At 53.9% G+C, this 115,343-nt stretch carries 108 protein-coding genes, 2 pseudogenes and 1 riboswitch (2 of these 111 cut by a window edge); of the genes and pseudogenes, 79 read left to right on the forward strand and 31 right to left on the reverse strand.

The genetic code is table 11. The features are described 5' to 3' along the window. Window positions 1-1,015 carry the 3' portion of an Imm51 family immunity protein gene (locus MKY64_RS28690; protein ID WP_340957229.1) on the forward strand. Its footprint begins 716 nt before the window's first position, so only the last 1,015 of its 1,731 coding nucleotides appear in the window; its start codon lies off the left edge, out of view; its stop codon occupies window positions 1,013-1,015. 132 nt (window positions 1,016-1,147) lie between these two features. Continuing rightward, window positions 1,148-2,074, forward strand: a complete 927-nt coding sequence (locus MKY64_RS28695; protein WP_340957231.1) for a copper amine oxidase N-terminal domain-containing protein — start codon at window positions 1,148-1,150, stop codon at window positions 2,072-2,074. 93 nt (window positions 2,075-2,167) lie between these two features. Here the strand turns inward: MKY64_RS28695 and MKY64_RS28700 are convergent. Beyond that, window positions 2,168-2,251: pseudogene (locus tag MKY64_RS28700) on the reverse strand (helix-turn-helix domain-containing protein); the annotation flags it as partial. Window positions 2,252-2,416: 165 nt separating this feature from the next. On the opposite strand from MKY64_RS28700, the gene MKY64_RS28705 reads away from it, so the two are divergent. Continuing rightward, window positions 2,417-2,731, forward strand: a complete 315-nt coding sequence (locus MKY64_RS28705; RefSeq protein ID WP_340957233.1) for a hypothetical protein — start codon at window positions 2,417-2,419, stop codon at window positions 2,729-2,731. A 408-nt stretch (window positions 2,732-3,139) separates the two neighbouring features. On the opposite strand, the gene MKY64_RS28710 is transcribed toward MKY64_RS28705, so the two are convergent. The 3 genes from MKY64_RS28710 to MKY64_RS28720 form a co-directional block, all read right to left on the reverse strand. Next, complete coding sequence (locus MKY64_RS28710) at window positions 3,140-3,511, reverse strand: retropepsin-like aspartic protease (protein ID WP_340827684.1); 372 nt, start codon at window positions 3,509-3,511, stop codon at window positions 3,140-3,142. An 8-nt stretch (window positions 3,512-3,519) separates the two neighbouring features. Continuing rightward, window positions 3,520-3,777, reverse strand: a complete 258-nt coding sequence (locus MKY64_RS28715) for a hypothetical protein (RefSeq protein ID WP_076080793.1) — start codon at window positions 3,775-3,777, stop codon at window positions 3,520-3,522. A gap of 236 nt (window positions 3,778-4,013) precedes the next feature. Next, window positions 4,014-4,811, reverse strand: coding sequence for an SDR family NAD(P)-dependent oxidoreductase (locus MKY64_RS28720; protein WP_340957235.1), 798 nt, complete (start codon window positions 4,809-4,811; stop codon window positions 4,014-4,016). 311 nt (window positions 4,812-5,122) lie between these two features. Between MKY64_RS28720 and MKY64_RS28725 the strand changes: the two genes are divergently transcribed. Next, window positions 5,123-5,818: a TetR/AcrR family transcriptional regulator gene (locus MKY64_RS28725; RefSeq protein ID WP_340957238.1), complete on the forward strand. Its 696-nt coding sequence runs from the start codon at window positions 5,123-5,125 to the stop codon at window positions 5,816-5,818. Then, window positions 5,815-6,561 (forward strand): sugar phosphate nucleotidyltransferase, encoded by a 747-nt coding sequence (locus tag MKY64_RS28730; protein WP_340957240.1) that lies wholly within the window; start codon window positions 5,815-5,817, stop codon window positions 6,559-6,561. The genes MKY64_RS28725 and MKY64_RS28730 overlap by 4 nt, the downstream gene beginning before the upstream one ends. Window positions 6,562-6,672: 111 nt before the next feature. On the opposite strand, the gene MKY64_RS28735 is transcribed toward MKY64_RS28730, so the two are convergent. Continuing rightward, a complete protein-coding gene (locus tag MKY64_RS28735; RefSeq protein ID WP_340957242.1) occupies window positions 6,673-7,782 on the reverse strand; it encodes an NADH:flavin oxidoreductase in 1,110 nt (369 codons plus the stop codon). A gap of 219 nt (window positions 7,783-8,001) precedes the next feature. Here MKY64_RS28735 and MKY64_RS28740 point away from each other — a divergent pair, with 219 nt between their 5' ends. Beyond that, window positions 8,002-8,586, forward strand: coding sequence for a TetR/AcrR family transcriptional regulator (locus tag MKY64_RS28740; protein WP_209868797.1), 585 nt, complete (start codon window positions 8,002-8,004; stop codon window positions 8,584-8,586). Between the two features lie 138 nt (window positions 8,587-8,724). On the opposite strand, the gene MKY64_RS28745 is transcribed toward MKY64_RS28740, so the two are convergent. After that, window positions 8,725-10,380 (reverse strand): cellulase family glycosylhydrolase, encoded by a 1,656-nt coding sequence (locus MKY64_RS28745; RefSeq protein ID WP_340957245.1) that lies wholly within the window; start codon window positions 10,378-10,380, stop codon window positions 8,725-8,727. 539 nt (window positions 10,381-10,919) lie between these two features. On the opposite strand from MKY64_RS28745, the gene MKY64_RS28750 reads away from it, so the two are divergent. Then, the gene (locus tag MKY64_RS28750) at window positions 10,920-11,987 is read left to right on the forward strand and encodes a polysaccharide deacetylase family protein (RefSeq protein ID WP_340957247.1); all 1,068 of its coding nucleotides are present in this window, start codon (window positions 10,920-10,922) and stop codon (window positions 11,985-11,987) included. A gap of 68 nt (window positions 11,988-12,055) precedes the next feature. Here the strand turns inward: MKY64_RS28750 and MKY64_RS28755 are convergent, their stop codons facing one another. Next, window positions 12,056-12,703 carry a Vat family streptogramin A O-acetyltransferase gene (locus tag MKY64_RS28755; RefSeq protein ID WP_340957250.1) on the reverse strand — a complete coding sequence of 216 codons (648 nt, stop codon included), beginning with the start codon at window positions 12,701-12,703 and terminating at the stop codon, window positions 12,056-12,058. Window positions 12,704-12,849: 146 nt separating this feature from the next. Here MKY64_RS28755 and MKY64_RS28760 point away from each other — a divergent pair, with 146 nt between their 5' ends. Next, window positions 12,850-14,115 carry a YncE family protein gene (locus tag MKY64_RS28760; protein WP_340957253.1) on the forward strand — a complete coding sequence of 422 codons (1,266 nt, stop codon included), beginning with the start codon at window positions 12,850-12,852 and terminating at the stop codon, window positions 14,113-14,115. 71 nt (window positions 14,116-14,186) lie between these two features. Beyond that, the gene (locus tag MKY64_RS28765) at window positions 14,187-14,405 is read left to right on the forward strand and encodes a hypothetical protein (RefSeq protein WP_340957255.1); all 219 of its coding nucleotides are present in this window, start codon (window positions 14,187-14,189) and stop codon (window positions 14,403-14,405) included. Between the two features lie 62 nt (window positions 14,406-14,467). Here MKY64_RS28765 and MKY64_RS28770 read toward each other — a convergent pair whose 3' ends face one another. Both MKY64_RS28770 and MKY64_RS28775 read right to left on the reverse strand, forming a co-directional pair. Next, window positions 14,468-15,751 (reverse strand): sensor histidine kinase, encoded by a 1,284-nt coding sequence (locus tag MKY64_RS28770; RefSeq protein ID WP_340957256.1) that lies wholly within the window; start codon window positions 15,749-15,751, stop codon window positions 14,468-14,470. Then, on the reverse strand, window positions 15,751-16,428 hold the full coding sequence (locus MKY64_RS28775) for a response regulator transcription factor (RefSeq protein ID WP_036722818.1): 678 nt from the start codon (window positions 16,426-16,428) through the stop codon (window positions 15,751-15,753). Before MKY64_RS28775 ends, MKY64_RS28770 begins: the two co-directional genes overlap by 1 nt. Window positions 16,429-16,594: 166 nt before the next feature. Between MKY64_RS28775 and MKY64_RS28780 the strand changes: the two genes are divergently transcribed. The 3 genes from MKY64_RS28780 to MKY64_RS28790 are packed head-to-tail and all read left to right on the forward strand — an operon-like array spanning window position 16,595 to window position 20,255. After that, on the forward strand, window positions 16,595-17,338 hold the full coding sequence (locus MKY64_RS28780; protein WP_036722816.1) for a polyphosphate polymerase domain-containing protein: 744 nt from the start codon (window positions 16,595-16,597) through the stop codon (window positions 17,336-17,338). Continuing rightward, on the forward strand, window positions 17,331-18,014 hold the full coding sequence (locus tag MKY64_RS28785; protein WP_036722815.1) for a DUF4956 domain-containing protein: 684 nt from the start codon (window positions 17,331-17,333) through the stop codon (window positions 18,012-18,014). Before MKY64_RS28780 ends, MKY64_RS28785 begins: the two co-directional genes overlap by 8 nt. 27 nt (window positions 18,015-18,041) lie before the next feature. After that, window positions 18,042-20,255 carry a carbohydrate-binding domain-containing protein gene (locus tag MKY64_RS28790; protein ID WP_340957260.1) on the forward strand — a complete coding sequence of 738 codons (2,214 nt, stop codon included), beginning with the start codon at window positions 18,042-18,044 and terminating at the stop codon, window positions 20,253-20,255. A 304-nt stretch (window positions 20,256-20,559) separates the two neighbouring features. Here the strand turns inward: MKY64_RS28790 and MKY64_RS28795 are convergent, their stop codons facing one another. From MKY64_RS28795 to MKY64_RS28805, 3 genes are all read right to left on the reverse strand, one after another. After that, window positions 20,560-21,492, reverse strand: a complete 933-nt coding sequence (locus MKY64_RS28795; protein ID WP_340957263.1) for an IS3 family transposase — start codon at window positions 21,490-21,492, stop codon at window positions 20,560-20,562. A 5-nt stretch (window positions 21,493-21,497) separates the two neighbouring features. Continuing rightward, the gene (locus MKY64_RS28800; RefSeq protein ID WP_339313306.1) at window positions 21,498-21,812 is read right to left on the reverse strand and encodes a helix-turn-helix domain-containing protein; all 315 of its coding nucleotides are present in this window, start codon (window positions 21,810-21,812) and stop codon (window positions 21,498-21,500) included. Window positions 21,813-22,057: 245 nt separating this feature from the next. Further along, a complete protein-coding gene (locus MKY64_RS28805) occupies window positions 22,058-22,972 on the reverse strand; it encodes a phosphatidate cytidylyltransferase (RefSeq protein WP_209868781.1) in 915 nt (304 codons plus the stop codon). A 119-nt stretch (window positions 22,973-23,091) separates the two neighbouring features. On the opposite strand from MKY64_RS28805, the gene MKY64_RS28810 reads away from it, so the two are divergent. The 3 genes from MKY64_RS28810 (at window position 23,092) to MKY64_RS28820 (ending at window position 25,417) form a co-directional block, all read left to right on the forward strand. Continuing rightward, complete coding sequence (locus tag MKY64_RS28810) at window positions 23,092-23,637, forward strand: hypothetical protein (RefSeq protein WP_036691837.1); 546 nt, start codon at window positions 23,092-23,094, stop codon at window positions 23,635-23,637. A gap of 107 nt (window positions 23,638-23,744) precedes the next feature. Further along, window positions 23,745-24,227 (forward strand): DinB family protein, encoded by a 483-nt coding sequence (locus tag MKY64_RS28815; RefSeq protein ID WP_340957266.1) that lies wholly within the window; start codon window positions 23,745-23,747, stop codon window positions 24,225-24,227. 314 nt (window positions 24,228-24,541) lie between these two features. Further along, entirely contained in the window at window positions 24,542-25,417 is an 876-nt protein-coding gene (locus MKY64_RS28820; RefSeq protein WP_036722806.1) for a phosphotransferase family protein, read from the forward strand. A 63-nt stretch (window positions 25,418-25,480) separates the two neighbouring features. On the opposite strand, the gene MKY64_RS28825 is transcribed toward MKY64_RS28820, so the two are convergent. Both MKY64_RS28825 and MKY64_RS28830 read right to left on the reverse strand, forming a co-directional pair. Further along, window positions 25,481-26,368, reverse strand: a complete 888-nt coding sequence (locus MKY64_RS28825; RefSeq protein WP_209868775.1) for a diacylglycerol/lipid kinase family protein — start codon at window positions 26,366-26,368, stop codon at window positions 25,481-25,483. 131 nt (window positions 26,369-26,499) lie between these two features. Next, window positions 26,500-27,468 carry a catalase family peroxidase gene (locus tag MKY64_RS28830; RefSeq protein WP_340957268.1) on the reverse strand — a complete coding sequence of 323 codons (969 nt, stop codon included), beginning with the start codon at window positions 27,466-27,468 and terminating at the stop codon, window positions 26,500-26,502. A gap of 214 nt (window positions 27,469-27,682) precedes the next feature. Between MKY64_RS28830 and MKY64_RS28835 the strand changes: the two genes are divergently transcribed. Continuing rightward, window positions 27,683-28,024 carry a zinc ribbon domain-containing protein YjdM gene (locus MKY64_RS28835; RefSeq protein ID WP_036722800.1) on the forward strand — a complete coding sequence of 114 codons (342 nt, stop codon included), beginning with the start codon at window positions 27,683-27,685 and terminating at the stop codon, window positions 28,022-28,024. 65 nt (window positions 28,025-28,089) lie between these two features. Here the strand turns inward: MKY64_RS28835 and MKY64_RS28840 are convergent, their stop codons facing one another. Then, window positions 28,090-29,124, reverse strand: a complete 1,035-nt coding sequence (locus MKY64_RS28840; protein ID WP_340957270.1) for a C40 family peptidase — start codon at window positions 29,122-29,124, stop codon at window positions 28,090-28,092. Window positions 29,125-29,368: 244 nt separating this feature from the next. Between MKY64_RS28840 and MKY64_RS33490 the strand changes: the two are divergent. The 5 genes and pseudogenes from MKY64_RS33490 to MKY64_RS28860 all read left to right on the forward strand — a co-directional run. Continuing rightward, window positions 29,369-29,494 (forward strand): annotated as a pseudogene (locus MKY64_RS33490) (TetR/AcrR family transcriptional regulator); the annotation flags it as partial. A 9-nt stretch (window positions 29,495-29,503) separates the two neighbouring features. Beyond that, the gene (locus MKY64_RS28845) at window positions 29,504-29,974 is read left to right on the forward strand and encodes a hypothetical protein (RefSeq protein WP_340957271.1); all 471 of its coding nucleotides are present in this window, start codon (window positions 29,504-29,506) and stop codon (window positions 29,972-29,974) included. A 69-nt stretch (window positions 29,975-30,043) separates the two neighbouring features. Next, window positions 30,044-30,970 carry an ABC transporter ATP-binding protein gene (locus MKY64_RS28850; protein ID WP_340957272.1) on the forward strand — a complete coding sequence of 309 codons (927 nt, stop codon included), beginning with the start codon at window positions 30,044-30,046 and terminating at the stop codon, window positions 30,968-30,970. After that, complete coding sequence (locus MKY64_RS28855) at window positions 30,967-31,716, forward strand: ABC transporter permease (RefSeq protein WP_051477816.1); 750 nt, start codon at window positions 30,967-30,969, stop codon at window positions 31,714-31,716. The genes MKY64_RS28850 and MKY64_RS28855 overlap by 4 nt, the downstream gene beginning before the upstream one ends. Before the next feature lie 59 nt (window positions 31,717-31,775). Continuing rightward, a complete protein-coding gene (locus tag MKY64_RS28860; protein WP_340957275.1) occupies window positions 31,776-33,197 on the forward strand; it encodes a DHA2 family efflux MFS transporter permease subunit in 1,422 nt (473 codons plus the stop codon). Between the two features lie 29 nt (window positions 33,198-33,226). Here MKY64_RS28860 and MKY64_RS28865 read toward each other — a convergent pair whose 3' ends face one another. Continuing rightward, the gene (locus MKY64_RS28865; RefSeq protein WP_076081387.1) at window positions 33,227-33,661 is read right to left on the reverse strand and encodes a MarR family winged helix-turn-helix transcriptional regulator; all 435 of its coding nucleotides are present in this window, start codon (window positions 33,659-33,661) and stop codon (window positions 33,227-33,229) included. Between the two features lie 121 nt (window positions 33,662-33,782). On the opposite strand from MKY64_RS28865, the gene MKY64_RS28870 reads away from it, so the two are divergent. The 10 genes from MKY64_RS28870 to MKY64_RS28915 all read left to right on the forward strand — a co-directional run bounded on the left by MKY64_RS28870 (window position 33,783) and on the right by MKY64_RS28915 (window position 43,953). Further along, entirely contained in the window at window positions 33,783-34,367 is a 585-nt protein-coding gene (locus MKY64_RS28870; protein WP_036722791.1) for an NAD(P)H-dependent oxidoreductase, read from the forward strand. A 128-nt stretch (window positions 34,368-34,495) separates the two neighbouring features. After that, window positions 34,496-35,350: an SDR family oxidoreductase gene (locus MKY64_RS28875; RefSeq protein ID WP_036722790.1), complete on the forward strand. Its 855-nt coding sequence runs from the start codon at window positions 34,496-34,498 to the stop codon at window positions 35,348-35,350. Between the two features lie 354 nt (window positions 35,351-35,704). Then, a complete protein-coding gene (locus MKY64_RS28880; RefSeq protein WP_340957277.1) occupies window positions 35,705-37,333 on the forward strand; it encodes a copper amine oxidase N-terminal domain-containing protein in 1,629 nt (542 codons plus the stop codon). A 207-nt stretch (window positions 37,334-37,540) separates the two neighbouring features. Continuing rightward, window positions 37,541-38,632 carry an iron-siderophore ABC transporter substrate-binding protein gene (locus tag MKY64_RS28885; RefSeq protein WP_209868755.1) on the forward strand — a complete coding sequence of 364 codons (1,092 nt, stop codon included), beginning with the start codon at window positions 37,541-37,543 and terminating at the stop codon, window positions 38,630-38,632. Continuing rightward, window positions 38,629-39,669 (forward strand): FecCD family ABC transporter permease, encoded by a 1,041-nt coding sequence (locus MKY64_RS28890; RefSeq protein ID WP_036722784.1) that lies wholly within the window; start codon window positions 38,629-38,631, stop codon window positions 39,667-39,669. The genes MKY64_RS28885 and MKY64_RS28890 overlap by 4 nt, the downstream gene beginning before the upstream one ends. Then, window positions 39,666-40,697 carry a FecCD family ABC transporter permease gene (locus MKY64_RS28895; protein WP_340957281.1) on the forward strand — a complete coding sequence of 344 codons (1,032 nt, stop codon included), beginning with the start codon at window positions 39,666-39,668 and terminating at the stop codon, window positions 40,695-40,697. The genes MKY64_RS28890 and MKY64_RS28895 overlap by 4 nt, the downstream gene beginning before the upstream one ends. Beyond that, complete coding sequence (locus tag MKY64_RS28900) at window positions 40,697-41,515, forward strand: ABC transporter ATP-binding protein (protein WP_340957283.1); 819 nt, start codon at window positions 40,697-40,699, stop codon at window positions 41,513-41,515. The genes MKY64_RS28895 and MKY64_RS28900 overlap by 1 nt, the downstream gene beginning before the upstream one ends. A gap of 298 nt (window positions 41,516-41,813) precedes the next feature. Further along, window positions 41,814-42,134, forward strand: a complete 321-nt coding sequence (locus tag MKY64_RS28905; RefSeq protein WP_235191764.1) for a LytTR family DNA-binding domain-containing protein — start codon at window positions 41,814-41,816, stop codon at window positions 42,132-42,134. 16 nt (window positions 42,135-42,150) lie between these two features. Continuing rightward, complete coding sequence (locus MKY64_RS28910; protein WP_036722777.1) at window positions 42,151-42,585, forward strand: DUF3021 family protein; 435 nt, start codon at window positions 42,151-42,153, stop codon at window positions 42,583-42,585. A 132-nt stretch (window positions 42,586-42,717) separates the two neighbouring features. Beyond that, window positions 42,718-43,953: an alpha/beta hydrolase family protein gene (locus tag MKY64_RS28915; RefSeq protein WP_340957285.1), complete on the forward strand. Its 1,236-nt coding sequence runs from the start codon at window positions 42,718-42,720 to the stop codon at window positions 43,951-43,953. On the opposite strand, the gene MKY64_RS28920 is transcribed toward MKY64_RS28915, so the two are convergent. Beyond that, the gene (locus MKY64_RS28920; RefSeq protein WP_340957287.1) at window positions 43,950-44,798 is read right to left on the reverse strand and encodes a GNAT family N-acetyltransferase; all 849 of its coding nucleotides are present in this window, start codon (window positions 44,796-44,798) and stop codon (window positions 43,950-43,952) included. The two genes, MKY64_RS28915 and MKY64_RS28920, sit on opposite strands and share 4 nt — an antisense overlap. Before the next feature lie 96 nt (window positions 44,799-44,894). Continuing rightward, window positions 44,895-45,998: a UvrB/UvrC motif-containing protein gene (locus tag MKY64_RS28925; protein ID WP_339252208.1), complete on the reverse strand. Its 1,104-nt coding sequence runs from the start codon at window positions 45,996-45,998 to the stop codon at window positions 44,895-44,897. 205 nt (window positions 45,999-46,203) lie between these two features. Here MKY64_RS28925 and MKY64_RS28930 point away from each other — a divergent pair, with 205 nt between their 5' ends. From MKY64_RS28930 to MKY64_RS28975, 10 genes are all read left to right on the forward strand, one after another. After that, window positions 46,204-47,025 carry a MerR family transcriptional regulator gene (locus tag MKY64_RS28930; protein ID WP_339252206.1) on the forward strand — a complete coding sequence of 274 codons (822 nt, stop codon included), beginning with the start codon at window positions 46,204-46,206 and terminating at the stop codon, window positions 47,023-47,025. A 139-nt stretch (window positions 47,026-47,164) separates the two neighbouring features. Beyond that, window positions 47,165-49,156, forward strand: a complete 1,992-nt coding sequence (locus tag MKY64_RS28935; RefSeq protein ID WP_209868738.1) for an FAD-dependent oxidoreductase — start codon at window positions 47,165-47,167, stop codon at window positions 49,154-49,156. Between the two features lie 77 nt (window positions 49,157-49,233). Next, complete coding sequence (locus MKY64_RS28940; RefSeq protein ID WP_036722773.1) at window positions 49,234-49,779, forward strand: hypothetical protein; 546 nt, start codon at window positions 49,234-49,236, stop codon at window positions 49,777-49,779. Window positions 49,780-49,940: 161 nt separating this feature from the next. Beyond that, window positions 49,941-51,362, forward strand: coding sequence for a hypothetical protein (locus MKY64_RS28945; RefSeq protein ID WP_340957292.1), 1,422 nt, complete (start codon window positions 49,941-49,943; stop codon window positions 51,360-51,362). Window positions 51,363-51,922: 560 nt separating this feature from the next. Next, complete coding sequence (locus MKY64_RS28950; protein ID WP_340957294.1) at window positions 51,923-52,204, forward strand: hypothetical protein; 282 nt, start codon at window positions 51,923-51,925, stop codon at window positions 52,202-52,204. 162 nt (window positions 52,205-52,366) lie between these two features. Then, window positions 52,367-53,215, forward strand: coding sequence for an EcsC family protein (locus tag MKY64_RS28955; protein ID WP_209868730.1), 849 nt, complete (start codon window positions 52,367-52,369; stop codon window positions 53,213-53,215). Between the two features lie 47 nt (window positions 53,216-53,262). Then, window positions 53,263-54,450, forward strand: coding sequence for a nitric oxide synthase oxygenase (locus MKY64_RS28960; RefSeq protein WP_340957297.1), 1,188 nt, complete (start codon window positions 53,263-53,265; stop codon window positions 54,448-54,450). Window positions 54,451-54,661: 211 nt separating this feature from the next. Then, window positions 54,662-55,018, forward strand: coding sequence for a nucleotide excision repair endonuclease (locus MKY64_RS28965; RefSeq protein WP_036722768.1), 357 nt, complete (start codon window positions 54,662-54,664; stop codon window positions 55,016-55,018). Between the two features lie 192 nt (window positions 55,019-55,210). Then, on the forward strand, window positions 55,211-56,299 hold the full coding sequence (rlmN, locus tag MKY64_RS28970; RefSeq protein ID WP_340957299.1) for a 23S rRNA (adenine(2503)-C(2))-methyltransferase RlmN: 1,089 nt from the start codon (window positions 55,211-55,213) through the stop codon (window positions 56,297-56,299). 33 nt (window positions 56,300-56,332) lie between these two features. After that, entirely contained in the window at window positions 56,333-56,620 is a 288-nt protein-coding gene (locus MKY64_RS28975) for a DUF6509 family protein (RefSeq protein ID WP_076081434.1), read from the forward strand. Window positions 56,621-56,721: 101 nt separating this feature from the next. On the opposite strand, the gene MKY64_RS28980 is transcribed toward MKY64_RS28975, so the two are convergent. From MKY64_RS28980 to MKY64_RS28990, 3 genes are all read right to left on the reverse strand, one after another. Then, on the reverse strand, window positions 56,722-57,474 hold the full coding sequence (locus MKY64_RS28980) for an esterase family protein (protein WP_340957302.1): 753 nt from the start codon (window positions 57,472-57,474) through the stop codon (window positions 56,722-56,724). A gap of 13 nt (window positions 57,475-57,487) precedes the next feature. Continuing rightward, window positions 57,488-58,657 carry an ATP-grasp domain-containing protein gene (locus MKY64_RS28985; protein ID WP_340957305.1) on the reverse strand — a complete coding sequence of 390 codons (1,170 nt, stop codon included), beginning with the start codon at window positions 58,655-58,657 and terminating at the stop codon, window positions 57,488-57,490. A gap of 96 nt (window positions 58,658-58,753) precedes the next feature. After that, window positions 58,754-59,185, reverse strand: a complete 432-nt coding sequence (locus tag MKY64_RS28990; RefSeq protein ID WP_036722756.1) for a MarR family winged helix-turn-helix transcriptional regulator — start codon at window positions 59,183-59,185, stop codon at window positions 58,754-58,756. 225 nt (window positions 59,186-59,410) lie between these two features. On the opposite strand from MKY64_RS28990, the gene MKY64_RS28995 reads away from it, so the two are divergent. From MKY64_RS28995 to MKY64_RS29005, 3 genes are all read left to right on the forward strand, one after another. Beyond that, window positions 59,411-60,877 (forward strand): MDR family MFS transporter, encoded by a 1,467-nt coding sequence (locus MKY64_RS28995; protein ID WP_340957307.1) that lies wholly within the window; start codon window positions 59,411-59,413, stop codon window positions 60,875-60,877. A gap of 116 nt (window positions 60,878-60,993) precedes the next feature. Then, entirely contained in the window at window positions 60,994-61,476 is a 483-nt protein-coding gene (gene greA / locus MKY64_RS29000; RefSeq protein ID WP_036691918.1) for a transcription elongation factor GreA, read from the forward strand. A 247-nt stretch (window positions 61,477-61,723) separates the two neighbouring features. After that, window positions 61,724-62,650 (forward strand): AEC family transporter, encoded by a 927-nt coding sequence (locus MKY64_RS29005; protein ID WP_340957309.1) that lies wholly within the window; start codon window positions 61,724-61,726, stop codon window positions 62,648-62,650. A gap of 67 nt (window positions 62,651-62,717) precedes the next feature. On the opposite strand, the gene MKY64_RS29010 is transcribed toward MKY64_RS29005, so the two are convergent. The 4 genes from MKY64_RS29010 to MKY64_RS29025 form a co-directional block, all read right to left on the reverse strand. Next, window positions 62,718-63,101: a VOC family protein gene (locus tag MKY64_RS29010; protein WP_340957310.1), complete on the reverse strand. Its 384-nt coding sequence runs from the start codon at window positions 63,099-63,101 to the stop codon at window positions 62,718-62,720. 79 nt (window positions 63,102-63,180) lie between these two features. Continuing rightward, entirely contained in the window at window positions 63,181-64,041 is an 861-nt protein-coding gene (locus tag MKY64_RS29015) for a helix-turn-helix domain-containing protein (protein WP_340957313.1), read from the reverse strand. 146 nt (window positions 64,042-64,187) lie between these two features. After that, window positions 64,188-65,363: an ATP-binding response regulator gene (locus MKY64_RS29020; RefSeq protein WP_340957314.1), complete on the reverse strand. Its 1,176-nt coding sequence runs from the start codon at window positions 65,361-65,363 to the stop codon at window positions 64,188-64,190. An 8-nt stretch (window positions 65,364-65,371) separates the two neighbouring features. Beyond that, window positions 65,372-68,977 (reverse strand): response regulator, encoded by a 3,606-nt coding sequence (locus MKY64_RS29025; RefSeq protein WP_340957316.1) that lies wholly within the window; start codon window positions 68,975-68,977, stop codon window positions 65,372-65,374. Window positions 68,978-69,222: 245 nt separating this feature from the next. Next, a riboswitch (purine riboswitch) is annotated at window positions 69,223-69,326 on the forward strand. A gap of 183 nt (window positions 69,327-69,509) precedes the next feature. Between MKY64_RS29025 and MKY64_RS29030 the strand changes: the two genes are divergently transcribed. From MKY64_RS29030 to MKY64_RS29115, 18 genes are all read left to right on the forward strand, one after another. After that, a complete protein-coding gene (locus MKY64_RS29030; RefSeq protein ID WP_036722745.1) occupies window positions 69,510-70,115 on the forward strand; it encodes a xanthine phosphoribosyltransferase in 606 nt (201 codons plus the stop codon). Continuing rightward, window positions 70,109-71,407 (forward strand): nucleobase:cation symporter-2 family protein, encoded by a 1,299-nt coding sequence (locus MKY64_RS29035; protein WP_036722743.1) that lies wholly within the window; start codon window positions 70,109-70,111, stop codon window positions 71,405-71,407. The genes MKY64_RS29030 and MKY64_RS29035 overlap by 7 nt, the downstream gene beginning before the upstream one ends. A 137-nt stretch (window positions 71,408-71,544) precedes the next feature. After that, complete coding sequence (locus tag MKY64_RS29040) at window positions 71,545-74,616, forward strand: ATP-binding protein (RefSeq protein WP_340957320.1); 3,072 nt, start codon at window positions 71,545-71,547, stop codon at window positions 74,614-74,616. Window positions 74,617-74,659: 43 nt separating this feature from the next. Further along, window positions 74,660-75,796 (forward strand): response regulator, encoded by a 1,137-nt coding sequence (locus MKY64_RS29045; protein ID WP_036722741.1) that lies wholly within the window; start codon window positions 74,660-74,662, stop codon window positions 75,794-75,796. 146 nt (window positions 75,797-75,942) lie between these two features. Continuing rightward, window positions 75,943-76,161: a hypothetical protein gene (locus MKY64_RS29050; protein WP_036691939.1), complete on the forward strand. Its 219-nt coding sequence runs from the start codon at window positions 75,943-75,945 to the stop codon at window positions 76,159-76,161. Between the two features lie 29 nt (window positions 76,162-76,190). Then, entirely contained in the window at window positions 76,191-76,877 is a 687-nt protein-coding gene (locus MKY64_RS29055) for a hypothetical protein (RefSeq protein WP_340957323.1), read from the forward strand. Then, window positions 76,874-78,097, forward strand: a complete 1,224-nt coding sequence (locus tag MKY64_RS29060) for a glutathionylspermidine synthase family protein (RefSeq protein WP_340957325.1) — start codon at window positions 76,874-76,876, stop codon at window positions 78,095-78,097. Before MKY64_RS29055 ends, MKY64_RS29060 begins: the two co-directional genes overlap by 4 nt. Continuing rightward, complete coding sequence (locus MKY64_RS29065; RefSeq protein WP_209868705.1) at window positions 78,084-78,737, forward strand: hypothetical protein; 654 nt, start codon at window positions 78,084-78,086, stop codon at window positions 78,735-78,737. The genes MKY64_RS29060 and MKY64_RS29065 overlap by 14 nt, the downstream gene beginning before the upstream one ends. Continuing rightward, a complete protein-coding gene (locus MKY64_RS29070; RefSeq protein WP_036722734.1) occupies window positions 78,734-79,126 on the forward strand; it encodes a DUF350 domain-containing protein in 393 nt (130 codons plus the stop codon). Before MKY64_RS29065 ends, MKY64_RS29070 begins: the two co-directional genes overlap by 4 nt. A 98-nt stretch (window positions 79,127-79,224) precedes the next feature. Beyond that, window positions 79,225-80,241 (forward strand): ion channel, encoded by a 1,017-nt coding sequence (locus tag MKY64_RS29075; RefSeq protein WP_340957327.1) that lies wholly within the window; start codon window positions 79,225-79,227, stop codon window positions 80,239-80,241. 189 nt (window positions 80,242-80,430) lie between these two features. Then, on the forward strand, window positions 80,431-81,591 hold the full coding sequence (locus tag MKY64_RS29080) for a hypothetical protein (protein WP_340957328.1): 1,161 nt from the start codon (window positions 80,431-80,433) through the stop codon (window positions 81,589-81,591). Window positions 81,592-81,614: 23 nt separating this feature from the next. Next, window positions 81,615-83,162 carry a glycan biosynthesis hexose transferase WsfD gene (gene wsfD, locus MKY64_RS29085; protein ID WP_340957331.1) on the forward strand — a complete coding sequence of 516 codons (1,548 nt, stop codon included), beginning with the start codon at window positions 81,615-81,617 and terminating at the stop codon, window positions 83,160-83,162. Then, complete coding sequence (locus MKY64_RS29090) at window positions 83,159-84,715, forward strand: hypothetical protein (RefSeq protein ID WP_340957334.1); 1,557 nt, start codon at window positions 83,159-83,161, stop codon at window positions 84,713-84,715. The genes wsfD and MKY64_RS29090 overlap by 4 nt, the downstream gene beginning before the upstream one ends. A gap of 34 nt (window positions 84,716-84,749) precedes the next feature. Next, window positions 84,750-86,000: a glycosyltransferase family 2 protein gene (locus MKY64_RS29095; RefSeq protein WP_036722729.1), complete on the forward strand. Its 1,251-nt coding sequence runs from the start codon at window positions 84,750-84,752 to the stop codon at window positions 85,998-86,000. Between the two features lie 42 nt (window positions 86,001-86,042). Then, on the forward strand, window positions 86,043-88,127 hold the full coding sequence (locus tag MKY64_RS29100; RefSeq protein ID WP_340957338.1) for a cellulose biosynthesis cyclic di-GMP-binding regulatory protein BcsB: 2,085 nt from the start codon (window positions 86,043-86,045) through the stop codon (window positions 88,125-88,127). Beyond that, window positions 88,124-88,978 carry a diguanylate cyclase domain-containing protein gene (locus MKY64_RS29105; RefSeq protein WP_076081509.1) on the forward strand — a complete coding sequence of 285 codons (855 nt, stop codon included), beginning with the start codon at window positions 88,124-88,126 and terminating at the stop codon, window positions 88,976-88,978. Before MKY64_RS29100 ends, MKY64_RS29105 begins: the two co-directional genes overlap by 4 nt. Before the next feature lie 277 nt (window positions 88,979-89,255). Beyond that, a complete protein-coding gene (locus MKY64_RS29110) occupies window positions 89,256-89,504 on the forward strand; it encodes a type B 50S ribosomal protein L31 (protein ID WP_036722727.1) in 249 nt (82 codons plus the stop codon). 172 nt (window positions 89,505-89,676) lie between these two features. After that, complete coding sequence (locus tag MKY64_RS29115; protein ID WP_036722726.1) at window positions 89,677-91,251, forward strand: sensor domain-containing diguanylate cyclase; 1,575 nt, start codon at window positions 89,677-89,679, stop codon at window positions 91,249-91,251. Here MKY64_RS29115 and MKY64_RS29120 read toward each other — a convergent pair. Next, on the reverse strand, window positions 91,241-92,431 hold the full coding sequence (locus MKY64_RS29120) for a polysaccharide deacetylase family protein (protein WP_340957340.1): 1,191 nt from the start codon (window positions 92,429-92,431) through the stop codon (window positions 91,241-91,243). The two genes, MKY64_RS29115 and MKY64_RS29120, sit on opposite strands and share 11 nt — an antisense overlap. A 184-nt stretch (window positions 92,432-92,615) precedes the next feature. Here MKY64_RS29120 and MKY64_RS29125 point away from each other — a divergent pair, with 184 nt between their 5' ends. From MKY64_RS29125 to MKY64_RS29170, 10 genes are all read left to right on the forward strand, one after another. Further along, window positions 92,616-95,186, forward strand: a complete 2,571-nt coding sequence (locus MKY64_RS29125) for a DUF2339 domain-containing protein (RefSeq protein WP_340957343.1) — start codon at window positions 92,616-92,618, stop codon at window positions 95,184-95,186. Then, on the forward strand, window positions 95,152-96,465 hold the full coding sequence (locus MKY64_RS29130) for a DUF3999 family protein (protein WP_340957345.1): 1,314 nt from the start codon (window positions 95,152-95,154) through the stop codon (window positions 96,463-96,465). The genes MKY64_RS29125 and MKY64_RS29130 overlap by 35 nt, the downstream gene beginning before the upstream one ends. 38 nt (window positions 96,466-96,503) lie before the next feature. Next, entirely contained in the window at window positions 96,504-97,610 is a 1,107-nt protein-coding gene (locus MKY64_RS29135; protein ID WP_209868685.1) for an MBL fold metallo-hydrolase, read from the forward strand. A 69-nt stretch (window positions 97,611-97,679) separates the two neighbouring features. Next, window positions 97,680-97,958: a hypothetical protein gene (locus MKY64_RS29140; RefSeq protein ID WP_036722720.1), complete on the forward strand. Its 279-nt coding sequence runs from the start codon at window positions 97,680-97,682 to the stop codon at window positions 97,956-97,958. A gap of 279 nt (window positions 97,959-98,237) precedes the next feature. Next, entirely contained in the window at window positions 98,238-98,438 is a 201-nt protein-coding gene (locus tag MKY64_RS29145; RefSeq protein ID WP_036722718.1) for a cold-shock protein, read from the forward strand. 130 nt (window positions 98,439-98,568) lie between these two features. Further along, window positions 98,569-98,799 carry a cold-shock protein gene (locus MKY64_RS29150; protein ID WP_036722714.1) on the forward strand — a complete coding sequence of 77 codons (231 nt, stop codon included), beginning with the start codon at window positions 98,569-98,571 and terminating at the stop codon, window positions 98,797-98,799. A 417-nt stretch (window positions 98,800-99,216) separates the two neighbouring features. Beyond that, window positions 99,217-99,459, forward strand: a complete 243-nt coding sequence (locus MKY64_RS29155; RefSeq protein WP_209868683.1) for a hypothetical protein — start codon at window positions 99,217-99,219, stop codon at window positions 99,457-99,459. Between the two features lie 188 nt (window positions 99,460-99,647). Beyond that, window positions 99,648-101,444, forward strand: coding sequence for a cache domain-containing sensor histidine kinase (locus MKY64_RS29160; protein WP_036728290.1), 1,797 nt, complete (start codon window positions 99,648-99,650; stop codon window positions 101,442-101,444). Next, window positions 101,407-102,207 (forward strand): response regulator transcription factor, encoded by an 801-nt coding sequence (locus MKY64_RS29165; protein ID WP_036728093.1) that lies wholly within the window; start codon window positions 101,407-101,409, stop codon window positions 102,205-102,207. Before MKY64_RS29160 ends, MKY64_RS29165 begins: the two co-directional genes overlap by 38 nt. A gap of 123 nt (window positions 102,208-102,330) precedes the next feature. Next, a complete protein-coding gene (locus MKY64_RS29170; protein WP_036728095.1) occupies window positions 102,331-103,656 on the forward strand; it encodes an extracellular solute-binding protein in 1,326 nt (441 codons plus the stop codon). A gap of 93 nt (window positions 103,657-103,749) precedes the next feature. Here the strand turns inward: MKY64_RS29170 and MKY64_RS29175 are convergent, their stop codons facing one another. Next, window positions 103,750-105,129: an MATE family efflux transporter gene (locus MKY64_RS29175; protein ID WP_340957353.1), complete on the reverse strand. Its 1,380-nt coding sequence runs from the start codon at window positions 105,127-105,129 to the stop codon at window positions 103,750-103,752. 246 nt (window positions 105,130-105,375) lie between these two features. On the opposite strand from MKY64_RS29175, the gene hxlA reads away from it, so the two are divergent. From hxlA to MKY64_RS29195, 4 genes are all read left to right on the forward strand, one after another. Next, a complete protein-coding gene (gene hxlA / locus MKY64_RS29180) occupies window positions 105,376-106,008 on the forward strand; it encodes a 3-hexulose-6-phosphate synthase (RefSeq protein ID WP_036691992.1) in 633 nt (210 codons plus the stop codon). Between the two features lie 6 nt (window positions 106,009-106,014). Then, window positions 106,015-106,572 (forward strand): 6-phospho-3-hexuloisomerase, encoded by a 558-nt coding sequence (hxlB, locus tag MKY64_RS29185; protein ID WP_339252140.1) that lies wholly within the window; start codon window positions 106,015-106,017, stop codon window positions 106,570-106,572. Between the two features lie 143 nt (window positions 106,573-106,715). Beyond that, a complete protein-coding gene (locus tag MKY64_RS29190) occupies window positions 106,716-107,090 on the forward strand; it encodes a winged helix-turn-helix transcriptional regulator (RefSeq protein WP_036728101.1) in 375 nt (124 codons plus the stop codon). A gap of 95 nt (window positions 107,091-107,185) precedes the next feature. Further along, window positions 107,186-108,319 carry an NADH-dependent flavin oxidoreductase gene (locus MKY64_RS29195; protein WP_445671735.1) on the forward strand — a complete coding sequence of 378 codons (1,134 nt, stop codon included), beginning with the start codon at window positions 107,186-107,188 and terminating at the stop codon, window positions 108,317-108,319. A 104-nt stretch (window positions 108,320-108,423) separates the two neighbouring features. Here the strand turns inward: MKY64_RS29195 and pepT are convergent, their stop codons facing one another. Genes pepT through MKY64_RS29210 form a run of 3 tightly spaced genes read right to left on the reverse strand, consistent with a single transcriptional unit; the run spans window position 108,424 to window position 111,398 of the window. Beyond that, on the reverse strand, window positions 108,424-109,656 hold the full coding sequence (gene pepT / locus MKY64_RS29200; protein ID WP_340957360.1) for a peptidase T: 1,233 nt from the start codon (window positions 109,654-109,656) through the stop codon (window positions 108,424-108,426). Window positions 109,657-109,714: 58 nt separating this feature from the next. Beyond that, window positions 109,715-110,395: a sortase gene (locus MKY64_RS29205; RefSeq protein WP_340957362.1), complete on the reverse strand. Its 681-nt coding sequence runs from the start codon at window positions 110,393-110,395 to the stop codon at window positions 109,715-109,717. 28 nt (window positions 110,396-110,423) lie between these two features. After that, the gene (locus MKY64_RS29210; protein ID WP_209868674.1) at window positions 110,424-111,398 is read right to left on the reverse strand and encodes a hypothetical protein; all 975 of its coding nucleotides are present in this window, start codon (window positions 111,396-111,398) and stop codon (window positions 110,424-110,426) included. Between the two features lie 621 nt (window positions 111,399-112,019). On the opposite strand from MKY64_RS29210, the gene MKY64_RS33495 reads away from it, so the two are divergent. Then, on the forward strand, window positions 112,020-112,097 hold the full coding sequence (locus tag MKY64_RS33495) for a hypothetical protein (RefSeq protein ID WP_445671736.1): 78 nt from the start codon (window positions 112,020-112,022) through the stop codon (window positions 112,095-112,097). Window positions 112,098-112,567: 470 nt separating this feature from the next. Here MKY64_RS33495 and MKY64_RS29215 read toward each other — a convergent pair whose 3' ends face one another. After that, a complete protein-coding gene (locus MKY64_RS29215) occupies window positions 112,568-113,611 on the reverse strand; it encodes an LLM class flavin-dependent oxidoreductase (RefSeq protein WP_076074762.1) in 1,044 nt (347 codons plus the stop codon). A gap of 347 nt (window positions 113,612-113,958) precedes the next feature. On the opposite strand from MKY64_RS29215, the gene MKY64_RS29220 reads away from it, so the two are divergent. Both MKY64_RS29220 and MKY64_RS29225 read left to right on the forward strand, forming a co-directional pair. Then, complete coding sequence (locus MKY64_RS29220; protein ID WP_340957369.1) at window positions 113,959-114,963, forward strand: LacI family DNA-binding transcriptional regulator; 1,005 nt, start codon at window positions 113,959-113,961, stop codon at window positions 114,961-114,963. 367 nt (window positions 114,964-115,330) lie between these two features. Continuing rightward, window positions 115,331-115,343 carry the start of an ABC transporter substrate-binding protein gene (locus tag MKY64_RS29225; protein ID WP_340957371.1) on the forward strand. Its footprint extends 1,418 nt past the window's final position, so only the first 13 of its 1,431 coding nucleotides appear in the window; its start codon is at window positions 115,331-115,333; its stop codon lies off the right edge, out of view.

The raw sequence follows: 115,343 nt of genomic DNA on the forward strand, positions 1-115,343 counted from the left end.
GGTGGGCAGCCGCTTCATGATTGAGGAGTGGGGCTACCCCGATATCGGCGTGGTCTTCGGCGACTGTCCCTCCGCAGGACATGATGTCATTATGCTGGATTACCGTCACTGCGGCCCGGAAGGGGAACCCGAGGTGATTCATGTGGACCAGGAGAGCAACTATGAGATTACGTTCCTGGCCCCGGACTATGAGACTTTCATTCGCGGGCTGGTGAATGAGGAGGTCTATGATACCTCGGAGGAGGATAAGCAGGAGGATCTGCGGAAGGTAGGGTCCGCGCCATTCTCTCCGCTGCTTCAGGAGCTGTGCGACCAGGTTACCGAAATGGACGATATAGAGGGCGTTATCCGCAAGATATGTACCCGCATTGTTGAGAAGAAGGGCCATTTCTCACTTCATGTGGACGAAGAATCCACCCTGATGTATGATTTGCAGTTCTGGCTCTATACCAGCGCTTACCCGAATACGAGCCGTGACCAGTATCTTGAGATTTATTCCAAAATGATCGCGTTCGGCGGTGAATTCAGCACAGGCGGATATGCCCCGGGCTTCATCTCGGATTGGCTGGATGAGCGGATCCGGCAGGGAAGGATTGTAGAGACTGAAGGGATGCTCAGGTTCACGGATGAGGCGAAGGAACAATTGCTTGAGAAGCTGAAGGAAGCAGAAGTAGGGGGAGCTGTAGATCTGAAGCCTTTTATAATCGTGGAGCAGGATAACGGCGGCAAGTCGGTCATTCTGAGCGTTGGCAATTATAAGACAGAGGTATTCGCTGCACGGGAGGAGGAGGGCTTCGAGGGCAATGGATATGATTGGGGCTCGCTGGCAGCGGTATTCCTGGAGGAAAAGATGCCCGAGCTGGCCGGTATTATCCACTTCGACCCGGAGGCAGGTATGTTCTGCGCCTATTCCTCCGACGCTGAGGCGCTGGTTGCCTTCGCCACTGCCTTCAAGCTGGCTTGCGAGGATGATGTGCTCATCCGCGATTTGTTCTCGCGTGCAGAGCTGGACTAGCGCGGATAAGACAATAACGGGACTGCCTGTATTATAGGGCGGTCCTGTATTGTTATAAGAGTACTTTCGAGGAACTTTATGGATCTTTTTGCGTCTCTCATATATAGAATGTAAAATTTAGGAGGGTGTATAATGAGGAAGTTGATCCTATGTTCATCTATTGTTCTATGTGCTGCGTTTCTGGCACCGGTAGCACATACGGCGTCTGCAGCAGGCAAGAGTCCCAAAGGAACACAAGTAGTTGTGAATAATAACGATTTAGAAGCCAAAGACATTCTTAACAAGAAGAATCAGGTGTTTTTTAGCCTGACTTCACTCCAAAGCTTAGGCGGGTTAACGTTTGCCTGGAATAATGCGACTAAGCAAGTAACCGTGGAGGGGAGTGGCACAAGTCTGCAGTTGACCATAAATAATACAACAGCACTGAAAAATGGAGCTTCCGTTTCCTTAAGCGCTGCTCCATTTATTCATAATGGCAAAACCATGATCCCTTTACGTTTTGTTGCCGAAGCGTTGGACGGTTCAGTAATTTGGAATCCAGACACCCAAACGGCATTTGTGTCAAAACCAAGCGCGAAATTGTTGGCTGATGTGAAGAGCAGCGAGTTAAGCACTGCAAGAAATGTTGCGATTAATCTTCCCAGAGTTTCACAGCTCAAGGAGGACTTTGAGCCCTCGCTGGAAACCGCCAGTCTCCAATATTATTTTCCGGCGACTACAAAGGACCGGTTCATCGAGGTTAATAATAATGTAATCCGTTACTATCAGTTGACGAAGAACACAGCTTACCTTAAGTGGCAGGCTCTCACTGGCGACAAGGCCGGTAAGCAAGAGAACCTTTATTTCATAGGCCGCTCTTTTACGCAGCAGGATGGTTCCTTACCGGATTTTACAGCTACGACCTTCGCAAGCTTTCGCTGGATGCCTCATATTACTTCCACGGGGTATGGTTTGATTAATAAGGAGAACTGGAATGAGGTTATTTATAAAGAAGCCGAGGTTCCTCAACCTAAACTGAAGGAAAATTATATTATTGTGGATATTCCAGAGGAACAATGATGGGTGATCCTATGGTGGCTGTTCTGGGATTGCCGTGACTCTAGAGAATGTAAGGCTGGGTGTCCGTAACCGCCCAGCCAACGTTCAACTTGGCCCACATATGTAACTGTAGTGCAGTGACGCTGCCTCAGTTAGTTGCTCTTGTGTCCATCCTTTGGCCTTTCTGAGTTCACGTATCCGATTTCCTACACATTATGGTAAATTCATGGTATCACCTCAGGAATACTTATGTCTCAAAAGCTCCTTTAACCTCGCTAACAATCCTCTGCAAAGTGCTGATTTGCTTTACGCTCAACCCGCTGACAATAACCGCATATTCATCAAGAGCTTTCGGTACCGCTTTTGGACATGCAACGTCCGCTTGTCTATTATTTTGGGTTCAGTCATCTGATGTGGGGCAGCGCTTATCAAAAGCAGCAAAAGTATGACGACGCTAGAGAGAGGGTATACCGCTATGCTGAGCTGGGCTGGATGGAGGATTTAGGGGTAGAAGGGGAGGCAATTGCCGAGGAGTTCAGAGGATTGGCACGTGCTAACCTGTATATGGTTGAGATTCTCTCAGGGCAGACTGGACTTCTGGAGGAATATTTCTGTTTCTTGGAGAATAATCCTGAAGAGCTGCTGCCCAATATGGGCTTGATGTCAGAGATCTACTAGACCGCTATGCAGAACAGAGTGAGGGGTTTGGAGCGTACGAGGATAGAGATAACATCTCGCATTATTACTGCTATTGTTATCACTTGGCGTTATTTGAAGCGCTGCGTGAGAGAGTGACGGCAGAAGAGAGCAGAAGGTATGATGGGGTGCTGGCAGATTGTCGGGCGAGGTTGTTCTAGAGCCTTCCTGAGGCGTGAACGTGCAGAGCTACAATTCGGCGTAGCGTGTTGCTGAAGTTGTTTGGGGAGGTTACCGCATCTCCATTCCCATACAAAGAACTTACGTTCCTTTAATGCCGAGTATATTGCAAAGCAAAATAGAAGCCTCCTATTGGATAGGGCTTCTATTAAGTAACGCTAAGCATAGGTATAGCAACAAAAGTTCAGCGTTGTATGATGTTGAAATTGCTCACTCTTTTGCCGCCACTATCAACTCTTTGGAATCAATCACTAACCCGGCAGATTGGATAAAGTCAAAGCCAAGAATACCATCAATCTCCATGCCGTAGTCCATTTCCCCAATTTCTACTTCAAACCCTCCCAGAGATACCTCTCCCGTACTCACAAAATCAAACTGCTTGGAATAGACGACTTCTACTCCGCCTACACCCCTGATTTTGTTCAGAAAGTCGCCAGGTTCAATTTGAACCCCGATGGCATCTACCACATCAGCGTTGAAAATAGTTCCTGCCGAGCCTGTATCCAGCAAGACATTCTTCAAATGAAGCTCTTCACCGTGGTAACAAATGATCACTTCGATAAAAGGCAGCCCGTATCTCACGTCAATCCTCATCTTGGCCCGCGTACCCCCGCCCATTTTTCCCGAAGCTTCAGCTCCTCGCGGGATGTATGAAAAAAGCCGTACTCCCGGTATGGCTGTTCACGATGCAATTCATAGTAGCGTTTCATGGCAACCGTTGAATCGTCGAAACGATCAATGAGAGCCACTTCGTCAATAAGCCAGTACCCGTCTTCCGAACGAGACTTTAACGCCTCACAGACCACCCACTCATCAGGGAACTGCTCGCGGACATCTTCCCATCGCATCCTCATCACCTCCGGATAACCTAACTTGCATTTACTCCCAGTATAGCACAAAAGCCCAACCAGAGAATGTTAAGGCTAGGCTTAAACCATGATGAACCCCTGTCCAGATTAACCATTGTGGTGTTTTATGGACAAGGGGACAAGACCCGTATGGTTGGAATCACCAGACTATTGCCCCCGCATCCCAACACAATGGCGTGTAGCTCATTTGCGTTTATTATGTTCCGTTTGCATTACTAAACTTGCTTAGGCTTTGCCGGGCGAAGCATGTTCCCGACCAGCCGCAGGCTTTGTCTGCGGGTCATGAAGCGGGAGATCTGGGCGCCCAGGTAATTGCGGAATCCGGGGACAATGTACTGTTTTCCTCGGGCCATAGCGCGCAGTGTAATTGCCACTACCCGCTCAGGCGAGTCCTTCGCGCCGCCGACGGAAGCATCCTCCGTACCCACTACGTTGAAGAAATCCGTCTCTGTTGAGCCTGGGCACAGGGCGAAGAATTGCACACCGCGATCACGATTTTCCCAGTAGAGGGCATCGGTAAAGGACAAGACAAAAGCTTTGGTCGCCCCATAGACGGCCATATAAGGCAGCGGCTGAAAGCCTGCCGTAGACGAGACATTGATAACGGCGCCTGACCCATTGTGGAGCATTGCGGGAAGGAATAAATGAGTCATATCCACTACAGCGGCGACGTTCAGCATCACCTCATCATGCTGGCGCTCCCCGGAGACCTGCTCGAACAGGCCATGAGTGGCGAAGCCTGCATTGTTCACCAGCAGATCGATGCTCAGGCCTAACTGCTGGCAGGTCTGATACAACTCTCCGGCAGCACCTTGAAGCGATAGATCCTGGGGAATCACCCGGCACTGAATTTCATGGCTTCGGGTCAATTCGGCTGCGAGCGCATCCAGTTTGTTTTTGGATCTGGCTACCAGCACCAGATGACTGCCTTCCTTGGCTAATTGTCTTGCGAACTGTTCGCCGATTCCCGAAGAGGCCCCGGTGATCAACGACCATTTTCCTTTAATATTCATAGTTTTTGCTCCTTCTACAACGGTGTTATGGAAACAACGTTACCAAATTGCGAAAAAAATATGACCGATCCTAGCGGGCATAAGTTCGTTCGTAGTGGCATAAGTTCTTTCTCAGCCGTATACGTCCGTGTTCGGCGGCGTTAATACAATTGGTAACACTGTTTCTTATATGAATCATAGTAACCAAAAGAATACTGCTGTGTCAATCTGTTTTTTTCGCATGAGGGTTCAATTGACAACCTATGTTCAAATGTTTAGAATTCCTGTTAGAACCCGGCAACTCTGTTGCTGGTCAATAACATGATAACCGAATGAAGGTGATTCTTATCCGTAGCGAAGACAAACCTGCACCCTCCACGGGGCGGGTATTAAAAACATATCAGGAAGCCCGTCTGCAAAATACGGAGAATCTCCGTAAGCTGGTGGTGGATGCCGCCGCTGCCATTCTCCAGGAAGAGGGGCCAGAGGCCGTTACGGTGCGTAAAGTATCGCAAAGGATGGGCTGTTCCACCAAGATCATCTACAGTTTATTTGTCAATAAAGAGGGTTTGGCCCAGCAATTATATCTGGAGGGCTGCAAAATACTGGCCCAGCGGTTTGAAGAAGTGCCGGCTTCTTCAGATCTGTTACAGCATCTGCTGGATCTGGGCGAAGCCTTCTGGCAGTTCGGACAGGAGCACAGCAGCTACTACAAGCTGATGTTTGGAGGAGCTTTTGCCGAGTTCAAGCCGGATGCGGAGAGTATGCAGGGAACACTGACCGCCATACGCCAATTACAAGTTCTAATCATTACCGCCCAGCAGCAGGGACTGATTTCGGACCAGGAAGAGACCGGGGCTCTTGTCGCCGCCATATGGTCATCGCTGCACGGTGTAATTCACCTGTATATGGGCGGGTTCCTTGGCGATGCCGATGCCGCCCATACCATATACAAACAAACCATGGTTCTGCTGTCCAGAGCCTTATTCGCAGCATCTACACCGGACAGAGGAGCGGATAGAGGATGATCGCATTAATCCTGGCTGCGGGGTATGCCACCCGTCTGTATCCGTTAACGCTAGACACCCCGAAGCCGCTGCTGCCGGTGCAGGGAAGCCGGACGATCCTGGATCTGCTGGCCGCCCGGCTGGAGGTGCTGGAGGAGATTTCGGAGATTCTTGTGGTGACGAATGACCGCTTCTTCCATGCTTTTGAACAGTGGGCCAGGCAGTATCGGGGGAGCAAGCCGGTCCGTATCCTGAACGATGGAACTTCTTCTCCTGAGGGGCGGCTAGGCGCGATTGGCGATATCCAGTTTGTGCTGGAGCGGGAGCAGCCGCAGGAGGATCTGCTGGTGCTGGCAGGCGATAATGTGCTGGGCTTCGGCCTGGCGGGGTATCTGGACTATTTTCACAAGGTGGATACCGATTGTATTCTGGTGCGGACGGTGGATGATCCGGCAGAGCTGCGCAGTATCGGTGTGGCGGAGCTGGATGCGCAGAATCGGGTCTTGTCGCTTGAGGAAAAGCCGCAAGCGCCCCGCTCGAACATTGGCGTATTCGCGCTGTACATCTACAAACGGTCTACGCTGCCGCTGTTCTCCCGTTATCTGGCTGAGGGGGGCAACCCGGATGCGCCGAGTTATTTTCCCGAATGGCTGCATTCCCGTCAGGAGATGCGGGCCTATTATACGGAGGGGACGATTGATGATGTTGGCACCCCGGAGGCCTATGCGCAGATGCGGGCGAGGCTGGGGGAACAGGCAGAGTAACCTGGGTTAAAAATCAAAAAAACGCACGGGTACAGAGAGAATTTCTCATTCCCGTGCGTTTTATTTGGCAGAGAAAGGGTAGTCGAGCGGTTCTTGGAGATTATCTATGATTCAATACAATTGGGCCGCCGCCTCTGGAGTAAAAGCTTGAATCTCTTCCAGCCTGCCCTCACGGATTTTCTTCGCCCATGCCGGATCACCCAGAAGTGCGCGTCCAACCGCTACCAGATCGAACTCCTGGTGGTCCAGCCGCTTCAGCAGCTCCTCCATCCCTTGATGGTCTGCTTCCCCGCCTTCAGCGGGAGCATTGTCCATGCCTACGGAACCAACGGCAATCGTTGTCTTCCCGGTAAGCTTCTTCACCCATCCGGCGAGACCCAGCTCCGAGCCCGCGAATTCCGGGTCCCAGAACCTGCGGGTCGAGATGTGGAAAATATCCACCCCTGCCTGTACCAGCACATCCAGGAATTGCTCCAGCTGCTCCGGTGTATCCACCAGCTTCGCCATGTAATCCGCCATCTTCCACTGGGACAACCGGATGGAAATCGGATAATCCGGTCCGACTACAGCGCGGACGGCCTGGATAACTTCGGCTGCAAACCGGGTACGCTTCAGGAAATCGCCGCCATAGCGGTCCGTCCGCTGATTGGTTATTTCCCAGAAGAACTGGTCAATCAACAAGCCGTGACCGCCGGAGAGCTCTATTCCGTCGAAGCCAGCTTGCTGTGCATTCACTGCCGCATCGGCATAGGCCTGAATGACCCCGGCAATTTCTTCTTCTGTCATCGGCTCGCTTATCTTGTTCCCCTGCATGTCGAGTCCTGATGGCCCGATTGATGGTGCATCCGGATGAGGCTGAGAACCCATGGGCCGAATCATTCCCATATGTGCCAACTGCGGAAAAATGATACCGCCGGCCTCATGAACCTGTCTAACGACTTCACGCCAGCCGTTCAGAGCGGCCTCACCAAAGAGATTAGCCAGTCCCGGATCACTGCTTGCTGCCGGATGGTCAATCATACCAACGGTGATGATTAGCCCCACCCCATTCTCAGCACGGCGGCGGTAATACGCTGCCATATCCTCACCCGGTACTCCCTCCGGTGAAAAAGCACGCGCCATCGGTGACATTACAATCCGGTTGGGTATAGTTAATTGTTGAACCGTGTACGGTTCAAATAAGGTCTCCAGTGAATGGATTTGCTCCTGTTGTTTAGCCATGGTTAACGCCTCCTGTAGGTTGAATGATTATTCTCAAAGCGGGGTATGAATGCAATAGTAACAAGCTCCAATCCTCCCTTCAACCAACAAACTGCCCAAGTTGTTGCTTAAGCTAAAAGCCGGAAAAACTGTCGTATTGGCAGATCCTATTTGTTGTGTACAGAGCACATGTTTATAATTAAGAGGATTATAATCTCTTCTGAAAGGGGCGCTCCTTGGATGGCTGGCATACATCCCCCCAATCCGAACGACCCGCGGGTGATTCGGACCCGTCAATTAATTCTGGATGCCTTCGTCCGGCAATTGAATATCATGGACTTCAACTCGATAACCGTCGGCGACATTACCAAAGCAGCTACGATTAACAGGACCACCTTTTATGCCCATTTCCAGGATAAATATGCGCTGTTCGAAGCCTTTTTGTTAGATGCCTTTACGAATATGGTCCTCCATAAAGTCGATGCCAAAGGACCGTTGACCGAGAAGACGCTTCAAGAGCTGATAGTAGCATTATGTAATTATCATGAAAACAGCCACCGCTGTTTCAAAAGATATGATTCTGTAGCTCTCTTGCTTGAGGAGAATATTAAGCTCCATCTCGAGAAACTTATCCTGCAACTGATCTCCGGATCAGCTGCGGCTACAGATTCGAAGCCGCTTGCAACTGCCGCCACCCTGCTAAGCTGGTCCTTATATGGCGTAACCTACCGCTGGAATCTGGAGGGAAGATCAGAGTCTTCCTCCGAACTGGCTGAGCGGGTAATGCCGCTGATCACGGGCGGATTTCCCATGAGCCCCCAATGACCAAAAACGCAGAGCAGCGATCCTCCGAATGGGGGAATCGCTGCTCTGCTCACTTTTTGTGGTTTTAAGAATGAAGAGAACTGTCTTCCGCCGTAGAAAACCTGCTTTTGGGACAGCCTTGTAGCCGTTTCCGCTTGGTTACGGCTCTACCCCGTAGATGAGCGTTCCATTATGGTATACAGTGATCCGGTCATTGGCCGTGAAGCTGGTCAGCAGCGGCCGGAAGGAGTAATCGTTGGCCTGGCTATAATTCGCGTAGTTATCCTTGTGAATACGGAACTGGATCTCTCCGGTTGAGCCGGAAGCCGCCAGGCTGCCCGCCCCGCCCTTGAAGGAGATTTCGGCGTAGGCATCCGCGTTCGGGACCGGAACCGCGAGCGGGACGATGGTGGTCTGGATATTATTTTTGCCGACGACGGCGTAGTCAATCTCCATGGTGTGTGCGGAGCTGCCGTCCTGGGTGAACCAGTAACGGATCGTGAATTGGCTGAGCGGGACAGGGACGGTGGAAGTGCTCTTCAGCTGAAGACTTGCCCGGATGGAGCCCACATTGTTGCCGGTCTCATCACTGCGGTAGAGCGGAGTGGCGGTTACAGGTCCTGTCCCGGGGCCGCCGGGCTCCTCAATAGGAGGGAAGGTGACTGTCTTCATGATCCGGTTCAGCATGAGCTGCTTCGGCCGGTTCCAGGTTGCCCAGTCATCCTGCAGCAGACCGCCGGTATCCCCGCTGTTGGGGTTCAGTGTCCAGTAGGTCCAGTAGAGATCATTCGTGCCGATGTAATCGACTAGTTTATTCTGCCACTTCCCTTCAACCGAGAGGGTGTCCACGCTGCGGCCTCCGAATTCACCCATGATTAGAGGGGCAATGTTCTCTTTGCTGATATAACCCCAGGTCTGATCCCATATAGCAGGCAGGTTCGCCGGAAAAGCCGGATCGCTGAACCACGGCTGCTCCGCCACCCCGGGACCGTAATCATGCGGAGAATACACCACTTGATTCGGCACGGTAAGCGTTACCGGATAATTCCGCACCCCGGTAAGGTTGCCGCCCCACCAGTACTTGCTGGTGTTACCCTGCACATTCTGCTCGATCCCTTCGACGATGATCAGCCAGTGCGGATTCACCGCAAGGATGGCATTCCCAGCCCGCTGGGCCGCGAGCCGCCAGTCTGTGCTGAGATCACCGGTCCCCCAGCTTGCTGTGCCGTGAGGCTCATTATGCAGATCCGCACCGATTACTGTAGGATTATTCGCATATCGTGCAGCCAGCATCACCCAGTCACTGATCCAGCGGGATTCAGGATATGCAGCGGTATACCATAGCGTCGACTGCCCGCCGGAATCGGGACGATGCCGGTCCAGGAAGATTTGAATGCCGCGCTGGCCGGCTTTTTCGATTAAGGTATCCATAATTTCGATGGGAGTCAGACCGGCCAGGTCCGGGTTTTTGGCATAATCAATGCTGTTGGCCTGGGAAGCCGGATCGAACATTTGACTGCTGAACGGCAGGCGAATCAAGTTGTACCCTTCTGCGCGGACCTGATCGAGCACATCATCCATGGAACGCGACCATAATCCGTGCGGGGAATAGTTCGGTGTCTCGAAGCCAAACCAGTTCAGTCCGTTGAACACGGCCGGGTTCCCCTGCGAATCTACAATCCGGCTGCCCGAGGTGTGATAAAAAAGCTTCGCTGCCCCCTCAGCCTTCACCGGCTGTCCGGCAATAGCGGCTGTACCTGCAAGCAGTGTTAAAGCCAAAAGCATTGTCCCCAGTGTCCTGAAACCAAAGGTCATTCATCTTCCTCCTCGTAATATGATTCATGATAAAGTCGAACTTTATATCATACGGGTAAAATGAAAACCTATTCATCCCGGACGGGTCTAAATTATGGAAAATTTTTGAATAAAACAGGAGGGGGGCTGTTGGAGTCACTCTATACGGACCAATGCACTTATGGGATAAGCCAGGTGGCTAGGGGGATCGAAGATAGCAGTTGGATTAAGTACACTTGCTGGTGAGCGAATGGTCTGTGTTACAACAGTAATTGGATAAACAGCACTTAAATCTTCCCGATTCACCCAAAGCAGCAAAAAGAGTAAGTGATAGGTGTTGTAAATCCACTTATTACCGTACATCTCTCCCAAACCGCTAATTTAAGATACATTTTTCCAATTGTTTAGCACAAATTACAAGAATCACATCTAGCTTAAAAAGGGAATAATTGTTATAATTACTAATGTAAGCGTTTGACTTCACCGGAGCGTATACATACAGTTACAGCCTTAACGGGTACAGTCAGGAAACTATTCAAGCCGAGAGGGGAATTAGGAGAATGTTTAGAAGCAAAGCTATACAATGGGCAGCTATCGGGTCGCTTGTCGTGTCTTTATTTATGGGGTCGCTGGCGTTGGGCGGGGAGAAGGTGTTCGCCGCCGATTGCTCGGCCGGCTACGTGGCTCTAACGTATGATGACGGGCCGAATCCAAGCAACACGACAAACCTGCTGAATGCTCTGCAGCAGAATGGCCTGCGCGCCACGTTCTTCAATGTCGGGCAGAATGCGCAGAACAATCCTTCGCTCGTCCTGGCCCAGAAGAACGCAGGGATGTGGATTGGCAACCATTCCTGGTCGCATGCGAATCTGACCCAGGTGGGTACCTCCCAGATTACATCGGAGATTACGAACACCCAGCAGACGCTGCAATCCATTACCGGCACAGCTCCGAAGCTGTTCCGTCCGCCGTACGGGGCGACTAACGCGACTCTCAAGTCCATCGAGGCCCAGAACGGCCTTACCGAAGTACTCTGGAACGTGGACTCCCAAGACTGGAACGGAGCGGGAACCGCCCAGATCGTGGCCGCTGTGGGCACGATGAAGAATGGGGATGTCATCCTGATGCATGACCAATACCAGACCACACTCCAGGCAGTACCGCAGATTGCACAGAATCTCAAGAACCGCGGCCTATGCTCAGGCATGATCTCGCCAAGCACGGGCAGGGCGGTTGCGCCTGACGGCGGCAATGGTCCTGGTCCCGCTGTAACGAAGGTAGAGGCGGAGAGCATGACCAAGGCCGGTCAATACACCTCGAATATCAGTTCCCCGTTCACCGGAGTCGCTCTGTATGCAAACAATGATTCCGTGAAGTACACCCAGAATTTCACCAGCGGCACCCATAATTTCTCCCTGCGCGGGGCCTCCAATAACGCCAATATGGCCAGGGTGGACCTCAAGATCGGCGGGGTGACGAAGGGGACCTTCTACTATGGCGGAAGCAGTCCTGCGGTCTATACGATCAGCAATGTCAGCCATGGAACCGGCAATCAGGTGATTGAGCTGGTGGTTACCGCCGATGACGGGACTTGGGATGCTTATCTTGATTATTTGGAGATTAACTAAAGCTACAATATTGAAGGGGGTGCCCCAGCCAGCTATCGCATGGCTGACGGGCACCCCCTTATTCAAGTTCAGCTTCGGCCTGCCAGAGCCCGGATCTGCTCCAGATCACTGCTGCACAGCGCCTCCAGATGGGCGGTGATCTTCCCGGGACTCCAGTCCCACCACTTCAGCTCCAGCAGCAGGGCGATGAGCTCGTCATCGAAGCGCTGCCGCAGAATCCGGGCAGGATTGCCCCCGGCAATATGGTATGCGGGAACATCCTTGGTGACAGTAGCATTGGCGGCGATGATCGCGCCGTCACCAATCGTCACGCCCGGCATAATGGTGGCATTCTGGCCGATCCAGACATCGTTTCCGATGACAGTATCGCCTTTGTAGGGCAGGTCCGCCAGCTCAGGCGTTGCCTGCTCCCAGCCGCCGCCCATAATGTTGAAGGGATAGGTGGTCACCGAGCCCATCCGGTGGTTGGCACCGTTCATAATGAATTCGGTGCCGCGGGCGATGGCGCAGAACTTGCCGATCATCAGCTTGTCCCCGATGAACTCATAGTGATGGGTAACACGGCTCTCGAAGAATACCGACTCGTCAGGATCATCATAGTAGGAGAAGTCTCCGGCGATGATGTTGGAGCGGGTCAGCGTATTTTTGATGAAACGGACCTGCTTGATCTGTGGATTCGGATGAATGTCATTGGGATTTGGTCCTGTAGCATGCAATAGGATCACACCTTTCTCACATGAATGGGGAGCCGAGCCATAATTTGAATCTAGCTATAGTATAGTCCAAGCGGCGCTACAGTTCTTACATATATTATGAGAGACTGGTAGTTTGCAAATCTCTTATCTAGGGAGGCTTGGCTGGAATGGCTATTCTATCAACAGGGCCTATTGAGAATAATGCAGTGAACGGTGTAAGGCCTACGGTACAGGTGACGGTCAAGATTGATAACCGGGATGCGGTGAATCCGTCTGCGATTCTGATCCAAGGGTACGACTTGACCCTCACCAGAACGTTGTACGTAAGCGAGCTTATTACGGTTTCCCCGGACGAGGTGATCACAAGGAATTACTTTGCCAATCTGGATGCCTATGAGTTTGTCTTTACAACGGAGGGTCTTGCTGAATTGCAGACGGAAGTCTCTGTGTGGGGCAAGGATTCAGCCGGGCGGCTGGTTACCGCCCACCGTCTTGTCTCAGCTGAGCTGCTGGGTGCTGAAGAGGGGGGAGTCACAGGCTCCGTCAACCGTATCTATGTTGCCAATTTCAACAGCAATGATGTTTCTGTGATCAACGGTGCTACAGGTGCAGTGATCGCAGTCATCCCTGTAGGGGTGAATCCTGCTGGAATTGCCGTGAACCCGTTAACCAACCGCATTTATGTCGCTAACTTGAACAGTGACAACGTATCCGTTATCGACGGGTTAACCAATACGGTGCTGGCCACCGTTCCTGCCGGGGACGGAGCGGGCGGAGTCGCGGTCAATACCGCTACCAATGCCATCTATGTTGCGAATTTTAATGATAATACGGTCACTGTCATTGACGGATTAACCAACACTGTGGTGACTACCATTATTCCCGCCGGCGGTTCTCCTTTTCCAACGGGGATCGGTGTGAATTCCTTAACCAATACTATTTATGTAGCTGAATTCAACTCGGATATTGTTACCGTCATTGATGGGGCTACGAATACGGTTATTACCCAGATTCCCGTGCAGGTGAACCCGTTCCGTTTGGCTGTTGATCCCTTAACGAACCGGATTTATGTCGCGAACTTCACCAGCAACACCGTATCCGTCATTGATGGTGCGACCAATACGGTGATCACCAACGTGCCTGTCGGCACGACTCCGGCTGAGCCGGGAGTGAACATCTCTACCAATGCCATCTATGTACCAAACCGGGATGACAACAATGTATCGGTGATTGGGGGGTTAACGAATACGGTAATTACTACCATTCCGGTCGGAAATAATCCCAACAGCGCGGGCGCTAATCCATTGACGAACCGCATCTATATAACTAATCAGGACGATAATACGGTATCGGTCATTGATGGGGTCACCCAGGCAGTGATTAGTGTCATACCGGTCGGCGCGCGTCCGTTCTCCGTGGGCGTCAATCCGTAGGAAGCCAGGAACAGGAATTCAGTACGATGCCAATTGAGGCCATTATCTTAACGAGCGAGGTGACTCATAGGATGGAAATAACATCAGCCGAAGATATCATGATACAGCTGTCGGGCATGGACCAGGAGAATTCTGTATCCCGGATCTACGTTCCCGGGATCGGCGAATTCATGATTGTACTGCTGAAGACAGACAACAGTGCCGCTGAAGGCCCGGCCCGCACCAGCGGGGCGGAGGCAGAAGAGTGCACAATGCCGGCAGCGGTGTTAACAAGGAACCCCTACCTTTAAGGATAGTCCATAAATCAGCACGCTTCCCGTAAGGAAGTGGCTGGTTTATGGAATTATAGACTTTACGCCATTCTGGGCAGTTGTACATAGAACGTCGTAGATGCTCCAACCACACTTTTTACGTAAATCCTTCCTTGATGCTGGTCCACAATGGACCTGGCGATAGCCAGACCCAGCCCGTATCCGCCCTGCTTGCGTGCTCTTGAGGTATCCGTACGGTAAAAGCGGTCAAAAATCCGCGCCAGATGCTCCGCAGCGATGCCTTCCCCTGTATTCGAGACGGAGAGAAGGACATCGCTGTTCTGCTTGTGGAGGGAGATATGGACAGCGCCCTTAGGATTCGTATATTTCACTGCGTTATCCAGCAGAATCATCACCACCTGCTTGATCTGCTCGGGGTTGCCCGGCACGGTAAGCTCCGGCTGGATGTCATAGTCGAAGGAGATATTCTTCTCGAAGAGAACGGCCTCCATGGTCAGAATAATATTCTCTACCGCTTCGCTCATGTTGAACCTGCCGTGGAGCTTCCCGATCCGGGCGTCATCCATCTCCGTCAGGTACAGCAAATCGCCTACCAGCCGGGTCATCCGCTCCGTTTCGGACTTGATATACTGCAGCCATTTTGCCTGATTGCGGATCGTATCCTCACTGTTCGCCAGCAGTACATCCGCGTTGGTGTTAATAATCGTCAGCGGAGTCTTCAGCTCATGGGAGGCGTCGGCAATGAACTGCTTCTGCTTGTCAAAAGCCTCCCGCACCGGCGCAATCGAGCGCCCCGCAAAGTAGCGGCTGGTGAAATAGAGGATGACCAGCGTCAGCAGGCCGACAGCCGCGAAGGTATAGATCAGGTTCGTCAGGATCTGCTGCTGGGCCGTGATGTCCATGAAGACAAACTGCTTCCCGCTGCTTGCAGGCTTGACCATGAAGATCCAGCGGCTACCGTCCATCGTGAACCGGCCGGTGTCCTTGCCCAGGCTAAGAGCCTCCTTCAACGCGGCGCTATAGAGGTCATCGTCCATCGTGAACTTCGATTCTTTGCCGGTCATCTTGCCGCTGGCATCGGTCTGCACCGTGAAGGAGACGGAGCGCTCCGGCTGGTAAGGGTCGATCGGCCCCTGATCCATGGGCATTGTCCCTCTGCCCCCGCCGCCTCCTGCCCCAGGCGGACTTTGTCCATCTCCCGGACCCCGCTGCTGCATGTCCGCAATCCGGTGGAGCGCCATATAGATGTCTCCCTGCACATTGCGGTACGTGAAGATGTAGATGGCGGCGAAGGCCACCAGCATGATGATGGAGATGGTGACCAGATTGACAATCAGGAACCGGGTTCGGAGTTTATTGAACATCAGGCACTCCCCTCCAGCACGTACCCTACGCCCCTAATCGTGCTGATGCGCACCTCCGAGTTCAGGAAGGCCAGCTTTTTACGCAAAAAAGAAATATAGACCTCCACGTTGTTATGTTCCGCATCGGAATCGAACCCCCACAGCTTCTCAATGATCTGCTCCTTCGAGGTGACCGCCTGCTTCCTTAGGATCAGCAGCTCCAGCAGCTCCGTCTCCTTGAGATTCAGCTTCATCTCCCGGCCCTTCACCGTCAGCTTCGGGTTGGCGGTATTCAGCTCCAGATCCCCGAACTTCAGGGCATCGTCAGGAATCACCTCGCCCTTACGCCGCAGCGCAGCCCGGATACGGGCCAGCAGCTCCTCCGAAGCGAACGGCTTGGCGATATAATCGTCTGCACCATGATCGAGTCCGGTCACCATATCGGTGATCTCTCCTTTTGCGGTAAGCATAATGACCGGTGTGGAGACTCCGTCCCTGCGCAGCTCCTTCAGCACGCTGATTCCATCCAGCTCCGGCATCATAATATCCAGCAGCAGCAGGTCATAGATCCCGCTCTGTGCATAATCGAGACCGGCTCTGCCGTCATGCACCGCGTCTACCGAATAATTGTGTTTTTTGAGGATTTGGGTTAGGGCCTCCGCCAGATGGACCTCGTCTTCTACAATTAATATTCTCATGGGATGGCTCATCCTCTTCCTAAAGTAATGTACTTGCTGCTGGTGCCATTATATCAAGGGTACCTTTAATCAACCTTAATCCATTTAAGATTCATTAAAGGTTCGGGGGCTAAGATACATTCATAAGCAAGCGCACCCAATACTCACCCGAAAGGATCTGAACCCTATGGCGATCGAGGTCTTCAACCGCTACGAGAACAAGTATCTGTTCGACCACGAATCTTATCTGAAGCTCTATTACGAACTGCTGGAATATATGGAGCCCGATGCTTACAACAAGCAGCACGAATTTTATTCTATCACCAATCTGTACTACGACACCCCTCAGAATTCACTGATCCGCAGCAGCCTGGCGAAGCCGAAATACAAGGAGAAGCTCCGCATCAGAGCCTACGGCATTCCTGAAGGCGACACCAGAGTCTATCTGGAGATCAAGAAGAAGGTGCTGGGTCTGGTCAACAAGAGGAGAACCTCACTGACGCTGAAAGAGGCCTATGCATTCATCGAGAGCGGCAGAGAGCCTGAATTCGAGAGCTATATGAACAAGCAGGTGATCGGGGAGATCAAGTACTTGCTGACCCGCTATGAGCTGGAGCCGAAGCTGTATTTGTCCTATGACCGCAAAGCCATGTTCTGTAAAAATAACAGGGACCTGCGCATCACCTTCGACACCAACATCCGCTGCCGCCGGTATGATCTGAAGATGGAGCACGGCGTCTATGGCGAGGAGCTGCTGGAGCCGGAGCAATGGCTGATGGAAGTGAAGGCCGAGAAGACCATACCGGTCTGGCTGGCCAGGATGCTGTCGGAGCATCAGATGTACCGCACCAGCTTCTCCAAATACGGCAACGAATATAAAAAGATGCTGCGAAACAGCCAATCAGAAAGAGAGAGTGTTCTATATGCTTGATTCGATTTTTGCCGTAGCGGAGTCTACTTCGGAACTAACGTTCACGAATGCTGCCTTAACCATCGTCATCGCCATTATCCTCGGCGGGCTGATCAGCTTCACCTACATGAAGACGAGCCCCGCAGGATACTCGCAGAGCTTCACACTGACCATGGTTCTGCTGCCGGTGATTGTTGCTATCATTATTCTGCTCATTGGCAGCAATGTGGCCCGGGCCTTCAGCCTGGCGGGCGCCTTCTCGATCATCCGGTTCCGCAGCGCCCCCGGCGATCCGAAGGATATCACTTTTGTCCTGTTCACCATGGCCTCCGGGCTGGCCTGTGGGGTAGGGGCCTTCGGTTACGCGGTCTTCTTCACCCTTATCCTCTGCGCTCTGATGGCTGTGCTTAACCGTACGGGCTTTGGACTTAAGAAGTCGATGCATAAGACACTGAAGGTAACGATCCCTGAGAATCTGGGCTATGAGGAGGCCTTCGCAGAGGTCTTCAATACCTTCAATGTCGCCTACGAGCTGAAGAAGATCAGAACCACGGAGTTGGGCAGCCTGTATGAGCTGGTCTACGCAGTAACGATTGATGAGCAGACGAGCCAGAAGGAGCTGCTGGATGCCATCCGCACACGTAACGGGAACCTCGATCTCTCACTAACCATGGCACCTGTCATGAATGAATACTAATCCGCTACAGGAAGGGAATGATGACTGATGAAGAACAGATTAACAGCTAGCAAAATAGGACTGGTGCTGCTATGCGCCGCAGTCATGTCGGCATGCAGTGCAAAAGCTGCTACGCCATCAGATACAAGTAACAACGCGGGTACATCAGTTACGGCTGTGCAGAGCAGTTCCTCTGCCGCTGTGCAGCTGGCAAGTGTGAAGGCGGCGGATCTTGTGACTTGGGAGGAAGAGGATGCTGTAACCGCCTGGACGGCAGCAGATTCGACTGCTATAACTCTGGCTGGCACTGCTGCTGTGGTAGACGGTGCAGGCGCCACAGCGCAAGAAGGCACAGTAACCATTACGGAAGCAGGCACTTATGTGCTTAGCGGCACACTGAGTGACGGCCAGATTATCGTAGATGAGCAGGCCAAAGGGACCGTAAGGCTGGTGCTGAATGGCGCTCATCTGACGGACAGCGATAATGCTCCGGTCTACATCAAGGAAGCCGGCAAAGTAGTCATCACCTTGCAGGAAGGGACGGATAACAGTGTGACAGATGGAGCTGCGTACGTGTTCGCAGACGGAGCTGGGGATGAGCCAAGCGCTGCGCTCTTCAGCAAGGCCGACCTGACGATTAACGGCACTGGCAAGCTGACGGTAACCGGTAACTATAACGACGGCATCACCGGCAAGGATGATGTGAAAATCATGTCCGGCACCATTGAAGTGAAGGCAGCGGATGACGGTATTGTTGGTAAGGACCTGGTAGCTATACAGGAAGGTAATATTACAATTCATGCAGAAGGCGACGGCATCAAATCAACCAATGACAAGGATGCCGCCATGGGCTTCATCGCCATTGCCGCCGGGACCTTCGACATTACGGCCGGTAATGACGGGATTCAGGCGGAGACCGCTGCTGTCATCGACGGCGGGACGTATACACTGGTGACTGGCGGCGGCTATGTGAATGCCGAAGTGAAGACCGGCGACCAGGGAGGCCCGGGAATGGGCGGCGGCTTCGGTCAGCGTCCGGAGGGCGGAGCCTTCCCTGCTCCGGGAGAAGCGGGGGGTACGCCGCCTGCGATGGATGCTGCGCCGGCGGCTGACCAGCCCCAAGCAGCGGAGAGTGGCACCGCGGCAGCGGCGCAGACGGACGCCGCAGCAGCGGCGGAGACAGAATCCGTCAGCGCCAAAGGGATTAAGGCAGGCGGCGACCTGACGGTGAACGGCGGAAGCTTCACAGTGGATGCCGCAGATGATGCGCTGCACAGCAACAGCAGTATCTCTGTAACGGATGGGGAATTCCAGATCTCTACAGGGGATGACGGGATTCACGCCGATGCTCTGGTCTCGATATCGGGCGGCACCGTCAATATTACGCGGAGCTATGAAGGGATAGAAGGGGCGGACATCACCATATCCGGCGGTGAGATCCATGTGACAGCCACAGACGATGGCGTCAATGTGGCCGGAGGCAACGATACTAATACGGCAGCAGGAACGCAGGCTCAGGATTCGTTCAGCAGCACCGGCAGCAACCTGCTGACCATCAGCGGCGGCACCTTGATTGTAGATGCCGCAGGCGATGGCCTGGACTCCAACGGCTCGGTGACTATGACCGGAGGCACCGTTATTGTGAATGGCCCCGAGAACTCGGGCAACGGCGCCTTGGATTATGACGGGGCCTTCAACATCACAGGCGGATTCCTGGTAGCCGCAGGCGCTTCCGGCATGGCACAGGCTCCGGGAGAGGACTCCGGCCAGTATTCAGTAAGCGTGGAGTTCGCAGCTACTCAGCAGGCAGGAACCATGGTTCATCTGGAAGACGCTGATGGCAATGCCATTCTGACCTTTGCTCCGGCGAAGAGCTTCCAGACCGTAGTGGTCAGTGCTCCTGAGCTTACGGACGGCTCTTATACCGTCTATACCGGAGGCAGCTCAACTGGAACAGCTGCGGATGGACTGTATACCGGCGGGACGTACAGCGGGGGCAGCAAATTCGTTGCTTTTGACATCACCAGTACGGTGACTTGGGTGAATGCATCGGGTGTAACCACAGGCGGAAGCGGGATGGGCGGGCCGGGAGGCGGAGGCTTCGGCGGCGGCAGAGGCAACAGGGCCGGAGGCGAACCGGGCGGAACAGGAGGAACGCCGCCTGCGGACGCTGGTACTACGAAGCCGGCCGATGCAGGCACCACGAAGCCGGCCGATGCAGGTACTACAGCTCCAGACAGTGCAGGTACAAGCACGAATTAAGCGGTCCAGCAGAGCAGAGACTATCCATTAGCGGATAGTCTCTGTTTTTGTACTTGTCTAGGATATTATCATTTACTTCTGTTGTGATAAGTGCTCTTTAATTGTGGCCTCAATGTATGCGAAAAACAGCATACATTTGGCTACTACGCAGGCGCATGGACCAAATGTATGTGAAAAACAGCATACATTGGCCTACCACGCAGGCGCATGGACCAAATGTATGTGAAAAACAGCATACATTCGGTGCGACCCCCTTATCCCGGAGTCCTCCGTATAAAATCAGCACTTGTCGTAGATATGCTCTTTATTTCGCTTTTTCTCTCGGCCAGAAGAAGCGGGAGCGGTCTTCTAGGGTCAAGACCCATTCCGCAAAGGTAGCTGGCGGCATGTTCCGAAGGCTTGTATGCATTCTGCGATTGTTGTAGAAGTCCATGTACCGGTCCACGGCTTCATAGGCCTCTTCGAACGTCTCGAAGGCCTCTTTGCGGAACAAATCCCGATCGATATTACTGTGGAACGATTCAATAAAAGCATTTAAATCCGGCGTTCGAGGCGGAATGCGTTCATGGGTCATTTCCCAGCTTTCACACATGTCGCCAAACAGATGGCTGACGAACTGTGGACCATTGTCGGTGCGGATCACCGGGCGTGCGCTGTCAGGGGCGCAGTGTTGCTCCATGGCGCGTCCCAGCGTCTGGCAGGCGTGCTTGGCTTCACACGACGATCCGCGGTGGTAGCCGACGATGACACGGGTAAAGACATCGATAATACTCAGGACAAAGAAATGCCTGCCCTGGCCCGCCACGTAACCGTACTTAATGTCCATCTGCCAGAGCTGACCCGCCCCTGTAATGACCCGGTTCTCCGGCAGCTTCCGAGGATGCTTAAAACGCTTGTGACGCTGCGGCTGTAGGATATCCAGCGCCTGACACAGCCGGTAGCTTTTCTTGTGATTGAGCCTCAGCCCGTGCTGGTTCCACAAGCACTTGGCCAGCAGTTTGTACCCGTACACGTGCTCCTCTCCAGCGATTAATTCCAGCAGCCATTCCTGGATTTCCTCGTCGCTAATCTTCTCTCCAGACTCGGTCAGGGAATAGCCGGGTACGGGTCTTCCGCGCCCCTGGGGTACGGCCTGTACATCCTGCTTCTTGCGTTTCTTACGGTCGTAATACGTAGACTCTGCTAGCCCCACGAGACGTAGTACCAACGCTGCGGTATTCCCCTGCTTAATGAACATGTCGGCTACCTCGATTTTTTCGGATAAGCAGGGGTTGGCTTTTTTAGCAGTTCACGCAGAATCTCGATCTCTAACTCCTTTTCGCCGAGGATCTTGACGGCCTTCTCGTATTTCTGCTCCACGTCCAGGAGGCGCTTCAGTTCCTCCACCTGCTCCTGGGGATACGGATGATCTTGTTCCCCATGGGCCTCTCGGTAGTCCCTCACCCACTGATTCACCGTCGATGGGGTCACCCCATACTTGCGGGCAACCACCGCTGCCTTAATGCCAGACAACACCTCTTGCGCTGCCTTCTCTCTTGTTCCTGTTAAGTGTCCCATACCGTTCATCCTCCTCCTATATCTAGTCTACATTTTTGTGGGGGAGGACTCCAACTTCTTTAGGGGGCTGTGGAGCATTGGGCTACCACGCAGGTGCATGGGCTCAATGTATGCGAAAAACAGCATACATTTGGCTACTACGCAGGTGCATGGACCAAATGTATGTGAAAAACAGCATACATTGTGCTGGCGCGCAGGTAATCCCATACTACTTGTCTGGAGGCGATAACGATTGCGATCAGCGGCTACATGAAGTCGAAATAGTAGCGGATGACATGGAAGAATACCGGTGCGGTGTAGGCAAGACTGTCTACGCGGCTCAGATAGCTTTGCTTAAGGGCAGCGAATTTGTCATCGTCCCCGATCAGCAGATCCCGCTTCAGGACGGAGACTGTCAGGCTGCCGAAGAAGCCGCTGAGACTGATCAGCATACCGGAGAGATAGCCAAAGGCCGGATTCAGCGGTGTAAGATGAGAATAGATCAGGTAAGAGACGGCTGTCGTCACCGCGAAAGCGCAGATGAAGCCCTCCCAGGTCAGATGGGGATTCGCGGTCGGGACGATCCGGTGCTTGCCGATGTAGAGCGAGGCCAGATAATGCACGGCATCATTGAGCTGGGTCAGCACCACCAGGAAGAGAACCAGCCCTGCGCCGTATTCCGGCGTGGCGAACTGGAAATAGGCCAGATGGCTAAGCCCGAAGACCATCAGCATCAGTCCCCACTGCACCGCGCTGACACCGCGCAGGAAGCCGAGTGTTCCCTTGTTAATCAGCCGGGGAATCGGCAGCAGCAGGAACACATAGACTGGAATGAAGATAATGAACATCCCGTACCATTCGATGTAGATCCAGTAGAATTGCAGCGGAATGGACAGATAAGCCCAGAGGAACAGCCTGCGGTCTGCTTTTCGGGTGCGGATCATGGAGAAGTATTCCTTGAGGGCGAAGAAGCTCAGGACCATCAGGGACAGCAGGGACACGACAGAATTGGACAGGGTAGCCAGGCAGAAGATGAACAGCATGCCCCACCAAGTTTTGATACGGAAGCCTATTCCGGTATAATCTTTGTCCTTCTGTAATTTGCTGACTACAAGATACAGCACATGGATCACCGATAGAGCTGCAAAGATCAGAACTAGAGTGAATAAAGAACGGTTCATTACAATCACCAACTTGTCTCGGGGTATCATTTCAATATAGGAATTTTATGCTAAAATAGACAGAGCGTCCAGCTTATTATGAAGCAAAACAACCGACTTGATAAGGGGAAATATTGTAAATGTCAGCAGATCCATCGGTGTACATCATGCTCACCAATACGGGAACGCTGTTCACGAAGCTCATTCAGGGCTATACCAAAGCGCCGTATAACCATGCGTCGATCTCGTTTAACCGGGAGCTCTCAGAGCTATATAGCTTTGGAAGGAAGCATCCGGCCAATCCGCTGAACGGCGGGTTCGTGAAGGAGGATATCCGCACAGGCACCTACAGCAAATACCCGGAGACGACCTGCGTCATCTACGAGCTTCAGGTCACTGACCGTGAGGTTGAGAAAATGAAGCGGGTGCTCCAGGTCTTCATCCGCAGCCGCCAGAAGTATCTCTACAATATCCTCGGTGTCATCGGCATTGCACTGAAGGAGCCGGTGGAGTTCAGCAACTCCTATTTCTGCTCACAGTTCGTTGCCGAGATTTTGGAGCGCTCCGGCATTAAGCTGTGGAACAAGCTGCCTGCGCTCGTCACCCCGGATGACTTCCGGCAGAGCGACCGGCTGCATCTGGTCTATTACGGCAAGCTGAGCGAATACAAGCCCTCCAGCCAGTAGAGAAGTCCTCGTTCCCGGTAGGGAAGGGGACTTTATTTATACAAGAAGCTTACCTGGCTTATTCCGCTGGGAGTATGATATTTTAATTGAAAAAGGAGAGTGAAGGAATGGTTCATGCCAAGGATGTGCTTGCCAATCAATTGCTGGCCGGGGCCAACGACCCCAGCTGGCATCTTCCCTATATGCAGGCTGTGGAGAACGTGACCGAGGAGGAAGCGTTCTGGAAGCCCGGTGAAGGAGTCAGCAGCATAGCTGAGCTTACCCAGCATTTGCTGTACTGGAATGAAGCCTGGCAGAGCCGGTACCGCGAGGGGCATATGGACGCTGTGCCTCCGGTTAAGGATAATAACCTCAGCTTCAGGCTTCCGGCAGATATTACGTTCAGTGAGCTGCGCGGAAGGCTGTTGCAGACGCTCTTGAACTGGCAGAGCCTGCTGTCTGAGGAAGGGCTGGAGGAGCAGGTGAACGGGTTCCCGGTACCGGCTGCATGGTGGGAGATCATCAGCAATGCGGCAAGTCATAATGCCTATCATATAGGTCAAATGGTGTTGATCCACAAGCTGTACGTCCCGGCCAGACCACAAGCATAAGCCCCTTCCAGGGCAGGCATTGGCTGTGCAGGAGACCGCAATGAGGCATGGCTCAAGCAGACTGGCCGGGATTCTCCCGCCGGTCTCTTTGTCATACGTACAGTGAGGGCCGCAGCATAGATCTGCTTGTGCAGAATAGCTTAATCTGTAATGAAATGGAGCATGTGATATTCTTGAAATATAAGGATTTATATGTTGCACACGATAACTTATCCTTCTATTTCTCGCTGAAACGGTGCCGTCCCTAAAAGGATGGCAAAGTCGTTTCCACTTGGCATAGGGTCTACTGAAGGGAAAAGAGAGGGATTCATATCATGATTGAGAACATCATCAGAGGTCTGGAAGCAAGATATGCCTGCCGGCTGGAGCGGCTGACAGGGGGATATACGAATCTAACCTATCTGATGGCGGGGGCCGAGCCGCCGCTTGTAGCCAAAATAACAAATCTGTCCAATAAAGATACGCTCAATGAGGTTCATGTAATGCGGCTGGTGCAGGGAAGCTGTGATACCCCGGTGGTGCATGAGGTGACAGAGATGGACGGGAAGCGCATCATCATCATGGACTGCATGCAGGGCGGGAACGCCCAGTCCGTTCTGGATGCCAGGGACTGGACAAGAGCCGAGCGGATCTACAGCAGAATGGGGCAGCTGCTGGCTGCCCAGATTCATTCCCGCCCTTATCAGCCGCAAGAGACAGAGATCCGGCTCAGCAACAGGTCTGCACTGAGTCAGGTGGTTCAGAAGCTGGAATTCGTTCCCGCCGCTCTCGGCAGACAGTCGCTTCACTTTCTGTCTGCGGCGGAGGCCGGGGAGCTTCCGTGGGTCCTGACCCATGGCGATTACGGAGTACATAATCTGCTCTGTGAAGCCGATGATCTGCTGCATGTGCTGGACTGGGAATGGGCGGAATGGGGCAGCCCGCTGAATGATGTAGCCTGGGTCTGCTGGTTCACGAAGCACCATTATCCCGTACAATCCGTGCTGCTCAATACTGCCTTCATGCAGGGCTATCTGTCTGTTAACCCGTTATCCTTCACGCCGCAGCAGATGAAGGCGGCGAGTCTGTACAGGGTATGGAATATCCTGCACCGCCTGCAGATCGCGCCCAAGGAGGTGCAGCGTGAATGGGTCAGACGTCTGGAATGGACACTCGGTGAGGACTTCGCAGAGCTGCACGGAATCAGCTAAGGAAGAGGCTTCTCCCGGATGACTGTATTCTGTAGCCTGGAGCACCTGAGGCGCCCGAGCTGCTCAGTCCTCCGGCACCACGACCTGAATGTGGCGCGGAATGGTGCTTAAGCGGATCGGCAGCGGCGGACCTTGCTCGCCGTCCACATTCGTCTGTACCGGCTCGGTGGAGCGGACGGAGACCTCCTTGGCTGTAAAGTAGATGACATCCTTATGATTCCGCAGATTGCCGAGCAGCAGGGAGATGCTGACAGTAACGGAATTCAGCAGGTGCAAGTCCTTGACGATGAAGCAATGGAGCAGGCCGTCATCTACGGCGGCAGCAGGGGCAAGCTTCTCGAAGCCGCCCACGGAATTCGTCAGTGCAGCAATGAACAGCGGGGAGGAGCCTTCCCAGATCTCACCGTCGTGAGTAATCGTCAGGGTATGTGCAGTATTGCTGGCCAGCTCCTTAATGCCCTCTTTTAGATAAGCAAGGAACCCGAGCCGGCTCTTGTCTTCGGAGCTAACCGAGGAGAGGGAGCCTGCCAGAGAGCCTGCGGCCACCACATTGACGAACAGCCGGTCATTCAGCCGGCCCATATCGACTCTTCGGGTCCGGGGCGACGCCAGGCTCTGAATGGCCTCTTCAGGAACAAGCGGAATCTGTAGCGCGCGGGCAAAATCATTGACGGTGCCCATTGGCACAATGCCAAGTGTAGGGCGGTGCTGCTGATCTGTGAGGCCGTTCATCGTCTCGTGGAGCGTTCCGTCTCCTCCAATGGCAACCACCAGATCATAGCACTCGGCGCAGGCCTGGAGGCAGAAGGCGGTTGCATCTCCTTCCCCTGCGGTCTCCTGGATGGTAACCTGATACCCTGCGCCTTGCAGTACCTCTTCCGCTGCTCTAATATAATCCCGCGCCTCTGCCTTGCCGGACGACGGGTTCATGATGACCATGGCCTGCTGCATACTGCACTCCTCTCTCTTGTAACCGGATTAATATCCATTAACCAACTAAGTATAGCGTTTGAATCAAAAGCGCCAAAGGGCGCAGTGTCCCTTTGGCGCTGGGCCGGTGTATAGCTGCCACAGGGCAGAAGCTATCTTCCTTCGATCCGCCGCCCATAAGATTCGGCGTAGGCCGCACTGCGGAACTTAAGAATCGGATCATCCGAGAGGAGCATACCGGTTGTAAGGATCGTAGGGTCCATGAGCAGATATGTCGGATCGGGGTAGATCTCTGAAATATGCAGCCGCCCGAGATCGATTCTGCGGCGGTCCTCCGGCCAGGCACGGGTAGGATCATCCGTAGCATCGCCTTCCTCTCCAAGAACAGCGACCAGTTGGAAGATAGCCGGCTCATCCTTGAAGCGCAGCTCCAGCTCATCCTCCAGATAGCGGTCCGGCTGCTGCGCAGCCTCTTCCAGCGTCAGTGTGCGCACGCCCGTCTCGGGAACCCATTCGAACCGGACAGGCTGCTGCCTGCCTTCTGCATTCACCAGCACATAAGCATGTATGCAGTGGTAATGACATTCGGCGTAGCTGGCAGGCGGCTTGAGCCGCCGCACCGCGAGCAGAGCGTCTTTGCTCTCGCTGAAGTGGCTGACAATTTCCTTCATCAGCTCAATCGGTCCAAGTGTCCCGGTCCGCAGCCGGTGGGCCATCTGTATCATGTCGATGAAGGACTCCGGGGTCCGCGCAAAAAAGACAGGAACGGTCACTCCAACCAGATTCGTAACCCCGCCATCCGGGAGGATGAACTGGACAGCCATCCCCTTGGCAGGGGATAGCAGGTCCGCAAGTGCCGGATCAGTCGAGCTGCCCGAGAAGCGGATAATGGCATTTACCTGCTGCTCCTGAAGGTGCTCCGCCTCCGTGAATTCCTTCCCCAGTCCGCTCGGCCGGAAGAAGCCGCGGCAGCAGACTCCCGCCGCATGGGCGCGGCGGTATCCGGGATGGACACCGGACAGGTTCTCGATCGCGTCTACTGCCTCGGCGGCAAGCGCTGGATGCTCCCTGGTGTCTGCGGCAGAATGGCTGCTGCTGTGCTCCGATTCCGATTCATTCATGTCCTCATTCACTCCTCCACGATGATTTACAACATATACAAGCTATTTTCTAATTATTACCACTTTCACTGCTTATCCAAACCGCTTCTCGTAGACATCCACTTGGTTACCAGGCTGAATTCAGGCTGGAGGCGGAGTGAAATCGATTTATATGTTAAACTTAGACAGACTTATCCCTATAAACATGCTTAAGCAGGAATGGAGAAATGAAATCATGAATGAATTGCCAAATTGCCCGCAGTGCAGCTCTGTGTACACCTATGAGGACGGAGCGCTTCTGGTCTGTCCGGAATGCGGACATGAATGGTCTTTGGATGCTGGAAGTGCAGGCGGCGAGGAAGAGAAGGTTATTAAAGATGCTAACGGAAATGTACTGGCTGACGGGGACACTGTAACGGTGATTAAGGATCTCAAGGTCAAAGGCAGCTCGTCCGTTCTGAAGATAGGCACCAAGGTGAAGAACATCCGGCTGGTGGACGGCGACCATGATATTGATTGCAAAATCGACGGGTTCGGCGCAATGAAGCTGAAATCGGAGTTTGTGCGCAAGGCATAGCATGAAGCAGGACCGGAAGTCCGCTGCCCGGCAGGCAGCAGGTTCCGGTCCGCCAACTCTCCCCGCTATAGAATCCGCCGCGCGGTAACAAACCGCTGCTTCCACTTACTGCTAAAATCCTCCATATGTACACCCTGCTCCTTAGAGTAGGTATGCAGGATCCGGTTATTTCCGGCATAGATGGCTACATGTCCGATGTCGAGACCCCTGGCGGTGAAGAACAGCAGATCTCCGGTGCGTAGCTCGCCCACGCCAACCTTCCGGCCTTCCTGTGCCTGATCATAAGAGACGCGGGGGAGCTCAATCCCAAGCGTATCCCCGAATACACGCTTCACAAAAGAAGAACAGTCGAACGTATCTGTCTGGTCAGGAGAAGCGCCGAATTCATAAGGGGTATTCAGGTATTTTTTACCTGAGGCAATCAGGGCTTCCCCTTGCTTCTGCAGCAGGGAAGGGCTTCTGTAATCCGTGAATTTCGGCTTGGAAGATACATATCCTCTCACATGATCTGCGGTCCGCACCTCCAGCCAGAGGGCATCAACCTCACGGATGACATGAACCTTGCTTCCGGCGGGCAGCAGGCCCAGGCTAGTGGTGCTGCTCCCGGCATCCGGGTTGCTGCGCAGGTTGACTCCCCAGGTGACCGAGGTCTCATAGGCGGATGCCGAGGAGATAAGGACGGAGCCCGAAGCCGGCTCCCAGGTTACTTGGCTGCCCAGTGCTTCACTAATGAAGCGCAGAGGAATCATACTGTAGCCTTGCGACAGTTGTCCCGGTACTGCCAGCTGAGCGGTCTTCCCGTTCAGCAGAGCTGTGGACGAGCCTAAGGTATAGGTGAGTGCAGTGCCGCCTTTGACGGCAGTTACCGTCTTGCTTGCATTGTCCCAGGAGAGCTCGGCCCCTTGGGCTTCGAACAGCCCACGCATAGGAACCAGTACAGTCCCGCTGATGTTGAGCGGCTGAGTCTCCGGCTGGAGCTGCTGCCCGTCCAGGTAGATGGAGATGGGCTGAGGTGAAGGGGCTGCATCTGCATGGACGCGCTCTGGCAATAACAGGGCCAGTCCAAGCAGAGACAGCAGCATAGTCGTTCTTGTTGTCATGGATTCATCACCTTATGGATAGATTTAACTCTCTCCAGTTAGACGCGATTGGTTTGAATTGGTTTTGTGCCAATTGTTGGTAACGAGTATCAGACAAGGCTGCAGGAGTTGCGCTTGACGTCCGCCAGAATACAGATTATAATCCAACCAGTTAGTTAGAAATAAGGAGGCGGAAACCATAACCACAACAGGGGGCAAACGCAGCACCAAAATATACGACGCCGCCCGCACCCGGGCGATTATTCTGGATGCAGCGGAGGAGATTTTTGCCGAATCCGGTTACTCCGCAGCACGGATCGATGCCATTGCGAAAGCATCCGGGTATAACAAAAGCCTGATCTATCAGTATTATGGCGACAAGCTAGGGCTATATACGGAAGTGGTTAAGCGGGCGGACCAGACTGGCGAACAGATCACAGGCTCGTTCATCAGCGAATTGCTGAAGGATGAGCAGGTACTACAGGACGCATCCGCATTCAAGACTTTCTTGGAGTACTGGACCCGTCAGACCGTCTCCTTCCTGCTTGAGCACCGGAGTTACCTGAGAATCCTCTTCTGGGAAGCTGCGGAGGGCTGGAAGACCTGGAATCAGATTACCTATCGTCCGGAAGATGATCCTCAGATGCATGAACTTGCCATGGCCGCCCAGAGGAACGGTATCCTTCGTCAGGATCTGGACCCCGCGCTCTTTCCGATGCTGATCATGAACGTGATTGCTATGACACTGCAGTTGTCTTCAAGGTTTGAGCACTTGTTCGGCAGCCCGGACTCTCCGCAGATTAGAGAACAGACCACACAGCAGATTGTGCAATTTATTATCCATGGCGTCATGGAGCCGTCTTTACTGTAAGGGCGGCTGTTTCTTTGGACTAAATATAAACAACTAGTTAGTTTTAAAAGTGGCATAGGAGTGATGATGATGAACGCAATCATTCAGACAGAAGGATTAACCAAGCATTTCGGCAGCCATCATGCTGTGGATAAGCTGTCGATCGAGGTGAAGCCGGGCGAAATCTACGGATTCCTTGGGCTGAACGGAGCAGGCAAAACTACAACCATCCGCATGCTCCTGGGCATGATCCGCCCCGATTCCGGGTCGGCCTACCTGTTCGGACGGCGGGTCGATGCGGGCAGCCATAAGCTTTGGGCAGAGGTAGGGTACATGGTCGAAACTCCCTACTCCTATCCTGAGCTTACGGTCCGTGAGAACCTGGAGATTATCCGCAGGCTGCGGGGTATCCCGGACCGCTCTGCCATTGACAGTATTATCGGCAGGCTCCAGCTTACCGCTTACCGGGACCGCAAAGCCGGGACGCTCTCCCTCGGTAACGGGCAGCGGCTGGGCCTCGCCAAGGCCATGCTGCATCATCCGCAGGTGCTGATTCTGGATGAGCCGACGAACGGGCTGGATCCGGCGGGGATTGTGGAGGTGCGGGAACTGCTCCGGGAGCTTGCGGCAGATCAGGGAGTGACGATTTTTATCTCCAGCCATATTCTTGGCGAAGTCTCCAGGCTGACGAGCAGAATCGGCATCGTGCATCAAGGGAAGCTGCTGCAAGAGACGGATGTGAAGGATCTTCATCCCTTGCTCTGCAGGAGTCTGCGGGTAGAGACCCGCGATCCGGCAAGTGCCTGCAGCAGACTTACTCAGGCAGGCTATGTGGTGCAGCAGAATGCAGAGGGCACACTGCTGCTTCAGGAGGAACGTGCCGTAACGAACCCGGATTACATCTCCAAGCTGCTGGTGTATGCGGATATGCCGCCTACGCTGATTCAGGTGGAGGAAGAGGATTTGGAGCATTATTTTCTAAGAGTCATTGGATCTGAAGGAGGAGTGAGACCATGAATCAATGGCTATCGGCCCTGTGGGTGGAGGTCTTGAAGCTTCGCCGTTCCAGGCTGTTCGTGATATCGCTTGTGGTCAGCATCCTGGTGCCGGTAATGATCGGGCTGGTGTTCTCCGGGACCATTGGCTCCCAGAGCGCCTTTGAGGGTGAGATCAATGTGGCAGGGTTTCTGAAGGAGCTGGGCATTGTCGTCTCCATGGGAGGCTTGATCGGCTTCGGGTTCGTGTACAGCTGGAGCTTCGGCCGGGAATACTCCGACCGCACGGTGAAGGATCTGCTGGCCCTGCCGCTATCCCGGTATGGGGTGGCCGCTGCGAAGATCGTTGTTTCTACGTTATTATGTGAAGTTCTATCCTTGTTCATGTTCATAGCTGGGTGCATCACGGCATGGTTTACTGGCTTGGACGGATGGAGTCTCGAGGTCATTGTTCAGGGCTTCAGCGGGTACGCACAGATCTGTCTCATGGTGGTTGTTCTGAGCATCCCTGTAGCGTGGATGGCTTGTATCGGGCGCGGTTTCCTGTATCCCCTGGGCATCGTCCTGCTTACCATTGTGATCGCTCAGTTCGGCGGGGCGCTGGGCATTGTAGAGTATATTCCGTGGGCCATTCCCGGACTGCTCAGCGGTGCCTCAGGAGAGGAGAGCGCACATCTGGAGCTGGTTAGCCGTTTGCTTCCGTTTCTCACCGGCGCTGTTGGCCTCATAGGCACGCTTGTCTGGTGGAGGTATGCCGACCAGACCTAAGTCGGGTGGAATTGCAGAGTTTTATTATTGTAGATTTTAATTAGTGGAGGGGAACAGAAATGGAGAAGGCACCAAAAGGCACTATTCTTATCATGGCTATTCTAATTATCGGGACAATGGCAGGGCTATTGAATCAATCCTCGCTGAATACGGCGCTGCCGAACATTATGGGTGAGTTCCGGTTGTCTGCGAGCACTGTGCAGTGGTTAACGACCGCTTTTGCACTGGTTACGGGAATTGTAGTTCCGATTACAGCTTATCTTATTCAGCGCTTCACCACCAAGCAGGTATTCGTCTTTGCGATGGGGATGCTGACTGCGGGGACGCTTCTGTGTGCGGTCTCCCCCGGCTTCGGTCTGTTGCTTACGGGACGGATCATCCAGGCGGTCGGAGTGGGCATTATGCTTCCCCTGGTGCAGACCCTGACGTTCATCCTGATCCCGGTTGCCCAGCGGGGGTTCACGATGGGAATGATCGGACTTGCGGTTAATTTCGCTCCGGCGATCGGACCTGTGCTGAACGGCTGGCTCGTGGAGGATCATTCCTGGCGGCTATTGTTCTATATTCTGGCTCCTTGCTCGCTGCTGCTTACGCTCCTTGGGGTATTTCTCGTGAAGAACGTTACGCCACAGGTAAAAAGCAAAGCCGACGCTTTATCCATGACGTTGTCCTCGCTCGGCTTCGGCGGCGTGCTGTATGGCTTCAGCGTCTCCGGCAGCAAAGGATGGGGGAGCACCGAGGTGCTGATCTCCCTTGCGGCGGGGTTCATCGCGCTCGGCCTCTTCGTCTGGCGGCAGTTAACGATGGAGAATCCTCTGCTGGAGCTGCGGGTGTTCACCAGTCCTGCTTTTACCATGGCTACTGTAATCAGTATGATCCTGATGATTATCATGCTGAGCGCGCAGCTCCTGCTGCCGCTCTATATGCAGACCATGCTTGGCTACACCGCGCTCAAGTCGGGTCTGATGCTGCTGCCCGGTGCGATTCTGATCTGTATTATGTCCCCTATCGCGGGGAAGATTTTTGACAAAATAGGTGCCAGAACGATGGTAATCACCGGAATCAGCCTGACGGTCATCTCTGCACTGTTGTTCTCCAATCTGACGGAGCATACGTCCTATACGTTCCTGATAGTGGGCTACTCCCTGCGGATGGTCGGTGTCAGCCTGACCCTGCTGCCCGTCGTCACCAGTGGAATGAATTCCCTGCCGCCGGCTCTGATCCGCCACGGCATTCCCGTGAACACTACGCTACGGACGGTCGCCGGTTCCATCGGGACAGCGCTGCTTGTGACGATCATGACCTACAGCGGCGGCGGCCTGAAACAGACGGGCGATGTCCATAGCTTAATTCATGGAATGAATGTCGCTTCTATGGTCACCACAGGAGCCGCAGTGGTTGCACTGATTCTGTCCTTCTTCATCCGGCGAAAGGAAGAGATCTCTACGGAGATTCCCGCGAAGGGCGTTGCTGTGAAATAACCGTTCGTATATGGATATAGGATGTATCCTCAGCTCAAATAAAATACCTTCTGCTGCAAGAGATCGAGGGCCCGCTCGGTCTCTTTGCGTTCCTCAGCGCTCAGGGCCGCAATACGCTGCTCGAACCGGACAGCGATCTGTCCGAAGGCCTCATTCATCAACGCCTCACCTGCGGCGGAGAGCGTAATTCCCTGCCTGCGGCGGTCAGCGGGGTCGGTGATGCGGGTACATAGCCCTTTTGCGCTGAGCTTCTTCAGCTCCCGGCTCGTATTGGGCATCGACATGTTCATGCAGTCGCTGATCTCGCTGAGCGTAACAGGCTGGCTGACGGCGATGTATTCAACAATCTTATATTGCAGCGGCGTTAAGCCGTCTGAGTTCACATCTTTGGAAATATCATTCGTTATTTGATGGACGGCAGTGGTGAAGGCAATGAATTTTTGAAAAAGATGGTTGTTGTCCATAAGATCACCTCAGAGGTCACAATACCAGAATAATTATCAAAAAACAATTATCATTTGACAAGTAATTTGCGGCTGTGGTATGTTTTTGTTATCAAATGACAACTAAAGGGGAATAACACTGATGAATACACTTGTGATCTACACCCATCCGAACCATAAGAGCCTGAGCTACGCCTTCCTGGAGGAAGTGCTGCGCGGCAGCAAGGAGAATGCGAAGATTACGGAAGTGAAGGTGCTTGATCTGTATGAGGCCGGATTCGATCCGGTCCTGGTGTTCAATGAGAATCGGCGCAGACGGGATATGTACCGGGAACCGGAGCTGGCAGAGTACAGGGAGCAGCTGCTGTGGGCCGATCAGATCGTCCTGGTCTATCCGATCTGGTGGGGACGCCCGCCAGCGATGCTGATGGGCTACATCGACCGGATGTTTGCATCGGGCTTCGCCTACCGGGATAAGGGCGGACTTTTGCCGGAGGGGCTGCTCAAGGGGAAGAGCGTGATCTGCATCTCCAGCATGAAGGGGCCGACCCACTACCCGCTGCTGTGGCTGGGGAACTCGCATAAGATACTGATGCGCAAAGCCCTGTTCAACTACGTGGGCATCCGTAAGGTGAAGTTCTTCGAATTCGGTAACATGGAGAGCAAGAAGGGGAAACATAGCAAGAAGCTGGAGCAGATCTACCGCTATTTCAAGACAGTGGGGTGAATCTTGAACAATCTATTTGACATCCGGCCAACTTGTAACTACAATGGTTACATGAGTGATGATTACCGATGTCAACGAGAGCTTATAGCTGAGATTGAAATACAAGAACCCAAATGGAGGAATATGAGATGACAATCGCATTAACAGGAGCAACAGGCAAATTTGGTTCCATCGTAGCAGAGACTCTGCTGAAGACCGTACCCGCTGGGAATATTGTAGCCAGTGTCAGAAACCCGGAGAAGGCAGAAGCCCTGAAGGCGCGCGGGGTCGATGTCCGTCATGGTGATTTCGATCAGCCGGAGACGCTGGACACCGCCTTTGCCGGAGTGGAGCGCCTGCTGATCGTCTCGGCTGACGGCGACAACGACACCCGTATCCGCCAGCATAAGGCAGCTGTAGACGCAGCTGTCCGTGCAGGTGTAGGCTTCATCGTCTACACCAGTGTAGGCGATGCCGATAACAGCTCCCTGTTCCTGGCACCGGTACACCGTGCCACAGAAGAGTTCATCCGTGAATCCGGCATTCCGTATGCTTTCCTGCGCAACAACTGGTACCTGGAGAACGAAGTCGGCTCCATTCAGGCCGTGAAGGCCGGCGCTCCATGGCTGACCTCTGCCGAAGACGGCAAGGTAGGCTGGGCTACGCGCAGTGATTATGCTGAAGCGGCGGCTGCTGTTCTGGCTGGAGAGAGCCGTGAGAGTGTCATCTACGAATTGTCCGGTACTCCGCTTACCCAGGCAGAGCTGGCAGCAGTGGTCGGCGAGGTTCTGGGCCAGGAGGTTGCTGTGCAGCAGGTGGATGACACCGCCTATGCGAAGATTATGGCAGGTGCAGGCGTCCCGGAAGCGGCGCTGCCAATCGTCGTTGCCATTCAGGCAGCCATCCGTGATGGCGCGCTGAATATCGAGAGCGGCGACCTCGTGAAGCTGCTGAACCGTCCGCTTACCCCGCTGAGTGAAGGCGTACGCGCGTTGCTGGGGTAATTACTGTTGGTTGAACAAGCCCGCCAGTTATACTCTGGCAGGGCCTGCTATGAGAAGAGGCTGTCCTATACCGGTTGTTCGGCAACCGGCAGGCAGCCTTTTTTTGCGTTTGCATGATCTGAGCGGGAGACGCGCAGGCTGGATGTAGATCAGAGGGAGCAAAATGCGGTGTAAGCCGCGCCGCGGCTAGAGATACAAGCGGGTTGGGGGACGAAGGTTGGGGGTGGTGTTTATTTTTTTTGCCGGGATTGTGATCCAAACCTGAATCCCCTGCGTTTCAGTGTATGTACAGACAAACAGGCAGACAGGCAACGTGAACACCACATATTACCCCAACCTAAGGAGTGAATTGAGATGAAGATGAAGAAATTAGTCGTTCCGATGTTAAGCTTGACCCTGATGATACCTGCGCTGGCAGGTGCGGAGGCAGCCCCGGCAGCCACCATGATGAAGGCTTCGGTGAATACACCGGCTGCCGAGCTGAGAGCGGGCCTGGATTATTTGCTTTCCGAGCATTTCACCCTTGCCGTAACCGCAATGACAAAGGCTTATGACGGTACTAAGGATGCGGCAGCGGCCTACCAGGCGCTTGATCAGAACGCGCTCGATATGCAGCCCGCCATTGCTTCACTGTACGGCGATGCAGGTGCAGCAGAGTTTGAACGGATTTTCCGCGCACATAATAAGTACACCGACGATCTGGTGAAGGCGACGAAGAACAAGGATACCGCAGCCGTCCAAGCTGCAGAAGACAAAGTAAGCGGCTTTGTAGACGAGTTCGGAAATTTCCTCGGCACGGCAACAGAGGGCAAGCTTCCGGCAGCTGCCGCGAAGCAGGTTATCCGCAGTCATGAGAACCATGTCCAGGAAGTGTTCGAGGATTATGCAGCCGGTGATTACAAGGGCGCGTATGAAGCTTACCGTAAGGGTTATGCAGAAATGTTCAGTATCAGCAAAGCCTTGTCCAGTGCGATTACTACGCAAATGCCTGTTAAATTCGAGAATACCAAGGCAGATACCAAAGCTGCTGATCTGAGATCCGCACTCAACCAGTTAGCGGGTGAACACTTTGCTCTGTCCGTCCTGCAAATGCAGGAGCAATATGACGGAAGAGCGGCTTCCAATGCGCTGCTTGCAGCTGAAGCCATGAATACAGCAGACTTCAAGGCAGCAATTGCTTCTATCTATGGTGCAGACGGGGCGGCGGCCTTCGAGAAGATCTGGGTCACGAATCATGTGAATGCCCAGGCTGATTTCACAGCGGCAGTGAAGAACAATGATGCAGCGGCAAAAGCGGCAGTCGAAGCGCGTATCGCAGGCTTCACCACTGAATTTGCAGCCTTCCTTGATTCGGCTACAGCAGGCAACCTGCCGAAGTCAGCGGGACAATCCGCATTGACCACCCACGAGAATCAAGTGCAGCAGGTGCTTACGCAATATGCAGCGGGCAACTATGACGCATCGTACAAGACGAACCGCGAGGGCTACAAGACGATGTTCGGGGTAGGCCAAGCGCTGGGCAATGCGATTGTTACGCAGTTCAACGATAAGTTCCAGGATGCAGCAGCACCTGCACCTGCAACACCAGCAGATCCTGCTTCCATGATGAAAGTCTGGATGAAGGTGGGCAGCGGCGTCCTGAACATTAACGGAAAAGTAACTCAAATGGATACCAAGCCGTTCATTTGGAGCGGAATGACCTACATCCCGCTTCGTTATCTGAGTGAAGGCATCGGGGCAGAGGTGAAATGGGACAAGCAGGCGCAGCAGGTTACCATTACAGCAGGCAGCGACACCCTGGTATTCTGGATGAACAAAGACTTCATGGAAGTCAACGGCATGAGAAAATCCGTCGGCGCCAAGGTCTTTGTGAACGACGACAACAGAACCGTAGTTCCCCTTCGTTTCATCACCGAATTACTGGGCTGGAACGTACAATGGGGCAACGCCGATCAGTCTATTACGTTGACTAAGAGCATGTGATTTTGTGAACGGAAGTTAACCTTCTATATTAGGCCAGGATTAGACCAAGCCCGCAAGCGGCTCACTGTAACTAGTGCCGCTTGCGGGCTTTTGTTGAGCGCGGAATCCAGATTTTACATTGACAACCTGTCCAGACACGTATATATTTATCGATAATGATTCTCATTATCGTATAAAAAACCTATTCAGATAAGGAAGGGTCCACACATGAACCGTACCAAAAAGTTCTCTTTCAAGACATTATTTATTCCATTAGCGCTAACTATAGTGCTGGCAGGCTGTTCCTCCAACCAGTCGAATTCAGCTGCTTCACCTTCCCCGGCACCTACAGCAGCTGCAACTAGCGAAGCGGCAAGCACAGAAGCACCAGCGGCGCAGGATGCTGTGACCTATCCGATTACCATCAAGCATGCGCTTGGTGAAGCTGTAATTAAAAGCAAGCCGGAACGCGTAGTTACTGTGCAGTGGGCTAACCATGATGTGGCTCTGGCTCTGGGCGTTGTCCCTGTAGGCTTCTCGGCTGCGAACTTCGGTGTGCAGGATGGCAGCGGGCTGCTGCCTTGGACCGCTGATAAGCTCAAGGAGCTGAATGTAACTGATCCGAATGTGTTCCAGGATACCGATGGTCTTGATTTCGAGGCAATCTCTGACGCCAACCCGGATGTTATTCTGGCCGCGTACTCGGGCCTAACGAAGGAAGATTATGAGACCCTGAGCCAGATCGCTCCAGTGGTAGCTTACCCGACGGCTGCTTGGGCTACGACATGGCGTGAGCAGGTGCTGCTGAACGCAGAAGGCATGGGTATGAAGCCTGAAGGCGAGCAGCTCATCAAGGACACCGAAGCCCTGGTTAAGGACAAGCTGAGCAAATATCCGCAAATTGCCGGCAAAAAAGTAGTCTGGGTCAATTTCTCCGCTGAGGATTTGTCGAAACTGCATATTTATACACCTGTGGATTCCCGGGTCGCATTCCTGTATGAGCTGGGGATGATATATCCCGAGAGCATTACCAAACAGATTACAGACCCTACCAGCTACTCGCTCAGCTTAAGCTCCGAGAATGTGGAAGCCCTGTATGATGCAGATCTGATCGTAGGTTATGGCAATGACGAATTGCTTAAGACGCTTCAGGCAGATTCACTGATCGGCAAAATTCCGGCCATTGAACGGGGATCGGTAGCTTTTATCGACAGTGATACTCCGCTGGTTGCTGCCGGAACACCGAACCCGCTGTCCATTGCGTATACGATTGATGAATACCTTGCCTTAATTGGGGGAGCTATTGATAAAATAAAATGATGAGTTCACCAGTCTCGGACGATAACAAGCTAAAATTGCATATGCCGAAGAATTTTATCCTGGTGCTGGTGAGCTGCATGGTCCTGCTGGTCCTGTGCATCATTGCCTCACTGGTACTGGGAGCCCGTCATGTAGGCTGGAATGAGCTGATGGACGGGCTTTTCCGTCCAGAAGTGGACAGCTATGGGGCAAACGTGGTGCGCAAGCGGATCTCCCGGACGGTGTTCAGCCTGATGTGCGGCGGGGCGCTGGGTGTATCGGGAGCCTTGATGCAGGCGGTGACCCGTAACCCGATTGCCGATCCCAGCATCCTCGGGGTGAACACGGGAGCCTCTTTGTTCGTAGTCTGCGGAATTGCTTTCCTGAACATAAGCACTGCGGGCCAATATATATGGTTAGCCTTAGCCGGAGCTGCAATTACAGCGGTCTTCGTATTCGGAATCGGCTCGATGGGGCGTGGCGGAGCCACGCCCATTAAGCTCGTTCTGGCGGGTGCTGCCATCAGCGCGGCTCTGTCCTCTCTGGTTACCGCTATCATGATTCCGCGCGCTTACGTCATGGACCAGTTCCGGTTCTGGCAGGTGGGCAGCGTGGGTGCGGGGACCTGGAGCGGCATTACAACCTTCCTTCCGTTCCTGCTGATCGGCATGCTGATTGCCTTCATTACGGCTCCGGCCCTGAATGCGCTGGCCCTGGGCGATGATGTGGCGACCGGACTCGGGGTCCGCACAGGGACACTGCGGCTTATAGCAGCGCTGGCCGGGGTATTATTATGCGGAGCAGTGACGGCACTGGCCGGGCCTATCGGGTTCATTGGCCTCTTGTCCACTCACGTAATCCGGCTGATCCTCGGCTCGGACCTGCGGTTCGTGATCCCGATGTCAGCGGTCACCGGGGCTATTATTCTCACGGTCTCCGATGTAGGCGGCCGGCTGATTGGAAGCCCCGGAGAGCTTGAAGTCGGTGTAGTCACAGCCTTTGTAGGGGCACCGATCCTGATTCTATTAGCGATGAAGTCGAAAGTGCGGTCCTTATGAGAAATGAAACGATTGAATTCATTATGGCGGGCAGACGTCAGAGACAGCGCCGGGGCTTGATTGTTACCAGCCTGCTTGCCGTACTTGCCTGTGTACTGTGCTGCGCGATGCTGCTGCTCGGGAATACCATCTATCCTGCTTCGGAGGTCATCCGCGCACTTTCCGGCGAAGAGCTGAAGGGTGTCTCCTTCGCTGTGAATGTGATCCGGCTGCCGCGGATGCTGGCGGGTCTTTTTGCCGGATTCGCCTTCGGGATTGCCGGGTACACCTTCCAGACGATGCTGCGCAATCCGCTGGCGAATCCGAATGTCATTGGCATTACCTCAGGATCGAGTGCGGCTGCGGTATACTGTATCGTGATCCTTCAATCCAGCGGAGCTGTAGTCTCTGTTGCTTCGGTAATCGCTGGCCTTGCCACAGTGCTGCTGATCTACGTGCTCTCCAGGGGAAGAACCTTCTCCATCGGGCGGTTAATTCTGATCGGAATCGGCCTTCAGGCGATGCTGGATGCCGTGATCTCCTACCTGCTGCTGATCGGCTCCGAGAAGGACATCCCTTCAGCGGTCCGCTGGCTGACTGGAAGCCTCAACGGCTCACAGATGCGCGAGCTTCCGCCGCTGGTGATCATCGTGCTGATCTGTTCGCCAATCATCATCCTGCTGGGCAAGCATCTGAGTATTCTCGAGCTGGGGGAGCAGTCGGCTACCTCGCTTGGAGTCCGCACCGACCGGACCCGAATTGCACTGATTGTCAGCTCTGTCTGCATGGTGGCGATGGCTACGGCTACTACCGGACCTATTGCGTTTGTCTCCTTCCTGTCAGGGCCGATTGCCAAAAGACTGGTGGGTACCGGCGCTTCCAGCATCATCCCCGCAGGTCTGGTCGGCGTGAATCTGGTCCTGGCGTCCGATCTGATTGGACAATTTGCTTTTGAGTACAGATTCCCTGTAGGCATCATTACCGGATTACTCGGAGCGCCTTATCTGATCTTCCTGTTAATCCGCATGAATCGAAAGGGAGAGTTATAATGAACAAGGCACATGTATTTGGAGCTGAACAGGTTGTAGCAGGCTATGAGAATAAGACGATTATTCATGGGGTAGACCTGGTGATCCCCGATCGGCAGATCAGCGTGATTATCGGAGCGAACGGCTGCGGGAAATCCACCCTGCTCAAAACCATGGCCCGGCTGATCAAGCACACCGCAGGCCAGGTGACGCTGGACGGCAAGCCGATCTCGCAGATTCCGGCCAAAGCGTTGGCGCGGGTCATTGGTCTGCTGCCGCAATCCCCGATTGTGCCGGAAGGGATATCGGTTGCCGATCTGGTGGGACGCGGCAGATTCCCCCACCAGTCCCTGCTTGGAGGCTGGTCCCGGAAGGATTACGAGGCCGTGGCCGAAGCGATGGAGATTATGAATATTACCGAATTCGCTAACCGTAATATCGATGAGCTCTCCGGCGGCCAGCAGCAGCGGGTCTGGATTGCGATGGCCCTGGCCCAGCAGACCGACATCCTGTTCCTGGACGAGCCGACCACCTTCCTGGATATCACTTACCAGGTGGAGATTCTGGACCTGCTGACCGATCTGAACCGCAAGCACGGAACCACCATTGTGATGGTCCTGCATGATATCAACCTGTCCGCCCGGTATGCCGACCATATCTTTGCGCTGCATTCCGGCAGGTTGGTGGCGGAGGGTTCACCGGCAGAGGTCATCACCAGCGGGCGGGTCAAAGAGATCTTCGGACTGGATAGCACAGTCATCCCTGACCCGGTCTCCGGTTCCCCGCTGGTTGTGCCTAGAGGGCGGTATCATAACAGGCAGGCGAATGCGCTAGAGTAAGGACTGCAGATGTCATACTCCCGGCAGTTTCACATTGCATATAAGGCTGTCCGACCGGTCCACCGGAGGGCAGCCTTTTGTGTACCCATAGAAATTATATTTGCCGCATGAGATCCATTCCCTTATCATGAACATGAATTAGGCGGTAGACCTTCCAATCTGAATTAACGCAGGTGATCCTATCAAAATTTCCATCGAGCATATCAGCAGGGAGCAGCAAGAGGAAATCATCATCAGATGCTATGAAGCAAACGAAGAGATCAGTGAGATTGTACATAAGCTTAAGGCAGAGACCCTTGTGCTCCTGGGAGTCCAGGAAGAGCGGGTCAGCCGCATCAAGCTCAGTGACGTCTATTATTTCGAAGCCGTGGACGGCAAAGTGTTTGTCTACAGCGAGAACCAGGTGCATGAAGTGAAGCAGAAGCTGTATGAGCTGGAGGAGCTGTGCCGGGACAAGAACTGTTTTCGCGCCTCCAAATCCACGATTCTGAATATCGCCAAGATCGAAAGTGTGCGTCCGTCCCTCAGCGGCAGGTTCACAGCACTGCTTGATAATGGGGAACGTGTAGTCATTTCAAGACAGTATGTGCCCGTACTGAAACAAAGACTTGGATTATAAAGGAGGGGATCACAGCATGAAGCGTTCTGAGGTTGTCAAAGATATCATCCGCGATTTTCTGGTTATCTTCGCATCCATCATCATTATCATTACGGTGCTGCGGCAGATTTTTATGCCGGAACTCGCCTTTGATCTGATATCCATCTATACGATTATGGGATTCTCCCTGCTTGGAGCCTTGACAGGCATGATGTTGTACGCTCCTAACGAGGTAAGCGAGCAGGCGATGCGTGTTAGAATTGTGATTCATTTTCTCCTGCTGGAGATTCTGTTGATTGCCCTTGCCAGCCTGATCGGAGTTGTAGCCAGTGTGTCCGCTGCACTTCTGTTTGCCCTGCAAATCGCTGTAGTCTATGCCATTGTCCGTCTGCTGTCCTATGAGAAGGATAAGAAGGAAGCGGAGCAGATTAATGAGAGACTGAAGGCTGTGAAGCAGGACATTCGCGGGTGATTCCGTAGGTAATGTCGCGCTTTTATGCATCTTATTGCCCTGTAGCTACAGCTTACCGTAAATGGGTATACACCCTTTTCGCAGTTTTTTATGATGAATTCATCACCTCACGCGAAAAGGAGAATTATCCCTATGTACAGCCGCATCAAGCTCTTAAGCTGGATTAGAATTACCCTGTTTATCGTATTCGTTATTCTGACATTGTCCCCTGTGATCGAGTGGGGTTTTAGTTGGGGATTGCTGGCGGCATTGCTGTTTATTTTTGCGCTGAAAGGCTCGGTTGATCTGCTCCGCAAGAAGACAGGCGTGAGACCGTCCAGACGTTCAACCCGGGTGTGGAAAAGGCTGCTAACCGCTGTGGCGCTGCTAATCTCACTTATCCCGCCTATTCTATTCCCGCAGTACCGTGCACCTGAAGTGACCGGGGAATATGAGGTCAGAACGGCTGTGTACACCTATACGGACCCTAACCGGATGGAGGGATTTACGGATACCGGAGAGCGCCGGAGGGTGAATGTGGAGTTCTGGTATCCCGGCCACGCGGAGGGAACGTACCCGCTGATCGTCTTTTCCCATGGCGCCTTTGGGGTTAGAGAGAGCAACGCTTCAACCTTCACGGAGCTGGCCAGTCACGGCTATGTTGTGGCATCCGTCGATCATCCTTACCATTCCTTTTATACACAGAGCGTGGACGGGAAGGTCACTATGATTAATGCTGATTATATGCGGGAAGTTAACGATTCCAACAAAGACGGGATTTACACCATGGAGGAGCTGTACGGCCTTACGCAAAAATGGATGAAGCTGCGGACCGGGGATATGAATCTGGTAATCGATAATATCCTGAAGAAGGCGGGAAGGGACTATGACCCCGTGTACCAACGCATCAATATGGAGCACATTGGCGTAATCGGCCACTCCATGGGGGGTGCGGCAAGCGTGGCGCTCGGCCGGGAGCGCAGCGATGTGGATGCCGTTGTCAATCTGGATGCCCCGTTCTTCACCGAGCTGGTGTATGACCGGAAGATGAATGATCTGGCGGCCAAAGATGAGCCTTACCGCGTACCGCTGCTGAACATATACACGGACGATGTGTGGAGACAGATCGGGAAGAACTCGGCTTACGCAGCGAATAACACTGGAAATCCGAACTTCAAGGATGCGTATACCGTTCATTTTGAGGGAGCCAAGCACTTAAGCCTGACCGATCTGCCGCTGTTCTCCCCGATCCTTGCGAATATGCTGCAGCGCGGGCAGGCGGATATCGATAAGTATTACTGTATTGAGACCATAAACAGGCTAATTCTTGAATTCTATGACTATACGTTAAAAGGCATCGGCCGGTTTGCGCCGCAGGCGTTGTATTAAAGGGGATGCAGCGGCGGCTGTAAGGTGATTCCGGGAAACATAGTTTTCTGCTCCACCTTAGTGAATCCTAAGGACCGGTACAGTGCAACGGCGCGGGTGTTCAGCTCCCAGACTTCGAGTCTGGCCAGATTCATCCCATTTGCCAAGAAATAATCAAATATATAATGCATGATCACCTTGGCGATTCCGGTTCCCCGGGCTTCGGGCATAACATACAGCGTTTCAATATAACCGCAGACATCTGCCGCCCAAAAGGTACAGCCTCCCAGCAGCCTGCCGTCCCGCCTAAACGAAAGATTGCGGAAATGGGCATGTCTGCCTTGCTCCGCAAGTGTGTCCAGATTGAGTGGGGTGATAAATATGGTATCGTACCGCTCTTTGTAGACTATCCGTCTGTCCTCTGAATGAAGGTCCTCCGGCTGCACGGTTATCTCTTCCGGCAGGTTGTAAGTGAAGCCTTCCGCAATAGAGGCCTCCATAATTATGCTGTAATTTGCTTCGAACTGGGTCCCTATGTAAAAGTCACGCTGCTTCTGGTCTGCTTGGAATTCGCCGTAGATTCTGGCGGTTAAGTCCGGCCGTAATGCCCGCAGCTCTCTCGCCCGGATCAGCACTTGGTTAAACAGCTCCCGGCTAACTTCCTGCTGTACAATTTCATCCGAATGTTCAGCGGGGTCAACGCTTATATAGATCAGATATGGGGTATCCGGTGTCTGGTGATGATTGATCGCCGGATAGGCATAGGCACTGCCCAGGTAATCTCCTTGCTCACCCAAAGCAATGAAGATATTCTCTCTGCTGTTCCCGTACTGGTCTGCTTCGGGATGAATAATCTGTATGTTCATCAATGTCCTCCTGTACTCAACGAATCTTCAACGATCATACAAATTATGACATGATTCATCAGGGGACTGATGGTAGAGTTTCTCTATAATCAATTGCTACATATCCAAGACAGAAGACTGAACGAGTTCCGCTATCCCTTCCTCTAACCCCGTCAAACCCTCATCCTCCAGCCACTCTGGCGGGACGAGCAGATAATGGCTGGAGCTGCTCTTCAGGTAGCTGTAGATGATCTGTGCCTCGTCGATCTTGTGGCGGCTCATCTCTTCCGTAGCGGCGGTCTGGCTGCTGCTGTGGAAGACCTCCCGGGCGGATGCAGCGATCATCCCGGTGAGCTGCCCTTCATTCAGGGCTTCCGTTGCCAGCAGGGTGCGGAAGAGGATGACGCTGCCCTTGATCAGGATTAGCTTATGGGAGTGCTCGTCTACTGGCTCCAGCACGATAATATTCTTGTTGGCTCCGGTGAATTCGATCACTTGCTCCTTCTGCAGCAGCGAGTGAACCGCCCCCAGATAATCGCGGAATTTGGCGGCGGTCTCGAAGTCGAACCGCAGCGCAGCTTCCTCCATGCGGGCTTCCAGTCCGGTTATAATTACGCTGTCTCTGCCTTCCAGTAAGCAAATAATCTCGTCTATAACGGCTTCATACTGTGCCACAGCTGCCTCCCCGCCCCCGCACATGCCGATGCATAAGCCCAGCGAATGGTTCAGGCACCGTGAGTTGCGGGAATGGGGGCTGCTGCACAGAATGCGCTGTGATTCTTTGATGCCCAGCACCGCCCTTTCGACCGTACTCCGGCTGGTATAAGGGCCATAGACGAGGCCGCCTGCCTCTGTACTTGGCTCGTAGCCGATCTCAATCTGCCGGTAAGGTGCTTTGTCCACGATGGAAATGTAGCTGTAGGCGAGCGGATTTTTCATTTTGCGGTTATACATCGGCTTGATCTCTTTGATCAGCTGACATTCCAGCATGAAGGCCTCCAGCTCCGTGTCGGTCAGCCGGTAGTCCAGATCACGGATATGCTTAACCAGCTGCTTCACCTTGGGAGAATGTCCCTTATTATTATAAAAATAAGACTGGACCCGCTTCCTCAGCTGCTTCGCCTTGCCGACATAAATCACATGGCCCAGGCCGTCCTTCATCAGGTATACGCCAGGCGTCAAGGGCAGGCTGGCGACCTTGTCTGTTAGATGTGCGGGCATGGCAGCCGCCTCCGTTCGTCAAATTCTTCCGTATCCTTCAAGTATAGACCATGCCACCGCCACCTGCGACAGGAAAAGCTCCGCTCAGTGCTCAGACAGAAGCGGTGTGACATAACCCACAATGTCTCCTGGTCAAACCCTCTATCATTAATGACATGAACGACAGGCATGAGCGTATGCGATCAAGTAAGCTGGGGGGCTGCTGATGAAGTATTCGATCGGTGAATTTGCATCCATTCTTGGAGTGACGGCAGATACACTGCGCTTATATGAGAAACATGATATTGTCCGGCCGATGAAGGATCATCATAATAACTACAGGTATTTCAATGATTTGGATGCGCGGAATCTATTGACGAGCAGATGGTACCGGAGCATGCAGATTCCGCTTCAGGATGTAGCCGGATTGATTAAGGACGCGCCGTGTGAGCAAGTGATGGAATCGATTGCTGCCGCGGGTATGCAGCTGGAGGAGGAGATCCGGCGCAGCAGGCTGCTGCTCGGCAAGATTCAGGAGATTCAGGCGGAGCTGGCGGAGGTTAGCGCATCTCTATATACGTGCAAGATGAAGCAGGTGCCCGGCATGTATCGGATTCAGCAGACGAACAAGAATCATTTGCTGCAAAAGGAGGATATCAAAGACACGGTCCAGGCATGGATGGAGCTGCTGCCGTTCACCTTTTATTCCTTCCGGGTTGAGAATAAGGCAGGCGAATGCGTCTGTGGACTAGGGGAGCTGGAGTATAGCTGGGGACTTGGCCTGCTTGCAGAGGATCAGGTGAAGCTTGGCGTTAACTTGAACGACAGCGTGGAGGTTCTGGAGCCGGCTACCTGCATCTCTGCCGTCATTGTCAGCGGCCACGAGGATTACCTGGAGCGGGGGGCCTTCGGGTTCATGCTAGAGTATGTGCAGGCAAGGAATTATAAGATTAGCGGGGATATCAGCGGTAAAATCCTGTTCACTGAGCGCACGGGTAACGGCAGCAAAACGTATCTGGAGATTAATATTCCGGTTGAAGCGGAGTAAGCGTTCATCTTACTTTGAGAAAAGTTTCACATATTGTTCATTGACCTTGGTACAGTACCAAGGTTTACACTTTGTGCGGTAGTCAACAGTCCCATTAGAGAGAAACGGGGCTGCATTAACCACACAGGGGGAGAAATTGATGCGTAAGCAAGCAACAAAACGAGTGTTCCTAATCACCGTATGTCTGGTATTGGTCCTGTCGCTACTAAGCGGCTGCAGCGGTAACAATTCCGCCGCACCGGCAGCTTCAGAGCAGCCGTCCGCTTCGCCGCAGGCGTCACAGCCAGCGGATACAAGTGCTGTACCGGCAGACTTCAAAGCGGGAACCTATAAAGCAGAGGCTGAAGGCAAGGATGGCAAGATTCAGGTTGAGGTAACTCTTGACGATCATTCGGTCATTACCGGAATCAATGTGGTCAGCCAGAACGAAACCGCCGGAATCGGGGTAGAGGCGATCAACAAGGTCAAGGAGGAGATTCTATCCGGCCAGACCCTGAATATTGATGCCGTCAGCGGTGCGTCCGAGTCCAGCAAGGCGATTCTGACCGCTGTGGAGGATGCGCTTAAGCAGGCGGGCGGCAATGTGGAGGCTTTTAAAACAAAGGCTGTAGTGAAATCGGGAGAAGGCAAGACCGAGCAGCTGTCCGCAGATGTGGTCGTGGTTGGTGCAGGTGCGTCCGGTGTGTCGGCAGCGGTATCGGCAGCTGATAAGGGCGCGAAGGTGATCCTGATCGAGAAAACAGCGACGATCGGCGGCGCGAGCAACCTGTCCTGGGCGGGCAAATTCTACAACTCCTCGGCCGCGCTAAGCAGCGGGCTGAAAGTAGAAGTCGAGAAGGAAATTGCCGACTGGATCGTGAACAATCACTGGCGTGTGGATGCGGCGGCGATCCGCCAATACGTTACGAAGTCGGGCGAGACCTATGACTGGCTGACCGGCAAGGGCTACACCACCACCTTCCTGAACTTCGCCGGGGAACAGCTCCATATGCTGCCTCCTTATGAGACCCGCCAGGAGCTGCTGCGCAAGATGCTTGCAGCATCCGTAGAGAAGGGCGGCGGACAGGTGATCACGGAGGCCACCGCGCAGAAGCTGATGACTGGCGCTAATGGAGAGGTGACCGGAGTCGTGGCCAAGAAGTCTGACGGAACAACGCTGGAGATTGCAGGGGCAAGCGTTGTAATGGCTACCGGCGGGTATGCCGGGAATAAAGAGATGGTTAAGGAAGCCTTTGGCTTCGAAGGCGTCAATGGCGGGCTTGGGCAGAACATCGGTGAAGGGCTGAAGATGTCCTGGGAGATCGGCGCGAAGGTGCCGGACAACTTCGGCGGGCAGATGCTGCACCAGACGCTGGCCAGAGCTACAGACAAGCTGAAGACGCAGTATGAGCCGTTTGAAGCCAGCTATCCGATGATGCTGTCTTACCTGCCAACCCTGATGAATGTCGGCCCTTCGGGCGCGAGATTCAGAGATGAAGCGGCGACGCTTACAGCGGTTGCGGCAGCGAATACCAGTGCTTTTAACGGAGCATATCATCTGGTGATTGTCTCGCAGGCGCAGCTGGATGCCCTTAAGGCCAAGGGGATGAAGGGGGTTCAGGCACCTAAGCTTCCGGGCATGCCGCCGGAATTCTATGCCTCCTATACAGACAAGTTCACACTGGAGCAGCCATGGAAGGATGCCGATAAAGTCTTCGAATCCATGGTAGCGAACGGCGACGGCTTCAAGGGCAATACACTTGAGGAGCTGGCGAAGAATGCAGGGATGGACCCTGAAGTATTTACCGCTGAGTTCAAGCTCTATGAGGAAGCAGCGAAGACGGGCACCGATACGGAGTTCGGCAAGGCGAAGGAATATCTGGTTCCTATGGGCAGCAGCGGGCCGTATTACGCCGTTATTGCCGAGATCAACAACCTCTGTTCAGTAGGCGGTCTGCTGGTCAATACCAAGTTCCAGGTGCTGAATGATAAGCGTCTGCCGGTCAAAGGGCTGTACGCCGTGGGCGTGGAGTCCGAAGGGGTGCTTTTCAATGATACCTATGTAGGCAACGGCGTTGGACTGGGCTACTCCTTCACCTCCGGGCGGCTTGGCGGCGAGGATGCGGCAGCGGGCGCATTGGCTAAGGAATAGCTTCTTTATAAGTAATTTTCCTCTTTTTGCCGATAAAGAGTTGTCCTGAACTTTACGCGCGAGAAGAGGAGCGTCCGATGTATATTCCCATATCACGAATCAACGCCGCTTCGCTGACCCGCTCACCGCAACAGGCGGACCATACTTCTGCCGGTTCATCTTCGCTCAGCTTCCCGGAGATGATGGCAGCTGTGGGAGCGGCAATTGAGGAACAGGCACGCAGAATCAAGGCAAGGTACAGTCTGTCCGTCCGCATTATGGCGGTAGCCAAAGACGGCAGCAAGGGGGAGAAGACCGGCGCAGGAGACCGGAGTGATCAGCGGGAGCTTATAATCGCTCCGAATATTCTGCAGCAGATGAGCAAAGATCCTGTGATGCAGCGTAAGGTGTATGGCTATCTTGACGAGTATGTGCGCGAGCCGCAATCCTCACCCGGCCATAGTCTGATCGTTCACAGGGACGGAACCTCCTCCCTTCTTCCTGCCGCCCCCAGACCAGCAGCCGTACAGGAGATTACCCATCTACATACCGGGCAACCGGAAATCGCGGGCAGCTTATACGATCAGGACAGACTGAAGCAGCTAGCGTTCCTCCGGGCCAGAAGAGCAGGCAGGCACCGGTAACAGAGTGTAATCCGCAAATAAGATCCCTGAATCCATATGAGGTGGAGGCAGGGGTCTTTTTGTAAGGTCCTGCGCGTCCCGGAGGCGAACAATGGCCTATCCTCCTGCATAGCATATAGCACCTGCTTGCTATTTGTAAGTGGAAAGGGGGCGCATGGCTAATGGGTATCCAGCTTACTGCGATTCATTGGGTGTATCTGGTGTTTATTGTGTTCATTCTGGCGCTGCTGATCAAGCGGCGTGATACGACAATGATCTGTGTGACCGGGATTCTGGCGCTCGGGCTGCTGGCGACGGCGACGCTTAGCGGGTCGGTGTCGGGGATCTTTAATTCTTTTGTCTATGCAACCAAGGAGCTGCTCGGCACCATAATGATTATCTCCATTATCGTGGCGATGAGCCGGATTCTGATTATAACAGGCATCAACGAGACGATGGTATCGCCGCTCACCCGGTTCCTGCGCACACCGGCGATGGCCTACTGGGGAATCGGACTGATTATGATGGTGACCTCGTTCTTCTTCTGGCCGTCCCCTGCGGTAGCGCTGGTCGGGGCGGTTCTGCTGCCGGTGGCGGTCCGGGTCGGTCTGCCTACGCTGGGCGCAGCGGTAGCCATGAACCTGTTCGGGCACGGGATCGCCCTCTCCGGCGATTATATTATTCAAGGCGCTCCGAAGCTGACGGCGGATGCCGCTGGTCTTCCAGTGTCTAGCGTGATGCAAGCCAGTATCCCCCTGGTTGCTGTGATGGGGATAGTCACGACGGTGAGCGCATTCTGGATGATGAAGCGCGACCAGAAGAATGGCACCTGGAGAGACGGCCTGGTCGCTTCCCCGGGAGCAGCAGAGCCGCCGGCTGATGCGGGGACGGATGATGCCCAGCCAGTGCTCATGAGTGACCGTCTGCGCAAAGGGCTGGCGATCGCCATTCCGCTGCTCTTCCTGCTGGATGTGATCGGCATGTTCGTGCTTCACCTGCAAGGTGGAGATGCTACCGCGCTGGTCGGGGGAACCGCCGTGCTGATCCTGATTGTCATTACCCTGCTGGCCCATCGCGGCCAGGGGCAGGGCCTGGAGAAGATCACCGCCTATCTTATCGAAGGATTTACCTTCGGCTTCAAGGTCTTCGGGCCGGTCATCCCGATTGCCGCCTTCTTCTATCTGGGCGACGCCGCCTTCACTGAGCTGTACGGCAAGGTGCTGCCGGACGGCTCGCACGGCATCGTGAACGACCTGGGCGTGGCCCTGGCGAATCACGTGCCGCTGAACGGGGTGGTGGGAGCCGTAACGCTGACGGTAATCGGGGCGATTACCGGCCTCGACGGCTCCGGATTCTCCGGCATCTCGCTGGCCGGCTCGATTGCCGGGCTGTTCGCCGCCGCGATCCACTCCGGCGCGGCAACGCTGACCGCCCTTGGGCAGGTGGCCGCCATCTGGGTCGGCGGCGGCACCCTGATCCCGTGGGCGCTCATTCCCGCCGCTGCGATCTGCGGCGTCAGCCCGTTCGAGCTGGCCCGGCGCAATCTGAAGCCGGTCCTGCTGGGCCTTACGGCAATGACCATTGTCGCCATGTTCCTAGTGTAGGCACCGCTTAAGGTACCATACCCTCCACCGGCTTGGGCGCATACGGACCCTAGCGCCGTTATTCCCTAGCCACCACCACTCCAGTACACACAGACCTGAGCGTTGTAAACTTCATAACCTCCTCCACTCAGGTACGTACGGACCCCAGCGCCGTTATTTCCAGAAACCAGCCTGTTTTCGAACCCATGCGGACTCCAGAGCCTTTATTGCTCTCATTTGGCCCAATTCGGCCTTGCATATGGAGGGATAAGGTCTCTCTAGTCCGCATGGAGCGAAAGGCCACGGTTTTGAGAGTAATAACGTCCGTACGGTCCGCATGGAACAAGAGTGTGCGAAAAGGGGACAATCACCTCCACCCGCCCGTGCGCATACGGACCCCAGCGCCGTTATTTCCAGAAATCAGCCTGTCCCCCCAAATCACACGTAGCACCAGTTGCTGCCCGCCACAACCAGATAAATATTCGTTCCGGGTGAACCCCGCGCCTACAATCCGCATAAGATTTCCTTCCCTAATCCATCCTACAGAAGAACGGACATTGTGATGGAGGGGGAAGTATAATATGAAGCATTACGAATCTAGTCTGCGCACCAACAGCACGGTGGATCAGGCGCACGATGCGGTGACGAAGCTGCACAATGCTGTAACCCAGGCTTCGAGTCATCCGACCGGGCAGATGATGGAGCAGGCAGAGAACAGCCTGGAGCACGCTGAGGAAGCCGTGCGCCATGCCCCGGAAGGTTCGGTCGGGAAACAAGGGGTAGAGCTGGTCCAAGAGAGACTGGAGGAAGAGAAGCGCAGATTGTCTTCGCTGGATGGGCAGGTTGTCGAGTCCCAGGATTAGAGCCTGAAACAGGCTATGTTGAACAGGCATTCCCGGAGTTGATCCGGGGTGCCTGTTTGCTTTTAATGGTACCCGAGGGGCAATGGGGGGAGCTTGTGCAATCATTTGCCGGGAAATAGGTTATAAGGTAATGACGAGACCATTCAGAGGAGGTACATATCTATGCCGGAAGCGGATAACACTGATTCATGGAGTCCTCCGGAGACACCGGAGATGCTGCATGCTGCGCTTAAGGAAATTACCAGGTGGGAGAAAGAGCAGAATAGGCTGATGATCTGGGACCGGATTACCCGGTTGCCGTTCAAGCTGCTAGATGCAATTACGCCAAAGGTTATCCACGATAAGGTGGGCCGGCTGCTCGATGAACTGGGCGGCTACATCCAGAACGGCGGTAACTATCTGGTGGCCGGGCGCAAGGTGGGCAGGCTGATGGAAGAGACAAGCCGGGCGGCGGGCGCTCCCTCTACTGGGCCGTTCCCGCTGGCTGTCATGGATGCAGCGGCACTGAAGCTCGCGGAGCGGAGCCGGAATACGGCTACGGCCCAGGGGGCGACTACGGGCTTCGGCGGGATTTTCACACTGGCTGCCGATATTCCGGCTGTCCTGGGCCTCTCCTTGAAGGCGATCCAGGAGATCGGCTTGTGTTATGGCTACGATCCGACCGATAAGGCCGAGCGGATCTTCACCGTGAAGGTGATGCAGTTCGCCTCCTCCGATGTGGTCGGAAAGCGCACGCTGCTGAAGGAGCTGAATCTGCAGGCAGGCGGGGACGGCAATATTCTCGCCGCGACCCAGGAGACCGTATCAAGGATTCAGGGCTGGAAGGAGGTAGTAACTGTATACCGCGACAATTGGGGCTGGAAAAAGCTGCTCCAAACCGTTCCGGTTGCAGGCATGTTCTTCGGCGCATACCTCAACCGCAAGACGCTGGAAGAGGTCACAGAGGCTGCGCGGATGCTCTACCGCAAAAGACGGATTATCTCCAGGCTGGCAGAGCTGGAACAGAGATGATACGCTGAGGGTACTGCAGCAGGGCACGCATGGATAGGAGAGAGAAGATGAAACACACAGCTCCACAGCATAACACTCAGGAGTTGATCGGGCAGGCGGAGTCTTTCATTACGGCCTGCTATCAGGAACTGGGGTTAACAGAGGATGAACGGGACCTGCGTCTGGCGGACATACGCGAAGAGTTGCAGCGCACAGGTACATACAGGCACACGGGAGAAGAGCTGGCGCACGGGGCAAGGATGGCCTGGCGTCATAACAGCCGCTGCATCGGAAGACTGTTTTGGCATTCCCTAGATGTGATTGACGCCCGCAGAGCAGAGACAGTAGCGGAGGTCGCGGAGGCGCTGCTGCATCATATGAAACATGCGAATAACGGCGGCCGTATCCGGTCGGTCATTACCGTCTTCCGCAGTGAAGAGGAGCAAGGCCGTGCTATCCGGATCTGGAATCATCAGTTGATCCGCTATGCCGGTTATCCCGGGGACGGTGAGCATCCGCGTGCCGGTGATCCGGCTTCGGATGAATTCACCGCCGTCTGCCTTAAGCTGGGCTGGCAGGGCACGGGCGGGGATTTCGACATTCTGCCGCTCGTAATCAGCATCGGCGGGGAGGAACCCCGCTGCTTCCCTATCCCGGCAGGACTTGTACAGGAGGTGCCGCTCAGCCACCCGGAGATCCCGCAGTTCACGGAGCTGGGCCTGCGCTGGTATTCCGTTCCGATTGTCTCGGACATGTGCCTGGAGATCGGCGGCATCCGTTATCCGGCAGCGCCATTTAACGGCTGGTACATGGAGACGGAGATCGGCTCGCGGAATTTCGGCGATACGGACCGCTACAACCGCCTGCCTGCGGTGGCTGATCTTCTGGGCCTGGACCGCTCTACGAACACCTCGCTGTGGAAAGACCGGGCCCTACTGGAACTGAACCGGGCGGTCCTCCATTCCTTCAAGCAGGCAGGGGTCAGTATTGTGGATCATCATACAGCCGCAGACCAGTTCGTCCGCTTCCAGGAACAGGAGCAGCAGCAGGGTCGGGAAGTGTCAGGCAAGTGGGGCTGGCTGATTCCGCCGATGTCGCCTTCCTCCACGCCGATCTGGAATGACAACAAGCTGCGTGATTTGCAGCTAAGCCCGCGCTTCGTCTACCGGAAGAAGGAGGCTGATTCTCAGCAGCATGGCGCTGAGGGTGCAGAAGTGAAGGGTTGCCCTTTTCATCAGTCCATGAAGAGTGATTGATCAATAGCTGCCGGGTTTGCGCATCCTGAGGTGAAGGTGAGCACCTTCCTGGCTAATTCGATGCTGTGCAATATGGCGCTTACGCTAGGCATGCCGGAATTGAAGCCGAAGCGCAAGTAACCTATGAGTCAATCTGCACAAGATAGAAATAGTCATGTTACCCTTTCTGTGATACTATTTATTTCTATATCCAATGAGGAAGTGAAGCTTAATGATCAGCATTACCATTCCGTCACCGGAAGTTATTATTTACAAGCAAGCTAACCCTGAGCTGAGCCATATTTACGGATTCACCGATTTCCACCTGATTACCCGCGAAGCCGGCGGCATCTTCATGTTCTACAATGATCAGGACGAGCTGTTGTTTGTGGGCAAGGCCCGCAAGCTAAGACCGCGGATCAAGAAGCATTTCGAGGATAATGTATCCGTGATGAAGCCCCACCGTGATGAGGTTACCCGCATCGAAGTCTGCCTCGTCGAAGATCCGGTGGACAGAGAGATTTATGAGACCTACATCGTGAACAAGCTTCGCGCGAAGTACAATGTCGAGAAGGTTCTGTATAAATAAGGTTTGATGGAAAAGGCGTGGTCCCTGCGGACTGCGCTTTTTATTTTTCCTGCTTCAAGCACCCAACTCCGCAGCGTTTTCCTCTTGTTTTAATAAACGAAATTTGAGACAATAAGGTATTGTTGCTGCTAATGTCCCTGTCAAGGTAGAATAGATAGATTGAACTTTAATGTTTTGAAAAGAGGATATGAAATGAATAAAGAATCCATTTATGGATTGACCTTGGAGCAATTGACGGCATGGCTGCTGGAGCATGGCCACAAGAAATCCCGGGCCGCTGCTGTCTGGGAATGGCTGTATCGCAAGCGGATCACCAGCTTCGCCGAGATGGACGGAATGAATCAGGAATGCATAGAGCTGCTGGAAGAGCATTATGTGTTTCAGACGATGGAAGAGCATGTCAAGCAGGAATCGGCCGACGGTACGGTGAAGTTCCTCTTCCGCCTCCAGGACGGCAACCTGATTGAGACAGTGATGATGCGGCAGAAGTACGGCTTGTCCGTATGTGTCACCACTCAGGTCGGCTGTAATATCGGGTGCAGCTTCTGTGCAAGCGGGCTGCTGGCGAAGAGCCGGGACCTGACCAGCGGCGAGATCGTGGAGCAGATTATGAAGGTCCAGCATTATCTGGATCAGGCTGGTCTGGGCCAGAAGGTCACCCATGTCGTGGTTATGGGGATCGGCGAGCCGTTCGATAACTTCCGGCATCTGCTGAACTTCCTGATTACCATCAAGGATCACAAGGGTCTGGCGATTGCCGGCAAAGGAATCACCGTATCCACCAGCGGTCTGGCGGACAAAATCAGAGAATTCGCCGACGCCAATATGCAGGTCAATCTGGCGATCTCGCTGCATGCCCCGAATAATGAGCTGCGGACACAGATTATGAAGATTAACCGGGCGATTCCTATAGAGAAGTTAATGCCGGCGATTGATTACTATCTGGAGAAGACGAACCGGAGAATCACGCTGGAGTATATCCTGCTCAAGGATATCAATGACCGCGAGGAGCATGCGCTGGAGCTGGCTGCGTTAATCGGAGACCGCCGCCAATTGGCGAACGTCAACCTGATTCCGTATAATCCCGTGGATGAGCATAGCCAGTATCAGCGGAGCAGTCGGGAGTCGGTGCGTGCCTTCTTCGATACGCTGAAGAAGCAGGGTGTCAGTGTCAGCACCCGGCTGGAGCAGGGCGTCGATATTGATGCGGCCTGCGGACAGCTGCGCAGCAAGCAGATCAAGAAGACCAAAGGCAAAGCCGCAGATACTGTGTTACAATAATCTGGCAGTGAATTGAGAAATGAGGAATGCAACTTGTTGACATTTACAAGCTACACCGTGGAGAACGTAAGAGATCCATTTAATATCCTAAGCGGCAAGCGATATGAGTTCGTCGTGAATATTGATGTGCCGGAGGATGATGAGCTGTACGTGGAGAACGGCGTGTCCGCCCGCGTGATTGTCAAAGTGGAAGAAGAGCAGACAAGCATTGTCAGCTACGATCTGCTGGAGACCTCGTCAGGCCAGCTGCTCGATTTCGATATGGAAGAAGATGAGGAAGCCGCGCTGCTTCAATTCTGTTCGGAGCATGTTCCTGCATAGGACAGGGCGGCAACGGTCTTAAGAAAGAGGAACTGCTGATTTCAGCAGTTCCTTTTTTTGTGCAAATCTACAAATAGATTCGCGTTCAAGCCCCAGCTTCCCTAGCCCAGGCAGCCTTCCACATAATAATGGATCTGCTTGTTCCACCACGGCCAGTCATGGCTGACATCATGGCCCCAGTAATCAATCCTGGCCGGAATGCCCTTCTGCCCCAGCACCTCCTGAAGCAGCCGGGTCTCATGCAGCATCTCATCCTCATACGCCCCTTGACCGACACAGACGATAATTGTGCTGTTGCGGTACTGGTTCAGATAATGCTCATCCGTCAGGCCCGGCAGGTAATGCAGCGGTGAATTAAGATAGACGTTCCCGCTCATATAGTCGCCGAAGAAGTAGTAGGTGGAGTAGACGCCGCTCAGGGCGATCAAGGTATCGAAATAGTGCGGATAACGGAAAAAGAAGCTGGCGCTGTAATAAGCGCCCATCGAGCAGCCGGAGATCAGAATGTGCTGGTCGGTCCCGCCGTTGTTGTGCTTGCTCTCATGGAGGATGCCGGGAATCAGCTCATGCGCGATATATTTGTCATATTGCTCATGACGGTGTATCCGGTCCTCGTTGTTCCAGTGAGTGGAGAAGAAGGTCTCCTCGTCCAGACTGTCGCAGGCCCAGATCTGCAGCTTGCCCGCTTCAATGAAGGACGAGAGCGTATCGATCATGCCCGAATCCTCATATTGATAAAAGCGTCCAAGCGAGGTGGGGAAGACGAGCATCGGTTTGCCGGCGTGGCCGTAAATTTTATACTCCATGTCTCTGCCCAGGTTGTGGCTGTACTCCTTATGGTAGCTTATCCTCATCCGTTAACACATCCTATCCCTCTTCTTGTTGAATATAGCCTCTAATGTCTCTGACCTCCGAAAGCTCGGGTGAACGGAACTGATAAGCGCGGTTGCCCATTGCTCTGCTGAAGACCTCTTCAATCTCGTCATAATTGACGATCTTCCCGCCGAATGCATGGTAGATGTCCTCATGGCTGTGAGCGTAATGCTTATGATTCTTGCGGCTGGCATAGCCGGTACAATATTTGCCTTCGTATGGACCGCCGACCTCATTATGCACAACCATGCTGGCCCATTCCTTATACACATTCACATCATAGGCGAAGTTAATCGCATCAGTCATCCAAGCGCCGGGCGGGCGCATATTTACTTCCAGGGCAATGATCCGGCCATCCTTGTGCGATTTGAACAGCTCGATATGGAAGAACCGTTCCCGGATGTCAAAAGCCTGCAAAATGCTCCGGCCCGCCTCCTCGACCTCTGGACTGATCTCCCGCAGACAGAAGTAGTAGAGGTGATTGTCCGTATTGACGACATCCATCACACTGTTCTCGAACAGGTGGCTGACCGCGAAGCGCACATTCCCGTCCCTGTCCACCAGCCCGTCATAGGTGAGGATGACCCCGTCTATGAATTCCTCAATAATGAAGGCTACATCCTCCGGCTTCGTGTCAAAAAAGTGCTGGAGCTCCTCTTCGTTATTGATCTTATACGTGTTACTGGCCCCGGAGCCGAGATCGGGCTTCACCACCAGCGGGAAGCCGGCGCTCTGGATGAAGCTCTCGACGCTCTCACGCGTTGTGCCGGTGGAGAACTGGACGGTGCTTACCCCGCTTTTGCGGAAAAATTCCTTCATCTTGGACTTCTGCTTCAGATTATGGACGAAATCCGATTTAGTGCCGTAGATGTTGAAGTCCGTACGGATCGCGGCATCCTGCTCCAGCCAGTATTCATTCAGCGACTCGAAGCGGTCAATCTTGCCGTACTTATGGGTGAAATAACCGACAGCCCGCAGAATCTCCTCGTAGCTCTCGAGGTTGCTTACCCTATAGTACTCGGTCAATGCCGATTTCAGCTTGTCCTCCAGCTGGTCATAGGCTGCATCGCCAATCCCAAGCACCGTGGCTCCCTGCTCCCGCAGATGTGTACAGAATTCAGCGCTGTTCTTGGGGAAATGCGGGGAAAAGAAAATAAAGTTCATGCAGACCGGCCCCTTTGGCTAAAATATAATTCCGAGTTGTTTTGTATGATTAATTTAATCTACCAGCTTCGCCAGCATCCGTCAATCCTCTTCGTGCTATTTTGGCTGCAGGGTGCGGTTGAGCCGGGCGAGCAGCCCGCTGAAGAGTCCGCAGTCCTCCGGGGACCAATCCCCGAAGATCTCCCCGTAGCGCGCAAGCCGGATGTCCCGGGCCTCGGCGAAGGTCTGTGCACCAAGCGCAGTAAGCTGAAAATAGCTGGAGCGCCCATCCTGCGGATCAGGCACCCGTTCCACATAGTTCTTCGCCTCCAGGACACTTGTCTGCCTGCTGATGGTAGAGGTGTCGAGGCCGAATTGTTCGGCAAGCGCCTTAACGCCTACCTTGTCGTGTATCGACAGATGGTGGAGCAGGGTATACGAGGAGCGGTCCAGCCCGCCATGCTTCTTATCCAGCGAGCCAAGGCGGATCAGCGTGATCAGCTCCTGGTTCAGAGCTTCGAGGTGCTTATCCTTCTGTTTATCAGCCATAGTTAGATTCCGTCCTTTACCGGTTACTTTGTCATATGTCTCCCTAGTATAAGTGATAACACCGGCCTTATGCTAAGTCACCGGATATTGCCGCCTTGTTATGAAAGAATCATGAAATAAGTCACATTGACTTTCAAACATATAGTTGTATAATACACATATATTAAATTAATTGTATCATACACCTATATTGGGGTGAACCGCAAAATAGAGGAGAGAGCGCCCTTGAGCAGTCCGGCGGCAAAACATTCATCATTCTGGCTGATTATTCTGGCCATCTTTTTCGGCAATTTCATGGCTATTCTCAGTACAACCACCATTAACGTAGCGTTCCCGGTCTTCCTGAAGGACTTCCACGCCGGGATCAGCACCGTACAGTGGATGATTACCGGCTATCTGCTGGCTACCGGCGTCATTGCACCTGTGGTGGGTTATTTCGGGGATAAATGGAGCTATAAGCTTCTCTACGTATTCGCCCTGTCGGGCTTCACCTTGTTCTCGGCACTGTGTACGGTGGCCTGGAATATTCATTCACTGATTACCTTCCGCATTATCCAGGGAATATTCGGCGGCCTGATCATCCCTACCACCATGACGATGATTTATCAGTTTATCGAAAAAGAAAAGCAGGCCTTCGCCATGAGTCTCTGGAGCCTGTCCTCGATGCTGGCACCTGCCTTCGGCCCGACACTCGGCGGCTGGCTGACCGGATATTTCGGCTGGAAATCGCTGTTCGTAATCAATCTGCCGATTGGCCTGATTGCCATTGGCGTAGCGCTCAAGTGCCTGCCCTTCCAGCGGCAGAACACCGGGAGCAGAAGCTTTGATCTGCCGGGCTTCGTCACAGTCATTCTAAGCAGCGCCTTCATTATTCTGGCGTTCAATAAAGGGGGCGCCTGGGGCTGGACGTCATGGAATACCCTGACCTTGCTGCTGGTTGGGGCGGCGGCCTTAACGTATTTCATCCGCAGGGAGCTGTCGATCCAGGAGCCGCTGCTGAATCTGAAGGTATTCCGGCAGAGCCGGTTCACCTACAGCCTGATCATCAACTGTATTATTACCGTTGCGTTATACTCGGGGACCTTCCTGATCCCGGTATTCCTGCAGGATATCCAGCAGTCTACCCCGCTGAAGACTGCGCTGGTGCTGTTGCCAGGCTCCATCGTGATGGCTGTACTGTCACCGGTGGTCGGCAAGCTGTACTCCCGGATCGGACCGTTCTGGCTGATCCTGGGCGGCATTCTGCTGCTGAGCGCTTCAACCTGGGAACTTGCCCACATCACGCTGGCCGTGACCCATACCCGTGTCGCGGTGCTTATGGCGGTGCGCAATGTCGGCATTGCGCTGGCCTTTATGCCGGTGACCAATGCCGGAATGTCGGCGGTGCCAAGGGCCATCACCGGCCACGCCTCCTCCGTGACCAACTGGGTCCGCCAGGCTACAGGTGCCTTATCCATTGCCGTATTCAGCTCGCTGCTCGCTTCCAGATCGCTGGCCCACCAGCAGGAGCTGGCGGATGGGCCAGCCCGGGCAGCCGGTTCTCTGTTGAAGGCGCAGGGGATGACGATGGGCGTGCAGGATATTTTCCTGATCGCTACGGCAGTGGGGCTGCTGGCTATTCCGCTGACCTTTCTCCTGAGAAGCGGCAGCGGCAAGCCTGCAGCGGCCCCTGCTCCGCAGGCAGAGGCTTGAAGCCGGGACTCTGGCGTAAATACTCCTTTATAATGCGTTATAGCGCTTTCTCTTCGCATGTTGGGCGATTATGAGTTAGAATACTATAAAGTGAGCAAATAATAGGAGTTGTATACATGTCTAATAATGACGAAGTATTTTTGACCAAAGAAGGCTTGGCCAAGCTGGAGGAAGAGCTGAGGGAACTGAAGGGAGCAGGGCGCAAGGAGCTTGCAGCCCGGCTTAAGCTGGCGATCAGCTACGGCGATCTGAAGGAGAACAGCGAATACCACTCCGCCAAGGAGGATCAATCCTTCATGGAGACCCGCATTATGATTCTGGAGAAGATGCTGATCAAGGCGCAGATCGTGGATGCCAGCAATATGGATCTGAGTACAGTCAGCGTAGGCTGCATCGTTATCCTCAACGATGTGGAGTACTCGGAGAAGATTGAATATAGAGTGGTTGGCCCGGCGGAAGCCGATGTACTGGACAACAAGATTTCCTACGAGAGCCCGCTCGGCAAAGAGCTGATCGGCAAAAAGGTAGGCGATATCATCAGCGTCAATGCCCCGATGGGGATCATCAAATACGAGCTGCTTGAGATCAAAATGCTGTAAAAGAAGACCTAACCGGAATCCCGTGGCCCTTAATTTAAGGGTGCGGGATTTTTTTTATGTTTTGGGGTCCCCGCAAAGTACCTGAGTCAACACCTACGCTAAAGCTCCACTTTGTGGGGTTATTTTGTCTGCACGCGGCGGGAGTCATAGGCAATTGCTATCAAGGATATTGCTTCCTTGTCTTAGACGCTCCCTGCCAAGGAGGGTTATAGTAGAAAATAACTACTACATAGAGGAGTCCTGGCTTGTGATTCAGACTGTACTCACGACACTTGTTGAGGTCATCGTACCGCTGTCCATTCCGGTGGCCGCCGGAGCGCTGCTTGGACGGTATAAGCAGCTCGATACGAAGCCTCTGCTGACGCTGTACCTGTATTTTCTCAGTCCGGCTATTATTCTGGACACGCTGGCTACGGCGGATATCTCCTTCGATGATGTCTATAAGACACTGGCCTTCTCGCTCATGAACCTGTTTCTGCTGTGGGGTGTGGCAACCCTAATCGGTAAAATGCTGAAGCTGGCTCCGCCGGAGGCCGCCGGTCTTACGCTCATCTCCACCTTTACGAACAGCGTCAATTATGGCCTGCCGCTGGTGCTGCTGGCCTTCGGCCAGCTGGGCCTGGACAAGGCATCGGTCTATGTCATCGCCCAGATGGTAATCGTGAATACGATCGGCGTGTATTTTGCCGCCCGGTCACAGTTCTCCGTGCGCAGCGCGTTGAAGTCAGTCTTCTCGCTGCCGGCCATCTACGCCGCCATCCTGGCGCTGCTGCTGCGGGCGCTTGGCCTGCATATGCCGCATGAGCTGGCTTCGGGAGTGTCAATGGTCGCCGGTGCGTATTCGCCGGTTGTGCTGGCGATTCTCGGCGCACAGATGGTGAAGGTCAGAGCCGCGCACACGGAGCGCAATGTGCAGCTGGCCTTCTGGACGGGGCTGACCGTCCGGCTGGTGCTGGCTCCGCTGCTGGCCGCGCTGGTGCTGCTCGCCCTGAACATCACAGGCACCCTGTTCTCGGTGCTGCTGATCCTGGCTTCCATGCCGGTGGCTGTCAATTCCGTCGTCCTGGCCGAACGCTTCGGCAGCTCGCCTGCGCTGGTCTCGCGCTGTATCGTCTGGACGACGCTAGCCTCCTTCCTGGTCCTGCCGGTGCTGATTGCGGTGGTGGGGGGATAGGGTGCGCGAGCTGAATGTATGCGAATAACCGAATAGAGGGGCAATAGCGCCCCCCCGGAAGTAATTATTAAGACACAGGCACTTCACTCATTAGTGCATGTACATTTTGATCGGGGTCCTGAAAGAACGTCATCCAGGTTGCGGTTTGACCCATCTCAGCCACTTTATGCGGCTTGTCCAGGAAATGTACATTCCGCCCGACTAACGTTTCGTACGATGCGTGTATATTGTCTACTTGGAAATAGAACACCGAGCTGGGATGATCGAACCGCGGGTCTTCAGCAATACTCAAGACCATCTGCAGTCCGTTACACTCCAGGAAAGTCATGTTTGGGATCTGAAATAACAGATTTAGGCCTAGAGTATCTTGATAGAACCGGGTGGCTGCCTCAATGTCATGTACCCGAATAGATATTTGCCCGATTCCTTTAATTTGAAATTCTGAATTCATATAATATCGCTCCCTTGTTCAATTGTAATTTCCACGCAGTAAATGTAACATGTTCAGCTGATTCAGTGCTTTTCCAAAATCACTTTTTTCTAAACATCTGGGGCGATAATCCCGTTCTTTGTTTAAACACCTTATTGAAGGAAGTGACATTGTCGAAGCCAATACTTAGGCTAATCTCGGTTATACTACTCTCCGTTTGAGCAAGGAGACGCTGTGCTTCAAGTATCCTTTTTTCGAGGATGAACTGGTGTGGCGTTCTTTTGAAAAAGTGGCGGAAGTTGCGGATCAGATGGTTTTTAGAGAGACATGAGACCTTTGAGACTTCTTCAAGGGACACGTTTTGGTTGTAATACGCATGTAAGTACTCGTATGCTACGGTCAACCGCCTGAACAGCTCCTCCCTGGTGGCCTGGCGCGTGCCGGGGACGGTATTAATTTCTTGAGCCATCTTCTGGTGGACGTTAAGCATTGCTTGAATTAGATTTTGATATTGTTCATCGACCCAGAGATTCTCGCTACCGAGTGCAGGTAAGGAATTCTTGAAGTTCTCGAGAAGTGGAGTTATCAAATGACTATTGCGGTATGACTTGGTGTGAAATTGCAACGGGTGCGTTGTTTCTGAAAATGGATCGTCTAAGGACTTCTCTATTCCTAAATGAACGGCTCTATGAACCTCTTCAGCAAAGCCAGTCTTGAAAAATACACAAAAAGAGTCGACTTCGGTTTCTGACTCAATGGCTATAGCGTACTGCTCCCCTTCATTTAACAGGAGGTAGCCCTCTCGCTCAACAGCATAATGGCCGAGTTTTGTTTTGTAATAGGCCCGGCCATTCCGAAATGTCTTGATCGAAAGGGGGCCGGTGCCTTCCCAATGATGAGTTGTACTTTGCGCCTGCAGAACGAAATTACGCTGGAACAAAGGGAATCTGGAGGTTCCCATCTATAGAGTTCATCCCCTTCCACAGTTGGTCCACTCCATTCTACAATAGTCCACAGCAATAACAAAGAAGCTCCCTCTTCATGATCTGAAGGGGGAGCTTCTTGTATACAGTGAGGCTGCTTCATGCTGAACAATAGGGCGAAGCCTCAATCCGGCTGGCCTTCAGCGACCTGGATGGTGAAGATGAAGGTAGCTCCGCCCACTAGACCCGGCTTGGCATAGATCGTTCCGCCCATGAGGTCGACCAGCATTTTGCAGATGGACAGCCCGAGGCCGGTTCCGCCGAACTTGCGGTTGATGGTGGCTCCGATCTGGGTGAACGGCTGGAACAGATAGTTCATCTTATCCGCTGGAATGCCAATGCCGGTATCTTCAATAATGAATTCCAGCTCCAGCAGCTTATCCATAGCCTGCCGGAGATGGACATGCACTTTGACGCCGCCGGTGATCGTGAACTTGATGGCATTGCCGATCAGGTTATTCAGTACCTGGCGCAGACGGTTGGGGTCACCGATAAGCAGGGCAGGAATGTCAGAATCAATAGAGGTCTCCAGGGTCAGGCTGCGTTCTTTCGCCAGAGCCCTGAACAGATCGACCGTTTCTTTGATGCAGGAGTGAAGATTGAACAGCTCGTAATCCAGCTCCATTTTACCGGATTCGATCTTGGTGAAGTCCAGGATGTGCGTAATGACAGAGACAAGCGCGTGACCGCTGGTATGAATGATTTCGGCCATCTCCTGGTCGTCAGCGGACAGCTCGGAGGAACGAAGCACATCCGACATGGCAATAATCCCGTTCAGCGGGGTGCGGATCTCATGGCTCATCATGGCAAGGAAGCCGCTCTTGATCCGTAACGCCAACTCGGCCGTCTCCTTCAGCTCGGTCAGGATGCCGTTGGCCTTCTCCAGCTCCTGCGTTTTGAGCTGCAGCTCCTTGCGGGTCTGGTAGAGACGGACGAAGCCGTCAATCTTGCTTTTTAACACGGTCGGATGAAACGGCTTGGTCAGATAGTCAATGGCCCCGGCCGAGTAAGCCAACATATAGTTCTCCAGCTCTGAGGTCAGCGAGGTTAAGAAAATAATAGGGATATCCCGTGACTTCTGACGCATCTTAATCCGTTTCGCCGTTTCAAATCCGTTCATGCCAGGCATGAGCACATCCATAATGATCAGGGCAAATTCCTGCTCCAGCAGACATTTCAGAGCATCCATGCCCGAGAGGGCTTGAACCAGCCGGTAGGGCGAATCGGCCAGCAATGCCTGAATGGACAGGAACTCGTCTGCCCGGTCATCTACAACCAAAATATTAATCGGATACTCCATGCTGCCTCCTATTGAATCAACCATAATTTCAGCACTCTCACCAGCTGTGTGGTATTAATTGGTTTGGATATATAATCGCTCGCCCCAGCTTCGAGGCATTTGACCCGGTCTTCCTCCAAGGCGCGGGCGGTCAGCGCAATAATGACGATCTGATCATAGTCTGGGTTTAGCCGGATATGCTTCATCGTCTCGTAACCATCCATCTCCGGCATCATAATATCCATGAATATCAGCTCTACGCCCGGGTGGGTCTCCAGATGCTCCAGGGCTTCTCTGCCATTCTGGGCAAAGCTGATCTCCATATTATAACCTTCCAGCACACTGGATAACGCAAAAATATTACGCATATCATCATCCACAAGCAGAATGCTTTTCCCGGCAAAAGCGGACTCCGGATTATGCAGGTTCTCGATCAGGCGCTGCTTATCCAAAGGCAGGTCTGCATGCTTGCGGTGGAGGTAGAGGGCCGTATCGTCATAGAGACGTTCCATTGAACGCACGTTCTTGATCACAATACTCTCGGCGTAGTGCTTAAGGCGCTGCTCATCTGTCTTGCTGAGATCCTTGCCTGTATAAATAATCACCGGCAGGGTCTGCAGCTTGCGGTTGGTCTTGACCTGCTCCAGCAGGTCGAAGCCGGAAATATCCGAGAGACCCAGGTCCAGCACCATACAGTCAAAATGATGGCTGGCCAGATGCTCCATCGCTTCTCTTCCGGTGCCCACTGCAATAATGTTCACATCGGGATGGGCGATGAATTCGACAAGACTGCCGCGCAGAACCTTGTTGTCTTCGACAATCAGCAGACTCTTCACCGGACGGCGGATATAAGTCTCAATCTGGAGAAAGGCTGCTTCCAGCTCTGCATAATCATTCGGCTTCTTCCAGAAGGATAAAGCGCCCATCGACAGGCTCTGTTGGTTCTCCTCGGCTGTTGAAATCACATGCACAGGGATATGCCGCAGCTCCGGCCGGCTCTTCAGGCGGCTGATAATGGACCAGCCGTCCAGAACGGGAAGATGCAGATCCAGCAGGATTGCATCAGGCTTGTAGGCATGGGCCAGGGCAAGCCCCTGATCGCCCTGGAAGGCGACGATGGCCTTGAAGCCCCGGCTGCGCGCCAGCTCCAGCAGCCGGGCGGCGAATTCGGCGTCCTCCTCGATAATCAGCAGGGTAATATCCCCGCTTAGCAAATTGCTGCGGTCATCATCCATTTCCGCATATTGCAGCAGCTTCGGATTAGAGATGGAAATGTCGGGCACGAAGGACTCGCGGAAGGCCGGATTCTCACGGCGGATAGGATCGGAAGCTGGAATCTCCGGAGAGGCTGCTGCTGAATAGGCTGCGGCAGCAAGGGTCTGGGCATCCTCTCCCGGTTCCACAGCGGGAATAATGAGGGAGAAGGTGCTGCCCTTGCCTTCCACGGAATCCACCTCAATTCTTCCGCCCAGCAGGGTAGCCAGCTCCCGGCAGATCGTGAGGCCGAGACCGGTGCCGCCGTATTTGCGGCTGGTGGTGCCGTCTGCCTGCTGGAACGCCTCGAAGATACTCTCCAGCTTGGAGGCGGCAATGCCGATACCGGTATCGCTGACGGCGAAGATGACCTCTTCGCCGCTGGTGCGGATCGACAGGGAGACGGAGCCTTGCTCCGGTGTGAATTTGATGGCGTTGGATAACAGATTATTCAAGACCTGCTGCAATCTGTGACCGTCGGTCATCAGATAATCCGGCAGCCGGTTGTCGGAATGGACATCGAACCGCAGGTTCTTCTTCTTGGCCTGCTGTTCGAAGTGGCGGAAGACATGATTGCTGAGATCCTGTGGGGAGACCGGCTCGATGACAGGGGTCATTTTGCCGACCTCCAGCTTCGCCAGATCGAGAATCTCATCGATCAGCTGCAGGAGATCCTTGCCTGCCGAGAAGATCGTATGAACGTATTCCAGCTGCTTCGCTTCCAGATTGCCGTCCTTGTTCTCGGCAAGAATCTGCGAGAGGATCAGCAGGCTGTTCAGCGGCGTGCGCAGCTCATGGGAGACATTGGCCAGGAATTCCGATTTGTACTGCGCGGCCATGAAGATCTCCTGCGCCTGTGCCTGGATCTCCTCCTTCTGCTTCTCAGTAAGCTCGACTTGAAGCAGCAGCTGATCATGGGAGGCAGCCAGCTCCTCCTTCTGGATCAGCAGTTCATCGGCCTGAGTTTGCAATGTATCGGTCTGGGCCTGAAGCTCCTCCGTCTGAGACTGAAGCTCTTCTGTCTGGGCCTGAAGCTGCTCCTTCTGCTCCAGCAATTCACTCGTCTGGGCTTGCAGCTCCTCGGCCTGATCTGCGATCTCGGACTTTTGCATTTCGGTGATTTGAAGCTGCTTCTGCATATCGCGGTTTGCCGCAGAGATCTCGTCGGCCTGGGCCTTGATCTCCATGGTTTGCCGGCGGGAGATCTCCATCTGATTCTGCAATTCCAGGTTGGAGGCATGCAGCTCTTCCGTCTGCTGCCGCAGTTCCTCCGTCTGGGCTTCAATCTCGTCCTTCTGGGCCTCTGTGAGCTTCATTTGTGTCTGAAGCTGTTCATTGGAGGTCAGCAGGCTCTCGGACTGCGCCTCCAGTTCAGTCTTCTGGTCCTGTAACTGGTCGGTCTGCAGGCGCAGCTCCTCTGTCTGGGCCATCAGCTCTTCGGTCTGGGCTTCCAGTTCCTGGGTCTGGGCGGTCAGTTCTTCCGTCTGGGCTTCCAGTTCATCCTTCTGCAGCTGAGTCTCACTCAACAGATCTTCGATCCGGGCGACATCCGCCAGTGTATTAATCAGCACGCCCATATTCTGTCCGGTGCGTTCAATCAGCTGCATCTCCTTGGAGCTGAACGGGCGTAGTGCCGCCAGCTCCATGACAGCAACAATTTCCTGCTCATGCTTAATAGGAACTATAATCAGTGAGGCAGGCGCAGCCTCCCCCAGACTGGAACGGACCTTGATATAATGCTCTGGAAGATCCTGCAGAACAATCATCTGCCCATCGAGTGCGCATTGTCCGACCAGGCCGCTGCCCAGTGGTATGGACTCCTGCTGTCCGGCGGAATCATCGAAGGCATAGCCGGCCGCGAAGTTCAGCTGACCGCCCTGCTTCAGATAGACCGCCCCGTAGCTTCCGCCGACAGCGGTAGCCAGCCTGCCGATGAACACACGCGAGGCCGTCCTCAGCTGGACAGAGCCTTGAAGCAGCAGCGCCATCTCAGATACCTGGGTATTAATCCAGGCCTGTTCTTCGGCTCTAAGCCGCAGCTCGCGCTCATCGGCGGTTCTATGGTGAAGGTCAGCCGCCAGCCTGAAAAAGGAAGCGGCCAGCTGCCCGAATTCATCCGTCCGCACAGTAGCCGCCGCCGCAGGGTTGAGACGGTCTGCGGCGATATCCTGCGAGATCTCCTTGATCTGCTTCAGGCCGCGGTCAACATTCCGTCCGATACTGTAAAGAAGTCCAATACTGACCAGAATGCCGCCTGCGCCTAATCCTGCTGCAAGCAGGCGCGAGCCTCCCTCCATAAAGAGGAAAGATATAGTAATCATACTGCCTAACAGCAGTATAGTAGCTGAAGTTGCTAACCAAACCTGTTGTTTTATTCTCATTGTTCGCCGCCTTTGTTCAGTTAGAATGTTTAGCTATATAATTATAGCTTTTATGGAGCTTCAGTGATATAGAAGACATGAAGAAAACACCTTAAACCTAAAATTTACAAGGCTTCCCGGAGGCGGGCCCGCTTTTGCAGGAGGTTTCATGAAAACTTTGAAATCACCGCAATTTACTTAAAATTTTGCTTGTAAGCAGCGGGTAGAGCGTGTAAGATAACAGACATGCTTCATATTAGATTTCTTATAACAGATTTCATATAACTCATATAATCTTGGGAATATGGCCCATAAGTTTCTACCGGATAGCCACTGTAATTATCCGACTATGAGTGAAATAGCGCATCTAGGGTTCCGTTTCTTGTACTGCGGCACGGGAAAGACTGGTCCAAGCGATGCGGACACGTATATGTGTTACACCACCAAGGGACAAAAACCCAGAAGGACAGATTCACTTGAGAGAAACACTCAGGGAATCTGTCCTTTTTATTTTATCTGTCTTTTTTATTTCTAAGGAGGAAGATCCGCTGTAATGAAAGTATTGGAAGAACGCATTAGACAAGAGGGCTTAATTCTATCGGAGACTGTACTGAAAGTGGACTCATTTCTGAACCATCAGGTAGACACGGCGCTGACGCTTGCGATCGGGAAGGAATTTGCAGCGGTCTTCGGGGACCGGCAGATCACCAAGGTGCTGACTGTGGAGGCCAGCGGCATCCAGTTCGCCATGGCGGCGGGAATTGCGCTGGGCGTGCCGTTCATCTATGCCAAGAAGAAGAAGGCAGTCACCTTGTCCGAAGCGGTGTATTCGGCACCGGTTCACTCCTTCACCCGTCAAGAGGACTACCAGATCAGCATCTCACAGAAATATCTCGGGCCGGACGATACCGTATTGATCGTTGACGATTTCCTGGCTACCGGCGCGGCGCTTGTAGGGCTATGCGATATCGTAGCAGAGTCCGGGGCGCAGCTGGCCGGGGTCGGCTGTGTCATTGAGAAGAGCTTCCAGGAGGGACGCGGTCTGCTGGAGCAGCGCGGAGTTCCGGTGTATTCCCTGGCACGGATTGCTTCCATGTCGCCGGGTGAGATTCATTTCATAGATAATGAAGGATTAATCAAGGAGCGTGCAGGATGTTAAGCAAACAGAAGATACTGGCCCTAGGGCTTCAGCATGTACTGGCGATGTATGCCGGAGCGGTCATTGTACCGCTGGTTGTCGGGGGAGCACTCAATTTGAACGGTACGCAGATGGCGTATCTGATAGCAGCGGATCTGTTCACCTGCGGGCTGGCGACCCTGCTGCAGATTATGGGCAGCAAATATTTCGGGAGCGGGCTGCCGGTGGTGCTCGGCTGTACCTTCACGGCGGTCAGCCCGATTATCGCCATCGCTTCAGGCTCCAATCTGGCGACAGCTTACGGCGCGATCATTATCTCCGGGTTGTTCGTGGTGCTGGCAGCCCCGGTGTACGGGAAGCTGCTGAAGTTCTTCCCGACCGTGGTCACCGGCTCGGTAGTCACAATTATCGGGCTGTCGCTGATTCCTGTTGCGATGAATAATGTGGCCGGCGGCCAGGGAAGCGCCGACTTCGGGCAGCCCCGCAATCTGCTGCTGGCTCTGATTACTCTGCTCGTTATTCTGGCCGTGAACCGGCTGACTACAGGGTTCCTGCGTTCCGTATCGGTGCTGGTAGGACTTGTAGTGGGTACAGTAATCGGCTATGGCATGGGCATCGTGCATTTCTCTACCGTGACCACAGCCTCCTGGGTCAGCGTTGCACAGCCGTTCTACTTCGGCTGGCCGCAGTTCAGCATCACCGCAATCTTCACAATGATTATCGTGAATATCGTGTCTATGGTCGAATCGACCGGGGTCTATTTTGCCGTTGGTAAGGCGACGGACCAGCAGGTGGAGCAGAAGCAGATCGTGAACGGCCTGCGTTCTGAGGGACTGGCCATCATGCTGGGCGGCCTGTTCAATGCCTTCCCGTACACCGCATTCTCCCAGAATGTCGGCTTACTGTCGCTAACGCGGGTGAAGACGCGGAATGTTATTTTTGCAGCAGGCGGAATTATGATCGTACTTGGTCTGCTGCCTAAGCTGGCGGCACTGACTACAGTGGTGCCGAATGCGGTGCTGGGCGGGGCGATGATTGTCATGTTCGGCTCGGTCGCTGCTTCCGGCATGTCGATTCTGTCCGATGTGGATCTGCGCAAGGACGGCAATCTGCTGATCGCTGCCTGCAGCATCGCGGTGGGCCTCGGCTCTGCAGTGCTTCCGTCCATGTTCGACCAGCTGCCGGAATTCGCTCGGATGCTGCTGCAGAACGGAATCGTGTCCGGGTCGCTGACAGCGATCATTCTGAATATCTTCTTGTCGAAGACCCAGGAGAGTGCGGTTCCTGCCGCAGCCGCTCCGGAAACGAAGTAAAATATTCCATCCGCGTAGCTCTAATAAGATGAACAGCCGATTCCGAAATAAATGGAACTCGGCTTTTTTTTGCTTCATATGAACGGAGCCTGTTGTATAATTTATACAATGACAACTAGAAGGGACTGGCAGAGGACATGAGAAAGTATTGGCTGAGCATTCTCGGCAGTCTGGTGCTGGTGTTGAGCGTTCCGCTGCTCTCGGTCCTCCAGACACATCAGATTAAGGGAGACAGGCCGCAGGCGGTGCAGGGTGTGATTGACCTTCGCTCCTGGGACGCCCGCCACGACGGGATTATGAAGCTGGATGGAGAGTGGGAGCTGTACCGGGATGTGCTGCTGTCGCCTGAGGATTTCCATCCGGTGAACGCTGGTAAGGAGGTCCCCGCCGCCTCTACGATGATTCAGGTCCCAGGGAAGTGGAACGACGATATCTCTGAACAGGGCGGGCGCAGAGCCAAAGGCTATGCTACATACCGCCTCCAGGCGAAGATTACCCCAGGGGAAGCCATGGTCTACGGCCTGCGCACCAGCAACATCCGCAGTGCCGGCAAGGTCTATCTGAACGGGCAGGAGATTGGAAGCAGCGGAACCCCGGCAGCCTCGGCCTCTGAGGGCAGACAGAATAACATGCCTTTTATGGGATTCGCCTCGGTAACCGGGGATACCATGGAGATTATTGTGCAGGCAGCTAACTACAGCTACTCCTCAGGCGGGATCGTTCAGCCGATTGTGATCGGTAATCAGGCCGCTATTTTGAAGCACAGGGAATTTGCCCTGTTTGTAGACGGGGCTGCACTGATCGGATTCTTCGTGCTAGCCCTCTTCCTGCTGATGTTCTCCAAGGTAAGGGAGAGCCGGGGGGTCACACTGTATCTGGGCTTGTTCTGCATAGCGGCCTTTGTCTACATTTTTACGCATGGCGAAAAGCTCATCCTGGCAGCGCTGCCCGGCTTCCCTTACGAGATTGTACTCAAGCTGCAGCTTGCGTCCTCTACACTGGTCTATTATTATCTGCTGCACTATGTCGCCAATTCAGTGAACTACCCGATGTCCATTGGGATGATTAAGGCCTCCAGGCTGGTTACGGCATTCCTGCTGCTGATTGCTGTCTTCGTCCCGGCCTATCTGTTCAGCTATCTGGAGGTGCTGCTGCTGACCTGGGGCTCGGTGAGCCTGGGCTTCGTGCTCTACTCCATGGTCCAGGGCACCCGGCGAAATCCTAAGAATATGTTCCTGATGATGGTCAGTATCGAGAGCCTGAGCGTGGTCATTATCTATTATCTGGTCAGCTTCATGGGCATGACCTTCAGCTATTTCATCATCTCCTACGAGATACTCCTGTTCGGGTTCGTGCAGGCGATCCTTATGACCCGGCAATACGCAGCTTCCTTCCGCGAAGTGGAACAGCTCTCACGCCGCCTTTTGTCGCTTGACGGCTTGAAGGATGACTTCATCTCTGATACCTCGCAGGAGCTGCGGAGGCCGCTGCAGGGGATTGTCAACATGGCCAAGGTGCTGGCTCAGGGGACGGCCGGCTCCATCAGCGCTGCCCAGCAGGATCAGCTGCTCACGATTGTCTCCACGGGCAAGCGGCTTACAGCCCTGATCCATGATATGTCGGACTTCGCGAAGCTGAATCACGGCTCGCTCTTCCTGCGCCGGCAGGCCGTCGATCTCCGCATGGCAGCTTCCTCCATTATGGCGGTCACCCGTCAGGTCTACGGCAACAGCCAGCTGGAATTCCAGCTGAGTCTGCCGGAGCAGCTTCCGCTACTGGAGACGGATGAGCAGCGGTTCGCTCAGATTCTGCATAATTTACTCGCGAGTGCAGTGAATTATACGCCCAGAGGCGTGATAACGCTGTCTGCTGAGGTTAAAGAAGAGTATGTTGCCATCATCATAACAGACACTGGCCAGGGTATCGCGCCTGAGCGTCTGCGTACGATTTTCGATGCCAATGATCCAAGCGGTCCTGCCGCCAGTAAGGTCTACCGTGAGAACGGGCTTGGCCTCAGCATTACCCAGAGGCTGGTAGAACTGACGGGCGGGGAGATTGAGGTACATTCCGAACTGGGGCAAGGCTCCGTCTTCTGCTTCACCCAGCCGATCCTGCAGAGGAGTAATGCACTGCTGGAGGAGGAATTCGGAGAGCTTCACGGCTGGGAGACAGCGCCTTCGTACCCGCTTCCCGGAGAAGAACCTGTGCAGCTGCCGTCTGAAGACTGCTGCTCCATTCTGGTAGTGGATAATGATCCCGTTAACCTCCGCGTGCTGGTAGGCGTATTGCAGCTGGATAACCATTCTGTGATTACCGCCAGCAGCGGGGCTGAGGCGATCCAGATCATCCAGCAGCATCCTGAGCTTGATCTGGTGATTGCCGACTGGGTAATGCCGGAAATGCCCGGGCTTCTGTTATGCAAGGCCATCCGTGAACGGTTCACCTTATCCGAGCTGCCGATTCTGGTGCTGATGGCGAGCAGCCGTCCTGATGATATCCTCGCAGCCTTCGAGGCCGGAGCGAATGATTATCTGAGCAAGCCGGTGGAAGTGCGCGAATTCAAGGCACGGATGCAGACCCTGCTGGATATGCGCAAGTCGATCCGGGTATCCGTCCAGTCGGAGATTGCCTTCCTGCAGGCGCAGATTAAGCCGCATTTCTTATATAATGCGCTGAATGCCATTATCTCGGTCTGTCCGGAGGACCCGGACAAGGCCACGGAGCTGCTGCTGGACCTCAGCCAATACCTGCGGAGCAGCTTCGACTTCCAGAACCGGGGACAGACGGTTTCTATGGAGAAGGAGCTGGGCCTCGTCAAATCCTATCTTGCGCTGGAGCAGGCACGGTTCGATGAACGGCTGAACATCGAGTTCGAGGTGCCGGAGGATGTGATGGCGATGGTTCCGCCACTGAGCATCCAGCCGATTGTGGAGAATGCCGTTAATCATGGCCTGATGCAGAAGGAGGCCGGAGGGACGGTACGGCTGACAGTTGAGCTGCTGCCCGGCTGCCTCAAGGTAGCAGTCACGGATGACGGTGTAGGAATGACTCCGGAGAAGATTGCTGAGGTCCTCTCGGAAGAGCGGACAGAGGGGGGCATAGGGCTGCGCAATATTCAGCACCGTCTGCTCAAGATGTACGGAGCAGGCCTGAATATCGACAGTGTACCGGGAAGGGGAACCGCTATATCATATACCATCCCCACCTAAAGGCATTTGAGAACTACGAACGAAGAGGAGGTGAGTCCGACTGATGAAGGCCATATTGATTGACGATGAGAAGCCGGCGCTGCAGCATCTGGAGCGTATGCTCCTGAAGGATGGGCGTCTTACAATCACCGGGAAATTCACCTCGGCACGCCTGGGACTTGCGCATCTGGAACGGGAGAAGGCCGATATTGTATTCCTGGATATCGGGATGCCGGAGATGAACGGGCTGGAAGCAGGTGAATACATTGCCGGTATGGACCGGAACACCCGGATTGTCTATATTACCGCATACAGCGAGTATGCGATCGAAGCCTTTGAACTCAATGCAGCGGATTATTTGCTGAAGCCGGTGACCTCCCAGCGGTTAAGCAAGACCCTTGAGCGGCTGGAAGTCGGCAAGGAGAGCGCTGAAGTGAAGATGCCGCCTACACCGGCGTCTGCGGCGCCTGTCAAGGAGCTGTCAATCCTCTGCTTTCACCGGCTTGAATTCACAGACAGCACGGAGCCGGGGCGCAAAATGCAGTGGAGAACAAGCAAGGCGCAGGAGGTCTTCGCCCTGCTGCTGCATAACCGCGGCCAGTGGATACTCAAGGACACCATTGTGGATCTCGTCTGGCCTGATTTCAAGCCCGAGAAGGCCGTAACGAACCTGCATACCACGGTATACCATATCCGCAAGCTGCTGAAGGCTTGGAATATGGAGGTGCTCGTCGAATTCTCGCAGGAGCGGTACAGGCTGACCAAGGAGCAGGTGCTGCTGGATGTGGAGGAGTTCGAGCTGGGCTATGCCGGTACGCCTGTGGAGTCAGAAGAGGAATGGCTGCGCCGGGAAAAGATACTGAAGCTGTACCGTGGAGACTACCTGCAGGAGCATCATTACGACTGGGCAGAGATCCGGCGCAAGGAGCTGCAGGTCCGGTATATCCGCATGGCACTGCATTCCGCCGAATATGAGCTGTCCTCCGGGCGGCCCCGGCTGGCGCTGGAGCGGCTGCTGGATCTGCAGGCAGCAGATCCTTATTCCGACCAGCTCTGCAGGCTGATTCTGCGAAGTTACGCCGACCTGGGGGATTTCATCGGATTCAGGACACACTACGATAAATACAAGGAGCTCCTGGAGAATGAGCTGGGCATCCGCCCTGACCAAGTCATGGACAGCTGGGTCCAGAAGGTATTGTAAGTCCGTAGCCGGCCACTGCAAAACTGCTTGTTGTCATTATTATTTATATGCTGTGGTATACATATTCAAGGCTGCGGGAATTGAAACGAAAGCGTAATGACAGCGTATCAGAAGCATACGAATATTCAAGAGGAGATGGAGTGGGAATGGATAACGGGTTGAAGGTCATCCTGTTCGAGAAGCTGCCTGAAGGCGACCTGCAAATGATTGAAGAGCGCGTCTGGAGCATGAATATGGTTACAGCGCTGGAGCATGTCAATTATATTGTCGTTGGCGGCCGCGAATTCGAGGCGGTAGAGGGAAGGCTGAATGTGGATGAAGGGAAGCTGGAGCTTCTGCTGGTTCCTATGCGTACAGAAGGTTAAGGATGAATACCAGGAAAGGAGGCCCCAAGTTGGCAAAAGACGAAGATGCTAAAGAACCCGCAATCAGCAGGCTGTTCACGGCGGACGGCAAACCGGTCCGCGTATTATCCACCTCGCTCGGCATTGCGCTGCTGGCTAACGCTTTATTCATTCCGGGAGGCGCAGGCGCAAGCGGCACAGGCGGCGAGGAGCCTAAGCTGGTCTCCTGGTCTACCGAGGAGGTTAAGCAATATTTCGACAAGAATGTAGACTGGAGTATTCCATATCCGGAAGACCAGGAAGAGAAGGTCCAGGAAGGGCAGGGGGCTGTAACCTCCGGCGGCACGACAGTAATTAACAACTACGGCGGGTATAACTCAGGGTTCGGCTGGGATGATGTGCTTCTGTACCACATGCTTTTCAATAGCGGTTCATTCTACTCTTCCAGAGGCTGGTACAATGACCGGCCTACTTATTATGGAGGTACACGCAATACCTATAAGCCGCCCTCCTATAATAGCGGACGATTCCAGAACAAGCCGGTGGCTGGCTCGGTGGTGAAGCCGAAGACCTCAACTTCATCCACCGGCTCCATTACCAGAAGGAATACCTCTTCCAAATCGGGCGGCATCGGCGGTACCTCCAGCGGGCTGGGTTCGAGCAAATCCAAATCCGGCTCCAGTAAAAGCTCGGGCAAAAGCTCGGTGCGCTCCGGCAAGAGCGGGTTCGGAGGATGATCCGGGCGGAGCAGGCATTCGAATATATAGACCAGTCCGGTCTGGAGCGCGCTCCCCGGGTTGAGCGGCTGCATGAGCTGGGCTTCACCTGGGCCGATCTGGAGGACGAGGAATACTGGCTGGATGCGGTGGCTGTGATGCGCAGGGAGACCTATCAGGAATTGAAGGAAGCCGCCGCCGCGCTCTGGGCGATTCTGGATAAGGCCGTGCGTTATGTCCATCTCAGACATGACCTGTACGATCTGCTGGGGATTCCTCCGGTGCTATGGCAGATGCTGGATGACTGTCCATTGCCGGAGCCGGGACTGATCAGCCGGTATGCCCGGTTCGATTTTGCCGTGGCAGGGGATGGCACGATTAAGCTGCTGGAGCTGAATGCGGATACTCCGACCGGCTATGTGGAGGCCTCCATTGCAACGCCGTGGATCTGCGCGGAAGCAGGCGTCGGAAGCGTGAATGCGGCCATGAAGCAGCAGCTTGCCGCAGCCTGGGGCGTGGAGCGCCCCGACACGGTAGCCTGTGTGGATTATGGCAGCCATGAGGAGGACAGCGGAACGATTGAGGCTCTGGCCGCGCATAGCGGACTGGATGTCCGCTGTGTCGATTGCCTGGATTTGTCGATTGATGAGGGTGTGGTCAAGGACGGGGAGAACCGGATCATAGAGCGGATGTTCGCGCTGTATCCGAAGGAGTGGATGGCCGTAGATGAAGGCGGCGAGGCTCTGGCCTATGCCATTGAGAGCGGGAAGCTCCAGCTGTTCAACGGACCGCATAGCATCATCCTCCAGTCCAAAGGGCTGATGGCCGCTGTCTGGGGAATGTATGAGCTTGGCCTGCTGTTCACGGAGCCGGAACGCGAGGCCATCTCCCGGTACATCCTGCCGACGTACAATAAGGCGGTGTTCTCAGAGAGCTTTGTATCCAAATCCGTATTCGGCCGCGAAGGCGGATCTGTTCGGATCTTTGATGACAGCGGCGCGCTTGAGATCGAGGACGAGGAGGGCTACGACAGCAGCCAGCTCTTCCCCGTGGTCTATCAGAAAAGGGCCGAAATGGCCCGGATCATGACGGCGGAAGGTGAGCTGCATCTGCTGACCGGCATGTTCGTCATTAACGGAACGCCCTGCGGGCTGCTTGGCCGGGCCGGCGGGCCGATTACAGGCAATGCCAGTCATTTTATCGCGCTAGGAGTGAGGGGGCTTGAAGATGTTCAAGGATAGAGAGGGGCATGCTGCCGGGCGCAGAGCCCGGGGCACCCTGCTGACTACAGTGCTGCTGCTGGCGGTTATGGTGCTGAGTGCATGCTCAGCGAACAGCGGCAGTGTATTTCATACCGGCACTGATACGTCGGATAGTGTATCGCGTGTACCCTGGGATTACCGGGTGGTGGAGGGCAAGGTTGGCGATCTGGTCGGCAGCGATATGACTATATTGCCGGATAATGAGCTGCTCCCGAACGACGGGAATTATGCTACAGGCGATACCGTCTGGACGCTCCAGTTCATGGATGCCGAGCTGATAACGGACGCTGACCAGAAAAATGAGATCAAGCTGTCCGCCTGGACGACACTTAAGTCTTACGCCGACCAGAAGGCGGCCACAGAGGATCTGGCTAATCTCAAGGTATCCATCACAACGGATGTGGACCTGGTTGGGGTGTACAAGACGGAATACCAGAGCAAGACCAGAAATTTCGCAGTGCTGGAGCTGCCTTCCGGCAACCGGATCAAGCAGCCGATTGACGACAAGCGTTATACCGCGCTGGAGAAGCAGAAGAAAGTCTCAGTGGTGCTGGAGGAAGTACATGATTTCGCCGACTATGATTCGGCCTATGCGAAATTTCGGGGGTGGGCTAAATGACGATCGTAATTAATCTGGTGGTTAGTATTCTGACCATTGTTCTGCTTCAAGTGCTGGGTATGGTGATCTTCGCGCTCATGACTCCATTCAAGGATATGGAGGAGCTGAAAAAGGGAAATATTGCGGTAGGCCTGGCGTTCGGCGGCAAGTTCCTGGCGACGGCGGTCATTCTTGGTGTGGCCGCCTACACCAATACCTCCATCTGGTTCATGATGCTCTGGTTCGCGGTGGGATATGTCTGCCTGATCGCTTCTTACTGGATCTTCGAGCTGTTCACTCCCGGCTTCCGGATTTCAGAGCAGCTGGAGAAGGGGAATGTTGCGGTCGGCGTCATGCTCTGCATGGTGTTCATCGGGACGGCCTTCGCCGTCAGCAGTCTGATTATTTAGGTAGACTCGATTGGCAGGCGGGCGGCGGCTGTGCCCCGCAAGACTCGGCGCAGGCTGCTGCCCGCCGGCTCAATTCACCCGGGAGGCAGGGATGGGCGTTGCATTTTCTAATCCAATTATCCGGCAAGCTGCTTCATCTCAAGAAGAAGTCCATTGCCTTTATTATTCTGGCCTTCATTCTTCTCAGCGCAACCATCGCCTTCCTGCTGGAGCCGGACACGTTTCATAGCTGGTTCAACGCCTTTTATTGGGTGATGACCACCATGGCTACCGTCGGGTATGGCGATTACTTTGCCGCTACCGTCACCGGCAAGGTGTTTACGATTTTCTTATATATCTTTGGCATCGGTCTGCTCAGTCTGGTGATCGGCAAGGTTGTTGAGGCCATGGGCGAGATGCAGCGCAGGAGAGGAGCCGGAACGTTGACCTTTCACGGACAACATCATGTCGTGCTGATTAATTGGAACCGCAAGACACAGGCGGCAGTAGATGAGATTCTGTGTTACGACAGGGAATGCAAAGTGGTCATTATCGATGAGAACGGACGGCATCCGCTGGAAGCCATGGAGCAGGTCCACTTCATCAGCGGCGATGCGGCAAGCGATGACATTCTGCTGAAGGCGAATATCGGGAGTGCCAGAGCAGCGATTGTGTTCAGCGACACCCGGATCGACGAAGCTTCCTTAAGCGACGGCAAGTCGCTGCTGATTGCTTCCAGCATTGAGCGGATTGCCCCGCATGTACATACTACCGTAGAGATTATGCAGGAGAAGAACATTAAGAACTTCAAGCATGTGCAGGTGAACGAGTTCGTGCTCTCCCATGATGCGATCTCCAGACTGGCGGTACGCTCTGCGCTGCAGGAGGGCAATTCTGAGGTGATCACCCAGATGCTCAGCCGCGAGCACGGGGATGATATCTATGAGATTCCCCGCCGCAGCGGCTGGACAACCTATGGGGAGGCCTTTCAGGATCTGCTGCGTCAGGGGGCGACTCTGCTGTCCGACCGGGGCGACCTGGGCATTAACCGCAAGCTTGACCGGCCGATTCCGGCAGACGCCAGACTCTACATCGTCGCCGATGAGGCCACGTACCGGAGGATTAAAGAGAGCTAGAGATAATACCTAAGCATTCATAAGAGCTGTTCCGGTCGTTAAGACCTGGAGCGGCTCTTTTTTTTGGCGGAAAAGGAGAAATATGTGAAGGCGACACATAATGTTCGGACAAACAGTAAATAATGTGACAATAATTACCGTTATATTAGTATGGATCAATTGGTAGTTGTCATTTAAGGATGTGATCGATTGGAAAGCAGATATAGCAAGGCTGCTGTTCTGGGAATGTCGCTGCTCCTGCTAACCTCCTGCGGCGGCAATCAGGCCGGACCGGCGCCATCCTCTCCCGTCTATACTCCGGCGGTCTCTCCCGCAGGGACTACACGGCCGGATGAAGTGCCGCAGCTTGAGCCTACACTGGAACAGCAGGAATTATACCATTTCATAAATACGCAGCTTACAGGACCCGACGGGGTATATACGAATCTGAAGGAGACCTCTGAATCGGCAGAGGTGGCTACCGGTCATGAGATTCTGAGCGAGTCCGCTTCTCTCCTGATGGAGACTGCGGTCCGGACCCGCAATCAGGAGCTGTTCGACCGGCAGTGGAAGACGGCCCGCAGAATCTTCGATATGGAGGGCGGCTTCAGCTACCGCTACAGTCCCAGGCAGCAGAAGCGTTACCCCGTGAATGCAGCGGTGGATGACCTGCGGATGATCGGAGCGCTATATGAGGCGGGGCAGGCATTTAACCAGCCGGAATATACCAGAGAAGCCGATAAATATGGAGAACGTTTCTATAAAAACAACACTAAAAAAGGTTACATTTATGACATCTATGACAATTATTTGAAAATGGTCAACGGATTCGTAACTTTGTGTTATATTGATCTGAGTGTATTGCAGAAATTGTCGATATCTAGCGAATTACAAGAGAATTTGTTGAAGAATATGAGCGGTATTTTGGAGGAAGGATATTTGTCCGATTCTTTTCCATTCTATGAGACCCGCTTCGATTACAAGAGCGGACAGTACAGCTCTGAAGGCATCAACTCGGTAGAATCTCTGCTGACAATTCTTCATCTGGCAGAGATCGGCCGCGAGCGGCCGGCAAGCATCAGCTACATCAAAGCTCAGGTCGCAGCGGGAACCTTGTTCGGACAATATACACGTGAGGGCAAGCCGGCTAATGATATTCGTTCAACAGCGGTCTACGCGCTCGCAGCCATGATTGGAGCTGTGTTGGAGGATGGTGAGCTCTATCAGTCCAGTATGGACCGGATGAATGAATTCAGGGTGACAGATCCTCTGAGTCCGCTATATGGCGGCTTCGGTGATCCTGCCTCCGGGCAGGCCTACTCTTTTGACAACCTGATGGCACTGCTGGCGTACTCCTATAAGGCTCCATAATATAACCAAAAAGGGGAATCGGAATGATAAACAACCTAGAGCTTACATCGACCCGGCCTGGTATCACGTTGGCTGGCTTTCGGATTACTCCGGCCTTTGCCGCCGCGTTCTGCGTGCTGCTGGTGACGGCTATTTCGCTGTTTACTTCCCCTTATATCGGCATGGCGGATAATGGAGACTTTTACCGGATTATCTATAGCAACGGCCTTTATTTCAATGCTCCGGACTATGACAGCCAGTATTTCGGCTATTTTGTGAAGCAGTTCGGAATCTTTCAATATTTCAACGAGAACAGCACGATGGTGGTCTCCTCCCAGTCCCTGTTTATCAAGCTGGCGATCTTCGTCAACAAGCTGTTTTTCAGCCGCGAGGTCTTCGATATCCGCTTCCAGGCTGCAATCTACACCTTGCTGTATGTTGCCGCAGTCTACTTGCTGGTTGAAGCGATCACGCTGAAAATGTCACTTAAGCGGGGGATGGCAGTCGCGGCGCTTGCGGTGTTCATTTTCGGGGATACAGGCTACACCAACTACTTCAGCTCCTTCTTCGGCGAGAGCCTGGTGATGGTGACCATGATTCTGGTGTTCGCCTCCTGGCTGCTGCTGTACCGGAAGAGATACAACGATTATGCCATGCTGGCGATCCTGCTGATCAGTACCCTGATCCTGACCACCTCCAAGCAGCAGAATGCTCCGGTGGGGATGGTGATTTCCCTGCTCTCGATTCCGCTGGTGCTGATCCGCCGGGACAAGCTGTTCCGCTGGGTGACACTGCTGTCGGCCGGTCTGATGATGTTCGCCGGAATTGCAACGTATCTTAATATCTCCAAAGAGTTCGTGAATATTAACCAGTATCATGCGATGACGCGCGGGGTGCTGATGGAATCCAAGAATCCGGAGACCGCGCTCGGTTCCTTCGGGATCAATGAACAGTACGCGATTCTCAAAGAGAATACGTACTATGACCAATACGGGACGGTGGATGTGAAATCCGAGCTGCTGGATAAAAATTTCTACAGCCGTTACGGCTTCGTCTCCATTCTGAAATATTATGCTTCTCACCCGAATGAGCTGGGCTCAATCCTGGATACGGCTGCTGAGAGTGCCTATAAAATTAAGCCGGCGGCTATGGGGAACTATGAGCTGTCCGCAGGCAAGGAGTTCCGGGCACAGAGTCATTTCTTCAGCTTGTACAGCACACTTAAGGAGAAGCTGGCCCCTCGTCCCTTCGCCTTCATTCTTCTCTGGATGGCCGTAACGATAGGGGTCTATATGCCATCGTTCGTCCGGTCCATCCGTACCCGGGATTTCCGGGGGATGCAGCGTCTGCTGGTGATTCTGGCAACGATGCTGGTCGGACTGTCGGGTATCGTAGTCTCCATTATCGGGGCGGGTGACGCGGATATTGCCAAGCATGAATTTTTGTTCACCCTGGCCTTCGACCTGATCATCTTCCAGACGGCTGCGAGCGTAATCGGCCGTGGAATCTCATCACGCAGATCGGTGCCGTCTGCGCCGTCTGCACGGCCGCTCAAGGAATATCCGGCACTGAATAAAGGGGTGGGCATGTGAGACGCAGAGGAATCGTCATTCTGCTGTTCATTGTATTGGCGGGCGATCTGCTGCCGTCTGCCGGTCCGTCATCCGCTGCCGCTTCTCCGGCTCCGGCGCAGCGGATTCTGCTGCTGTTCGACAGTCTGGCGAAGAATTCAGGCCAGCAGGGGAATGTGGCCGAGCTGCAACGGCTGCTTGCCGCCTACAGCGCACAGGTCACGCTGAAGCCTATTTCCTCTTATGAGCCGGGCAGCATGAAGGGCTATTCCGGCGTGATCACTGTGATTAACAATGATGAGCTTGAGATTACGAATCAAGCCTACCTTCAGGAAGCAGCCGGGTATAAGGGGGCTATGCTGCATGTTGGATATAGACCGCCTGCCCGGATGCAGCAGACGCTGCGGCTGAAGACCGGGGTATGGCATAGAGCGGGCGCAAGCCTCTCCATCGGCGGATTCACCGGAATTCCGGTGGAGGTCGAAGGGATGCCTTATATCACCGCTTCGGACGCGGGGCGTTCTTATGGAACGTGGTCCTCATCAGATGCGGGGGCGCAGCTGCCGTTTGCGGTTAGCAGCGGCCGCTCCGCTTACCTGCCTTATCTGAAGCAGGGTGATTTCACAGCCATAGCTGCGGCCTATGTGCTGAAGGATTGGCTGCACTATACCGAACAGCCGCAGATGTATCTGGTCATCAAGGAGATCTATCCCTTCTCAGATCTGAATCTGCTGGAGCAGATGGCAGACCGCCTGTATAGAAGCGGTATTCCCTTCATCGCCAGTGTCCGTCCGGTATTCGCGAATACTGATTTCCCCGCTATGAAGCGGTATCTGGAGGCGCTCAGAGCCGTCCAGTCCCGCAACGGCAGCATCGTGGTCAATGCCCCTGCGGTCAGACCGCCGATTAATTCGAATGACCGGTCCCTGCGCGGGAAGATGAATCAGTTCATTAATGTGCTGGCGGAAGGGGGCGTGGCACCGCTCGGCGTTGCTGCCGAGAGCTACTGGACGTATGACAAGGAGTATTCGGCCGCAGGCATGGGGTTCTTCAACTCGGCGGTGCTCTTCCCGGACGGAGAGACCCATTATATGGAGCAGACAGACACCTCAGCGGCCTTCTCTTCTTCTCTGTACAGTCTGCCCCCGGCGCTGCTGCAGGGAGTTGGCAGAACAGGAAAGGCGATGCCGGAGCTTCCGCTGAATACGGCGGTGACGCTGGACCTGCCGGAGGATGAGCGCGGGCTGGAGGAACTTCTGCAGAATCTGAATGCGGAATGGTATACCTTCGCAGACTATAAGCAGGAGGCGCATACGGTCCGCACGGATAAGCACACTCTTGAATCTGCTGACGGGGTGATCCGCTTGGATGGCAACACACTGGATGTCGATTATACCCCGCAGAAGGTCGCCGTGGATTTCCAGTACAAGGAGAAGCAGGCGACAAGCTTCAACAGACTGTTCAGCGTGCAGAATCAATTCTTCATCATCGTGATCCTGGCTGCGTTGCTCTTGTTCGGCGGCCTGCTCACTATCGGCTACAGAATGTACCGCAGGAAATATTTGAACAAGTAATCCGGGAAAAATATAGCGAGTTTAGGAGAATACTATGACGATCTCAGACGTATTGATGGTGATCGCGGTCATCTGTATCTGGTCCCTGCTGCTGGTGAATGTGATGCTGATTATAGCGGGGTATCTGTACTACATTCAAACGGAAAACGAACCGGTGCCTGAGATTACCGGGGAGCATCCCATGGTGACGATTATGGTTCCTGCTCACAATGAGGGGGTCGTCATCAGCAAAACCGTGGAATCCCTGCTGGCACTGGATTACCCGCATGACCGGTATGAGATTATCGTCATCAATGATAATTCGTCAGACAACAGCGCTGAGCTGCTGGATGCTATCCAGCAGCGGAATCCGCAGCGCAAGCTGATCATTATCAATACGGACGCCGTCACAGGCGGCAAAGGGAAATCCAATGCGCTCAATATCGGCTTCACCCGCAGTAGCGGGGAGCTGATTGCGATCTATGATGCCGACAATACGCCGGAGCGCACGGCGCTGAAATACCTGGTGGCAGAGATTATGAATGATGCCTCCCTGGGGGCGGTTATCGGCAAGTTCAGAACCCGCAACCGGGATGCCAGCCTGCTGACCCGGTTCATTAATATCGAGACTCTGTCCTTCCAGTGGATGGCGCAAGCAGGGCGCTGGAAGCTGTTCAAGCTCTGTACGATCCCGGGAACGAACTTCATTATGCGCCGGACCATTGTCGAGAGTATCGGCGGCTGGGATGTGAAGGCAATTGCCGAGGATACGGAGATCAGCTTCCGCATTTATATGATGGGCTACCGGATCAAGTTCCAGCCGAAGTCGGTCACCTGGGAGCAGGAGCCGCAGACGGTGAAGGTATGGTTCAAGCAGCGGACACGCTGGGCGAAGGGCAATATCTATGTCATTGTGAAGAACCTTCCGCTCCTCATCGACCGGAAGGCGGCGAAGATCCGCTTCGATATTCTGTATTATGTCTCGATCTACTTCCTCCTGCTGATCTCGCTGGTCACCTCGGATATTCTGCTCGTGCTGCATGCCATGGGGTATGTACATACCACCATCGCCGGGCTCAGCAGCTTCCTGTGGCTGCTCGCTATTGTGCTGTTCGTGGTGGGGATCTTCGTTACCCTGACCACAGAGAAGGGTGAGATGAGCCTGTCGAACCTGTGGATCATTCTGCTGATGTACGTCTCGTATTGCCAGCTCTGGATGGTAGTGGCCGCTTACGGGCTGTACAACTATTTCAAAGACGTTATCTTCAAACGGGAAGCCAAGTGGTACAAAACCGAGCGGTACTAGTGCGCCGGAGGTCCAGAAATAAGATGTCAGGAGATACGGAACATGATGAAAAAACAGATCCTAACAGTGCTGCTCTGCCTCTCCCTCTTCCTGGTTCAAATCCCTGCGGCACAGGCGGCGGTGCTTCCCGGTGAAGCGGGAGCAACGTATGAGACGCTGTTCACCAGCGATGTCTCGCTGAGGGGCTCCAGCTCCCAGCAGCAGTTCTTCACAGTCATGGATTACTGGAATGTGGATCAAGTGATGATCAATCTGCAATTCCAGACCTCACAGATCAGTGAGGATAAGCTGTCGAGCGTAACACTGTCGCTGAACGGCATTCCGTTCTATTCCTTCCGGCCGTCCCTGGACAATAACGGGCAGCAGAGCCTGAGTGTAGAGGCGCCCAAAGGCTTCCTGACGAAGGGCAGCAATACACTGCGGATACAAGGGAGCTTAAGAACCACGACGGGCGGCTATGAACTGTGTAATATCGATGATATGCAGGACAGCTGGCTGCATCTGTTCAACACCTCGAACATTGCTGTGAATTATACACCGAAGCCCATTACTGGAGGCATTCAGGATTTCAGTGCCAGATTCTCAGGAATGGATACGGTAAAAAATGAACAAAGCCTGCTCGCCGTGCCGCAGAATGCCAGCGGGGCAGAGCTGGAAAGTGCTACCTACGCCCTCTCGGGATTCGCCAAAGGCAACACGCTGAACGACAGAACCATTCCGCTGCTGCCTTATCGCGAAGATACCGTCAAGGACAAGAGTGCAGTAGTGCTGGTAGCTACGTATGATCATCTGCCGGAACGAATAAAGAAGCTGGTGAGTACGGCGGACGACCTCGGCACCCATGCGGTCATTCAGCTGGTGAACAAGGATTCCCTGCCTACACTGGTGGTGACCTCGAGGGACGAGAGCCTGCTGATCAAGGCCGGACGGCTGATGGCAAGCCGGGAGCTGATGAGCCAGCTCCGCAAGGATCTGAAGGTGGTTACTAATGCTACCGATGTAGTGAACCCTGCGCCGGCCATCAGCTCGAACATTACGTTCACGGAGACAGGGGACAAGCTCACCGGGCCCAACCATCAGGAGCAGACGTATTTCGTCTCTCTCCCGTCCAACCGCTCCATTGCGGATGACGGCAGAATCAGCCTGGATTTCCGGTATGCGGCGAATCTGGACTTCAACCGTTCCCTGGTGACGGTGAGCATCAATAATACGCCCATCGGCAGCAAGAAGCTGACGAAGGAGCTGGCCAACGGTGATGTGCTGAATCTGAATGTGCCGCAGAGTCTGAATATCTCCGGCAACTTCACCGTGACGGTGGCTTTCGATCTGGAGCTTGCGAGCATGCTCTGTACACCGAACAAGGAGGAGATGCCGTGGGCTTATATCAGCAAGGAATCGCTCATGCGCCTGAACACGAAGGACCGCACCGACCTCCTGCTGAGCAATTACCCGTATCCGTTCCTGCGGGACGGCATCTTCAACCGTGTGGCGGTGGTGCTGCCGAAGGAGAGGGATGATTACACCTACCGGAGCCTCGGGAATGTCTTCAATATGCTCGGGCAGTTTGCCGGAGGCAATACCGGTGATGTCCACTTTTACAGCGATAACGCAGCAGCGGATAACCTGAAGGACAACAATATTATTGCGATCGGGAGCTATAAGAATAATAAGGTGATCCGTGACAACAACGGCAAGCTCTTTTTCAAGTATAACAAGGACGGGTCAACCCTCCTCTCCAATGAGAAAATCGCCCTCGACGAGCAGTACGGAGCCGCCATCGGCACGCTCCAGCTCCTGGAATCCCCTTATGAGAGCGGACGCGGCCTGCTTGCGGTCACTGCGGTCAGCTCTGAGAGCTACTTCGTAGTCTCCAAGCTGATCGGGAGCGAGAAGGACAGGTGGAGGGTGTACGGTGACGGCGTTGTGGCGGATAAGGACGGCACGGTGAATGCCTACCGCTTCAAGACGGTCTCCGGCGCTAAGCCGGACTCTCTGGTCTCGCGGGTGATGGAGCGCAGCGATGTACTGGGCTTCGTGACCGCAGCGGTGATGATCGTGACGCTGGTGGTCGTGGCGCTGATTCTGATGCTGCGCAAACATAAGAAGAAACGTGGTGATCAAGCGTGAGACGTAACCGCAGCAGTCTAACCTCGGATCTGGGCTTCCTGGCCTTTCTGGTTCTGATCTTCGCCTGCATCGTATATATCGCGGGCTCACCGGATAACTACGTCCAGAACATTATTATTCTGAATGTATCGTTTATCCTGGCGCTGGTCACGTATTTCACCACGGTCACGGCGGGACTGACGCTGAATCTGGCGTTTGTCTTCGGCTACGGCTTCTTCGTGGTCTATCAGACGGTATCGCAGGGCGCATCGATCGGTGTAGAGACATATTTCTGGCTGATTATGACCCCGCTGCTTACGGTGGTGCTGTGGGTCTTCACCTCAAGCACCCGTGAGCTGCAGGCGGAGAATGAACGGCTGCTGAAGCGCACGAATAATCTGGCTGCGGTGGATGAGAATACGGATCTGCGCAACAGCATTTCTTTTCAAAAGGACGCCAGCCTGTTCACCGGAATCTCGGTCCGTTATAAAATCCCGCTGACGCTGCTTGTGGTGAAGGTGAAGTACTGGAATGAAATCCGCCGCCTGATCCCGGAAGAGCAGCTGTCCGAAGCCATCTATGATGTCTCCCAGCTCAGCCAGTCGAGCATTCGTACCAATGATGCGCTGTATCTGCTGGACAAGGAGGATGCTACCTGGGGCCTTCTGCTCTTCACGGACCGGGAAGGGGCCAAGATTGTCATTGAGCGGATCAAACAGCGGCTGCAGGAACTGAATGACTCGGAGTTCTCCGGCAAGTACAAGGTCACCCTGGGGCTGAAGATCGGTGCAGTGGAATATGCGGCGGACACCATTGAGAATCCGCTGGATTTCATCGTCCAGGCCAAAAAGGAACTGGAATACGATGTATAATGAGTGGGAGCAGGAAGTCCTGCAACCAATCTGACAGGAGGACTGGACGATGGATTTGGGTCTTGAGGGGACAGTCCCTGCTGATCGACGGCGGAATGGTGAAATCCCTCTAGGACAGGCTCTTGACTCAGCGGCTCATTTCACTTATGATAGTATGGCGTGTAAAAATCGGAAGATTTACGCATCTCCCTTTGTCTAACCGGATTTTCAAATAGACCAAGAGATGGCTTCAATAATTCTTCATAAGTTGTATCCGTACGGAAAGGAGGTTACTACAATGAAACAAGGCATACACCCTAAGTTCAACCAGGTTATTTTCTTCGATGCTAGCGTAGGCTACAAATTCCTTAGCTCATCCACCAAATCATCCGGTGAAACTATGGAATGGGAAGACGGCAACTCTTACCCGGTGATCCGTGTAGACTCCAGCTCTGCATCCCACCCGTTCTACACAGGTAAACAAAGAGATACCGAAACTGGCGGCCGCGTTGACAAGTTCAAACAACGTCTCGCTCAGAAGAAATAATGGTATTGCTATAGAGGATATTCCCGCATCCATGCAGATGGTGAAGGAGTATCCTCTTTTGTTTTGTCCGGAACCTTAAGTACCGGTAGTATTTTTTGGCAGAATGATTCATTTGTGCGAAAGAGTAGGATATAATAAGGCAAAGCAATCTCAAAAATAGGAGAAATATGACATGCCGTGGATGCAGGGTTATCCGTTTTACTTGGTAATGGGCAGCGTTCTAAGTCTCTACATGGGCATCGGTTCTTACAAGCACCGTCATACACCAGGAAGATGCTATTTATGGATATTGATGCTGCTGGTCAGCATGATCTTCGCGGCTACGGCCGGAGAGATTCTAACGGATTCCTTCGAGGCGAAGCTATGGTGGAAGAATGTGCAGCAGGGCCCGCTTTTTTTGAGTGCGATCTTCACCTATGCGGTTATTAAAGAGTATGTATCCCGTTCCTCTGAGGGTTTGTCCAAGAGGCTTATTTATTTTTGTATCCCGGTGGCGGTGGATGTGCTGCTGATCTTCACCGACTCTTACCATCATCTGATGCGCAGTGAGGTCGGACTGGCTACGGTGGCCGGTGTTACCGGAATCGTAGTGAAGCCCACGGTGCTCAGCATGATCCTCATCGCGTACGATCAGTTATTCGGACTGTATGCTGTATATCTGCTGGCCATCTCTCTCCTGAATGGGCCTAAGTATTATTTCCGCCATAATGCGCTGCTGTTATTCAGTCTGTTGGTCCCGGTCCTGTCGGTGTTCCTGCTTCCGCTGCTGCAGATTACGATTACAGGCTTCACGGCCTTCACTTACCTGCCGCCCATCGTGGCCGCTTACCTCACCTTGTTCCGCGATCCCAGACTGTCCTTATATCCGCTGGCTAAGAATAAAATCTTCGAGAATATGAAGGACGGCATCGTCCTGACGGACCGCTACGATTACATAATGGATGTCAATGAGGCGGCGGATGCTATGCTCTCCGAGCTGCTGGAGGAGAAGCCGGAGACCTGGATGGGCACAAGCATTCAGCCGCTGCTGAGGCAGCACGGGCAGCTGTCGGCCTGCTATGCGCAGCGGAGGGAGGGACAGTTCGAAATCGAGCCTCCCGGCCGGAGCGGGTCCTGCTATGGGGTTGCGCTCATTGCCACAGAGCAGGTCCGGGCGAAGAGTACGGGAATGCTGCTGGTCTTCAGTGATCTTAGCGAGAAGAAGAGGTATGAGCGGGAGCTGCTGCATCAGGCCACGGTGGATGATCTGACCGGGCTGTACAACCGCAGGCATTTCATGAGGCTGGTGCAGAGTTACTCCGCACAGATCGGCGCGGGCATGGCCTTGCTGCTGTTTGACATTGATGATTTCAAATTAATTAATGATACATACGGACACATGGCCGGTGATCAGGCACTGGTGGATTTGTCGGGCAAGATTATGCAGGTATATCATGACAAAGGAATTGCCGGGCGCGTAGGCGGCGAAGAGTTCGCCGTCTGCTTCTTCGCCGGCAGCGAAGCCGCGGCCTTGAAGGAGGCGGAGAGCTTCCGCACCGCTATGGGCGAGCACATCGTGGAGCTGGACGGGGGGCATCACATCCAGCTTACGGTGAGCATCGGCATCGCTTTTACGGATCAGGCAGATGTGACCTTCGAGGACCTGTACCGCGAGGCGGACGAGGCGCTGTACCTGTCCAAGGCCACGGGGAAGAACCGGGTAACCTTAGGCCGTGAGCCTATGGTGCGTCAGGCGGCTAAGGGGTAGGCGTCAGCTTCAGGACCGCGCTGCTGCGGTCATAATGCATCGCTACGCCTAGCTCGGAGCATAGCGCATCCAGCGGAACCATGACCTTTCCGTTCCGCAGCTCCGGCGGAGTTCCGGTTAGGAGAACCTTCTTCCCGTTCACGGTCAGGATCATCGGCGGCTCGAATTGCTTCAGCTGCTGGATGGACAGCGCCGGGGGAAGTGTCCGGTTCCCTTCATTAATCCGTGGAGCGTTCAGTGTGGTTCTGGAGCTCAGGCCCAGCCCGATATTGAATTTCAGACGGATGCCGAGTGAATCGCAGATTTCCAGCAGCTTATCGTTATAGGAACCGTAAGGGAAAGCGATAGCCGAATCCGTATTGCCCAATTCTTCTTTCAGCCTGCGCTCTGCATGAGCCAGGTCCCCGGTTACTCTTCTGTAGTATTCTTCATTCAGTTCATTCCGGTTCTCATCATGAATGTACAGCAGGGAGCTTGCCGCCGGGCGGGTGCCGCCCTCTGCATCGACCACTGCATAATAATGCAAATTATACGTATGATTATAAAAGCCCATTCCGGCGCGCTTCATCTCCCGCATCTGCTCCCAGGTCAGCTTGGGTACCTGACGCTTACTAGTGTTGTCTACATCAGAGACAATGATGAAGTTCACGGCGGTGTAGCCGTACTTTTGCAGAATGGGAAAAGCCAGCTTGTAAAAGCTCTCATAGCCGTCATCGAACGTCAATAGAACTGCATTATCGGGAACCGGCGCGCGGTCCAGCATGAATTCGCGGTATTGCTTCATCGTAATGACATGGAAGCCTTCCTGCTTCAGGAGCTGCATCTGCTCATCGAACTGTACGGCGGGTAATACGCCGGGATAGAGCGTTAACGGCGTTTCCGCCAGATGGTGATACATGAGTACCGCCACATGATCCTTATAGTACACACCCTTGGGGAGCGGAGCCTCCTTTTCCCAGCCAATACGCGCATTAAGAATACGTTCAGCGAGGTCTTTATCTACCATCAGCTTATGATCTGCTGTCAGTGCATAGGCATTTGTCTTGAATTCGACTCCACCAAGGCCGGTAATGCTCAGCTTGGGCATCGCTTTATGTCTAAAAGGCACAGGCAGGAAGACTACCAGCAGCAACAGGATGAGGATATAACGTGTTTGTGGTTTGTGCAGGTTCAGTTTCAATGTCCGATTCTCCCCATCTCCCGAATATTAAGATAATAATAAACCTATAACGTCTGCCAAGACAAAAATGTGACAGGATCTTAACTAAGCGGTGTGGTTTTTGTAAGGTCTGTGGTGGTAATTAGAAATATAGTAATATCAATATATTAACAATTTGCCGATTAGCAGATACTGGGGGGCGGCTATGGAGGATTTCAGAGATCGGATGAGGGCTGTGCAGCAGCAGCAGGACGGGCTTTTGAAGGAATACCAGTCTTTGATTGAAGAATACGAGAGCAGTGATCTTGTCCGCGAGAATGAAGTGTTAAGACGGGAAAATGGGGCAAACAGGCAGAGCCTGGCGGAGCTGAAGGCGCAGGCTGCGAGGCTTGAGCGCGACAACTCGGAGCTGCGGACTGCGCTGGCGGAGCAGATTCTGGATGAGAAGCTGGGCATTCTGCGGGTATCGCGTCAGAAGCTGCAGACTTATTTTGCCTCACGGGATCATGCGTATCTCGACCGGCTGACGTCCTTCGAGCAGGATGCCAAGCGGCGGATAGAGGAGATGTACAATATCGGGGCCCGCGAGCTGGGCCAGGAGAAGAATCAGATCACTTATATTCTGGATGAGGTGCAGGCGAAGCTGAATGAGAGTATCCTGCTGCGCAGGCAATGGCAGCGGGAAGCAGAGCGTTCGCTCAGGGGGACGATGGACAGCGGTCTGGATGATTTGGCTGCTGAAGGGGTTGACGAGGAGACCCTGCTGCGCCGCCGCAAGCAGAACCGGATCGAAATGAAGATTGGCCTGAATTGGATCAACCGCCTGGGGATTCTGCTGCTGATCCTGGCAGTGGGCGCCGGGTTCAGATATACCTACTCCACCTGGTTCAATGATTATATGAAGGGCAGTGCCTTCTTCCTGCTGGGGGCAGTCATGCTGGCGGGCGGGGAGTGGCTGTTCCGCAAGGGGCGGGGAGCCTTCGCACTGGGTTTGATTGGCGGCGGGGTGTCGGTGCTGTACGGCTCGATATTTTACAGTTATTTTCTGCTGGAGATTATCGGGTTATGGGCCGGGATCGGCCTGTCGGTGCTGGTCACGCTATCCGCTGTGCTGCTGTCGCTGCGCTATGAGTCACGGACGATCTGTTCCATGGGGCTTGTAGGGGGTTATCTGCCGCTCTTCTCTTATATGGGAGCCTTCGGGCTGGAGGGCAGTGCAGTGTATGTGGCAATGGGGTATCTGTTTGTGCTGAACCTGCTGATTCTGCTGATCTCTCTGCGCAAGCGCTGGGTGGTGGTCAATTACATTAGCTTCCTGTTCAACACGCCGTCTATCCTGGTGCTGATTTATCTGGCAGACAGCTACGCTGCGGGCATTCTCTGCACTGTGCTGACCTTCGCCATGTATCTGGGGATTACACTCTGGTATCCGTTCAAGTTCAAGACGAAGCTTACCTGGCTGGACTTCGGCCTGCTGGGCTGTAACACGCTCGTTAGCTGCATGACACTGTATCTTCTGTTCCTGAATGCCGGGCTGGATGATTTCACAGGCGCGCTGGCGCTGGCCTTCTGCCTGATGTATCTGGGGCTTGGCGTGCTGCTGGAGAAGCAGATGCCGCAGGAACGCGAGAGCCGTCTGCTGTTCTATGTCACCTCACTGACCTTCGCCATTCTGATGATTCCGTTCCAGCTGGGAGCGGCCTGGTGGTCCATCGGCTGGCTGGTGGAAGGTGTGGCGCTTACGGTCTACGGACATCTGTACCGCTTCAAAATGGTAGAACGTGCAGGCTGGGGCATCCTTTCCCTCTGTCTGCTAACCTTCTTCGGATTCGACGTTCTGCTGCAGCTCTCGGATTATAATGCGGTAATCTACTACACGAACTCTTATTTCGATTTGAAGTATACATTTATTACCTCGGGCATGGTGATTGTAGCCTTATTGTATGCCATCCGTTATTCGAATCAGGAGACGCTGCTCCGCAGCACACCTGCGGAGGTGCAGGCTACCGTCTGGTTCAAATATGCGGCTATCGTCAATTTCTACGGGTATGTGGTGTATGAAGCATTGCGCCTGTATGACTGGATGGTGCCGGGGGATATGGCGCACCATGCCTTTTACAAGCTGCTGCTGGCAGGTCTGCTTACCTCTGGACTCGCTTATGCGCTGCCGAAGGTGAACGTTCTGTATGACAAGGTGGTCGGCATCATGGTACTGGTGCTGCACGGGATCGCCTATGCGGTCTGTATCGGCATCACGTTCGGTCTGCCCAGTCTTCCGGAAGGATGGTCCGGCAGCACTGCCGCAGATGTTGTGGCGCTGGGTCTGCTTGTTCTGTTCAATGTGTTCGTGTGGTTCAGCAGTGCAAGGCTGCTGCGGACAACGCTGCTGCGCGATTACAAGAATATAGAGCTGTACCCGGTAGCTATGGGCATCTATCTTCTGGTGATGGTTACGGCGTTCCTGGGGGTGCAGATGCAGGTGCGTGACGGCGGGCTGGCCTTCAGTCTGCTCTATCTGCTGCTGGCTGTGTTGTTCATTATGTATGGCTTCTGGAAAAGATACCTCTATATCCGCCGCTTCGGACTGGCGCTATCCCTGCTGGCAACTGGCAAGCTGCTGCTCTATGACTTGACCCTGCTGAACACCGGCAGCAAGATCATCGCGTACTTCAGCTTCGGACTCTGCCTGCTGGGAATATCCTACCTCTACCAGCGGATATCGGTCAGAATGGAGGAAGCTTATGCACTCGAAGAGAAAGACAGGACAGAGAGCTAGAGTGGCGGCTGTGCTGCTCGCTGTATTGGGCGGACTCTTGCTGGGTCCCGCCGCTTTCCCGGCGCACAGTGCAGCAGCGGCATCCGGCGAAGCGGAGAAGACGGGCGGCGGGCAATGGAAGTTCTCACGTGAAATCTCCGTCCCGGAGGCGGTTCCGTACTATGAATTGTATCTGGATGAAGCGGTGTACCGCTCGGCGGCAGAGGACTTGCGCGATCTGCGTATACAGGACAGCACCGGCGCTCCGGTTCCCTATTATATGGAGAGCGGAGCAGAGAAGGTGGAGGAGCATAGTGCGGTCTACTCCTCAGCTCTGATCCACAAGGCAGTGAAAGGGACGGATACTCTGTTGGATTATCAGATTAAGCCGCTTGCCGAGCATGTCGATATTCAGGGGAACCGATTGGTGTTCGAATTGCCCGCAGAATCCTTCCTGAAGCATGTGGAGGTGTGGGGCGGCTATGACGGGCAGGCCTGGGAGCAGCTCGGCACTGGGGATCTGTATGCCACGAACGGGTTAAGTGCGGATAGCATTACGCTGGAGCGCAGCTACAAGTTCGGCTATTACCGGCTTGTAGTGAAGAACAACCCGGAGGGGCTGGAGTTCCCCGGCCTGACGCTGGTGGACAGCAGCCGGGAGTGGAGCACGGCTGCATTCATGCGGCAGAAGACACCGCAGACGGAGATTACGCAGGTGGAGAACCGTACCGAGATCATAATAAGCAACACGGACCGGCTGAAGATTGGGAAGGTGATGCTCGGCAGCACCGGGAATTTCCTGCGGCGCTATGAGTTGTATGACAGCGCCGGGAGCAAGCTCCCGGTCACCGGAAGCGGGGAGCTGTACCGGCTGGATTTCAAGGATACCCGGATCTCCAGGACGGAGATTCAGCCGGTTACGCCAGCCTCTTCTGATTCTCTGCGGGTGGTTATCTACAATCTGGACGATGCCCCCATCTCCATCACGGACCTTAAGATCGAATATCTGGTAGACCGGCTTGTATTTGCGGGAGGGGAGAAGACGCCGTATTCCTTGCGCTATGGCAACACGCTGGCAACCGCTCCGCAGTATGATATTATTAATTTCAAAGACCGGATAAGCGGGGAGAAGCTTGTGCAGGCTGCGCTTGGCGCAGAGACCCGGGTACCGGTAACGGCAGCAGAGCCGCCCGGCACAAGCTGGTGGCTTCAGGGCCGCTGGGGCTTCAATGCCATTATTATTGCGGTCTCGCTATTGCTTATTCTTATCGTAGCCCGCAAGCTGGGCCAGGCGAAATAGGAGATGCGGCATAAGTCCGCAGAAAGAAGGATTACTGCATGACCCTGATTACCATTTGCGTTATACTGCTCCTGCTTATTGCTGCTGCGTATCTTATCATGACTGTCTATCCGGCGTTCGGGCGCAGGGCCGGGGAGCAGGAGAGGGCCCGTAACCTCGGCTCCGCCCATTACAGCAAGGGCAAATTTGCTTATCCGCAGACTGCGGAACTGAGCGGTGACAAGGCTGGAAGCAGCGGACTCTCCATTCTGAAGGACTTCATTAAGGGTAACCCCCACTCCAGACCTGCCGAGCCTCTTCAGCCGCAGCCGCTGTTGCCGTCCTCTATAGGAGCAGGACGCGACACCCGGGTTACCTGGTTCGGGCATTCAGCGGTGCTGCTGGAGATGGACGGCTTGACCCTGTTCCTCGACCCTATGTTGGGCCGTGCCCCGTCCCCGTTTCCGTTCATCGGCGGCCGCCGCTACAGCAAGCAGCTTCCGCTGGAGGCTGCCCTCCTGCCGCAGCTGGATGCGGTTCTGCTCTCCCATGATCATTATGATCATCTGGACTATGGAACCATCCGCCAGCTGAAGGATAAGGTAGGACTGTTCATTGTACCGCTGGGTGTCGGCGCTCATCTGCGCCGCTGGGGGGTGGCCGCAGATAAGATCCGCGAGCAGGACTGGGGAGATACGCTTACCTATGAGGGGATAACCTTCACCTGCGCTCCGGCGCGGCATTTCTCGGGGCGGAGTCTGCTGGACCGCAACACCACGCTGTGGTGCTCCTGGATTATTCAAGGGGAGAAGACCAAGGTCTTCTTCAGCGGAGACAGCGGGTATGGTCCGCATTTTGCCGAGATCGGACGTACCCATGGACCCTTCGATCTTACGCTGATGGAATGCGGCCAATATGATCCGCGCTGGGCGGATATCCATATGCTGCCGGAACAGACTGTCGAGGCGCACATCGATGTGCAGGGAGGTCTGCTGATTCCCATCCATTGGGGCGCATTCACCCTGTCGATGCATGACTGGACTGATCCGGCAGAACGGATCTCGGCTGCTGCGGCGCTGAGAGGGGTACGGCTGGCCACGCCGAGAATCGGGGAGACTGTAACCGCGGGGGCCGCCGGATATCCGGTTCTTCCCTGGTGGAGATGAGGCTGCCCGCCTGAAGGGGACTTGTGGTACAATCAGGGTTCATATATACCAAGGAGCTGACGAACGAAGATGAGCAATGAAGTGAACGAGCAGGAACTGGTGGAGGTATTGTCTGCACAGACGAAGGTGGACCCGGCCGTTATCCGGCTGGTGCTGAAGCATGAGCAGACGTTCATTAATAAGGCCAAGGCCAATGCCAAAGGCGAGGTTGATATCGATAATGATGATCTGGTTGACTATGTGACTGCGCAGCGCGATGTGAAGCTGGACGAGCTGACGGTGGAGACCATTCTGGATGCGGAAATGGATTACCTGATGGACAAGGGACTGGCCGGATATATCGACTGAAGCCTTAGCCGGTGGTGCGCGGCTGATCCCCCAAAGCCGTGCCCCTGGCAAAGGTTCTCTAAAATTTAAAATTTATTTTTGTTTTATTGGCAGTAACCCTTTGCATTTGGGAAAATAGTGTGCTACAATGAAGTTAATCATAAATTTAACCCTTAATTCACATATTGTAAAAGGTTAGCATTTGTGTATGAAGCCTTTTCCAATGTGTGAATTTTTATTTGTTCGTACAATACGTAGGAATAAAAGGACATGTGTTAAATAAACTTTGGAGGTAATATCATGCAAACAGGTACAGTAAAATGGTTCAACGCAGACAAAGGTTTCGGTTTTATCGAGGTTGAAGGCGGAAGCGACGTATTCGTACACTTCTCCGCAATCACTGGCGAAGGCTTCAAGTCTTTGGACGAAGGCCAACGCGTTGAGTTCAACGTAACTCAAGGCGCTCGTGGACCACAGGCTGAGAACGTTGTAAAACTGTAATTCCACAAATAAGCTGCCCTTAACACCAGTTGAGGGTAGTTTTTTTTATGACCATGTAGTAGAGAACAAGCTTCCGTTCTGCCATAACAGTCCGTTGGACGCACTAACCAAGCTATTAGGAGGGGTACTTATGTATTTTCGTAAAAAAGCAATGGTAGATCTTCCACAGGAAGAGACGGCTATCTGGTCCTGCACCAAGGAAGAATGCACCGGATGGATACGCGACAACTTTGCCTTTCAACATGTGCCTACCTGCTGGCAATGTAATTCGCCCATGACCCGGAGCATGAAGATGCTGCCTACGCTCGTTAATAAGAATTTGGACGCGAAGGCTATTAAGAAGAGTGTGACTATCCACTAAGGCTGTCGCTCTTTGACCGGTTTATACGAAATTAGAGGAGAGTAACCCTATACCGCTGTCCGTTTCTTGCCCGCAATGGGCTATTTTTTTTGGATTTTTACCTCTATATATAAAAGGCATTTAAAGTTTGAACTCGAAGCTTGGTCGTCACTGCGGTGAACATTTGGACTTCCGGCCGCTGTTGTCACCAGATTTCTTGATTTTAACCGCTAATCGCGGTGGAAATCCGGTGACAAAGGCGGACGCTATCGCTCCTACAGTTCCAAATTTCCCCTCCGTTTCTTTTTGCTTTTCGTTAATTTCTTTAGTACCTCTTTTATAAAACGGTACTATCCATGAAAAAGACGGCAAAGCCATTCTTAAACGCCGGCGAATCAGCGGGTTGACAATAATGGATAATACAGGGATGATGTAGCTATGAGAAAATATTTTCTGCTCCTGACGCTCCTTGCGGTTGCCTTGAATGCAGCGGGGATTTTTTATCATAAGCCTATGCTTAACATTATCGCGATTGGTCTGATTCTGATCTTGATTCCGCTGGATATTTATCTGGAGCCAACCCGCCGCAAGGTGATAAGCTACTGCATCGGCGCGGTATTGCTGGCTCTGCTGTGGGCGGCCCTGCATTTCGAATGGATCACTCCGTTAATGTTCATCTAAGTAGTCTTCTGTGTAAGCCCTTAGGGCAGCTCCTCGAACCGGGAGAACTGTGCTAAGGGTTTTTTGTTGCTGGTATCCTTGGGGACTTCGTAGCCGTCTCTCCACTGCGGGCAATGATTTATCTTGACAAAACTCCCGGGGTTTGGAGAATAGAGTTGGAAACGCTGCCAACGAAAGAGGGAATTCTGATGCTTCAGAGGTTCAGAGAGCTCAACACACTGCGCAATCAGATATTCATCGGTTTTTTGCTGGTGATGCTCATTATTATTCTGGTGTCCGGGGCATTTGTGTATGACCGTGTCTCGATTCTGCTCAAAAATAATGCCGAGCGGCACATCCAGCAGACGGCGGTTCAGGCCAACGGAAGGCTGGATGCGCTGACCGGCCAGATTGACGGTCTGATGGAGCAGGTGGCCAATCATCCTACCGTTCAACAGCTGCTGCTGGAGGAGCTGGACGGCAATGAGGTGTCCTTCAATCAGCGCCAGTCGCTGCTGCAAATTGTCTCCAGCTATCAGGCGTACATGCCGAGTGTAGGCTCGCTGGAGCTATATACCGCTGATTACAGGCTGCTGTTCCCGATTAAGGAAGGCAGCCTGGAGAGCAGGATTAACGAGCAGCATATCAGTGAGGCTAATGCCCAGAAGGGGCGGCTGGTCTGGATCGGCGTTGATCCGCATGATGATCAGAGCCTGCTGGCGATCCGCCAGGTCAGCCTGATGGACCGCTGGTTCTCGCGGGGCGGCTACCTGATGGCCCGCATCCAGCGCAGCTACTTCCAGCTCGACGATCCGTTCTCCGGCAGTGACAGCGGGGAGTCTGTGCTGCTTGTGAATGATGAAGGACAGCTCCTCGGGAGCAGCGGAACGCCGCAGGAGGATCTGCTGCCGCTACTGGAGAGCGGGGATCAGACGGTGAGCTTCCGGGGCAAGGAGTATGTGCAGGTCAAGCTGCGCTCGGACAAGACCTCCTGGACGCTGCTGGTGCTGACACCTGTCAGCTATGTCACCAAGGGACTGTCCGTGCTGCGGACGGTGCTGCTGGTGTCAGGCGGAATCGGAACCCTGCTATTCCTGATTATATCCTTTCTGTTGTCGACAATGATTACCCGGCCGATTATTCACCTGATCCGGGCGATGCGCAAATCCCGTATGGGGGTGCTGACCCCCAATTCGCAGAAGGTATCTACCATGGAGCTCCGGGAGCTGAATAATACCTACAACGGTATGGTGGCTAATATTAATGATTTGATCAGGGTGGTCTATGAGAAGGAGGTCCTGCAGAGCCGGACCGAGCTTAAAGCCTTGCAGGCGCAGATCAATCCCCATTTCCTGTTCAATACGCTGGAGGCCTTCAACTGGTCACTGGAGGAGAAGGGAGAGGAGGAGCTGGCCGGATTAGTGGTCATGATGTCCAGGCTATTCCGCTACATTATGGGCAGCCCGCACAACAAGGATGAATGGGTCACGCTGAGTGAAGAGGTGGAGCAGATCAGGCGGTATCTGCGGATTATGGAGATGCGGATGGGAGAGCGGCTGTCCTGGGACATCAGGCTTGACCCGCATGAGGCTGCTGTGCCGGTACCTAAGCTGCTGATTCAGCCGATTGTCGAGAACGCAATTCTGCATGGAGTGGAGAGCCGCGTCGGCAAGGGCGTGATTGAAGTAATCATCACCCCCTCCTCCCGCAAGGGTTGGACCTCAGTGGAGGTGTCGGACAACGGGCCGGGTATGGATGAGGCCACGCTGCTGGCGCTGCGTGATGCGCTGGATGGCGGGCCCCCGGTCTCTGCCAAGGGCAGCGGAGTCGGGCTGGTGAATGTGCAGCGGCGGCTGAAGCTGTACTATGCGGAAGCGGGCATGAAGACGGAGGGGCTGATCGTAGAGAGCCGGCGGTCTGAAGGGACTGTAATAAGGTTTGAGATTCCAAGCAATGGAGGAGATACCTATGAGTCTGGGCAACAAGACGATTCTAATCGTAGATGATGAACCAAGAACGCGTCAGGGGATTAAGCAGACGCTGGAAGTATGGGCGGCAGGCCGGTATATCGTGGAGACCTGCGACAACGGGGTGGAAGCGCGCGAGCGGCTGCGGCAGGAGCGCGTCCATCTGCTGATCACAGATGTGCGCATGCCGGAGGTGAGCGGGCTGGATCTGATCCATTCGCTGCAGGAAGCTCCCCGGAAGCCGGTGATCATTGTCATCTCCGGCTATGCGGAGTTCGATTATGTGCAGCAGGCGATGCGGCTGGGGGCAGTCAATTATCTGCTAAAGCCGCTGGACAAGTCCGAGCTGCTGACAGTGGTCGAGGATGCGCTGAAGCGGGAGGAGGAGCAGCAGCGCCATGTGAAGCTGGAGAAGCTGGTGGATCACAAGCTGCTGGAGATTGATCCGGAGCAGGCCGGGATGGGGCAGCCGGTTAAGGAGGCCATTGCCTATGTGGAGCAGCATTTGCACGAACAGCTGACGATGGCTGAGGTAGCGGGGATGATTCACCTGAATGCCAGCTATTTCAGCGTGCTGTTCAAGGAGCAGGCCGGGGTCTCCTTCACTGAATATCTGTCCCGTCTGCGGATTCAGCGGGCGAAGGAGTTATTGCTCCAGACCGCGCTGCCGGTCGGGGAGATTGGAGAGCGTGTAGGGTATCGGACGGATAAATATTTCATTAAGGTTTTCAAGTCCTTGGAGGCGATAAGCCCGAGCCGATACCGTCAGCAGATGAAGGGCGGAGCGCAGGAAATCCAATAAATGTGGTATTTTAGCCAATAAATGTGCCCTTATCTGCCTCAGAGTACGATGCTAGAATTTGAATGATAGCGATTACATGGATAATTACGGCCTTTTGCAATGTGAGATGGGGAGGCAATGGCAATGCGAAGGAATCACATGACCAAGGGGCTGCTCCTGGCCTGCATCTGGCTGCTTGTTCTGACAGGCTGCGGCTCTGCGGGAGAGAATAATAGTGAGCTTGCAGCTACCGGTGCCTCTTCCCCCAAAATAACCATTCATATGATGCACATCTGGCCCGCCGGACTCTCCGCGCAGCAGTATAAGCTGGTCAGCCAGATTATCGCAGAATATGAGAAGGAGCATCCGGGTATTATCATCAGGCAGGATGTGCTGGAGAATGAGCAGTATAAAAGCAAGCTCAAGGTGCTCTCCGCTTCCAATGACCTTCCCGATGTGGGCATAACCTGGGCAGCCGGCTTCATGGAGCCTTATGTAAGAGGCGGATTATTCGCTCCGCTGGATGACATCCTGCATGGCGGGCAGCTTAAGGATAAGTTCCTGAAGAGCACTACAGAGTCTTATGTTGTCGATAACAAGACCTATGCGCTGCCTCTGGAGATGAACATCTCACCGATCTTTTATAATAAAGAGATCTTTGCCCAATATAATCTTCAGGTGCCAACAACATATGAGGAGTTCAAGGCAGTTGTGAGAGCGCTCTCCAGTCATGGTGTGCCTCCGGTGGGGCTGGGTAATAAGGACCGGTGGACAGGCTCGCTGTGGTATATGTATCTGGCGGACCGTATTGCCGGAAGTGAGACGCTCAAGCGGGCAACGAAGGGGACGGGCTATTTCGATGATCCCGGACTGGTGCAGGCAGCAGCGGAAGTGCAGAACCTCGTCGATATGAACGCCTTCAACAACGGCTTCAACGGCTTGTCGTATGATGAGGGCAAATCGGAATTCATGGAAGAAAAGGCGGCCATGTACCTGACCGGTACCTGGGAGCTGCCCAACTTCACGACCAACCCGGAGATTCCGCAGGCCTTCAAGGACAAGGTCGGCTTCTTCAAATTCCCTACGGTGGAAGGCGGGAAGGGGAATTCGGGCGACTGGGTAGGCGGTCCGGGTGTCGGACTGTTCGTAGCGGAATCGTCCAGGGTGAAGGAGGAGGCCAAGGCTTTTGTCGAATACTTCGTCTTCAAATGGGGCGAGGCTTCAGTGACGAGTGCGGGGGTGATTCCGGCGACCAAGGTCGATACCACGAATGAGGAGCTGCCGCAGCTATACGTGGATCTGCTGAATGAACTGAACAATGCCAGCAGTATTACCCTGTTCGCGGATGTGCAGATGAAGCCGCATGCTGCCCAGGTCCATCTGGATATGATCCAGGCGCTGTTCGGCAAAGCAGTCACGCCGGAGCAGTTCGCAGCCAGACATAAGGTTGCAGTAGCCAAGGGGAACTGAGCATGGGATAAGCTTACGACAAAGGGATGCTAATCAGCCGTATTTCCGGTGGCTGATTAGCATCCCTTATTGGTGTGAGGAGCTGCCGCAGAATTAGTGCGCCGGAGCGGCCGGAGCAACTTCCGGCGGTTCGTGCTGGATCAGGCCATGCTTCTCCCAGGCTCTGCTTTTCCAGCGGAAGTACATAATGACTGCCCGCACCCATTCGTCGAACGCTGTGGCCAGCCATACCCCGGCCAGACCCAGATCAAGTGTGAACACCAGGAAGTAGCCCAGCGGCAGACTCATGCACACCATGGAAATCATGCCCATGTAGACCGGGAACTTGGCATCGCCCGACGCGCGCAGCGAGTTGATAATGACCAGATTGCAGGTCCGTCCGGTCTCCAGGAAGAAGCTGAGCAGGATGACCTGGGCGCCCATAGCGATAATCAGCTCATTATCCGTGAACAGACCCAGCAGCGGCTTGCGGAACAGAATGACGATCAGGTCCATGATGACTGTGACCAGCAGCGCCCACTTCACACTGGTGAACACCCGTGAGTAAGCCTCCTGCGTCCGTTTTGCACCTACAAGATGCCCCACAATAATTGAGGTCCCCATTGCCACCGCTACGCTGAACAGGAAGATGTAGTTCGAGATATTAACCGCATACTGGCGGGTAGCCATGGCCTCGGCCCCCAAATAGGTGATGTACAGGGTGAAGACGAGCTGGCAGCACTGGTACATTACGGATTCGAAGGCGGACGGAATACCGATTTTGAGAATCTGCAGCACGTATTTCTTGGAGAGGTGAACGTAATAGCTCCATTTCACGCGTACCTCCATAATCCGGTAGAGCAGCAGAAAGAAAATCAAGAGAGCGATGGAGCGGCTGATTACGGTTGACACGGCCGCACCCTCCACGCCTAGCGCAGGCAGTCCGAAATGGCCGAAGATCAGCAGATAGTTACCGCCGACATGGATAACGTTCATCAGCAGCGATACCGCCATCGTCTGCTTGGTGAAGCCATGGGTCCGGATGGTGGCGGCCAGCGCGTTGATGAGGGCCTGCAGGAAGATCGCGCCTCCGACAATGTTGATATACGAGCGGGCGTAGGCGAGAATGTCACCCTTCACGTTCAGCGCCTGCAGCAGGTGGCCTCCGAGCAGCAGCATCACTGTACTAAGTATGATCCCTACCACAAGATTCAGGGTAACTGCATTGCCGATCACTCTGGCGGCTTCTTTGGGCTGCTTGGAGCCGAGGTACTGCGACACGACGATCGCCGCGCCGTTACCGATGACACTAAGCGCCAGAATAGCTATGGCAATAATCTGATTGGCTGCTCCGACACCGGAGACCGCATCATCGGACACCGAGCTGATCATGAAGGTATCCATACTGCCCATGAGCATGAACAGGAACAGCTCCAGGAAGATTGGCCAGGTCAGCTTCATTAAGTTGAATGTCTTGGGCTTGCTTGTTTCCATCATACACCTTCTTATTAGGATTCCTTGCGGCTGTGAATCTTTGAATCAAATGTATGGTAGCACAGCTGTTGTGAAAATGCAGTAGGATTTCAGACATGTCGGCTAAAAATCCCCCGGCTTCGCCCAATAGTATCCTCCAGGTGACTACCTCACTTTAAAGTGCCTACTTCCCTAATCGGCAGTATATCCCTAAACTGAGAAGCAGCACTTCCTAAAATATATTACGGATAAGGAGAACTTACACATATGAAATTACAGTTAGCACTCGATCTGGTGGATATTGCCGGAGCCAAGGCGGTTGTTGCAGAGGTTGCCGAATCTATAGATATCGTTGAGATTGGAACACCGGTCGTTATTAATGAGGGGCTGCATGCGGTAAAAGCGATCAAGGAAGCTTTTCCGGCGCTTACGGTGCTGGCCGATCTCAAAATCATGGATGCTGGCGGATATGAGGTCATGAAGGCAGTGGAAGCAGGCGCGGGCATCGTGACTGTGCTGGGTGTATCTGATGATTCAACGATCCGCGGTGCGGTGGAGGAAGCGAAGAAGACAGGTGCAGAGATCCTGGTCGATCTGATTAATGTGAAGGATCTCAAAGCCAGAGCCGCTGAAGTGGATGCGCTGGGTGTGGATTATGTCTGCGTGCATTCCGGCTATGACCATCAGGCTGAAGGCAAGAATTCCTTCGCGGATCTGAGAGATATTAAGAGCGTAGTTACCCGGGCCAAAACTGCAATTGCCGGCGGCATTAAGCTGAGTACGCTGCCTGAAGTGATTGCTGCGCAGCCTGATCTGGTAATCGTGGGCGGCGGTATTACTGGCGAAGCCGACATGAAGGCAACTGCTGCGGAAATGAAGCGCCTTGTAAGCCAGGCTTAAGCAGCCATGGACACGCAGCAATACGCACAGGAAATTGTGAAGGAGCTGGAGGGCTCCGTCTCCGGGCTGAATGCCGGAGGAGGTGAGGCGCTGACGGAGGAGCTGCTGCGCGCAGGGCAGATCTTCGTGGCCGGTGCCGGTCGTTCCGGCCTGATGGGCCGGGCCTTCGCCATGCGGCTGATGCAGGCCGGGCGGACAGCTTATGTGGTCGGAGAGACAGTAACGCCGGGCATTGGCCCCGGCGATGTGCTTGTACTGGGTTCCGGCTCAGGCGAGACGAAGGGACTGGTCTCCATGGCTGAGAAAGCCAAGGCAATCGGAGCAGCTGTAGTCCTCGTAACCATTCAGCCGGATTCGACGATCGGACGTCTCGCAGATTATACAGTCAAGCTGCCTGGCGCTCCCAAGGAACGGCCGGACGGAGGCTATACTACGCTGCAGCCGATGGCCTCCTTGTTTGAACAGACGCTGCTTGTATTCTATGATGCAGTTATTCTGCGGATCATGGAGCAGACGGGGCAGACCTCCGGCCGGATGTTCGGCAAGCATGCCAATTTGGAATAGCATACGATTTGGAATAGAATAGAGCTTGGAATACAATAAAGCTATCACACGGATGCTTTCCTTGACGGGAGGGCATCCTTTGCTGCTTATGTGCGGTGGGCGATGGATTTGTATTATGATGATAGCCGGAAGGGGGCTAAATATTGGCGACTGAAATTAAAGACCGTATCAACCTGAAGGAGATCAACTGCGAGAAGGAGCTTACGCTCGCTGTGATCGGCGGCAAGTGGAAGCTGATTATACTGTGGCACCTGGGTCTGGAAGGGACTAAGCGGTTCAGTGAACTCAAGAAGCTGATCCCCCATATCACCCAGAAAATGCTGACCAACCAGCTCCGCGAGCTGGAGGAGGATCAGCTGGTATTCAGGCAGGTATATGCGGAGGTTCCTCCGCGGGTAGAGTACTCCCTGACAGAGTATGGACATACTCTGATGCCGGTGCTGCGCATGATGTATGACTGGGGCAAGAATTACGGGGACAAGGTGATCTGGAAAGATGCACCTCACTGTGATAGGTAGCAACTGTAAACGAAGTCGTTCTATTTGTATTGTGCAAAATTAAGTTGTATACTAACATTTGTGAAGATTTAAATAAATGGAGGCTGATAGGTATGCTGAAGACAGAATATAGCCCGCTGCTGGAGACGTTCAAATTCAAGAACGGGATTGAACTGAAGAACCGTGTGGTCATGGCGCCGATGACTAATTTCTCCTCCAATGAGGATGGAACCGTCTCCCGGCCGGAGCTGGATTATTATATCCGCCGTTCGGGCGGGGCGGGGATGGTCATTACCGCGTGTGTCTATGTCTCACGCGGCGGGAAGGGCTTCCCGGGTGAATTCGGAGCTGACCATGACGGGCTGATTCCAAGCCTGCGTGAGCTGGCGGAGGCCATCAAGGGCGAAGGAGCGAAGGCCGTGCTCCAGATCTTCCATGGCGGACGCCAATGCCCGCCGGAGCAGCTGGTTGACGGACAGCCTGTCAGTGCAAGCGATGTGCCGGCTGAGCTGCCGGGCGGGGGACAGGGGGCGGTTCCGCGCCCGCTGACAGACGAAGAGATTACCGGAATTATCGCTGATTTCGGTGAAGCGACGCGCCGGGCGATCGAGGCCGGCTTCGATGGCGTCGAGATTCACGGTGCGAACGGATATCTGCTGCAGCAGTTCTTCTCGCCGCATTCCAACAGACGCGAAGACCGCTGGGGCGGGGATCTGCAGAAGCGTCTCGCCTTCCCGCTGGCCGTTCTGCGCAGTGTCAAGGCTGCGGTGAAGCAGCATGCAGAGGGTGCGTTCCTTGTAGGCTACCGCTTCTCGCCTGAAGAGCCGGAAACGCCAGGGATTACGATGGCTGACACGTTTGCCCTAATCGATGCGCTGACAGCGGAGGGGCTGGATTACCTGCACGCCTCCCTCATGGAGCTGTGGTCACTGCCACGCCGGGGAACGGAGGACAGCCATCCGCGTATTGAGCAGATCGTAGACCGGGCGGGAGACAAAGCTCCGGTAATTGGCGTAGGCTCGCTCTACTCTGCCGCCGATGCCCTGAAGAGTCTGGACAGCGGCATCAGCCTGGTGGCGCTGGGCCGTCCGCTTCTGATTGAACCGGACTGGGTGCAGAAGCTGGCCGGGGGCCGGGCCGATGAGATTAAGACAGAGCTTGATCCGGCTGCCCAAGCAGAGCTTGTGATTCCGGACCCGCTCTGGAGAGCATTGATCCATACACCGGGCTGGCTGCCGGTTAAGCAATAAAGCAGGCAGACGGATAACGGTCTGTGACCAAAGCAATATAAGAACCCCGTGCTCCCTGTTTCCAGGGCGGCACGGGGTTCTTGCTGTTTTTAATATAATCTTATTTACGCTTTATGTTCCGCCAGACGGGCAATCTCAACGATAACCTGTACAGCCTTCAGCATTACGTCTACAGAAGCGTATTCAAATTTGCCGTGGAAATTCTCGCCTCCGGTGAAAATATTCGGTGTGGGCAGCCCCATATAAGAGAGCTGTGAGCCGTCAGTCCCTCCGCGGATTGGACGGATAACCGGCGTGATTCCGAGGCCCTCCATCGCTTCCCGGGCGATATCGACGATATGCCGGACGGGCTCGATTTTCTCGCGCATATTATAGTATTGGTCATTCATCTCCAGCACGATGTTGTCCGCTCCGTATGTAGATTTGAATTCCTCCACAATTGCGGCGATATTCGATTTGCGGTTCTCGAACTGCCCGCGGTCAAAGTCGCGGATAATGTAATGCAGCTTGCTGTGCTCGGCACTGCCTTGCATGGAGATCAGGTGGTAGAACCCCTCGTAGCCGTCTGTGAATTCAGGGGCTTCACCGGCGGGCAGACGGAGATGGAAGGCCATGGCGATTTTGGACGAATGGATCATCTTGCCCTTGGCTGTACCGGGATGGACATTGACTCCGTGGAAGGTGATTTTGGCGGCGGCGGCATTGAAGCTCTCATATTCCAGCTCCCCAAGCGGGCCTCCGTCCACGGTGTAGGCATAGGAAGCACCGAAGGCGGCAACGTCGAACTTATGCGGGCCGCGTCCGATTTCTTCATCGGGGGTAAAAGCGACCCGGATCTTGCCATGCTTAATCTCCGGATGCGCCAGCAGATGGGCCATAGCCGTCATGATCTCAGCGATGCCTGCCTTGTTGTCTGCCCCCAGCAGGGTGGTGCCGTCGGTCGTAATCAGCGTATGCCCCTTGTAACCGCTCAGCTCCGGGAAGCTCTTCGTGGACATGATAATATTCTGGGCTTCATTCAGCACCAGATCCTGCCCGTCATAGTTCTCTACAATCTGCGGCTTCACATTCGTGCTGGTGAAATCCGTAGCGGTATCCAGATGGGCCAGGAAGCCAATCACCGGAACCTCTTTATCTGTGTTGGCGGGCAGCGAGGCCATGACATAGGCGTGCTCGTCCACCGTAATCTCCGTCAGTCCCAGCTCCTGCAGCTCCTCTGCCAGCTTATGCGCCAGTACCATTTGGCCTGGAGTGGACGGGCAGCTCTCGCTGTCCTCGCTGGATTGGGTATCCATTTCAGCATACGATACAAAACGTCTAATTAATTCTTCCTTCAATGCGGGTCATCTCCTCTTCAGCTTCGTATGTCTATATTATCACGATCCGGCCCGGGTCTCATACTTTAGGCGGAGGGTGAGGAGTGAAAGGGGATGGAGGCTGGCTGGAGACTAGCTTGGCCGAGAGCAGGTAGCGCTCGGGCGCTGCGCCTACATAAGAGAATGGGTAACAGGTAATCAAGGTGAGTACGGGGTCTCTGCTGGGCTTAATCGCTCCCCGCGTATCTCCGTCAACAATCCGGCTCCCGGTCACTTCATAGGTAAAAGTGCCTTCCGCTGTAGCAAGCTCAAGCCGGTCTCCGGTCTCCAGCTCGCCGAGACTGCGGAAGACGGTATCACGGTGTCCGGCCAGCACGCTGTTGCCTGAGGCGCCCGGGGCGGCACTAGCCTCATCGTGTCCGGCGCCCCGCTTAAGCTCCGCCCGTCCGGTTCCCTCCAGAATGGCGACCCGCTTTTTAAGCTTCGGAAAATAGATCTCCCCGATTACCTCTCCTGCTATATAAGCAGGTTTGTCGCCTGTTGGTGATTCTGCGCTGCTGACCATACCTTCAGGAAGCGGCGTTTCTTCTTCGGAACTTACGGGAAGCTGGGCTTCCTCCCTCTTTTTGTCCCAGATACTCAGGGCTTCGCGGGCTTCGGCGGGCGCTTTGAGGATCTGGAAGGCGGAATATAGCATAACGCACAAGGAGAGCAGGAAGATCAGCTTGACGGCTAAAGTGAACCCGCTGCGTATCTTCATGCTCTCTCCTCCTTACATATACATAAAGTTACTTCTTCTGGCCCAGCCTGCGGAGTACAAGCACACTAATCATGGCGACAACCAGGCTGGCCGCAATCAGATTGTACCAAGGGCTGGCTGTGTCGGGCAGTCTGCCGTCTTCCTCCGGCCCGCCCAGCGGAAGCGCGTCATCAGTGAGGTTGACCTCCTTCCCTGGTGAAGGGGCTGGTGTGCTGCCAAGTGCAGCGGCTCCGGAATCCGGAGTCGCGGACGGACGGTTGCCGCCGTCTTCCTCTCCTGCCCCTAGCGGAACAGGCTCCTCGCTTACGCTCACTCCATCCGGTGCTGCCGTAGCAGTTGCCGGTGCCTGTGATGGCGCTGCTGAACTGCCAGGCGATGCACTGCCGGCCGGTGAGGCTGTAGGGACTGTTGTTGCAGCAGGCGGCGTACTGCCAGGGCTGCTGGTGGACCCCGGCGTTGACGTAGGCATAGGCGTTACTGCAGCCGTTGGCGTATCTGTGGGTTGAGGTGTAGAAGTCGGCCCGGCTGTAGGCGCAGGCTCCGCTGTGGCAGTGAATTCAAAGGCGACACTTACCGTCTTCTCCTGGAACTCGTTGCCTGCCTCCGGCGGGAACAATACCTTCATTTCGATCGCTTCCTCTTCCCCTCCGGCGAGCGAGCCGATGGTCACTACCCCCGGGGCCTCGCTCATTACCCCTGAGTAGAGGATTACTCCCTCTTTTTGCAGGGTCATTTGCAGGATATTGTACAGATCTGCGTCCCCGGAGCGGAACTGAAAGGCTACTGCATAATCGAACGGATCATTTCCGTCATTGATAATCTTATAATCCGAAGCCATCGTATCTCCCGGCTGCATGTTGTTCATGGTTGCCGTACTGGTCGTATGTGAGTTGACAGTGAGCTTGATCGTATCCTCAGCGCTGACCCCTCCGGCATGCCAGATTACACCTGCCAGAACGGCCAAAATATACGCGCCAATTATAGATGTATGTCTCTTCTTCACTCTCCCCGCCCCTTCCTGTGCAGACCTTCGGCAGCCACCAGCCACAATCCGCCCCGGTTCGCCCTTCTGAATCATAGTTTGTCGAATAAAGTGGTTTCTTGAAGAACTACTACACATTAAAACGATAGTATAAATCAGAACGAGCATGAACGGATCTGGATGAGCCTGAACGTGCGTGAACGAGGCGGAATGGTAAAAATACACTAACGTTCGTTATAACGAATATTAATTACAGTATAATCTCTAATGGGCATAAAGAAAAACCGAAAAAGATACTTTAAGTGAATGAATTCGGGCGTTTATTATGAATAAACGGCATTTATTTAATATTTACTGCGGTTAACTCATTATTTCTCTGTATATTACTGGATTTTGTATTTTATAAAGAACAATTTGATCTGGAAAGGCTCGGCTCCATAATTTCTACACCGAACACATTTGTCTTTTGGAAAATTGACTTTATATTTCAATGAGCAGAAAAGATCTTCTTCATTCTTAATCTGGTTTTTAATAATATAATTAATTTCTCCTAACTCATGTTTTTCATTTACAATATCTAAGAACTGGATTTCCAACATGAACAGCGAATTTATTGATCCTGCAAAAGAATTTCGATGAACGCTGGACAAACTTTGCACGTTTCTTGGTGTAGCCGTAGGAGAAATACTAGAGCACGTAGAAGAACCGCCACAGGAATGAAGTGGCGGTTCTTCTATGGCCGCAAATGCTGCAAGACTAAAATAGCCCATTCAGCTACCTCAATGGAGTTCTCCATAGGTAGTTAAATGGGCTAATTATATAGACTGGCTTGTAATCAGACTAGTACAGTGTCAGGTTTAAAAGGGTGGATAAGCTTGTTAAACTCCACCCCGAAATCTAACGGACCGGAGAGATCTTATCCCCACGAAAACGCCACTTTTTGCAGCGTAACGGACTCAGGCGGCCTTATTGTCTCCCTACGAGACGTTTTGGAGCCGAAGTGTAAAGGATAAGGCCCATGGAGTCCGTTACTCGCCCAGTTGGCGACTTTCTTCCCAAATAAGAGCACCTCAGTCCGTTACGCTAAGCCAAACGCCCCTGAAGAACAATCCCCGCTTGGAAAAGATGTAATTTGAAGGGTAATTGCTTCTGCTCCACTATTTTAAATCTGATGAGCTACTACGGCCTTATTACTTCTTCAACAGGTCGGCCACAAGCTCATACGAATGCAGGCGGGCAGAGTGATCATAGATCTGTGAAGCGATAATCCACTCATCGGCACCCGTCTCTTCGAGAATCTGGAGCAGCCGCTCTTCGATCAGGGCCTGGTCGCCCGCAATGGAGTATTGCTGTTTACTCATAAGCAGTGCTTTCTCCTGGGAGGTCCAGATTCCGTCCAGACTGTCTACAGGCGGCTGGAGCTTGCCGGTGCGGCCACGAATAATGTTCAGGAATTGCTGCTGCTGGGAAGTGGCAAGTCTGCGCGCTTCCTCCACCGTATCCGCTGCCGTAATTCCCAGACCCACCATAACATAAGGCTTGTCGAGTACTGCTGATGGCTTGAAGCTGGTACGGTACAGATGCAGAGCCGGCAGCAGATAATCCGGTGCGAAGTGGCTGGCAAAAGCAAAAGGCAGACCCAGCTGGCCCGCAAGCTGGGCGCTGAAGCCGCTGGAGCCGAGCAGCCAGATCGGGATGTTCAGTCCTTCACCGGGGACGGCGCGGACACCGGCCGGACGGGAGCCTGATCCTTCGGGGTCGAAATACGCCCGCAGCTCGCTAAGCTGCTCGGGGAATTCACTGCCATCGCTGCCGAGGCCGCGGCGCAGTGCTCTGGCTGCCGCCTGATCCGAGCCGGGGGCTCTGCCCAGACCCAGATCAATCCGTCCGGGATACAAGGATTCCAGCGTGCCGAATTGTTCTGCAATCATAAGCGGTGCGTGGTTGGAGAGCATGATGCCGCCTGAACCTACGCGGATGGTGTTAGTTCCGGCTGCGACATGTCCGATAACAACGGAGGTGGCGGAGCTGGCAATGCCGGTCATATTATGATGCTCTGCCAGCCAGTAACGGTTATACCCCCATTTCTCAGCATGACGAGCCAAATCAAGGGTGTTATGAAAAGAATCCGCCGCCGTTCCGCCCTCCCGGATAGGGGCTAAATCCAGTACGGAGAATGGTATGTCGTGCAATTGCTTCACATGAATCCCTCCTATAGTAGATGCATTCCGCATCAGTAGCATTATTTGCAGCCATGAATCAATATACCCGCCAATTATAACATGAAATAATATAATTTACACACTTTAAGTAAGCGGCATGACGGGGAGAGGGAACTTGAAGGGGGAAAGGTACAGTTACTGAAGGGATGAATTTGGAGTATTTGAACTGAATTTGGACGGTTACAACCGTAAAGCAAGGGCTCCGCAGGCAAAAATGTAAGCGAATAACAATTTGCTTGCCAATTTAAGGGAGCCTTGCTATAATCGCTTTGAAAAGCTTTTCTAACTTAAGCGGCAAGGCCAACCCTGGTAAGGAGGGCACACGTTTCGGGCTAAAAGAATAAGAAGGAAGTCAGACTATGAAGCCAACAATCAGAGATGTCGCCAAGATGGCCGGAGTATCCATCAGCACTGTGTCCCGTGTAATGAATGCCCCGGATACGGTCGTGGAGAGTAAGCGCAGCCGGGTCATTGAAGCGATAGAAGCGCTCAAGTATCAGCCTAATGCATTCGCACGGGGGTTAATTTACAGGAAGTCATTCACTCTCGGGCTACTCATTCCCGATATTGAGAACCTGTATTTCGCAGGGGTGATCCGGGGAATGCAGGATGCCTGCATTAAGCTCGGTTACAGTCTGATGATCTGCAATACAGACCGTGACAAGGAGCGGACATTGTCCTATATGGATACTTTTCATGAGAAGCAGGTGGATGGTGTTGTGTTCGCCAGTGATATTCTGCACCCTGAGTATTATGAGAAGCTTATTGGCTGCAGAATTCCATTCGTGCTGGTCTCCTCCCATTCCGATGAGTACGAGGTAGCGTCGGTCGAGGTGGATGATGAGAAGGCGGCGTATGATGCTGTGAAATTCCTGATTGAGCTGGGGCACCAAGAGATTGGAATGATCGGCTTCAATCATGATAATTCGGTGTCCGGGCCACCGCGGATGGTGGGATTCGTGAGAGCCCTGAGCGAATCGGGGCTGGAGCGTAATATCGGCAAAATCAAGTACGCTAACCACCGCTTTGAGCAGGCCTATCAGGCAACGCATGAGCTGTTCACAGAATATCCAGAGCTAACAGCAGTATTCTGTGTAGCGGATGAGTTCGCTATGGGGACGATCTCTTACTTAAAGGACCGCAATATTCTGGTTCCCGGTCAGGTATCGGTCATCGGCTTCGACAATCTGCGGATGTCGGGAATGTTCATTCCGAAGCTGACAACAATCGCACAGCCTATCTATCAGCTGGGGTACCGGGCGGCCGAGAAGCTGCATGAATTGCTGACCACGGGCAAGGTGGCTGTCATGAAAGAGAAGATGGAGCATAAGCTAATCGTAAGAGAATCCTCGCGTGAGAAATGAGATGTAGTTCCTGCGGGCTGAAGCACGGCTGCCTGGGGATAGGGCAGCACGGTTTCTTTACACTCTTCTGAAAAGCTTTTCAGAGTGACGCGTTAGAGGAATGTGAGCGAATCGTTTCGGGAACCGTTTCAGGAACTGTTTCAGGAACCGTATCCACAGAAGAAGGTACTAACTGACTATTGGAAGCGCATACATTATTGTGGGATATGGAGAATGTACGTTTGAATTAGCGGTGTTAATGGGTGTGGGTGCCTGTTGTCCGTGAATTAGGTTAAGGAGGTGGGTTGCTGCTCTGCCGGAAGGGATTCCGGTAATGAAGCTGGTTCAATGCAGTCTCTAAAAACAATTAAAGGGGATGTATGAAACAATGAAGAAAGCTC

The sequence above is a fragment of the Paenibacillus sp. FSL R7-0210 genome (assembly GCF_038009085.1).
GTDB classification, from domain to species: domain Bacteria; phylum Bacillota; class Bacilli; order Paenibacillales; family Paenibacillaceae; genus Paenibacillus_AQ; species Paenibacillus_AQ silagei.

Bases quoted from the DNA above. Each gene is read 5' to 3' on its own strand.
- MKY64_RS28695 (WP_340957231.1), top strand. From the start codon at position 1,148: ATGAGGAAGTTGATCCTATGTTCATCTATTGTTCTATGTGCTGCGTTT.
- MKY64_RS28715 (WP_076080793.1), bottom strand. From the start codon at position 3,777: ATGCGATGGGAAGATGTCCGCGAGCAGTTCCCTGATGAGTGGGTGGTC.
- MKY64_RS28720 (WP_340957235.1), bottom strand. From the start codon at position 4,811: ATGAATATTAAAGGAAAATGGTCGTTGATCACCGGGGCCTCTTCGGGA.
- MKY64_RS28725 (WP_340957238.1), top strand. From the start codon at position 5,123: ATGAAGGTGATTCTTATCCGTAGCGAAGACAAACCTGCACCCTCCACG.
- MKY64_RS28730 (WP_340957240.1), top strand. From the start codon at position 5,815: ATGATCGCATTAATCCTGGCTGCGGGGTATGCCACCCGTCTGTATCCG.
- MKY64_RS28735 (WP_340957242.1), bottom strand. From the start codon at position 7,782: ATGGCTAAACAACAGGAGCAAATCCATTCACTGGAGACCTTATTTGAA.
- MKY64_RS28740 (WP_209868797.1), top strand. From the start codon at position 8,002: ATGGCTGGCATACATCCCCCCAATCCGAACGACCCGCGGGTGATTCGG.
- MKY64_RS28745 (WP_340957245.1), bottom strand. From the start codon at position 10,380: ATGACCTTTGGTTTCAGGACACTGGGGACAATGCTTTTGGCTTTAACA.
- MKY64_RS28750 (WP_340957247.1), top strand. From the start codon at position 10,920: ATGTTTAGAAGCAAAGCTATACAATGGGCAGCTATCGGGTCGCTTGTC.
- MKY64_RS28760 (WP_340957253.1), top strand. From the start codon at position 12,850: ATGGCTATTCTATCAACAGGGCCTATTGAGAATAATGCAGTGAACGGT.
- MKY64_RS28765 (WP_340957255.1), top strand. From the start codon at position 14,187: ATGGAAATAACATCAGCCGAAGATATCATGATACAGCTGTCGGGCATG.
- MKY64_RS28770 (WP_340957256.1), bottom strand. From the start codon at position 15,751: ATGTTCAATAAACTCCGAACCCGGTTCCTGATTGTCAATCTGGTCACC.
- MKY64_RS28775 (WP_036722818.1), bottom strand. From the start codon at position 16,428: ATGAGAATATTAATTGTAGAAGACGAGGTCCATCTGGCGGAGGCCCTA.
- MKY64_RS28780 (WP_036722816.1), top strand. From the start codon at position 16,595: ATGGCGATCGAGGTCTTCAACCGCTACGAGAACAAGTATCTGTTCGAC.
- MKY64_RS28785 (WP_036722815.1), top strand. From the start codon at position 17,331: ATGCTTGATTCGATTTTTGCCGTAGCGGAGTCTACTTCGGAACTAACG.
- MKY64_RS28790 (WP_340957260.1), top strand. From the start codon at position 18,042: ATGAAGAACAGATTAACAGCTAGCAAAATAGGACTGGTGCTGCTATGC.
- MKY64_RS28795 (WP_340957263.1), bottom strand. From the start codon at position 21,492: ATGTTCATTAAGCAGGGGAATACCGCAGCGTTGGTACTACGTCTCGTG.
- MKY64_RS28800 (WP_339313306.1), bottom strand. From the start codon at position 21,812: ATGGGACACTTAACAGGAACAAGAGAGAAGGCAGCGCAAGAGGTGTTG.
- MKY64_RS28805 (WP_209868781.1), bottom strand. From the start codon at position 22,972: ATGAACCGTTCTTTATTCACTCTAGTTCTGATCTTTGCAGCTCTATCG.
- MKY64_RS28810 (WP_036691837.1), top strand. From the start codon at position 23,092: ATGTCAGCAGATCCATCGGTGTACATCATGCTCACCAATACGGGAACG.
- MKY64_RS28815 (WP_340957266.1), top strand. From the start codon at position 23,745: ATGGTTCATGCCAAGGATGTGCTTGCCAATCAATTGCTGGCCGGGGCC.
- MKY64_RS28820 (WP_036722806.1), top strand. From the start codon at position 24,542: ATGATTGAGAACATCATCAGAGGTCTGGAAGCAAGATATGCCTGCCGG.
- MKY64_RS28825 (WP_209868775.1), bottom strand. From the start codon at position 26,368: ATGCAGCAGGCCATGGTCATCATGAACCCGTCGTCCGGCAAGGCAGAG.
- MKY64_RS28830 (WP_340957268.1), bottom strand. From the start codon at position 27,468: ATGAATGAATCGGAATCGGAGCACAGCAGCAGCCATTCTGCCGCAGAC.
- MKY64_RS28835 (WP_036722800.1), top strand. From the start codon at position 27,683: ATGAATGAATTGCCAAATTGCCCGCAGTGCAGCTCTGTGTACACCTAT.
- MKY64_RS28840 (WP_340957270.1), bottom strand. From the start codon at position 29,124: ATGACAACAAGAACGACTATGCTGCTGTCTCTGCTTGGACTGGCCCTG.
- MKY64_RS28850 (WP_340957272.1), top strand. From the start codon at position 30,044: ATGAACGCAATCATTCAGACAGAAGGATTAACCAAGCATTTCGGCAGC.
- MKY64_RS28855 (WP_051477816.1), top strand. From the start codon at position 30,967: ATGAATCAATGGCTATCGGCCCTGTGGGTGGAGGTCTTGAAGCTTCGC.
- MKY64_RS28860 (WP_340957275.1), top strand. From the start codon at position 31,776: ATGGAGAAGGCACCAAAAGGCACTATTCTTATCATGGCTATTCTAATT.
- MKY64_RS28865 (WP_076081387.1), bottom strand. From the start codon at position 33,661: ATGGACAACAACCATCTTTTTCAAAAATTCATTGCCTTCACCACTGCC.
- MKY64_RS28870 (WP_036722791.1), top strand. From the start codon at position 33,783: ATGAATACACTTGTGATCTACACCCATCCGAACCATAAGAGCCTGAGC.
- MKY64_RS28875 (WP_036722790.1), top strand. From the start codon at position 34,496: ATGACAATCGCATTAACAGGAGCAACAGGCAAATTTGGTTCCATCGTA.
- MKY64_RS28880 (WP_340957277.1), top strand. From the start codon at position 35,705: ATGAAGATGAAGAAATTAGTCGTTCCGATGTTAAGCTTGACCCTGATG.
- MKY64_RS28885 (WP_209868755.1), top strand. From the start codon at position 37,541: ATGAACCGTACCAAAAAGTTCTCTTTCAAGACATTATTTATTCCATTA.
- MKY64_RS28890 (WP_036722784.1), top strand. From the start codon at position 38,629: ATGATGAGTTCACCAGTCTCGGACGATAACAAGCTAAAATTGCATATG.
- MKY64_RS28895 (WP_340957281.1), top strand. From the start codon at position 39,666: ATGAGAAATGAAACGATTGAATTCATTATGGCGGGCAGACGTCAGAGA.
- MKY64_RS28900 (WP_340957283.1), top strand. From the start codon at position 40,697: ATGAACAAGGCACATGTATTTGGAGCTGAACAGGTTGTAGCAGGCTAT.
- MKY64_RS28910 (WP_036722777.1), top strand. From the start codon at position 42,151: ATGAAGCGTTCTGAGGTTGTCAAAGATATCATCCGCGATTTTCTGGTT.
- MKY64_RS28915 (WP_340957285.1), top strand. From the start codon at position 42,718: ATGTACAGCCGCATCAAGCTCTTAAGCTGGATTAGAATTACCCTGTTT.
- MKY64_RS28920 (WP_340957287.1), bottom strand. From the start codon at position 44,798: ATGAACATACAGATTATTCATCCCGAAGCAGACCAGTACGGGAACAGC.
- MKY64_RS28925 (WP_339252208.1), bottom strand. From the start codon at position 45,998: ATGCCCGCACATCTAACAGACAAGGTCGCCAGCCTGCCCTTGACGCCT.
- MKY64_RS28930 (WP_339252206.1), top strand. From the start codon at position 46,204: ATGAAGTATTCGATCGGTGAATTTGCATCCATTCTTGGAGTGACGGCA.
- MKY64_RS28935 (WP_209868738.1), top strand. From the start codon at position 47,165: ATGCGTAAGCAAGCAACAAAACGAGTGTTCCTAATCACCGTATGTCTG.
- MKY64_RS28940 (WP_036722773.1), top strand. From the start codon at position 49,234: ATGTATATTCCCATATCACGAATCAACGCCGCTTCGCTGACCCGCTCA.
- MKY64_RS28945 (WP_340957292.1), top strand. From the start codon at position 49,941: ATGGGTATCCAGCTTACTGCGATTCATTGGGTGTATCTGGTGTTTATT.
- MKY64_RS28950 (WP_340957294.1), top strand. From the start codon at position 51,923: ATGAAGCATTACGAATCTAGTCTGCGCACCAACAGCACGGTGGATCAG.
- MKY64_RS28955 (WP_209868730.1), top strand. From the start codon at position 52,367: ATGCCGGAAGCGGATAACACTGATTCATGGAGTCCTCCGGAGACACCG.
- MKY64_RS28960 (WP_340957297.1), top strand. From the start codon at position 53,263: ATGAAACACACAGCTCCACAGCATAACACTCAGGAGTTGATCGGGCAG.
- MKY64_RS28965 (WP_036722768.1), top strand. From the start codon at position 54,662: ATGATCAGCATTACCATTCCGTCACCGGAAGTTATTATTTACAAGCAA.
- rlmN (WP_340957299.1), top strand. From the start codon at position 55,211: ATGAATAAAGAATCCATTTATGGATTGACCTTGGAGCAATTGACGGCA.
- MKY64_RS28980 (WP_340957302.1), bottom strand. From the start codon at position 57,474: ATGAGGATAAGCTACCATAAGGAGTACAGCCACAACCTGGGCAGAGAC.
- MKY64_RS28985 (WP_340957305.1), bottom strand. From the start codon at position 58,657: ATGAACTTTATTTTCTTTTCCCCGCATTTCCCCAAGAACAGCGCTGAA.
- MKY64_RS28990 (WP_036722756.1), bottom strand. From the start codon at position 59,185: ATGGCTGATAAACAGAAGGATAAGCACCTCGAAGCTCTGAACCAGGAG.
- greA (WP_036691918.1), top strand. From the start codon at position 60,994: ATGTCTAATAATGACGAAGTATTTTTGACCAAAGAAGGCTTGGCCAAG.
- MKY64_RS29010 (WP_340957310.1), bottom strand. From the start codon at position 63,101: ATGAATTCAGAATTTCAAATTAAAGGAATCGGGCAAATATCTATTCGG.
- MKY64_RS29015 (WP_340957313.1), bottom strand. From the start codon at position 64,041: ATGGGAACCTCCAGATTCCCTTTGTTCCAGCGTAATTTCGTTCTGCAG.
- MKY64_RS29020 (WP_340957314.1), bottom strand. From the start codon at position 65,363: ATGGAGTATCCGATTAATATTTTGGTTGTAGATGACCGGGCAGACGAG.
- MKY64_RS29025 (WP_340957316.1), bottom strand. From the start codon at position 68,977: ATGAGAATAAAACAACAGGTTTGGTTAGCAACTTCAGCTACTATACTG.
- MKY64_RS29030 (WP_036722745.1), top strand. From the start codon at position 69,510: ATGAAAGTATTGGAAGAACGCATTAGACAAGAGGGCTTAATTCTATCG.
- MKY64_RS29035 (WP_036722743.1), top strand. From the start codon at position 70,109: ATGTTAAGCAAACAGAAGATACTGGCCCTAGGGCTTCAGCATGTACTG.
- MKY64_RS29040 (WP_340957320.1), top strand. From the start codon at position 71,545: ATGAGAAAGTATTGGCTGAGCATTCTCGGCAGTCTGGTGCTGGTGTTG.
- MKY64_RS29045 (WP_036722741.1), top strand. From the start codon at position 74,660: ATGAAGGCCATATTGATTGACGATGAGAAGCCGGCGCTGCAGCATCTG.
- MKY64_RS29050 (WP_036691939.1), top strand. From the start codon at position 75,943: ATGGATAACGGGTTGAAGGTCATCCTGTTCGAGAAGCTGCCTGAAGGC.
- MKY64_RS29060 (WP_340957325.1), top strand. From the start codon at position 76,874: ATGATCCGGGCGGAGCAGGCATTCGAATATATAGACCAGTCCGGTCTG.
- MKY64_RS29065 (WP_209868705.1), top strand. From the start codon at position 78,084: ATGTTCAAGGATAGAGAGGGGCATGCTGCCGGGCGCAGAGCCCGGGGC.
- MKY64_RS29070 (WP_036722734.1), top strand. From the start codon at position 78,734: ATGACGATCGTAATTAATCTGGTGGTTAGTATTCTGACCATTGTTCTG.
- wsfD (WP_340957331.1), top strand. From the start codon at position 81,615: ATGATAAACAACCTAGAGCTTACATCGACCCGGCCTGGTATCACGTTG.
- MKY64_RS29095 (WP_036722729.1), top strand. From the start codon at position 84,750: ATGACGATCTCAGACGTATTGATGGTGATCGCGGTCATCTGTATCTGG.
- MKY64_RS29100 (WP_340957338.1), top strand. From the start codon at position 86,043: ATGATGAAAAAACAGATCCTAACAGTGCTGCTCTGCCTCTCCCTCTTC.
- MKY64_RS29110 (WP_036722727.1), top strand. From the start codon at position 89,256: ATGAAACAAGGCATACACCCTAAGTTCAACCAGGTTATTTTCTTCGAT.
- MKY64_RS29115 (WP_036722726.1), top strand. From the start codon at position 89,677: ATGCCGTGGATGCAGGGTTATCCGTTTTACTTGGTAATGGGCAGCGTT.
- MKY64_RS29125 (WP_340957343.1), top strand. From the start codon at position 92,616: ATGGAGGATTTCAGAGATCGGATGAGGGCTGTGCAGCAGCAGCAGGAC.
- MKY64_RS29130 (WP_340957345.1), top strand. From the start codon at position 95,152: ATGCACTCGAAGAGAAAGACAGGACAGAGAGCTAGAGTGGCGGCTGTG.
- MKY64_RS29135 (WP_209868685.1), top strand. From the start codon at position 96,504: ATGACCCTGATTACCATTTGCGTTATACTGCTCCTGCTTATTGCTGCT.
- MKY64_RS29140 (WP_036722720.1), top strand. From the start codon at position 97,680: ATGAGCAATGAAGTGAACGAGCAGGAACTGGTGGAGGTATTGTCTGCA.
- MKY64_RS29145 (WP_036722718.1), top strand. From the start codon at position 98,238: ATGCAAACAGGTACAGTAAAATGGTTCAACGCAGACAAAGGTTTCGGT.
- MKY64_RS29150 (WP_036722714.1), top strand. From the start codon at position 98,569: ATGTATTTTCGTAAAAAAGCAATGGTAGATCTTCCACAGGAAGAGACG.
- MKY64_RS29155 (WP_209868683.1), top strand. From the start codon at position 99,217: ATGAGAAAATATTTTCTGCTCCTGACGCTCCTTGCGGTTGCCTTGAAT.
- MKY64_RS29160 (WP_036728290.1), top strand. From the start codon at position 99,648: ATGCTTCAGAGGTTCAGAGAGCTCAACACACTGCGCAATCAGATATTC.
- MKY64_RS29165 (WP_036728093.1), top strand. From the start codon at position 101,407: ATGAGTCTGGGCAACAAGACGATTCTAATCGTAGATGATGAACCAAGA.
- MKY64_RS29170 (WP_036728095.1), top strand. From the start codon at position 102,331: ATGCGAAGGAATCACATGACCAAGGGGCTGCTCCTGGCCTGCATCTGG.
- MKY64_RS29175 (WP_340957353.1), bottom strand. From the start codon at position 105,129: ATGGAAACAAGCAAGCCCAAGACATTCAACTTAATGAAGCTGACCTGG.
- hxlA (WP_036691992.1), top strand. From the start codon at position 105,376: ATGAAATTACAGTTAGCACTCGATCTGGTGGATATTGCCGGAGCCAAG.
- hxlB (WP_339252140.1), top strand. From the start codon at position 106,015: ATGGACACGCAGCAATACGCACAGGAAATTGTGAAGGAGCTGGAGGGC.
- MKY64_RS29205 (WP_340957362.1), bottom strand. From the start codon at position 110,395: ATGAAGATACGCAGCGGGTTCACTTTAGCCGTCAAGCTGATCTTCCTG.
- MKY64_RS29215 (WP_076074762.1), bottom strand. From the start codon at position 113,611: ATGCGGAATGCATCTACTATAGGAGGGATTCATGTGAAGCAATTGCAC.
- MKY64_RS29220 (WP_340957369.1), top strand. From the start codon at position 113,959: ATGAAGCCAACAATCAGAGATGTCGCCAAGATGGCCGGAGTATCCATC.